At 53.4% G+C, this 112,595-nt stretch carries 110 protein-coding genes and 5 pseudogenes (1 of these 115 only partly in view); 75 read left to right on the forward strand and 40 right to left on the reverse strand.

Annotated elements, in window-relative coordinates; genetic code table 11:
* A protein-coding gene (locus ABLU86_RS06430; RefSeq protein ID WP_015366547.1) for an RNA polymerase sigma factor crosses the window boundary here: on the forward strand, positions 1–448 show its 3' portion. The gene continues 101 nt to the left of window position 1, outside the view; 448 of the gene's 549 nt are visible here — the last part of the coding sequence; its start codon lies beyond the left edge, outside the window; the stop codon is at positions 446–448.
* 47 nt (positions 449–495) lie between these two features.
* On the opposite strand, the gene ABLU86_RS06435 is transcribed toward ABLU86_RS06430, so the two are convergent.
* Positions 496–1,380, reverse strand: a complete 885-nt coding sequence (locus ABLU86_RS06435; protein ID WP_015366548.1) for a LysR family transcriptional regulator — start codon at positions 1,378–1,380, stop codon at positions 496–498.
* 162 nt (positions 1,381–1,542) lie between these two features.
* Here ABLU86_RS06435 and ABLU86_RS06440 point away from each other — a divergent pair, with 162 nt between their 5' ends.
* Complete coding sequence (locus tag ABLU86_RS06440; protein ID WP_045366061.1) at positions 1,543–2,520, forward strand: nitronate monooxygenase; 978 nt, start codon at positions 1,543–1,545, stop codon at positions 2,518–2,520.
* A gap of 73 nt (positions 2,521–2,593) precedes the next feature.
* On the opposite strand, the gene ABLU86_RS06445 is transcribed toward ABLU86_RS06440, so the two are convergent.
* The gene (locus tag ABLU86_RS06445; protein ID WP_045366329.1) at positions 2,594–3,877 is read right to left on the reverse strand and encodes a glycoside hydrolase family 10 protein; all 1,284 of its coding nucleotides are present in this window, start codon (positions 3,875–3,877) and stop codon (positions 2,594–2,596) included.
* A 279-nt stretch (positions 3,878–4,156) separates the two neighbouring features.
* Between ABLU86_RS06445 and ABLU86_RS06450 the strand changes: the two genes are divergently transcribed.
* From ABLU86_RS06450 to ABLU86_RS06645, 40 genes are all read left to right on the forward strand, one after another.
* Positions 4,157–4,471 carry a DUF2502 domain-containing protein gene (locus ABLU86_RS06450; protein WP_348796002.1) on the forward strand — a complete coding sequence of 105 codons (315 nt, stop codon included), beginning with the start codon at positions 4,157–4,159 and terminating at the stop codon, positions 4,469–4,471.
* A gap of 646 nt (positions 4,472–5,117) precedes the next feature.
* Complete coding sequence (locus ABLU86_RS06455; RefSeq protein ID WP_015366552.1) at positions 5,118–5,612, forward strand: hypothetical protein; 495 nt, start codon at positions 5,118–5,120, stop codon at positions 5,610–5,612.
* Between the two features lie 24 nt (positions 5,613–5,636).
* The gene (tssJ, locus tag ABLU86_RS06460; protein WP_015366553.1) at positions 5,637–6,143 is read left to right on the forward strand and encodes a type VI secretion system lipoprotein TssJ; all 507 of its coding nucleotides are present in this window, start codon (positions 5,637–5,639) and stop codon (positions 6,141–6,143) included.
* Between the two features lie 24 nt (positions 6,144–6,167).
* Entirely contained in the window at positions 6,168–7,511 is a 1,344-nt protein-coding gene (gene tssK, locus ABLU86_RS06465) for a type VI secretion system baseplate subunit TssK (RefSeq protein ID WP_015366554.1), read from the forward strand.
* A gap of 17 nt (positions 7,512–7,528) precedes the next feature.
* Positions 7,529–8,755 (forward strand): DotU family type VI secretion system protein, encoded by a 1,227-nt coding sequence (locus tag ABLU86_RS06470; RefSeq protein WP_161799899.1) that lies wholly within the window; start codon positions 7,529–7,531, stop codon positions 8,753–8,755.
* Positions 8,756–8,757: 2 nt separating this feature from the next.
* A complete protein-coding gene (gene tssM / locus ABLU86_RS06475) occupies positions 8,758–12,369 on the forward strand; it encodes a type VI secretion system membrane subunit TssM (protein ID WP_015366556.1) in 3,612 nt (1,203 codons plus the stop codon).
* 16 nt (positions 12,370–12,385) lie between these two features.
* Positions 12,386–13,093 carry a type VI secretion system-associated protein TagF gene (tagF, locus tag ABLU86_RS06480; protein ID WP_015366557.1) on the forward strand — a complete coding sequence of 236 codons (708 nt, stop codon included), beginning with the start codon at positions 12,386–12,388 and terminating at the stop codon, positions 13,091–13,093.
* An 11-nt stretch (positions 13,094–13,104) separates the two neighbouring features.
* Positions 13,105–14,115: a type VI secretion system protein TssA gene (tssA, locus tag ABLU86_RS06485; protein WP_015366558.1), complete on the forward strand. Its 1,011-nt coding sequence runs from the start codon at positions 13,105–13,107 to the stop codon at positions 14,113–14,115.
* 75 nt (positions 14,116–14,190) lie between these two features.
* Positions 14,191–14,715, forward strand: a complete 525-nt coding sequence (gene tssB, locus ABLU86_RS06490) for a type VI secretion system contractile sheath small subunit (RefSeq protein ID WP_015366559.1) — start codon at positions 14,191–14,193, stop codon at positions 14,713–14,715.
* Positions 14,716–14,718: 3 nt separating this feature from the next.
* Positions 14,719–16,218, forward strand: a complete 1,500-nt coding sequence (gene tssC / locus ABLU86_RS06495; protein WP_348796003.1) for a type VI secretion system contractile sheath large subunit — start codon at positions 14,719–14,721, stop codon at positions 16,216–16,218.
* Between the two features lie 59 nt (positions 16,219–16,277).
* Positions 16,278–16,676, forward strand: coding sequence for a Rap1a/Tai family immunity protein (locus tag ABLU86_RS06500; RefSeq protein ID WP_224404338.1), 399 nt, complete (start codon positions 16,278–16,280; stop codon positions 16,674–16,676).
* On the forward strand, positions 16,673–17,167 hold the full coding sequence (locus ABLU86_RS06505) for a T6SS effector amidase Tae4 family protein (RefSeq protein WP_015366562.1): 495 nt from the start codon (positions 16,673–16,675) through the stop codon (positions 17,165–17,167). The genes ABLU86_RS06500 and ABLU86_RS06505 overlap by 4 nt, the downstream gene beginning before the upstream one ends.
* A gap of 28 nt (positions 17,168–17,195) precedes the next feature.
* On the forward strand, positions 17,196–17,606 hold the full coding sequence (locus tag ABLU86_RS06510) for a T6SS amidase immunity protein Tai4 family protein (protein ID WP_032714531.1): 411 nt from the start codon (positions 17,196–17,198) through the stop codon (positions 17,604–17,606).
* 179 nt (positions 17,607–17,785) lie between these two features.
* Complete coding sequence (locus ABLU86_RS06515; protein WP_015366565.1) at positions 17,786–18,268, forward strand: type VI secretion system tube protein Hcp; 483 nt, start codon at positions 17,786–17,788, stop codon at positions 18,266–18,268.
* A 66-nt stretch (positions 18,269–18,334) separates the two neighbouring features.
* The gene (locus ABLU86_RS06520) at positions 18,335–19,324 is read left to right on the forward strand and encodes a hypothetical protein (protein WP_032714530.1); all 990 of its coding nucleotides are present in this window, start codon (positions 18,335–18,337) and stop codon (positions 19,322–19,324) included.
* Positions 19,325–19,830: 506 nt separating this feature from the next.
* A complete protein-coding gene (locus tag ABLU86_RS06525) occupies positions 19,831–20,235 on the forward strand; it encodes a hypothetical protein (protein WP_047042614.1) in 405 nt (134 codons plus the stop codon).
* Positions 20,217–20,639 (forward strand): hypothetical protein, encoded by a 423-nt coding sequence (locus ABLU86_RS06530; protein ID WP_015705457.1) that lies wholly within the window; start codon positions 20,217–20,219, stop codon positions 20,637–20,639. The genes ABLU86_RS06525 and ABLU86_RS06530 overlap by 19 nt, the downstream gene beginning before the upstream one ends.
* 119 nt (positions 20,640–20,758) lie before the next feature.
* The gene (tagH, locus tag ABLU86_RS06535) at positions 20,759–22,486 is read left to right on the forward strand and encodes a type VI secretion system-associated FHA domain protein TagH (RefSeq protein WP_348796004.1); all 1,728 of its coding nucleotides are present in this window, start codon (positions 20,759–20,761) and stop codon (positions 22,484–22,486) included.
* Positions 22,486–23,280 carry a protein phosphatase 2C domain-containing protein gene (locus tag ABLU86_RS06540; RefSeq protein ID WP_015705455.1) on the forward strand — a complete coding sequence of 265 codons (795 nt, stop codon included), beginning with the start codon at positions 22,486–22,488 and terminating at the stop codon, positions 23,278–23,280. Before tagH ends, ABLU86_RS06540 begins: the two co-directional genes overlap by 1 nt.
* Positions 23,281–23,301: 21 nt before the next feature.
* Complete coding sequence (locus tag ABLU86_RS06545; RefSeq protein WP_047076424.1) at positions 23,302–24,285, forward strand: hypothetical protein; 984 nt, start codon at positions 23,302–23,304, stop codon at positions 24,283–24,285.
* A 9-nt stretch (positions 24,286–24,294) separates the two neighbouring features.
* Positions 24,295–25,089: a type VI secretion system accessory protein TagJ gene (locus ABLU86_RS06550; protein ID WP_015366569.1), complete on the forward strand. Its 795-nt coding sequence runs from the start codon at positions 24,295–24,297 to the stop codon at positions 25,087–25,089.
* Positions 25,086–25,649 carry a type VI secretion system baseplate subunit TssE gene (tssE, locus tag ABLU86_RS06555; RefSeq protein ID WP_015366570.1) on the forward strand — a complete coding sequence of 188 codons (564 nt, stop codon included), beginning with the start codon at positions 25,086–25,088 and terminating at the stop codon, positions 25,647–25,649. Before ABLU86_RS06550 ends, tssE begins: the two co-directional genes overlap by 4 nt.
* 2 nt (positions 25,650–25,651) lie before the next feature.
* Positions 25,652–27,523, forward strand: a complete 1,872-nt coding sequence (tssF, locus tag ABLU86_RS06560) for a type VI secretion system baseplate subunit TssF (RefSeq protein ID WP_015366571.1) — start codon at positions 25,652–25,654, stop codon at positions 27,521–27,523.
* Positions 27,520–28,563, forward strand: a complete 1,044-nt coding sequence (tssG, locus tag ABLU86_RS06565; protein ID WP_015366572.1) for a type VI secretion system baseplate subunit TssG — start codon at positions 27,520–27,522, stop codon at positions 28,561–28,563. The genes tssF and tssG overlap by 4 nt, the downstream gene beginning before the upstream one ends.
* A gap of 49 nt (positions 28,564–28,612) precedes the next feature.
* The gene (gene tssH / locus ABLU86_RS06570; protein WP_049057368.1) at positions 28,613–31,225 is read left to right on the forward strand and encodes a type VI secretion system ATPase TssH; all 2,613 of its coding nucleotides are present in this window, start codon (positions 28,613–28,615) and stop codon (positions 31,223–31,225) included.
* Between the two features lie 24 nt (positions 31,226–31,249).
* Positions 31,250–32,674 (forward strand): serine/threonine-protein kinase, encoded by a 1,425-nt coding sequence (locus tag ABLU86_RS06575; protein WP_348796005.1) that lies wholly within the window; start codon positions 31,250–31,252, stop codon positions 32,672–32,674.
* A gap of 78 nt (positions 32,675–32,752) precedes the next feature.
* A complete protein-coding gene (locus ABLU86_RS06580) occupies positions 32,753–33,142 on the forward strand; it encodes a hypothetical protein (protein WP_015366575.1) in 390 nt (129 codons plus the stop codon).
* The gene (locus ABLU86_RS06585; RefSeq protein ID WP_015366576.1) at positions 33,139–33,513 is read left to right on the forward strand and encodes a DUF3592 domain-containing protein; all 375 of its coding nucleotides are present in this window, start codon (positions 33,139–33,141) and stop codon (positions 33,511–33,513) included. Before ABLU86_RS06580 ends, ABLU86_RS06585 begins: the two co-directional genes overlap by 4 nt.
* A gap of 38 nt (positions 33,514–33,551) precedes the next feature.
* Entirely contained in the window at positions 33,552–35,795 is a 2,244-nt protein-coding gene (tssI, locus tag ABLU86_RS06590; protein ID WP_348796006.1) for a type VI secretion system tip protein TssI/VgrG, read from the forward strand.
* Positions 35,796–35,810: 15 nt separating this feature from the next.
* Positions 35,811–36,200, forward strand: a complete 390-nt coding sequence (locus ABLU86_RS06595; RefSeq protein ID WP_032714520.1) for a hypothetical protein — start codon at positions 35,811–35,813, stop codon at positions 36,198–36,200.
* Positions 36,201–36,305: 105 nt separating this feature from the next.
* Positions 36,306–36,653 carry a DUF3592 domain-containing protein gene (locus ABLU86_RS06600; protein ID WP_348796007.1) on the forward strand — a complete coding sequence of 116 codons (348 nt, stop codon included), beginning with the start codon at positions 36,306–36,308 and terminating at the stop codon, positions 36,651–36,653.
* 209 nt (positions 36,654–36,862) lie between these two features.
* Positions 36,863–37,246 carry a hypothetical protein gene (locus ABLU86_RS06605; protein ID WP_327061983.1) on the forward strand — a complete coding sequence of 128 codons (384 nt, stop codon included), beginning with the start codon at positions 36,863–36,865 and terminating at the stop codon, positions 37,244–37,246.
* A gap of 185 nt (positions 37,247–37,431) precedes the next feature.
* Positions 37,432–37,794: a glycogen/starch/alpha-glucan phosphorylase gene (locus ABLU86_RS06610; RefSeq protein WP_260676905.1), complete on the forward strand. Its 363-nt coding sequence runs from the start codon at positions 37,432–37,434 to the stop codon at positions 37,792–37,794.
* Positions 37,795–38,006: 212 nt separating this feature from the next.
* Entirely contained in the window at positions 38,007–38,387 is a 381-nt protein-coding gene (locus ABLU86_RS06615) for a DUF3592 domain-containing protein (protein WP_142689190.1), read from the forward strand.
* A gap of 19 nt (positions 38,388–38,406) precedes the next feature.
* Positions 38,407–38,778, forward strand: coding sequence for a hypothetical protein (locus tag ABLU86_RS06620; RefSeq protein ID WP_045394322.1), 372 nt, complete (start codon positions 38,407–38,409; stop codon positions 38,776–38,778).
* Between the two features lie 45 nt (positions 38,779–38,823).
* A complete protein-coding gene (locus ABLU86_RS06625; RefSeq protein WP_348796008.1) occupies positions 38,824–41,364 on the forward strand; it encodes a DUF2169 domain-containing protein in 2,541 nt (846 codons plus the stop codon).
* Entirely contained in the window at positions 41,361–42,431 is a 1,071-nt protein-coding gene (locus tag ABLU86_RS06630; RefSeq protein WP_348796009.1) for a pentapeptide repeat-containing protein, read from the forward strand. Before ABLU86_RS06625 ends, ABLU86_RS06630 begins: the two co-directional genes overlap by 4 nt.
* A gap of 11 nt (positions 42,432–42,442) precedes the next feature.
* Positions 42,443–43,048 (forward strand): DUF3540 domain-containing protein, encoded by a 606-nt coding sequence (locus ABLU86_RS06635; protein WP_015366583.1) that lies wholly within the window; start codon positions 42,443–42,445, stop codon positions 43,046–43,048.
* A 10-nt stretch (positions 43,049–43,058) separates the two neighbouring features.
* Positions 43,059–43,451 (forward strand): DUF4150 domain-containing protein, encoded by a 393-nt coding sequence (locus ABLU86_RS06640; protein ID WP_015366584.1) that lies wholly within the window; start codon positions 43,059–43,061, stop codon positions 43,449–43,451.
* Between the two features lie 14 nt (positions 43,452–43,465).
* On the forward strand, positions 43,466–44,053 hold the full coding sequence (locus ABLU86_RS06645; protein ID WP_047080796.1) for a hypothetical protein: 588 nt from the start codon (positions 43,466–43,468) through the stop codon (positions 44,051–44,053).
* 57 nt (positions 44,054–44,110) lie between these two features.
* On the opposite strand, the gene ivy is transcribed toward ABLU86_RS06645, so the two are convergent.
* Positions 44,111–44,560: an Ivy family C-type lysozyme inhibitor gene (gene ivy, locus ABLU86_RS06650; RefSeq protein ID WP_015705431.1), complete on the reverse strand. Its 450-nt coding sequence runs from the start codon at positions 44,558–44,560 to the stop codon at positions 44,111–44,113.
* 224 nt (positions 44,561–44,784) lie between these two features.
* Here ivy and ABLU86_RS06655 point away from each other — a divergent pair.
* From ABLU86_RS06655 to ABLU86_RS06675, 5 genes and pseudogenes are all read left to right on the forward strand, one after another.
* Positions 44,785–45,205 (forward strand): annotated as a pseudogene (locus ABLU86_RS06655) (hypothetical protein).
* Between the two features lie 107 nt (positions 45,206–45,312).
* Entirely contained in the window at positions 45,313–46,089 is a 777-nt protein-coding gene (locus tag ABLU86_RS06660; RefSeq protein WP_327062040.1) for a mechanosensitive ion channel domain-containing protein, read from the forward strand.
* Entirely contained in the window at positions 46,049–46,888 is an 840-nt protein-coding gene (locus tag ABLU86_RS06665; protein ID WP_348796010.1) for a GNAT family N-acetyltransferase, read from the forward strand. Before ABLU86_RS06660 ends, ABLU86_RS06665 begins: the two co-directional genes overlap by 41 nt.
* Positions 46,889–46,991: 103 nt before the next feature.
* On the forward strand, positions 46,992–47,966 hold the full coding sequence (locus tag ABLU86_RS06670; RefSeq protein ID WP_015705429.1) for a hypothetical protein: 975 nt from the start codon (positions 46,992–46,994) through the stop codon (positions 47,964–47,966).
* 8 nt (positions 47,967–47,974) lie between these two features.
* A complete protein-coding gene (locus ABLU86_RS06675) occupies positions 47,975–48,577 on the forward strand; it encodes a hypothetical protein (RefSeq protein ID WP_223575721.1) in 603 nt (200 codons plus the stop codon).
* 39 nt (positions 48,578–48,616) lie between these two features.
* Here ABLU86_RS06675 and ABLU86_RS06680 read toward each other — a convergent pair whose 3' ends face one another.
* Complete coding sequence (locus ABLU86_RS06680; RefSeq protein WP_348796011.1) at positions 48,617–49,585, reverse strand: PDR/VanB family oxidoreductase; 969 nt, start codon at positions 49,583–49,585, stop codon at positions 48,617–48,619.
* Between the two features lie 15 nt (positions 49,586–49,600).
* Entirely contained in the window at positions 49,601–50,638 is a 1,038-nt protein-coding gene (gene hpxD, locus ABLU86_RS06685; RefSeq protein WP_032714508.1) for a molybdenum cofactor-independent xanthine hydroxylase subunit HpxD, read from the reverse strand.
* A 124-nt stretch (positions 50,639–50,762) separates the two neighbouring features.
* On the opposite strand from hpxD, the gene hpxR reads away from it, so the two are divergent.
* A complete protein-coding gene (hpxR, locus tag ABLU86_RS06690; protein ID WP_348796012.1) occupies positions 50,763–51,698 on the forward strand; it encodes a LysR family hpxDE operon transcriptional regulator HpxR in 936 nt (311 codons plus the stop codon).
* Here hpxR and hpxO read toward each other — a convergent pair.
* Positions 51,677–52,831 carry an FAD-dependent urate hydroxylase HpxO gene (hpxO, locus tag ABLU86_RS06695; protein ID WP_348796013.1) on the reverse strand — a complete coding sequence of 385 codons (1,155 nt, stop codon included), beginning with the start codon at positions 52,829–52,831 and terminating at the stop codon, positions 51,677–51,679. The two genes, hpxR and hpxO, sit on opposite strands and share 22 nt — an antisense overlap.
* A gap of 359 nt (positions 52,832–53,190) precedes the next feature.
* Here hpxO and ABLU86_RS06700 point away from each other — a divergent pair, with 359 nt between their 5' ends.
* The 3 genes from ABLU86_RS06700 to uraH are packed head-to-tail and all read left to right on the forward strand — an operon-like array spanning position 53,191 to position 55,374.
* The gene (locus tag ABLU86_RS06700; RefSeq protein ID WP_020078777.1) at positions 53,191–54,573 is read left to right on the forward strand and encodes a nucleobase:cation symporter-2 family protein; all 1,383 of its coding nucleotides are present in this window, start codon (positions 53,191–53,193) and stop codon (positions 54,571–54,573) included.
* Entirely contained in the window at positions 54,551–55,051 is a 501-nt protein-coding gene (gene uraD / locus ABLU86_RS06705) for a 2-oxo-4-hydroxy-4-carboxy-5-ureidoimidazoline decarboxylase (protein ID WP_348796014.1), read from the forward strand. The genes ABLU86_RS06700 and uraD overlap by 23 nt, the downstream gene beginning before the upstream one ends.
* Positions 55,048–55,374 carry a hydroxyisourate hydrolase gene (gene uraH / locus ABLU86_RS06710; RefSeq protein ID WP_020078779.1) on the forward strand — a complete coding sequence of 109 codons (327 nt, stop codon included), beginning with the start codon at positions 55,048–55,050 and terminating at the stop codon, positions 55,372–55,374. The genes uraD and uraH overlap by 4 nt, the downstream gene beginning before the upstream one ends.
* Positions 55,375–55,417: 43 nt before the next feature.
* On the opposite strand, the gene guaD is transcribed toward uraH, so the two are convergent.
* Together guaD and ABLU86_RS06720 are read right to left on the reverse strand one after the other, a co-directional pair.
* Complete coding sequence (gene guaD / locus ABLU86_RS06715) at positions 55,418–56,731, reverse strand: guanine deaminase (RefSeq protein ID WP_163365859.1); 1,314 nt, start codon at positions 56,729–56,731, stop codon at positions 55,418–55,420.
* 94 nt (positions 56,732–56,825) lie between these two features.
* A complete protein-coding gene (locus tag ABLU86_RS06720; protein WP_015366599.1) occupies positions 56,826–58,322 on the reverse strand; it encodes an NCS1 family nucleobase:cation symporter-1 in 1,497 nt (498 codons plus the stop codon).
* Between the two features lie 143 nt (positions 58,323–58,465).
* On the opposite strand from ABLU86_RS06720, the gene ABLU86_RS06725 reads away from it, so the two are divergent.
* The 3 genes and pseudogenes from ABLU86_RS06725 to puuE all read left to right on the forward strand — a co-directional run bounded on the left by ABLU86_RS06725 (position 58,466) and on the right by puuE (position 60,849).
* Positions 58,466–59,182 carry a GntR family transcriptional regulator gene (locus tag ABLU86_RS06725; RefSeq protein WP_015366600.1) on the forward strand — a complete coding sequence of 239 codons (717 nt, stop codon included), beginning with the start codon at positions 58,466–58,468 and terminating at the stop codon, positions 59,180–59,182.
* Positions 59,182–60,026: pseudogene (gene hpxA, locus ABLU86_RS06730) on the forward strand (allantoin racemase). The gene ABLU86_RS06725 and the pseudogene hpxA overlap by 1 nt, the downstream one beginning before the upstream one ends.
* On the forward strand, positions 59,917–60,849 hold the full coding sequence (gene puuE, locus ABLU86_RS06735; RefSeq protein WP_032711639.1) for an allantoinase PuuE: 933 nt from the start codon (positions 59,917–59,919) through the stop codon (positions 60,847–60,849). Before hpxA ends, puuE begins: the two are co-directional and overlap by 110 nt.
* A gap of 223 nt (positions 60,850–61,072) precedes the next feature.
* Here the strand turns inward: puuE and hpxZ are convergent, their stop codons facing one another.
* The 4 genes from hpxZ to hpxW are packed head-to-tail and all read right to left on the reverse strand — an operon-like array spanning position 61,073 to position 64,635.
* Positions 61,073–61,462, reverse strand: a complete 390-nt coding sequence (gene hpxZ / locus ABLU86_RS06740) for an oxalurate catabolism protein HpxZ (protein WP_348796015.1) — start codon at positions 61,460–61,462, stop codon at positions 61,073–61,075.
* The gene (locus ABLU86_RS06745; RefSeq protein ID WP_348796016.1) at positions 61,459–62,856 is read right to left on the reverse strand and encodes an AtzE family amidohydrolase; all 1,398 of its coding nucleotides are present in this window, start codon (positions 62,854–62,856) and stop codon (positions 61,459–61,461) included. Before ABLU86_RS06745 ends, hpxZ begins: the two co-directional genes overlap by 4 nt.
* On the reverse strand, positions 62,853–63,041 hold the full coding sequence (gene hpxX / locus ABLU86_RS06750) for an oxalurate catabolism protein HpxX (protein WP_047056826.1): 189 nt from the start codon (positions 63,039–63,041) through the stop codon (positions 62,853–62,855). The genes ABLU86_RS06745 and hpxX overlap by 4 nt, the downstream gene beginning before the upstream one ends.
* Positions 63,042–63,051: 10 nt before the next feature.
* Positions 63,052–64,635, reverse strand: coding sequence for an oxamate amidohydrolase (gene hpxW / locus ABLU86_RS06755; RefSeq protein ID WP_072382867.1), 1,584 nt, complete (start codon positions 64,633–64,635; stop codon positions 63,052–63,054).
* A gap of 178 nt (positions 64,636–64,813) precedes the next feature.
* Here hpxW and hpxU point away from each other — a divergent pair, with 178 nt between their 5' ends.
* The 7 genes from hpxU to hpxK all read left to right on the forward strand — a co-directional run bounded on the left by hpxU (position 64,814) and on the right by hpxK (position 71,179).
* Entirely contained in the window at positions 64,814–65,653 is an 840-nt protein-coding gene (hpxU, locus tag ABLU86_RS06760) for a MurR/RpiR family transcriptional regulator HpxU (RefSeq protein WP_015366608.1), read from the forward strand.
* A 212-nt stretch (positions 65,654–65,865) separates the two neighbouring features.
* Positions 65,866–66,651, forward strand: a complete 786-nt coding sequence (locus ABLU86_RS06765; RefSeq protein ID WP_026612306.1) for a transporter substrate-binding domain-containing protein — start codon at positions 65,866–65,868, stop codon at positions 66,649–66,651.
* A gap of 9 nt (positions 66,652–66,660) precedes the next feature.
* On the forward strand, positions 66,661–67,326 hold the full coding sequence (locus ABLU86_RS06770; protein ID WP_072382865.1) for an amino acid ABC transporter permease: 666 nt from the start codon (positions 66,661–66,663) through the stop codon (positions 67,324–67,326).
* Positions 67,326–67,982, forward strand: coding sequence for an amino acid ABC transporter permease (locus ABLU86_RS06775; protein WP_045414207.1), 657 nt, complete (start codon positions 67,326–67,328; stop codon positions 67,980–67,982). Before ABLU86_RS06770 ends, ABLU86_RS06775 begins: the two co-directional genes overlap by 1 nt.
* The gene (locus ABLU86_RS06780) at positions 67,963–68,700 is read left to right on the forward strand and encodes an amino acid ABC transporter ATP-binding protein (RefSeq protein WP_015705410.1); all 738 of its coding nucleotides are present in this window, start codon (positions 67,963–67,965) and stop codon (positions 68,698–68,700) included. The genes ABLU86_RS06775 and ABLU86_RS06780 overlap by 20 nt, the downstream gene beginning before the upstream one ends.
* A 14-nt stretch (positions 68,701–68,714) precedes the next feature.
* A complete protein-coding gene (locus ABLU86_RS06785; protein ID WP_042897452.1) occupies positions 68,715–69,956 on the forward strand; it encodes an alanine--glyoxylate aminotransferase family protein in 1,242 nt (413 codons plus the stop codon).
* A complete protein-coding gene (hpxK, locus tag ABLU86_RS06790; RefSeq protein WP_015366614.1) occupies positions 69,953–71,179 on the forward strand; it encodes an allantoate amidohydrolase in 1,227 nt (408 codons plus the stop codon). Before ABLU86_RS06785 ends, hpxK begins: the two co-directional genes overlap by 4 nt.
* A gap of 43 nt (positions 71,180–71,222) precedes the next feature.
* Here hpxK and ABLU86_RS06795 read toward each other — a convergent pair whose 3' ends face one another.
* Positions 71,223–72,611 carry an MFS transporter gene (locus ABLU86_RS06795; RefSeq protein WP_348796017.1) on the reverse strand — a complete coding sequence of 463 codons (1,389 nt, stop codon included), beginning with the start codon at positions 72,609–72,611 and terminating at the stop codon, positions 71,223–71,225.
* Between the two features lie 130 nt (positions 72,612–72,741).
* Here ABLU86_RS06795 and ABLU86_RS06800 point away from each other — a divergent pair, with 130 nt between their 5' ends.
* The gene (locus tag ABLU86_RS06800) at positions 72,742–73,665 is read left to right on the forward strand and encodes a LysR family transcriptional regulator (protein WP_032708043.1); all 924 of its coding nucleotides are present in this window, start codon (positions 72,742–72,744) and stop codon (positions 73,663–73,665) included.
* On the opposite strand, the gene ABLU86_RS06805 is transcribed toward ABLU86_RS06800, so the two are convergent.
* From ABLU86_RS06805 to ABLU86_RS06825, 5 genes are all read right to left on the reverse strand, one after another.
* Positions 73,648–74,199 carry a LuxR C-terminal-related transcriptional regulator gene (locus tag ABLU86_RS06805; RefSeq protein WP_042897460.1) on the reverse strand — a complete coding sequence of 184 codons (552 nt, stop codon included), beginning with the start codon at positions 74,197–74,199 and terminating at the stop codon, positions 73,648–73,650. The two genes, ABLU86_RS06800 and ABLU86_RS06805, sit on opposite strands and share 18 nt — an antisense overlap.
* Before the next feature lie 10 nt (positions 74,200–74,209).
* Entirely contained in the window at positions 74,210–75,367 is a 1,158-nt protein-coding gene (locus tag ABLU86_RS06810) for a CfaE/CblD family pilus tip adhesin (RefSeq protein ID WP_103825801.1), read from the reverse strand.
* Between the two features lies 1 nt (position 75,368).
* Positions 75,369–78,086 (reverse strand): TcfC E-set like domain-containing protein, encoded by a 2,718-nt coding sequence (locus tag ABLU86_RS06815; RefSeq protein ID WP_151084973.1) that lies wholly within the window; start codon positions 78,084–78,086, stop codon positions 75,369–75,371.
* A 74-nt stretch (positions 78,087–78,160) separates the two neighbouring features.
* Entirely contained in the window at positions 78,161–78,667 is a 507-nt protein-coding gene (locus ABLU86_RS06820) for a CS1 type fimbrial major subunit (RefSeq protein WP_015366620.1), read from the reverse strand.
* A gap of 76 nt (positions 78,668–78,743) precedes the next feature.
* Complete coding sequence (locus ABLU86_RS06825) at positions 78,744–79,493, reverse strand: fimbrial protein (RefSeq protein ID WP_015705402.1); 750 nt, start codon at positions 79,491–79,493, stop codon at positions 78,744–78,746.
* A 300-nt stretch (positions 79,494–79,793) separates the two neighbouring features.
* Between ABLU86_RS06825 and ABLU86_RS06830 the strand changes: the two genes are divergently transcribed.
* Both ABLU86_RS06830 and ABLU86_RS06835 read left to right on the forward strand, forming a co-directional pair.
* Positions 79,794–80,549, forward strand: a complete 756-nt coding sequence (locus ABLU86_RS06830) for a winged helix-turn-helix domain-containing protein (RefSeq protein WP_015705401.1) — start codon at positions 79,794–79,796, stop codon at positions 80,547–80,549.
* Positions 80,546–81,022 carry a hypothetical protein gene (locus tag ABLU86_RS06835; RefSeq protein ID WP_015705400.1) on the forward strand — a complete coding sequence of 159 codons (477 nt, stop codon included), beginning with the start codon at positions 80,546–80,548 and terminating at the stop codon, positions 81,020–81,022. The genes ABLU86_RS06830 and ABLU86_RS06835 overlap by 4 nt, the downstream gene beginning before the upstream one ends.
* A gap of 67 nt (positions 81,023–81,089) precedes the next feature.
* Here ABLU86_RS06835 and ABLU86_RS06840 read toward each other — a convergent pair whose 3' ends face one another.
* The 12 genes and pseudogenes from ABLU86_RS06840 to ABLU86_RS06895 all read right to left on the reverse strand — a co-directional run bounded on the left by ABLU86_RS06840 (position 81,090) and on the right by ABLU86_RS06895 (position 90,549).
* The gene (locus tag ABLU86_RS06840) at positions 81,090–81,707 is read right to left on the reverse strand and encodes a TetR/AcrR family transcriptional regulator (RefSeq protein WP_020078793.1); all 618 of its coding nucleotides are present in this window, start codon (positions 81,705–81,707) and stop codon (positions 81,090–81,092) included.
* An 11-nt stretch (positions 81,708–81,718) separates the two neighbouring features.
* On the reverse strand, positions 81,719–84,826 hold the full coding sequence (locus ABLU86_RS06845; protein WP_047739759.1) for a multidrug efflux RND transporter permease subunit: 3,108 nt from the start codon (positions 84,824–84,826) through the stop codon (positions 81,719–81,721).
* A 16-nt stretch (positions 84,827–84,842) separates the two neighbouring features.
* Positions 84,843–85,103, reverse strand: a complete 261-nt coding sequence (locus tag ABLU86_RS06850; RefSeq protein ID WP_348796018.1) for a hypothetical protein — start codon at positions 85,101–85,103, stop codon at positions 84,843–84,845.
* Between the two features lie 111 nt (positions 85,104–85,214).
* Positions 85,215–85,667: a nuclear transport factor 2 family protein gene (locus ABLU86_RS06855; RefSeq protein WP_348796019.1), complete on the reverse strand. Its 453-nt coding sequence runs from the start codon at positions 85,665–85,667 to the stop codon at positions 85,215–85,217.
* Between the two features lie 482 nt (positions 85,668–86,149).
* Entirely contained in the window at positions 86,150–86,950 is an 801-nt protein-coding gene (locus ABLU86_RS06860; protein ID WP_348796027.1) for a carboxymuconolactone decarboxylase family protein, read from the reverse strand.
* Positions 86,942–87,304, reverse strand: a pseudogene (locus ABLU86_RS06865) (antibiotic biosynthesis monooxygenase family protein); the annotation flags it as partial. The gene ABLU86_RS06860 and the pseudogene ABLU86_RS06865, both read right to left, overlap by 9 nt.
* A 40-nt stretch (positions 87,305–87,344) precedes the next feature.
* Positions 87,345–87,893: an NAD(P)H-dependent oxidoreductase gene (locus ABLU86_RS06870; protein ID WP_047053664.1), complete on the reverse strand. Its 549-nt coding sequence runs from the start codon at positions 87,891–87,893 to the stop codon at positions 87,345–87,347.
* Positions 87,894–87,986: 93 nt separating this feature from the next.
* Complete coding sequence (locus tag ABLU86_RS06875) at positions 87,987–88,364, reverse strand: DUF1330 domain-containing protein (protein ID WP_032714478.1); 378 nt, start codon at positions 88,362–88,364, stop codon at positions 87,987–87,989.
* 38 nt (positions 88,365–88,402) lie between these two features.
* A complete protein-coding gene (locus ABLU86_RS06880; protein WP_348796020.1) occupies positions 88,403–89,422 on the reverse strand; it encodes an aldo/keto reductase in 1,020 nt (339 codons plus the stop codon).
* 2 nt (positions 89,423–89,424) lie between these two features.
* On the reverse strand, positions 89,425–89,997 hold the full coding sequence (locus ABLU86_RS06885; RefSeq protein ID WP_032714476.1) for an NAD(P)H-dependent oxidoreductase: 573 nt from the start codon (positions 89,995–89,997) through the stop codon (positions 89,425–89,427).
* Between the two features lie 115 nt (positions 89,998–90,112).
* Positions 90,113–90,202: pseudogene (locus ABLU86_RS06890) on the reverse strand (type 1 glutamine amidotransferase domain-containing protein); the annotation flags it as partial.
* A 38-nt stretch (positions 90,203–90,240) separates the two neighbouring features.
* A complete protein-coding gene (locus tag ABLU86_RS06895) occupies positions 90,241–90,549 on the reverse strand; it encodes a hypothetical protein (protein WP_032714475.1) in 309 nt (102 codons plus the stop codon).
* 140 nt (positions 90,550–90,689) lie between these two features.
* Between ABLU86_RS06895 and ABLU86_RS06900 the strand changes: the two genes are divergently transcribed.
* Positions 90,690–91,589 (forward strand): LysR family transcriptional regulator, encoded by a 900-nt coding sequence (locus ABLU86_RS06900; RefSeq protein ID WP_020078803.1) that lies wholly within the window; start codon positions 90,690–90,692, stop codon positions 91,587–91,589.
* Positions 91,590–91,625: 36 nt separating this feature from the next.
* On the opposite strand, the gene ABLU86_RS06905 is transcribed toward ABLU86_RS06900, so the two are convergent.
* The gene (locus tag ABLU86_RS06905; protein WP_020078804.1) at positions 91,626–92,534 is read right to left on the reverse strand and encodes a LysR family transcriptional regulator; all 909 of its coding nucleotides are present in this window, start codon (positions 92,532–92,534) and stop codon (positions 91,626–91,628) included.
* 212 nt (positions 92,535–92,746) lie between these two features.
* On the opposite strand from ABLU86_RS06905, the gene ABLU86_RS06910 reads away from it, so the two are divergent.
* Together ABLU86_RS06910 and ABLU86_RS06915 are read left to right on the forward strand one after the other, a co-directional pair.
* Entirely contained in the window at positions 92,747–93,733 is a 987-nt protein-coding gene (locus ABLU86_RS06910; protein ID WP_348796021.1) for an aldo/keto reductase, read from the forward strand.
* A gap of 46 nt (positions 93,734–93,779) precedes the next feature.
* Complete coding sequence (locus ABLU86_RS06915) at positions 93,780–94,961, forward strand: aldo/keto reductase (protein WP_032709952.1); 1,182 nt, start codon at positions 93,780–93,782, stop codon at positions 94,959–94,961.
* A gap of 117 nt (positions 94,962–95,078) precedes the next feature.
* Here ABLU86_RS06915 and ABLU86_RS06920 read toward each other — a convergent pair whose 3' ends face one another.
* From ABLU86_RS06920 to ABLU86_RS06950, 7 genes are all read right to left on the reverse strand, one after another.
* A complete protein-coding gene (locus ABLU86_RS06920) occupies positions 95,079–96,116 on the reverse strand; it encodes an aldo/keto reductase (protein WP_015366641.1) in 1,038 nt (345 codons plus the stop codon).
* 164 nt (positions 96,117–96,280) lie between these two features.
* Positions 96,281–96,490, reverse strand: a complete 210-nt coding sequence (locus ABLU86_RS06925) for a hypothetical protein (protein ID WP_020078806.1) — start codon at positions 96,488–96,490, stop codon at positions 96,281–96,283.
* A gap of 21 nt (positions 96,491–96,511) precedes the next feature.
* Complete coding sequence (locus ABLU86_RS06930; RefSeq protein ID WP_015705382.1) at positions 96,512–97,471, reverse strand: LacI family DNA-binding transcriptional regulator; 960 nt, start codon at positions 97,469–97,471, stop codon at positions 96,512–96,514.
* Positions 97,472–97,548: 77 nt separating this feature from the next.
* A complete protein-coding gene (locus tag ABLU86_RS06935; RefSeq protein WP_015705381.1) occupies positions 97,549–98,454 on the reverse strand; it encodes an ROK family protein in 906 nt (301 codons plus the stop codon).
* Positions 98,455–98,497: 43 nt separating this feature from the next.
* Positions 98,498–98,812, reverse strand: a complete 315-nt coding sequence (locus ABLU86_RS06940) for a PTS lactose/cellobiose transporter subunit IIA (RefSeq protein ID WP_015705380.1) — start codon at positions 98,810–98,812, stop codon at positions 98,498–98,500.
* 24 nt (positions 98,813–98,836) lie between these two features.
* A complete protein-coding gene (locus tag ABLU86_RS06945; protein WP_015366646.1) occupies positions 98,837–100,159 on the reverse strand; it encodes a PTS sugar transporter subunit IIC in 1,323 nt (440 codons plus the stop codon).
* A gap of 14 nt (positions 100,160–100,173) precedes the next feature.
* Positions 100,174–100,485: a PTS sugar transporter subunit IIB gene (locus tag ABLU86_RS06950; RefSeq protein WP_015705379.1), complete on the reverse strand. Its 312-nt coding sequence runs from the start codon at positions 100,483–100,485 to the stop codon at positions 100,174–100,176.
* A gap of 169 nt (positions 100,486–100,654) precedes the next feature.
* On the opposite strand from ABLU86_RS06950, the gene ABLU86_RS06955 reads away from it, so the two are divergent.
* From ABLU86_RS06955 to ABLU86_RS06975, 5 genes are all read left to right on the forward strand, one after another.
* Positions 100,655–101,926, forward strand: coding sequence for a PTS transporter subunit EIIC (locus tag ABLU86_RS06955; protein WP_032708022.1), 1,272 nt, complete (start codon positions 100,655–100,657; stop codon positions 101,924–101,926).
* Between the two features lie 208 nt (positions 101,927–102,134).
* On the forward strand, positions 102,135–103,472 hold the full coding sequence (locus ABLU86_RS06960) for a carbohydrate porin (RefSeq protein WP_015366649.1): 1,338 nt from the start codon (positions 102,135–102,137) through the stop codon (positions 103,470–103,472).
* An 11-nt stretch (positions 103,473–103,483) separates the two neighbouring features.
* The gene (locus tag ABLU86_RS06965; RefSeq protein ID WP_348796022.1) at positions 103,484–105,679 is read left to right on the forward strand and encodes a CBM35 domain-containing protein; all 2,196 of its coding nucleotides are present in this window, start codon (positions 103,484–103,486) and stop codon (positions 105,677–105,679) included.
* 48 nt (positions 105,680–105,727) lie between these two features.
* Complete coding sequence (locus ABLU86_RS06970; protein WP_015705375.1) at positions 105,728–107,146, forward strand: glycoside hydrolase family 1 protein; 1,419 nt, start codon at positions 105,728–105,730, stop codon at positions 107,144–107,146.
* 408 nt (positions 107,147–107,554) lie between these two features.
* Complete coding sequence (locus ABLU86_RS06975) at positions 107,555–108,964, forward strand: ISNCY family transposase (RefSeq protein WP_348796023.1); 1,410 nt, start codon at positions 107,555–107,557, stop codon at positions 108,962–108,964.
* A 43-nt stretch (positions 108,965–109,007) separates the two neighbouring features.
* Here ABLU86_RS06975 and ABLU86_RS06980 read toward each other — a convergent pair whose 3' ends face one another.
* Positions 109,008–109,526: a GrpB family protein gene (locus ABLU86_RS06980; RefSeq protein ID WP_038991646.1), complete on the reverse strand. Its 519-nt coding sequence runs from the start codon at positions 109,524–109,526 to the stop codon at positions 109,008–109,010.
* 11 nt (positions 109,527–109,537) lie between these two features.
* Positions 109,538–110,152, reverse strand: a complete 615-nt coding sequence (locus ABLU86_RS06985; RefSeq protein WP_045420631.1) for a DJ-1/PfpI family protein — start codon at positions 110,150–110,152, stop codon at positions 109,538–109,540.
* A 215-nt stretch (positions 110,153–110,367) separates the two neighbouring features.
* Here ABLU86_RS06985 and ABLU86_RS06990 point away from each other — a divergent pair.
* The 3 genes and pseudogenes from ABLU86_RS06990 to ABLU86_RS07000 form a co-directional block, all read left to right on the forward strand.
* Positions 110,368–110,706, forward strand: a pseudogene (locus ABLU86_RS06990) (ISNCY family transposase); the annotation flags it as partial.
* Positions 110,690–111,586: an SDR family oxidoreductase gene (locus ABLU86_RS06995; protein WP_227504962.1), complete on the forward strand. Its 897-nt coding sequence runs from the start codon at positions 110,690–110,692 to the stop codon at positions 111,584–111,586. The pseudogene ABLU86_RS06990 and the gene ABLU86_RS06995, both read left to right, overlap by 17 nt.
* A 127-nt stretch (positions 111,587–111,713) precedes the next feature.
* Positions 111,714–112,409: an alpha/beta hydrolase gene (locus ABLU86_RS07000; RefSeq protein WP_047038613.1), complete on the forward strand. Its 696-nt coding sequence runs from the start codon at positions 111,714–111,716 to the stop codon at positions 112,407–112,409.
* Positions 112,410–112,595: the final 186 nt, after the last annotated feature.

The following is a 112,595-nucleotide window of genomic DNA, read 5'->3' on the forward strand; positions in this document are numbered from 1 at the left end:
CATCCTGCAGGAAGTCACCCTGCAACTGATGAAGGTCGAGCAACCGGTGGAGAACGTGGCGGCATGGTTATTCCGGGCGGCGCGTAATGAAATGACCGACCGGTCGCGTAAGAAGCGCGAGTTGCCATTAACATTCGATACTGATGAAGATGGCGATGGCGGCTTTGCCGAGGATGAGCTGGCGGAAACGCTGTTTGGCGTCGCGCAGACGCCGGAGGAAGCCTATCTTAAAGAACTGCTGTGGGAGGCTTTAACCGAGGCGCTGGCGGAGCTGCCGCCGCTGCAGCGTGAAGCCTTCGAGAAAACCGAGCTGCAGGGCTATAGCTACAGGGAGCTGGCGGCAGAGAGCGGCGCTAGCGAGCAGGCGTGGCTGTCGCGTAAACACAAAGCGGTGCTGTTTCTTCGCAGCCGTTTGCGAACGCTCTACGATGAACTTACCGCACCTTAATTCATGCCCGGCGGCAGATAGCGCCGGGCTTTATTTTATCTGTATTTCTATAACATTGTCGCCAGCCACTCGGCGAAGACGCGCACCTTGCGCGAAACATGACGATGGGGATAAATAAGCGATAACTTCCTGGAGGGAACCGGATTATTCGGCAGGACTTCAACCAGCTCGCCGCTTTTCAACCAGGGGTGAAGGAAAAGATCCAGACCCTGCATAATGCCGAGTCCAGCAAGGCCAGCGGCGATGTAAGTCTCTGAATTATCCACCACCAGTTTACCCGCTAGCGAAATGTTCTGCTGCCCGGCGTCAGTTTGAAACACCCAGCGCATGGTCTGATGATTACTGTTATTCAGCCAGTTGATCGCCTGATGATGCCGCAGGTCGTCAAGGGTTGCGGGAACGCCGTATTTCGCCAGATAGGCCGGGCTGGCGCAGGTTTTCATACCGACGGTACCGAGATGACGTGCGATATAGTCACCGTCTTCAAGCTCGCCAATGCGCAGGACGCAATCGAGGCCCTCGCGAAGCATATCCCGCCGCCGGTCGGAGCTGCTCAGCACAATTTCAATCTCCGGATGTTGCTGATAAAAGGCGGGGAGATTCGGCACGACCACTAACTTCGCCAGGGAGATAGGCATATCTATGCGCAGTTGACCACGTAGCGGACGCTGCGGGGCGAAAGATTCCATAAGATCATCGGCCTGCGCCAGCAGGGGTTTACTACGACGATAAAACGCCTCGCCATCAGGGGTGAGGTGGATCTGTCGGGTGGTTCGCTGCAGAAGCCGAACGCCGCAGTGCTGCTCAAGCTGCTGTAGCGCTTTCGTGACCGCCGGGCGATGGATCTGTAGATTCTCGGCGGCGCGCGTAAAGCTGCCAGACTCGATAATCTCGATAAAAATCTTAATAGATTCAAACAAATTTAAGTTCATTTGTACCAATGTGCTCCGATGACAACATCGTATTTCACTTTGATTATTACTTATTTAATAACAGTGAAGGATAACTTTTACTATTTTTCCCAACAATAAAGCGGCCTACAGTGGCGTCATCCCAGCGCTAAGCGCCAGAAAACACACTAAGGAAGCCGCATCATGCAAAACCATTCTGTTAGCCATATTCTCGGTATTGAAAAACCTGTCATTCAGGGGCCGCTATCCTGGCTAACCGACGCCCGGTTAGTCGCCGCAGTCAGTAATGCCGGCGGGCTGGGCGTATTAGGGCCGAACGCAGGTTTAACCGCACAAACCGCCGTCTCGACGCCGCAGGAAACGGCAGAAAAGATGCGTGAAGAGATCCGTAAAACGAAACGACTCACTGAGAAACCTTTCGCTGTAAATCTCATTCCGACGGTTGAAAACGATATCTGGACGCCGCCGATTGTAGAGGTAGTCAAGGAAGAGGGGGTTAAAGCGGTGGTTTATACCGGCTATGGTCAAGGAGCTATCATTCCCTCGCTGTTTGCCACGCTTAAGCAGGCCGGGATCAGCATTATTTATCGTGATATCAACCCGACGCCGGAAAACAGCCGCGAGGCCGAGGAGATGGGCGCTGATGTTATTGTCGCCACCGGCTTCGACGAAGGCGGAACGCTTCCGGGAACGGCGCTAGGGACGTTTTCCATCGTGCCATTGATTGTTGATGCGGTGAAGCGTGTGCCGGTGCTGGCGGCTGGCGGGATTACCGACCGGCGCACCGCCAGGGCCGCCCACGCGCTGGGCGCGCAGGGGGTATTTGCCGGCTCCGTGTTTATCAGCACCACCGAGAGCCGCGTGCCGCCATCGGTGAAAGAGATGATCGTGCAAGCTAACGGTCTGGATTTGCAGCTATTTCGCACATTGCCAGATTACTATCGTTCGCTGCCGGGTAAATTAGCCGCCAGGCTGGTGGCGTTAGATAAATCCGGCGCCAGTAATGAAACCATAGCCGCGGAAATGGGCGGTTTACGCGGCCTGCGAATTGGTATGCTGGAGGGCAACACTGACAAAGGCTACATTTCACTGGGAACCGGCATCGGCAGTATTCAGCGGATCAAGAGCGTAGCGGAAGTGGTGGAGGAACTGACGGTTTAATCTGCCTTCCCGCGTTCTCATGCGGAAAACAGAAACTCCCCGTTGCGACAACGGGGAGGGTGATTAGCCGGAATTAGCTACCCCAGCGCTGCTGCAGATACTGAACCGCCTGCTGGGTTTGCGGCTGGTTAAGGTTGTTTTCACGAAACAGAATCGTCCCCTGAATACCCGGTGTGGTTTCATTGAGGTCGATCTGTTTTTTCAGCTCCGGCACGCCGCCGTCGACCATCCAGTCTGGTTCATTTTTTGACGGTTCGCCGACTTTATACAGCGCCACGCCGATATAGAGCCGGGTGTGAGTGGGTTTCACGACATCGGCCCACCACTTAGCCAGCACATCATAGCGCGCGGCGTCGCGGGCGAACGGCCAGTACAACTGCGGCGCGATATAATCCAACAGCCCTTGTTGTACCCAACTGCGGGTATCGGCATAGGACTCGTCATAGGCCGCCGCGCCGCGGGTGTCAGAACCGGCCGGATCGTGGGAGCGGTTGCGCCATACCCCCGCCGGGCTGACACCAAACTCAACCTGCGGATTGAGTTTCTTGATGGTCTGTGAGACCTGCGCTATCAACTGTTGGGTGTTGTGACGCCGCCAGTCGGCTTTCGAGGCATAACCCTGGCCATATCGCTGATAGGTTTGATTATCGTTCAGCGTCGATCCCGGCGTCTCAGTATAGAAATAGTCATCAAACTGCACGCCGTCGATGGGATAGTTTTGCACCACCTCCGCCACGATACTGGTGATCCAGTCACGGACTTCCGGGATCCCAGGGTCGAGCACAAAGCGATCGCTGGCGGTGCGTATCCAGTTGCGGTGGAGGACAAATACGCTGGCGGGGACCTGAGTCAGGGTGTGGTTAAGCTCGGCGATGGTAGCGGGTTTGGTATTAACCGATACCCGATACGGGTTGAACCACGCGTGAACTTTCATCCCGCGTTTATGCGCTTCATCGAGCATAAACTGCAGCGGATCGTAGCCGGGATTTTCGCCAATTTTGCCGGTCAGCATGTCTGACCACGGCAAGATGTGGGAATCCCACAGCGCGGTGCCGTCCGGTTTGACCTGGAAGAAGACGGTATTGATGCCCAGGCGTTGCAGATTGTCGAGTTTGGCGATCAGCGCCAGCTTCTGCTGGCTGATGCGGCTTTCCGGGCTACTGGCGATAATTGAACCCACCGGGGGCCAGTCGAGACGGGAGACCGTGGTGATCCAAACGCCGCGTACTGGCTGCTGATTTTTTGCCGATTTTTGCGTAACGGGCGGATTGCTGGCGGTCACCAGCGATTTTGGCGCTTTACTGGTGCAAGTCACGAGCAGCAATACGGCGGCAGCAACTGCGCCGAGCCGGGTCATGCAGGTGACGGAGAGGAGGCGACGAGAAGCGATAATCATTACTCCCGTAGGCATGTAGACGCTTGAAAAATCACATTGTCTTATGATTCCCCCACCAGGGCAAGCCGCGCTCCGATGCAAAGAAAAATAAAACGCATTTGTCTATTATCCGTACGCGTAACGTGCAGAACTAACGACAACCTTTCTCAGCAGGTAGCTGAAAAAGCAGAATTAACCTGGATAATTAGCTGGTCAGTTGTGTTACAACATATTACGAGACGCACAGCTAAGGAGAATCCGATGCGAAAAATATTATTGCTGGCCGCCGTTTTGCTGGCATCCGCACCGATCGTCACCCAGGCCGAGGAGATTACGCTTTTACCGGCTATTAAACTGCAGATAGGCGACCGGGATTCCTACGGTCATTACTGGGATGGCGGCCGTTGGCGTGACAAAGACTACTGGCATCGTCATTATGAATATCGTGACAAGCACTGGCGAAAGCTAGAGAAAAAACAGCGTAAAGCCTACGAGAAGGGCTATCACGACGGTCGTAAAGACGCGAAGAAGCGTGAGAAAGAATACTATAAACAACACAAGAATCATCATCACTAAAACAACAACGGGGCCATCAGGCTCCGTTTTAGTTCCTGCATTTCATCTTGCTAAGATTCAACTCATTATTCGCTGTTGTAGTTGCTTCGCGTAATCTGCCTGTAGAAGCCCACCGCAATAATGTCAAATATCGCTTTGAGTTTTTACAGTGTAAGCATTACCTGATGACAATAAAAATAGCCTACCAAGATTGGTGGGCAATTTTGCCGCCAAATATTTTTTAAGACTATTCCATATTCACAGCGAATGAAAAATCCGATTTGCAAAATAATTAAATATATCTTTTAAATCACATGGTTAAATTGCACTTTATTTTGTATGGTTTTTGGGATTACACTTTTTTGGCGATTGTTCGTCTTTCAGCGCTAAATGCGTGAGTGAGATTAATCCTAAAAATTTAAATACGCTAACCACCCATAACTACGAGGCGAAATTGCGTGTTGAATTGACTCGATCGATCTGTAAAATTGTGTGGTGATAGTTAATGAAATGTAATAAAGGGATCCACTGCGGTGAAGATTCGTGCGGTAGCTATGGCCATATCACAGCTGGAACCCTTTTACGCACAGTGATTAAGGATATTCAGACTTGTTATTCAAGCAGGGATAACCCTTAAGAAAATAATAGCATTGCAATGGAAAAGCATATGAAAACGCGAGTGTTTTTAGCCGCTATGATTGCGGTTTCACTGGCAGGGTGCGAAGCGCCGCCGAAGCCGCAAATTACCGATGACACCATTGAAACCACGCAGGTTAACGGCGTCAATTTGACCCATCGCCATATTGTTGTTCCTCCAACGGAATTTACCCCGATTAACGCAGAATATCGCGCGCTGTATTCCGCCGCGGTAATGAGCCAGGCCGGGTATGGCGGCAAAGTGATTGTGCAATTAGTTCCAGGTGCTAATTATATTGCATTGGGACAGGCACAGGACGGCTGGATAGCGTTAGCCAATGAAGGTCAGGAAAATTTAATTGGCTATGCTCCGGCCAATGCCGTTGTCAAAAGTGAGCTGTATGATAAAACGGTTCGCGAACAGTCGAAGCGCCCGAAGGCGCGTAAGAAAGCGACCTGCGTGAGCGTCGACGGAAATACCAAAGCCTGCAAAAACGGCAATAACGGTACCTGGATTCTGGATTAATCCCGCCTTTACGAGCGACACCGTATGAATAATAACTCTCTTTTACGCCAGGTCATGCTGGCGTTTTATTTGTTTCTTTTTACGTTGGTTAGTGGATGTGGTTCGTCTTCACACAGCGACCCTGCCCGATACAATCTTCAGTTCCAGGCCCACCCGCAAATTAACCGTTCTGCGCCATTAAAGGTCAGAGTGTTAGTGCTGAAATCCGATGCGGAATTCATGTCCGCCGATTTCTACTCCTTACAAAATAACGCGCAAAAAGTTCTCGCCGGCAACTTGCTGAACAGCGATGAATTTTTCCTGATGCCGGGGCAACTGGCAAAAAAACTCAGCGGGCAAAGCTCGCCGGAGGCGCGTTATATCGGAGTGATGGCGGAATACCAATCTCTGGATGGTAAAAAGTGGCGCATTTCTCTTCCTCTGCCAACGCCTGGCGAAACCCCTTTCTGGCAGTTCTGGAAACTGTCGGCAGATCAACTGCAAGCCAATTTATATCTTGACGTTAACGGGATCCGCGTCGTGCAGCAATAGCGCGAGCCCTAACAGGAAATTTGTATGAATAAAGCAGAAAAGGTGGTCTGGACCGAAGGCATGTTTTTGCGTCCGCATCACTTTCAGCGGGCAGAAAGCTACCTGCAAACGCAAATTCGCGAATGGGGCGGATTACAGCGCTCCTGGCTGTGGGGTTTTCTTGAGATTGAACTTGATGATGCGATGCTGCGTCAGGGGTGCATTGCCCTGAGCTATGCCAGCGGCCTGCTGCCGGATGGGACGTTCTTCCAGTTTCGCGATGCTCGTCAGGGCCCGGCGCCGTTGCAAATCCCGGATAACGTCACGGGCGAAAAAGTCGTATTGGCCTTGCCGGTACGCCGCGGCGGTCGGGAAGAGGTTATCTTCAGCGAGGAAAAAGACTCGCTGGCGCGATTTACCGCGTTTGAACAGGATGTGGAAGATGACAATGCGCTGTCGGTTGGCGATGCCACCGTGCAGTTTGCCCGCCCGCGGCTCACCCTGATGCTGGAAAAGGATTTAACCGCCGAGTGGACGGCCATCGGCGTGGCGTTCATCGCCGAAAAGCGCAACGATAACGCCGTAAAACTCGATAATGGCTATATCCCGCCGATGCTTAACGGCATCAATCATCCTTTGATTTACGCGATGATCAACGACTTGCATGGTCTGCTGGCGCAGCGTAGCCAGCAAATAGGCAGCCGGCTACGACAGCCGGGGCGTTTTAATACTTCCGAATTAATTGAGTTCACTCTACTTGCGCTGGTCAATCGCCATCTCGGCCATCTCTCACATCTCAAAACGCTGCCGTTAGTTCATCCCGAGTCATTGTGGAATAGCTGGCTGCCGTTCGCCGCCGAGCTGACGACCTGGATGGCGCAGCGCGGTCCGGATGCTGCGCTGCCGATTTACGACCATGACGATCTCGCGAGCTGCTTCGGCAAACTGATGCTGTTGCTGCGCCAGGGGTTATCACAGGTAATGGAAGACAATGCCATCCAACTGCCGCTGATAGAACGATCGCATGGGTTGAACATCGCGACGGTACCCGAGAGCAGCATGGTGCGTGATTTCGGATTCGTATTGGCAGTTAAAGCCAGCGTACCAGGTGATGTTCTGCAAACGCACTTCCCGGCGCAGATGAAAGTCGCGCCGGTGAGCAAAATTCGCGATCTGGTGCAACTACAGCTTCCGGGTTTAATTCTGCGCGCTATGCCCGCCGCGCCGCCGCAAATTCCGTGGCATGCCGGTTACAACTACTTTGCAGTCGAGAAGGGCGGCGAGCTGTGGAACGACATGGAGAAATCTGGCGCCTTCGCCCTGCATCTGGCAGGCGAGTTCCCCGGCCTGGATATGGAATTTTGGGCTATCCGTAGCCCGTCGGAATAAGAAAGCGAGCGTTGATGATGCAGGAACAACAGGCCGCTGCCAGCCATGGCGTAAGCGGCAATAATCCCCTGGTGACGGCCGCCAACCCATTGCTAAATGCGATCCCCCAGATCCGTCATTCGGTATCGCACGATGACCAGGCCGGTTTGCGCCAGCGTTTGATTGATGAAATCCGCCGTTTTGAAGTGCGCGGTCAGCAGGCGGGGTTACCCTACGAAGTGATAGTCGGCGCCCGTTACTGCCTGTGTACCGCACTGGACGAGGCGGCGGCCTTGACGCCATGGGGGAGTAGCGGCGTCTGGTCGGGCAGCGGTCTTTTAGTGACCTTTCATAACGAAACCTGGGGCGGGGAGAAGTTCTTCCAGCTGCTTGCGCGCCTGTCGCAGAATCCGCGTGAACACATCAATCTGTTGGAACTGATCAACTACTGCTTATTGCTCGGCTTTGAAGGGCGTTACCGGGTAATGGATAACGGCCGCACGCAGTTGGAAACCATCAAGCAGCGCCTGTGGCAGATGATTTGCGGCGTACGCGGCGGTTACGCGCCGCCGTTATCGGTTCACGGCGAGGATCGCCCGGTGCTGCGTAAACTGTGGCGTCCGGTGGTGCCGCTGTGGGCCTGCGTCGCGCTGGCGGGGTTCGCCGCCTGTCTGTTCTATATCATTCTTAACTGGCGGCTTGGCGATGCCACCAACCCGGTATTGGCGAAAATTTACCAGACGCCGTTGCCGGAAGCGTCGATTGCTCAGCCGGCGGAAAAATTGCCGGCGGTACTTAACCTGCGAGGTTTTCTGCGCCCGGAAATTGCCGAAGGGCTGGTTGCGGTCCGTGACGAAGCGGACCGCAGCGTGGTGATCCTCAAAGGCGACGGGCTCTTTGCTTCGGCCTCAACGGTGGTGCGCGATCGCTACGACCCGGTAATTGACCGTATTGCGCAAGCGATGAACAACGTCAGTGGCCGCATTCTGGTGGTCGGCTATAGCGATAACGTGCCTATCCGCAGCGCGCGCTTTGCCTCGAACTACGAGCTGTCCCTGGAACGCGCGCGTTCGGTACAAAAACAACTGCAAAATCATCTGACGCAGCCCGAACGCGTAAAAGCCGAAGGGCGAGGGGAAATGAACCCCATCGCGCCGAATACCACTCCTGAGAACCGTGCCCGTAACCGCCGTGTGGAAATTACTCTGCTGGTGTCGCCCGATAATACCCGGGCTGAGCTGAACGGATTGCCCCAAGGAAATTAAGGATGCTGACACTTCTGCTTTCCATACTGACCAACCGGCTGCTGTGGGGTTTTCTCGGCGCCACGGCGGTGGCGGCCGTCATCTGGATGATTGGCCCGCTATTGTCGATTGTCGATACCAGGCCGCTGGAATCGGAACAAAACCGCGTTATATCTATTGCGCTGGTGTACCTCATCTGGGCGCAAAGCCACATTCTGCCGCGTCTGTACAACGCCTGGCTCAACCGCAAGCTGATGGATAACCTGAAGGAAGAAACACCGAAGGGCAACGATCCGCAGCAGCGCCTCAATAGCGAAGACCAGATCCTCGCCGATCGCTTTGATGAAGCCGCGCAAATGTTGAAAAAAGCGCACTTCAGCAAAACCGGTAATGGTCAGTGGACCCAGCGGTTTAGCACCCACTATCTGTATCAGCTGCCGTGGTATGTGATTATTGGCGCATCTGGCTCCGGTAAAACCACCGCCTTAGCCAACTCCGGGCTGCAGTTTCCGCTAGCCGACCGCTTCGGTAAAACGGCGTTACGCGGCATCGGCGGCACGCGCAACTGTGACTGGTGGTTTACCAACGAAGCCGTGCTGCTGGACACCGCCGGGCGCTATACCACCCAGGAGAGCGAGCAGGCGCAGGACGCCAGCGAGTGGCTGAAGTTTATGGGGTTATTGCGTAAATACCGCCGCCGCCAGCCGATTAACGGCGTTATCGTCACGGTAAGTATCTCCGATCTGTTAACACAATCGACGGAGGCCTCGCGGCAGCAGGCGGTTAATCTGCGCCAGCGTCTCTCTGAACTACATGAACAATTGGGTATTCGTTTCCCGGTATACGTACTGGTGACGAAGGCCGATCTGCTTAAAGGCTTCCGCGCCTGGTTTGCCGGTTACGACAAGGCGCAGCGCGATCAAATCTGGGGCTTCACTTTCCCGTGGGAACAGGCAAGCCTTGCCGACTTCGATCTGATGGGCCGTTTTACCCAGGAGTTTGCGTTACTGCAACAACGGCTAGAAGCCGGGCTACCGGATACGATGCTGCAAGAGCATGATGCCAAAACCCGCGCCGAAGCCTGGCTGTTCCCGCAAGAGTTTGCGGCGTTGCGACCGCTGTTAGCGGACTATCTTAGTACCGTTTTTGCCCGCTCTAACTTTGAAACCGAGTTTTCACCGCGCGGTATTTATTTCGCCAGCGGCACCCAGGAAGGGTTACCGTTCGACCGCGTGATGGGCGAACTCAATCGCGCGCTGTCTTTGCCGCAGGGAAATGAAAACGACAACTGGGACTCGGTCAGTAAAGAAGCGCCGATCCCCGGCGCCAAGGGCCAGAGTTATTTCATTAAAAACCTGCTGCAAAACGTGATTTTCCAGGAAGCCGGCATCGCCGGGCAGAACCGCTGGTGGGAACTGCGTAACCGCGCGGCGATCTGGTCAGGCTATGCGGCGCTCGCGGCGCTGTTAATCATTTCATGCGTACTGTGGCTGACCAGCTACGGCAAAAACAAGGCCTACCTGCAAGAAGTCTCGGCGAAGGTGCCGCAGGTTGAGCAGCAGAGCAAAGCGCTGCAAAACCCCGAGCAGCGCGATCTGTTCGCCATGCTGCCGCTACTCAACGGCCTGCTGGAATTGCCGAAGAGCGCCGATTTTGACGTCAACGACCCGCCGGTTAGCCGCCGGATGGGGCTCTATCGCGGAAATGATGTCAGCGACGCCTCGCAGACGCTGTATCAAAAAGCGCTGCAGCAAATGCTGCTACCGGATGTCGCCATGCGTATCACTACCTGGTTGCGCAACGATAATGGCAGTGACGCCGAATATAGCTACGAGGCGTTGAAAGCCTATCAAATGCTCTATCAGCCCAAGCAGTATGACGGCAAGTTTTTACTCTCCTGGGTGATGCTTAACCTGCAGCGTAACCTGCCGCAAAACGTGACGCAGGCGCAGCTACGACAGCTGGAAGGGCATCTGGTCCAGCTACTGGAACCGCAAATCCAGTCCTCGCCGTATGCCAAAGACGATGCGCTGATCGCCCGCGAACGGGCGTTGATTAACCAGCAACCGCTCTCCTCAAGAGTGTATGGTCGGCTGAAACGTCTGCTTGAGCATGACGACAATCTGAAAGCGGTCTCGCTGGCGACGCTCGGCGGGCCGCAGAGCGAACTGGTGTTCTCGCGTAAAAGCGGTACACCGATCGCAGAAGGCGTGCCAGGGCTGTACACGCCAGATGGCTACTGGCAGGTGTTCAATAAACAGATCGATAACGTGACCAGCGCGCTGCATGAAGATGATATCTGGGTGCTGGGCGCCGCCAGCGCGTCGGAAGATAAGCAGCAAACCGATAACGCCGTCCGCCAGCTCTATATGCGTGATTTTATCGCCAACTGGGATCGCTTCCTCGCCGATATTCAGCTCAACAATAGCGCCGATCTGTCATCGCGGATCAACACCGCGCGCCTGCTTTCCGCCAGTAACTCGCCGCTGCGCCGGCTGGTTATCAGCCTGAGCCAGGTGCTGAACCTGGCGCGCGCCGAGCCGGATACGGTTAAAAGCGAAAGTTCAGCCGAGCAGGGCAACCGTGCGACCCGAACGCTGGAAGCGCTTTTTCGCCATGATGAGGGCGGCGCAACCCAGGGCGCGGCGCTTAGCCAGACGCCGGAACAGCTGGTAACCGAACACTACGCGCCGCTGATCGAGCTGGCGCAGCCGTTGGAAAAGGGCGGCAAAACGATTGTGTTTGACGACTTCCTCAAACAGATCGACGAACTTTATCGATACTTGACCGCGGTACAGGATGCCGCCAACAGCGGTATGCAACCGCCGGGCGGCGATGCGATTAGCCGTCTGCAGGCCAGCGCCGGGCGTTTACCGGGCGGCCTGCAAACCATGTTCAGCAAAATGGCGGTCGGCGCCAGCAGTGATACCCAGCGCCGCGATCTCGATAACGTACGTAAACGGATTAACGTGGAAGTCGGCGGATTCTGCCGCCAGGCTATCGCCGGGCGCTATCCGCTGGTTCGCAGCGCCAGAAGCGAAGTCACGCCGGACGATCTGGCGCGTATGTTCGCGCCGGGTACCGGCATGATGGATACCTTCTTCCGTGACAACCTGACCAATAAAGTCGATACCACGCAATCAAGCTGGCGTTTTATGCCCGGCATCGATGGCAAAACGTTGCCGGGTAGTGAAGGGTTATTAAGGCCTTTCCAGCAGGCGCAATCGATCCGCGACGCGTTCTTTGCCAATGGCGCGACCACGCCGTCATTTAAAGTGACGGTGCGCACCATCAGCATGGACAACCGGATCCTCAACCTGACGCTGGATGTTGATGGCCAGCAGTTGCGCTACAGCCACGGTCCGCAGGCGGTGCAAATGATGAGCTGGCCAGGGCCGGGCGGCACCAATCAGGTGCGTATGCAACTCGGTCTGGCCGATGGTACCACCTCGACGCTGGTGACCAGCGGCTCATGGGCGCTGAACCGCTTTTTTGATAAAGCGCGCACCGCGCCCGGCAGCAGCAGTTTGAGCCGTCAGGCAACGTTTAACGTCGATGGTTATCAGGTCACGCTGGAGTTTGCGCCGAACAGTATTCGCAATCCGTTCCAGCTTCCCCGTTTCTCATGTCCATAACCGCAAGGAAAGCCGAATGACTCACGCCCCTGCGATGAGCTGGTACGGGAAACTCCCCAGTACCGGCGATTTTTTACAACGTCGATTTCCGGACATGCTGGTTCGCCAGTGGTCGCAATGGTTTCAGGTGGGGCTGTTGGCCTGGCAACAGGAGCAACAGCGTAGCGGCGAACGCCAGTTCAGCAACGCGCCGGTGTGGAATTTTATCGTCCCGCCGATGTTGAGCGGCCAGATGGTACAGATGGGGTGTCTGATCCCCGGACGCGATCGGGTAGGCCGCCAGTATCCCATCTGCGCGCAAATGGCCTTCAACCCGCTGGAGTGGTCGCCTTCAATCCTCACTCAGGCCGGAGAGTGGTATCAGCAGGTGGGCAGAACGCTGCTGCATGCGGTACGTAATGGCTTTTCCGCTGAACAACTTGACCAGGCGCTACTCGCCATTCCGGCGCCAAAGCTGGTAGAGGCGGAAAAGCGTTCGGAAATACTCGACGTGATTGGCTATCAGCAAGATGGGCAAAGCTCCCTTGGCTGGCAGCAGGCGGCGGACTGTTTTGATCCGCAGCGTCAGACCAGTTTTTGGTGGACCAACCGCGCCGATGGTTATCCGCTCTATACCCACGTCCATAGCGGTAATTTGACCGGCCAGCTGTTCACGCTGCTGTTTGATCCCGCCGGGGGCGCGAGACCGGGCCGTCACGGTCTGTATCCGCCGATGTTTGAATAAGCAGGTAGGCCATGAATATTGATGAATTCCTTGCTCCGGTTAGCGCGGAGCAGCCCTGCGGTGAAAACCTCGAATATGACGCCGATTTCCAGGCAATGGAACAAGCGATGCAGGGTAAAGCCGAGCAGCAGTTCGGCGACACCATTATCCCGGCGGAACCCGCTGACTGGACGACGGTAGAAAAGCTGGCGGCTGGGCTACTTAGCCGCACCAAAGATTTACGCGTCATGCTGGCGCTGACTCAGGCGTGGACAAAACGCCGCGGCCTGAGTGGTTACGCGGATGGCCTGCTGCTGGTGCAACAGGCGCTGTCGCTTTACTGGCAGCCTATCTATCCGCTGCTGGAAGAGTATGGCGAAACTGATCCGTTTTACCGCATCAATGCGCTCGCGGGGCTAAGCGATAAATCAGCGCTGACCAGCGCGTTACGCAATGCCGTGCTGTTACGCAGTAATGGCGATGAACTGCTGCTGCGCGATGCGCAGGCGCTGCTCGATGGCAGTAAAACCGAATGCGCGGATTATCCCGGCGGCCGTTCGCGATTGATTGATGAACTGGCCCGCGGCGGACAGCCGGGGATAGACGCCATCCTCGCCATTCACCAGCGCTTGCAGACCATCCGCGAAATATTATGCGATTGTCTGGGTGAAAGCGGCGTGCCGGAAATGGAACAACTGCAGAAGACCGTCGGTATCGTCGCCGGCGCCTGCCAGATAACCGATATTTCGTCCTTTCACGCGTCCCGCGAGGAGAGTGCCGTGAGTGAACATCAAGCGATTCCCGACGCGCATGCGCCGTCAGCCGTTGACTGGCGCAGCGCGCAAATCAGCAGCCGCGCCGAGGCGCAGCAAATGCTGGAAAAAGTAAAACAGTACTTCGCCCAGCACGAACCGAGTCACCCTGCGCCGCTGATGATTGAACGGGTACAGCGGCTGATTGAGCTGGATTTTATGGACATCATCCGCGATTTAGCGCCGGACGGCGTTCATCAACTGGAAAACATTTTTGGACGTCGCGACTGACGCGTCCGGACATTATGGCGACAGGCATAAGGTCTGGCGCTCAACCTTTACCGCGCATCTTCGATGGAGAACATCATGGCAATAAGTAAAAGTGGGCAGAAATTTATCGCACGCAACCGTGCGCCCCGCGTACAGATCGAGTACGACGTAGAGATTTATGGTGCGGAACGCAAAATCCAGCTTCCGTTTGTAATGGGGGTAATGGCGGATCTGGTGGGTAAACCGGTCGACAACCAACCCGCGGTCGATGAACGTAAGTTCCTCGATATCGACATTGATAACTTCGACGAACGTATGAAAGCGCTGAAACCGCGCGTCGCTTTCCAGGTCGACAATACGCTGACCAACGAAGGCAAACTGAACGTCGACTTAACCTTCGACAGCATGGACGACTTCCTGCCGGATGCCGTGGCCCGCAAAGTGGAGCCGCTGAACAAACTGCTGGAAGCCCGTACCCAGCTTTCGAATCTGCTCACCTATATGGACGGCAAAAACGGCGCGGAAGAGCTGATTGCCAAAATTTTGCAGGATCCGACGCTGCTCAAATCGTTGAGCCAGATGCCGAAACAAGATGACAGTGCGAAAGGTAGCGAGGAGTAATCGATGAGCAACCCGACTCAACAACATGAGCAGCAGTCCAGCCAGGCCTTTAGCCAGGATGAATTCAGCGTGCTGCTGAACAAAGAGTTTCGCCCGAAAACCGACCAGGCGCGTTCCGCCGTTGAGAGCGCGGTAAAAACCCTCGCGCAGCAGGCGCTGGAAAACACCGTCACGTTTTCCAACGACACCTATCGCACCATCCAGAACCTGATTGCCGGTATCGACGAGCAACTGTCGCGTCAGGTGAATCAGATCCTGCATCATGACGAGTTCCAGAAACTGGAAAGCGCATGGCGCGGCCTGAGCTACCTGGTCAACAACAGCGAAACCGACGAGATGCTGAAAATCCGCTTTATGAGCATCTCCAAGCATGAGCTGGGGCGCACTCTGAAACGTTACAAAGGGGTGGGCTGGGACCAGAGCCCGATCTTTAAGAAAATTTATGAGCAGGAGTACGGCCAGTTTGGCGGCGAGCCATTCGGCTGCATCGTTGGCGATTACTATTTCGACCATAGTCCGCAGGATGTGGAATTACTGGGCGAAATGGCGCGAATCGGATCGGCTGCGCATTGTCCGTTTATTACCGGTACCGCACCGGAAGTGATGCAGATGGAGTCCTGGCAGGAGCTGGCGAATCCGCGCGACCTCACCAAAATCTTCCAGAATACCGAATACGCCGCCTGGCGTTCGCTGCGCGAGTCGGAAGACGCGCGTTATCTGGGGCTGGTGATGCCGCGCTTCCTGTCGCGCCTGCCGTACGGTATTCGAACCAACCCGGTGGACAGTTTTGATTTTGAAGAGCAGACCGACGGCGCGGATCACAACAATTATGCGTGGGCCAACTCGGCGTATGCGATGGCGGCGAACATTAACCGCTCGTTCAAAGAGTTTGGCTGGTGCACCTCCATTCGCGGCGTGGAATCCGGCGGCGCGGTGGAAAATCTGCCTTGCCACACCTTCCCGAGCGACGATGGCGGCGTGGACATGAAGTGCCCGACCGAGATCGCCATCAGCGATCGCCGCGAAGCGGAGCTGGCGAAAAACGGCTTTATGCCGCTGATCCATCGCAAAAACTCCGACTTTGCCGCCTTTATCGGCGCGCAGTCGTTGCAGAAACCGGCGGAATATCATGATGCCGACGCCACGGCTAACGCCCGTCTGGCTGCGCGTCTGCCGTACTTGTTCGCCTGCTGCCGTTTTGCTCACTACCTGAAGTGCATTGTGCGCGACAAAATCGGCTCCTTCCGCGAGCGCGATGATATGGAACGCTGGCTGAACGACTGGGTGATGAACTATGTCGATGGCGATCCGGCTAACTCGTCGCAGGAGACCAAAGCGCGCAAACCGCTGGCGGCCGCTGAAGTACAGGTAGCGGAGATCGAAGACAACCCGGGTTACTACACCGCGAAGTTCTTCCTGCGTCCGCACTACCAGCTGGAAGGGCTTACCGTGTCGCTGCGTCTGGTTTCCAAGCTGCCGTCGCTGAAGACCAAGGAAGCGTAATATGATGCCGCCGGGAGGCGACTCCCGGCAGGTACAACGCCATGGAAGAAGGTAAAGAAATGAAATTATTACCACTCTGCACGCTGGGACTGCTCACGGTGCTGACGCCATTTACTGTCGTCCAGGCGGCTGATGATTCCGCAAATTTACTGCGCGATCCCAATCAACTATCACGTAATGATGTGCGGTTGAGCGGCGAAAAGTTTCTCAAGGCCTGGCTGGCGCAAGACAATACCCAGCAGCAGTTAAAGGCCAATATGTATCTGCTTGGCGTGATGGATGCAACAGAAGGTAAAGCCTGGTGCGGTTATCAGCAGGCACTGCCGGGATCGCTTCGAGAAAGCGTCTACAGCTATTTCAAAAAGCTGCCCGACGAGCGTAAAAAACAGCCTGCGGCGATGCTGATTACCGAAGCGTTGGCGAAGGAGTTGCCTTGCAAACAGGGAGCGACGTCATGAGACCTCTTTATGCACAGCTCAAAATGCAACATTATTCGGCGAATGAATCACGCCCAGGCTATGTACCTCGTGAAACGCTATTTAATGAGATTGGCTATGACGCCAGTGCGCTCATTAAATCAAATCCTGGTTATATGAATACCTGTGCGGTACGTATGAGCCTCGCACTGCTGAAATGCAATGTGAGCTTTAGCGGGCGTTTACCCATAAAAGCAGGCGCTTACAAGGGTAAAAAGATTGAACCGGGCGCCAAGCTATTGGCCGACCAACTGTATAAAAATAACCTGTTTGGGAAAGCTGAGATTTATCAGGAGATACGTCAGGCAGCAGAGAGTTTGCGTAATCGCAAAGGCGTTATCTTCTTTAATAGAATAACCAACTATAACGGTGGACATATAGATCTACTGGAACCCCTTGGCGACAACATGATGCAATGCAACTCTGATTGCTACACCGACTGCAAAGAAATATGGTTTTGGGAATTGAGGTAGCAACCAAAGCCAATTTTTGGGAGTTGCTATGAACAGAATCATTATCAGTCTGCTGCTTGCTAGCAGTGCGTCGGCTTATGCCGGGGACGACCCGGTATTGCTACCTTATAAGCAGGTTGTTAAAGACGTGGTTTTATCCCGCTGTCTGGCGCAGGTCGCCGATGATAAAAGTCAGTTTTCTGTAGATGCTGCGCGCAGTAGCAATGCGTTGCTGGAGTGGGTGCCTTTCGATATTGAAAACGGTAATGACAAAATTAACGCCATTATTGCTCAATACAAAAGTGCCACCAATGGCTTTCATTCCGAAAGACAACCCGCAATTCAGGGCGTCACTTTGAATTGTTTGCGCCTTTATCATAGTACGGAACTGGATAAATTAACTTCCCAGATAATCATCGGTGATCCTAATAAAACATGGAGTCAGGATAACCCGCATTAATTTCAACTTTGCATTCCTGCTATTTCACAGCATGAGTGTTAAGACCAGCAATGGGCTTAAGCCTGTTGCTCTGAGGCAGAGGTAAAATATGGATGGTTTTATTCAGCCCCATGCTTTCCTGTTTGCCATATAAGTGCTTTTTCGAAAGCAATAATTTTCATTAACGAAGAGTAGATATTATGGCTATTGATATGTTTCTGAAGGTCGAGGGTGTAACTGGTGAATCAAAAGATTCTAATCACACCGGTTGGACTGATATTACCTCTTTTTCCTGGGGCGCATCCCAGCCGGGTAATATGAGCGTGGGCGGCGGTGGCGGTGCGGGTAAAGTGAATTTCAACGACCTGCACGTAAATGCGCTGATCGACAAATCCACCACCGCGATTCTGAAGCACTGCTCCAGCGGCAAGCACCTGACCAAAGTTGAACTTTCGGTCTGCAAAGCCGGTGGTCAGCAGGTTGAATATGCGCGAATCACCCTCGAAGATGTACTGGTGACTTCCGTGCAGTACACCGGCGCCGATAACGGCGACACCGTTGGCGTAACCTATGCCTTCCAGGCGGCGAAAGTGAAACAGCAGTACTGGGAGCAGACTTCCGCTGGCGGTAAAGGGGCAGAAAGCAGCGCCGGCTGGAATATCAAAGAAAATAAAGAAGCGTAATTATATTGCTTTAACCGAACCGGGGTGTATTCTCTGGTTCGGTTTAATTCACCAGGGACTAAGTAAATGAAGGGACAATCAAACCTATTACCAGGTTACTGTATTGTACAGCAGCCGGGAACATTGGATTTTCAAGCTCGCTTATTATTCAATAATATCAATTGTGAATCCGCCCGTTACTTTATGCAGCTTAATAGTGATACGCAGTGGTTAAAGCCTGGGCAAATAATGGTCATTAATGACCCGAGTAATCAAAATGCATTGCAATTACAGGCTTTAAAACTTGCAAAGTGTAATGTTAATGGTGTTATGGCTGGGTTGAACTCAGATGAAGCGGGTTTTTTGAATCAGCACTTTGGTACTATAGCAGCATTAACTAATGTTATGGATAAATCTCTTGGAATTGTTTCTGATGCTGGTGAAAGGTATTTCACGGAAATAGAGAGAAAATTAAAAGAAATAGAACTGGCTTATCAAAGGCAATATAGAACCCAAGGGGTTTTAATCGGACAGCAATTTTTCATTGAACGACATAGACTTTTCTCAGAGCTAAACGTACTATTAAACAAGTTATCCAGGTTAACGCTAAAAATAAAGCCATACAATGATCTAAGACATGCACTTGGTTTATCAAGTAAAGCCATTGTCCATGAATGGAGTACGGTAGGAGTTGGTTCTATTCGTGGTTATTCGACATATGTTAATAATGCTGCAAAAGCTGCTCGCTTTCTTAAGGCTGGAGGGTGGCTCGCCATTGGTTTTGCCAGTATTAATACGACTAATGAGGTATACAATGCTTGCAGCGTGGGAAGAGAGCAAAGCTGCTCTAAAATAGCTGTAAAAAAATATAGCCAATTTAGTGCAAGTCTTGCTGGTGGCATTTATGGAGGTAAATATGGAGCAATGGCTGGAGCTGGTGTATGTGTGACCTTCGGCATTGCTACTGGTGGTCTCGGGTTACTCGCATGCTCTATTGCTGGGGCCGCAGCAGGTGGTTATATTGGTGGTGAAATTGCTGATGGGGCTACCGAATATATCATGGATAAATTACTGTGAATTTAGAACTATTATTGTTAACTCTTGTTGTAATATTATTTCTCATTGTTGTGGTAATGGATCTACTTAGCTCACGGTTTTTTAAAAAACATGAGAATGATTACAATCATCTCCTTTCTGAATATCGACGAAAAGGATACGACCTTGACCTCGTGACAAATTATGCATCATTTTTTGGTTCGTTCGCAAACTATCAAAAAATAATTTGGTTTATTCGTCTTCGTAAAGGCGTAAAAATGAAATTCACCAATGTGCGTTATGTGCAAAGTGAAGCTTATGAATATATACGAAATTTGCCAGATGACGAGTTTGACTGGATGTTGAAATTACATCGGTATTATATAATTCAGGCATGTGTTTTCACTTTATGGATTGTGATTGGTCTAATTTTTATAAGTTATATTGAATAGTTTTTCTCAATTCGCTTTAGTGTCGGGTTAGTCATTTCCACTTGATGAGTGTTAATTTCACATACTGAAATACAAAGCTTCACATAGTGTGGGTATATGTTTACAGATAAAGCCCTAAGCTATATTATGGATATGATTTACATACTCTTCTTGTTTGTGTTTTTTATCTCTATTATTTTTTCTTTTTTATTTTATCGTCGCCATACGAAGCAAGTAGAAGCAATGTGCCTATTACTCGTGCAAGAGGGACTGCTTAGTACTCAAGATTATGAGTTTTGGCAGAGGTTAGGATTCTGGGGATTTAGTTTTCGCGTGGCAATGGTTTCACGAATTCATAATGGCAAGCCAGTTAAATTGAGTAATGCCAAAATACTGGATGCCAGGGAAGGTCAGCGTTGCATCGCAAACTTCGAACTCGACTGGATTCGTAATTATTATAAATGCGTTACTATAATGGCTATTGAGTTCTTAGTGCTTCTGGTATGGACGCTTATGCGTTAACTAAAATGTCTATTGTTAGTTATCACCTCATCATTTCTTCATTTTTGTTTGTTGCAGTATTTGTAATGTTGATTATCTATCATGATTATTATAAAAAACACGATCAGGAATTAGCTGGCGCTTTCGAATTATTACGGCGGAACGGTTTTCTTGATTACCAGGATTATTATTTATATGAAAAGCTGGGGTTACCCGGTTTCGGTTTTCGAGCATCATTAATGGCCGCAATTCTTAAGGAGAAAAAGATAAAAAGAAAAGGGGGCGGTTGGCTTAAGTCTGGGGCGAGTCAGTTAGTCAGAGAATATTATGACATTTCCTTGCTACAGAATTTTCAGCGCCTGACTTGGTTAATGTTATTTTTATTTACGGTGATGTTCATCCTGGCCTTGCTGGGCGATAATTAGTTCGCTAAATTTACTTCTCTTTTTTTTCTAAATGACTCTATAACTCGCCCGCAAACGCCGCCGTTCTTATTCCGAGAGCGGCAGCGTTTGTGCGCCAATCATATCAGCAGGAATAGGCTATGCGATTCACGATTATTTCGACCAAAGCCGGTCATCAGCCCCCGCAGGGCAGCTGTGACTTTTACGCGCCGGGCGGTACCATTGGGCGCGGTACGGACAATAACCTGGTGCTGCCGGATGACGACCGCGCCATTTCTCGCCTGCAGGCCATCGTTCACGTGGCGGCAGACGGCGAGTGCAAAATTACCAATCGCGGCAACGTGACGCGGGTGGTACTCAACGAGATCCCGCTGGAGCGGGGGCGTCAGGTTGAACTCCAGGATGGCGATATCCTCGCCATTGACGACTATCGCATCGAAGTCAGCGATCTGCTGCAGGATAGCCAACCGATAAGCCGAATGGCGGCGAGCGGTCAGCCGCCTGTCACTGCGAAACCGTCGACACCCGCGCCCTCCGCAGCGCCCACCGTGGCGGAAGCCGCGCCAACCGCGGTACCGTCAGAAATCTGGGATAGCCTGATGCAGGAATTCTCGATTGCCGACAGCATCTCCAGCAGCCGGGCTAAGCCGCAGGCCGATAATGCGCCTAATCCCTTTGCCGAGCCGAAGCCTGCCGAACGTAATCCGGAAGATCCGCTGGCGATGTTCGCTGATAGTGAACCTCTGTTTGAGCGCCCGCCGGTGGCGACGGACGACCTGTTTGCCGATGACACCCCATTTGATCGCGACAGTATTTTTGCCGACGTTACGCCAACGACGCTGGTGCCGCCAGTTGAAAAACCGGCTCAGCCTGTCGCCGATGAGCCGCAGGCAGAATTGGATCCGCTGGCGCTCTTTGGCGGCGACGCCAGCGCCAAAACCGCGCGTCATGACGATCCGCTGGGGCTAATGGGCGGCGCGCCGCTGACATCGGTAGATGCCTTCAGCAACGAAGAGCCTGCTAAAACGGTTGCCGACGAGCCTGATGCCGCTTTTGATTCGCCATTATTGATGGCCCAGCCGCCGCAGGAGCCGCCCGCGGCAGCGCGTGAAGAAGCGCCGGAAATAACCTTACCGACACCGCAGGCCGTGGCGCGGCAAGCCGCCCAAACGCCAAAAGGGCGCTTGCGTATCGATCCCGTACGTCATGAACATCAGGCGACCAGCACGCCGCAGCCGGGTAACGGCGAAGTGCTGCAGGGAGAGCTACTGGAAGCCTTACTGGAAGGCATGGGGCTCGGCGATATGCAGCCGGTGCCGCAGTTCGACAAAGAGAATATGCGGCAGTTTGGTCAAATGCTGAGCATGTTCTCGCAGGGAACCGTCGCGCTGCTCTCTTCGCGTTCGATCCTCAAACGCGGCGTCAAAGCCGATATGACCATGGTACTGGACGACGCCAATAACCCGTTCAAGCTGTTGCCTTCGGGCAAAACCGTGCTGATGCAGATGTTCGGCGCGCGGATGCCGGGCTTTATGCCGCCGAAAAAATCGGTGCGCGATGCGTTGATTGACCTGCAGGCCCATCAGTTAGGGATGATCTCGGGGATCCGCGCCATTATTGCCGCGATGCTGCAGTCCTTTAATCCCGAGCAGCTGGAAGAAGAGGCTAAGCGCGATGGCCATACTTCGCGCCTGGCGCTTCCGGCCAGCCGCAAAGCGGCGTTATGGGACTATTTTGTCCGTACCTACGGCGAAACCGCCGGGGAAATTGAAGACGATTTCCACACCCTGTTTGGCGAAGCGTTCCTCTATGCCTATGACATGGAAGTGAATCAGTACAAAGACTCACAGAGCGGATCGGAAGAATAATGGACATTACCACGGCTTCTCTTTCCCGCCAGGGAACGCGCGCCAGCAATCAGGATCAGACCGGCGAATGCGTGGGTGAGCGCTCCGCCTGCTTTGTGGTCTGCGACGGCATTGCCGGGTTGCCCGGCGGCGAGGTGGCGGCGGAACTGGCGCGCAACGCGATTCTGGATCGGTTTGACGGCGATAATCATCTGAACGCCCAGACCATTCGCCAGTATGTACAGCAGGCCAACGGCGCCATTCTCCAGCAACAGCAGGCGACGCCGGATTATCGGCGAATGGGCACTACTCTGGTGAGCCTGTTTATCGATCGCGATTATAAGCTGGCCTATTGGGCCCACGCCGGTGATAGCCGGTTATACCTGTTTCGCCGCGGCTGGCTGTACCACGTCACCACTGACCACAGTCTGGTCCAACAGATGAAAGATGCCGGACATCAGACCGACGATATTAACAGCAACCTACTGTACCGAGCGTTAGGCATGGCCAGCGACGGTGCGGAAGCCAGCTATAGCGATGTGGTGCCGGTCGAAGACGGCGATGCCTTTTTGCTCTGTACCGACGGTTTCTGGCACGGCGTCGGCGAAGAGCAGATGAAATCCTCCCTGCAGATGGTTAATACCCCGCAGGAGTGGTTAACCCTGATGAATCAGTATCTTCAGAGAAACAATGACGGCGACCAGGCCTCGCAGGACAACTACAGCGCCGTCGCGGTATGGATGGGCAGTCCGGAAGAGGCGACGCTGCTGCACTCGCTGGCCGACGCCGCACAATTTTTCCCCCTGCGGGATTGAGACAGGCTAAGAAGGATTTTTATGAAACATTGGATATTGGGTGCGGCACTATTTGCCGCCACCGGCGTCGCGCAGGCGGAAAACTACCGTATCGTGCAATCGCCTTCGCAAAAACTGGATGTCTGGATCGATAACATCAAGGGCAATACCGCGCAGAGCTGGTGCGCTAATGAAGTGGCGCTACGCATCGTCGCCAATGGCAATAAGAACGTCAAGATACTGGATAACTTCCTGCCGCGCGTCGGCGCGTTAATGGAGCATCAGTGTTCGCGTTTACAGCAGCTGAACTGGACGCTGGTTGACGCTAACAATGGGCATATCGCCCAGGGGAGCGCGGCGAAAAACAAAAAATGGGCGGTAAAAGTCGCGCCCGCCGAGACCGCCGCGGCGGCGGAAAAGCCCGTCGCGCCAGCCTGGCTGCCGCCGGAAGAGAAGGCGGAAAAACTGTCTCCCGCCGCCGACCGCACGCCGTGGCAGGAGTTCACATTGCAGGGCGGCTGTCGACTGCGCACCTTCTGGCAGGAAAACGCCGCCGCCTTATTCATCCCCGCCGTTGAATCCGGTAGTTGCGAAAAGGGCGGCTGGCTGAGCGGTCGCACCGTCATCACTCAATCCGTTAACGGTAAAGAAAAGCAGAGCACCGTGACCTTCGTACATGGTTTCCCGGTCCTGGGTCTCAATGCCGCCGCTGACCCCAATAAACTTCTGATCACCGCGGTCAATAATCAACGCATGGTAGTCAGCAATGAAAACGCTCAACAAAGCTGGATGATCCTGCCCTATGTCGCCGGGCAAAACGGTTGGCAGATGACCGGCACGCTGGCTATCGAAATGTCCCAGGAACTGGCCAACGATCCGTCGCGTCTACAGGCGCGGATAGAGGCGGCGCGTAGCGTCTGGACGCCGTGGCTGGCGCCGGATATTAAACTCAACGTTGTGCTTATCGACGGCCTGCACCCGCTGCTGCGTAACCCGGCGGTCGGCGCATGGCGCGCGGCAAACTAAGGAGCGACGATGAACACGCTATATCAACAGCTGGCTGGCGAAAGCGTCGGCGCGGCGCTGCAACGCCTGGAAAGCGAGATCAAAAGCCGTCCCGCCGATGCCGATTTACGTGCGGCGTTCGTTCAGTTTCTATGCCTGAGCGGTAACTGGACGCGCGCGTTGGCGCAGCTAAAAAGCTGGCTGGCGCTGAAGCCGCAGGCCCAGCCAACGGTCACCCTGCTGGAACAGAGCATTCAGGGCGAGCAGCAGCGCGATGCGGTATTTGCCGGTAGCGCCCGCCCGCAGATGCCGGACAGCCAGTGGCCGTGGCTGTCTGCGCTGGCCTCCGCGCTTTGTTCCGATTCAGAAACCGCCCAGCGACAGCGGCTGGCCGCCTTTGAACAGGCGCCCCTTAATCCTGGTAATCTCAATCAGACGGATACCCCCGCGGTCGCTTTTCACTGGTTGATGGACGGCGACGCGCGTCTGGGCCCGGTTTGCGAACTTATCGTCAATGGCCGGTATTGCTGGCTGCCGTTCGCCGCTATCGCCGAAATTCGTTTTCAGGCCCCGGCGAGCGTCACCGATCTGGTGTGGCGCCATGCGCTGGTGCGCCTGACCGATGGAAGCGAGCAGGTGTGTCAGATCCCCGCGCGTTACCCTGTCACGCCGCAGGCGGAAGCACGCTTCCAGTTAGGCCGCGCCACCGAGTGGCAGCCGCTGGACGACGAAGGCGCGCTGTATCAGGGCCACGGGCAGAAAGTGTGGCTTAACGATAACGATGAATTCCCGATTCTCTCTCTCGACGTGGTGAGTTTTGCATGAACAAACCGGTACGCGACGGTGACGCGCTGCGCAGCGGCTGGCAGGCGCGTAGCAAACAAGAGACCATTGGTGCCCGCGATAAGATGCAGCCGTCGCTGCTCGACCGCCTGACCGATAATCAGCCGCAGAAAAAATCGGAGCCGCTTAACAGCAACCTGATCACCCACAGTACGCTGCGCCGTCACGTGCTGCGCGATCTGCAGTGGCTGTTTAATACCATCAATCATGACGATCCGCAGGCGTTGGACGCGCTGGCGCACGTGCGCCGTTCGGTGGTTAATTTCGGCGTCGCGCCGCTGGCCGGGAAACGGATGTCGGATATTGAGTGGCAGGATATTCAGCGCAAACTTACCGAGGCGATTATCAGCTTCGAACCGCGCATTCTGCCGCAGGGGCTGCAGGTCCGCTGTATTTCTGATACCCAGTCACTGGATTTACATAATGTCCTGTCGATTGAAATTAAAGGGCGGCTGTGGTGCGTACCGTATCCATTAGAGTTTCTGTTCCGTACCGATGTGGATCTCGAAAATGGCCACTTTGAATTGAAAGACGCGGGGTAACGATGGAAGGCAAACTGCTTGAATATTACAACCGCGAGCTGGCCTATCTGCGTGAGATGGGCGCTGAATTCGCCGAACGCTATCCGAAGGTTGCCGGCAGGTTGGGCATGCGCGGTATTGAGGTCGCCGATCCTTACGTTGAGCGGATGATGGAGGGGTTCGCCTTTCTGACTTCCCGCGTGCAGCTAAAAATGGACGCCGAATTCCCGCGTTTTTCACAGCGCCTGCTGGAGATGATCGCGCCCAATTATCTGGCGCCTACGCCGTCGATGGCGATTGCCGAACTGCAGCCGGACATCAATAAAGGCGATCTGAGTAAAGGTTTCGTGGTGCCGCGCGGTACGATGATGGACAGCCAGGTACTGAAGAAAAACGGCGTCACCTGTAGCTATACCACCGCGCACGATGTCACGCTGTTGCCGCTGCGTATTGAGAAAGCCGAACTTGGCGGGATCCCCGCCGATGTGCCGCTGGCCGCGCTTGGGCTCAGCCAGCGCGGCGCCGTCAGCGCTTTGCGCCTGCGTATAAGCTGTGAAGGGGCTCAACATCTTGGTCATCTGACCTTTGACCGGCTGGCGTTTTTCTTAAGCGGCCCGGATATTGAGGCGCTGCGCCTGCTGGAGCTGATTCTTGCCCACCAGGTCGGCGTGGTGTGCCAGACCACCGGGCGCGATCCGCTGCGTTTTTCGCTGAGCGAAGAGGCTATACAACAAGAGGGTTTCGCCGCCAAACAGGCGCTGCTACCGGAAGATCTTCGCAATTTTGACGGCTACCGGTTGCTGCACGAATACTTTGCCTTCCCGGCGCGCTTCCGCTTTATCAGTATTAACGGCCTCAGCAAGTTAATCGGCCAGTGCAAGGAAGAAAAATCCTTCGATATCATTATCCTGCTGGATAAAACAGACGACCGGCTGGAACAAGTGGTGGAAGCTAACCACTTCGCGTTGCACTGCACGCCGGTGATTAACCTGTTTCCGAAAATCGCCGCCCGCCAGTCGCTGAGCGACAGCCAACATGAATACCATCTGGTGGTCGATAACATCCGCCCGCTGGACTACGAAATCTATTCGGTGAGTAAAATTCACGGCAGCGCCGATGGCCACCGCGACGATCGCGAGTTCCGTCCATTCTGGAGTTCATGGAGCAAAGATGCCGGAGATTACGGCGCTTATTTTTCACTGCGCCGCGAACAGCGGGTGCTTTCCGAACACGCGCTGCGCTATGGCACGCGTACCGGCTATACCGGCTCTGAGACCTTTGTCTCACTGGTCGATGAGCAGCATGCGCCGTGGCAAGAAGATCTGCGTTACATCACCGCCGAGGTGCTGTGCACCAGCCGCGACCTACCGTTGATGCTACAACAGGAGCTGGGGCAATTCGTGCTGGCGGATTCGCTACCGGTAAAAACATTGAAAATGCGTAGCGGCCCGACGCCGCCGCGACCGGCGCTGGCGGAAGGGCTCAGCACCTGGCGGCTGATAAGCCAGCTGCAGATGAACTATCTCAGCCTGATGGACGGTGAAAATGGCGAAGGCGCAGCAGCGCTGCGCCAGTTGCTTGGGCTGTATGCCGGGCTGGCGGAGACCGCCGTGGCCCGCCAAATCGAAGGGGTACGCCACTGCGTGCTGGAGCCAGTTCATCGCCGGGTGCCGGAGCCGGGGCCGATCGTCTTCGCCCGCGGTATCGGCATTACCTTAACCGTTGACGAGCGCGCTTTTTCCGGCGCCAGCCCGTGGCTGTTTGGTAGCGTACTGGAACGGGTCTTTGCCCGGCTGGTGTCGCTCAACAGCTTTACCGAATTCACCTTATGTAGCCAGCAGCGCGGCGAAATCGGTTACTGGGCGCCGCGAATGGGGAAAAGGGCGCTGATATGAGTGACACGTTGGCTACCATTCATCGCCTGACGCCGCTGGCGGACGTTTTCTGGCGCGAGGTTACCGCCGCGCCCTGGCGCTACGACCTTTTTCATCTGCTGCGCCGCATTGACGCGCAAGGGGGCGAACGTTATCCGCTTGGGCGCGCGCCGCTGCCGAAATTCGAATCGCTGCGCATCGGGCAAACGCCATCAATGGGGTTTGCGCCCGCGACGCTGGCCAGCGCGCAGAAACGGGAAAATAGCGCGGTGCATGAGATATCGATTCTCAGCTTCGGTCTGTTCGGCCCCAATGGCCCGCTGCCGGTTCATATGACCGAATACGCCCGTGAGCGTATTCATCATCATCAGGACGACAGCCTGAGCGCTTTTGCCGATCTCTTTCATCACCGCCTGACGCTGCTGTTCTACCGCGCCTGGGCTGACGCGCAGCCAACGGTATCGTTAGACCGTGCGGACAACCGCCGCTTTGAGCGCTATCTCGCCTCACTCATCGGCATGGGCCAGCCGGGGCAACTGGAGAAGGGCGACCTGAGCCCGCATGCGCGTTTCACCCACGCAGGCCATCTCAGCCGCCATGGTCGGGATCCGGAAGGACTGGAGAAGATCCTGCGAAATTACTTCAAAGTCCCGGTCAACATTATCAGCAACGTGCCGCAATGGATGCCGCTGACCTCGCGAGAACAAGCGCAACTGGGGGCGGGAAGGCGTTTACCTCGCCTGGGCGTCTCGGCGTTTCTCGGCGTCGCGGTACGCGATGTTCAGCATAAATTCCGCCTTGAAATCGGCCCGCTTAGCGCCGCCGAATACGCCCGTTTTCTGCCGGGCGAAAACGCGGTAAACGAATTACGCGACTGGATCCGCCAGTATCTTGGGATTGAATATGCATGGGATGTCAGGGTACTTATCCGCGGCGATGAAATACCCGGTACGGTCCTCAGCGGCGACGGCAAACTGGGTTACAGCACCTGGCTTGGCCACCAGCCAGCCCCCGCGCCGCGTGGCGATTTAGTGTTTAGCGTGGAGCAGAGCGACGCTTGATGTCGTCTGCTCTCTGACACCTTTATTAATGTTATCAATGGAACCGAACATGTCAGAAATCAGCCGTGCCGTACTCTTCGGCAAACTGGATACGCTGTTGTTTACCTCGCTGGAAAGCGCAACCGCCTTTTGTAAACTGCGCGGCAACCCTTACGTTGAGCTGGTGCACTGGCTGCACCAACTGATGCAGCAGCAGGACGGCGATCTGCAACACATTATCCGCCATTTCGCCCTTGATGAGCAGGCGCTGACCCGCGATATCATCGCGGCCCTGGATGCGCTGCCGCGCGGCGCCAGCTCGGTCTCCGACCTTTCTGAGCATATCGATAGCGCCGTCGAACGCGCGTGGGTTTATGGCTCGCTGAAATATGGCGTCAACCGCATCCGCGGCGGCCATTTGTTAATAGGGCTGCTGAAAACCTGGAATCTGGCTAACGTTCTGAAAGGCATTTCGCCGCAGTTTAGCAAAATCAATGTCGATGCCTTGAGCGAGAGCTTTGAGACGTTGCTGGCCGCCAGTAAAGAGAGCCAGCAGGCGGCGGTGGAGGCGGCCAACACGAGCGCGACGCCGACGGCGCAGGGTACGCTGGCCCAGTACGGACAGAACCTGACGCTGCGGGCGCAGGAGGGCAAAATCGATCCGGTGGTTGGCCGCGATGAAGAGATCCGCCAGATGGTGGATATCCTGATGCGCCGCAGGCAGAACAACCCGCTGCTGACCGGGGAAGCCGGCGTCGGTAAAACCGCGGTGGTGGAAGGGCTGGCGCGGCGGATCGCCGCAGGCGATGTTCCGCAGCCGTTGCGTAATATTGAGCTGTGGCTGCTGGACATCGGTATGCTGCAGGCCGGTGCGGGCATGAAAGGCGAATTTGAAGCCCGTCTTCAGGCGTTAATTAGCGAAGTACAATCCAGCCCGACGCCGATCGTGTTGTTTATCGACGAGATCCACACTCTAATTGGCGCAGGCGGCCAGCAGGGCACCGGCGATGCGGCGAACCTGCTGAAACCGGCGCTGGCGCGCGGACAGTTACGCACCATCGGCGCGACCACCTGGGCGGAGTACAAAAAATATATTGAAAAAGATCCGGCGCTGACCCGCCGTTTCCAGACGGTGCAAATCCACGAGCCGGATGAAGAGAAAGCGTTGCTGATGCTGCGCAGTACCGTATCGCCGCTGGAGAAACACCATCGGGTGCTGCTGCTTGATGAAGCGGTCAACGCAGCGGTGAAGCTGTCGCATCGTTATATTCCCGCGCGGCAGTTGCCGGATAAAGCGGTAGCGCTGCTGGATACCGCCTGCGCCCGCGTCGCCGTCAGCCAAAGCGCGCCGCCGCCGCAGTTGGAAGATTGCCTGCAGCGCATTGCCGCCCTGGATGTGGAACTGGAGATTGCCCAACGCGAGAACCGGGTGGCGATTGGCGATGGCCAGCGCATTGAGCAACTCAAGCAGGCGCGTCAGCAGCAGGAAACCGAACGCGATACCTTGAGTCGTCGCTGGGAGCAAGAACGCGCGTTGGTTGATGAAGTCATCGCGTTGCGCGCGCAATTGCAGGAGGCTGATGACGACGCCCAGCCGGCGCTGCGCCAGACGCTTAATGAAAAACAGCTGGCGCTAAAAACCCTGCAGGGTGAGATGCCGCTGCTGTTCGCGGCGGTAGATGAGAACGTGGTGGCGGCGGTGGTCGCTGACTGGACCGGCATTCCGCTGGGGCGGATGGTCAAAAATGAAATTGACGCCGTACTGAGCCTGGCCGACACGCTCAACCAGCGAGTGATTGGCCAACGCCACGGGCTGGATCTGATCGCCAAACGTGTTCGCACCTCACGCGCGCGGCTCGACGATCCCAATAAGCCGGTCGGCGTCTTTATGCTTTGCGGGCCATCCGGCGTGGGTAAGACCGAAACCGCGCTGGCGCTGGCGGAAGCGCTGTACGGCGGCGAACAGAACGTTATCACCATCAACATGAGTGAGTTCCAGGAGGCGCATACCGTCTCGACCCTGAAGGGCGCGCCGCCAGGTTACGTGGGTTACGGCGAAGGCGGGGTGCTGACTGAAGCGGTACGACGCCGCCCGTATAGCGTGGTGCTGCTGGATGAAATCGAGAAGGCGCATCCGGACGTGCACGAAATTTTCTTCCAGGTGTTTGATAAAGGCTGGATGGAAGACGGTGAAGGCCGCCATATCGATTTCCGCAACACAATCATTATCTTAACGTCTAACGTCGGTACCGAGCTGATTAGCGCAATGTGCGCCGATCCGGATCTGATGCCCGAGCCGGAAGCGCTGAGCGGCGCGCTGCGTCAGCCGCTGTTACAGGTCTTCCCGCCAGCGCTGCTTGGCCGCCTGTTGGTGGTGCCGTACTACCCGCTGAGCGATGCGATGCTGGGGCAAATCGTGCGTCTGCAGCTGGCGCGTATTCAGCGCCGTCTGCAGGACAATCACAACATTGTCTGTGAGATTGACGACAGCGTCGTCGAGCAGGTGGTTCAGCGTTGTACCGAAGTGGAATCCGGCGGGCGTATGGTCGATGCGATTCTGACCAACACGCTGCTGCCGCAGATGAGCCAAATTCTGTTAACCGCCAACCGTAACGATGAGCAGTTTACGCAACTGCGCATCAGCTATGCGCAAGGCGAGTTTCATTGTCAGTTTGCCGCGTAACACCATCAGAAAGTGAGTCTTAAGATGACGGATCACGAAAACAATCGGACTGTCCTGAACGCGCTGCCGGTCGGGTATCGTTTTAACGAATTTGAAATAAAGGAAGTGATTGGCGGCGGCGGTTTCGGCATTGTGTATCGCGCCTGGGACCATCAGCTGGAACGTACCATCGCGATAAAAGAGTTTATGCCTTCGTCGCTGGCGGTACGTAACGAAGATATGACCCTGGTACTGCGTAGCGAACGCTTCAGCAAAGCGTTCTCCGCCGGATTAAACAGCTTTATCCAGGAGGCGAGGCTGCTGGCGCGCTTTAATCATCCCAACTTGCTGCACGTGCTGCGCTTTTGGGTTCAGAACGACACCGCCTATATGGGCACGCTGTTTTATAGCGGCACCACCTTGAGCCGCCTGCGCGAGCAGCAGCCAAACCTCATCGATGAGGCATGGATCCGTCGGATGCTGCCGATGCTATTCGGCGCCATTAAAACCATTCACGACGCCGGCTATTTGCACCGTGATATCTCACCGGAAAATATCCAGATCCAGGATAACGGCCTGCCGGTGCTACTCGATTTCGGTTCGGCGCGCCGCACCATCGGTAATCTCTCCGACGAAACCGAAACTATGCTGCGCCCGGGTTATGCGCCTATCGAGCAGTATACCGACGATAATGACAGCGAACAGGGCGCCTGGACCGATATTTATGCCGTCGGCGCGGTGCTGCATACGCTGATCGTGGGTTCACCGCCGCCGGTGAGCGTGGTGCGGAGTATTCAGGACAACTATCAGCCGCTGGCGGAACTGAAGCCGGCGGGTTACTCGCTGCCGCTGCTACAGGCGGTGGATAAAGCTCTGGCGCTGCGGGTGGAAGATCGTCCCCAGTCAATCGACGCGTTTGCCGAGCTGATTGAAATGCCGGTGTCCAGTATCGATGACGTCTTGTCGGTCAAAAAAACCGGCACCATGCTGGCGCTGGTCGAAGAGGAAGAACAGGCGCCGGCCGCGACAGACTGGCGGCGCTGTAAGGTTCCGGGGATGGTCGCCGCAGGCGTACTGGTCGGTATTATTGCCGGCGGTATGCTGTTCAGCGGCGGCGGCAGCGAGGCGCAACCTGCACAGAGCGCCAGCACCCAGCCGCCAGCGGCGGTTACGCCGCCGGTACCAACGCAGACCGCTAACGCGCAGCCCGCTCCGCCCGTTGCCGTTAAAGAGAGCAAACCTGCAGCGGCGGCGGCGCCTGTTGCTCAGGTTTACGTGCGCATGCGGGAAGGGGAAAAGCTCAAACTCAATGGCGAACCACATAATACGCAACCGGCCACAAACGGCTTCGCCTCGCTGAAACTGGCGCCGGGACATTATGAAATTACCCTGCAGGGTAATGGACAAACCCGCGAGCAGACGCTGGAGATCGCCAAACCGGGAACCTGGCTTATTAATCCATCGAGCTAGATGGCGCAATTGAGAGCGAAATCCACCCGCCAGAAATGCACGGCGGGTGGCTAATCACTGGTCAACAAGGAGTGTTTAATGACGCCAGGCTGGATTATCAACGCAGTATTGACGCTGGTTATTATTTTCATCAGCTTTTACCTTGCCAACCGCATAGTAAAAAACTCGCAACGGCGAGAGCAGCGGATTATCGAAAACGGGAACGATATCCAGGTTACGATACTTGCAATGCGGCAAACCGGATTATTTATCAACAACAATCCTGTCATTGATATGGATCTGCGGGTACAGGATTTAAATAATGGAAAAACGTGGCTTGTGGAAAAGCACCAGGAAACGGTTTTGCTCATTACCCTCGATGCCTGGCAGGTCGGAGTGACTTATGAGGCAAAACTAGATCCAAAAGATAACGCCATTGTGTTTGTAAGAGATATTAACGATAAGCCAAAACTGACGAGTGGAAAATGAGTGTTTTTACTAACGTAATCGTTCTGGCCGTGGTCCTACTGTTTATTTATATTTTTGCGTCATTACTGATTCGCGATGCGAAAAATAAAAAACTCAAAGCGGCTATCCACAATGATGGCGTTGCGGTGTCTGGCACCATCACAAATGTGAGAAGCCGCTCGGGCGGTAATTCCGGGTTTATTAATATTAGCGTCGATTTTAATTACGTTAACGAAAAAGGTGAATTGCTGACCGGTCAGCGGGATATCGTTATTGATATTACGCGTATCCAAAACTTTCAACCGGGAAAGCCGATTCCGTTACGCTACTTGCGCCTTGACCCGCAACAGGTGCTGGTCGATCTGCCGAACCCACTGTTAACGCGCAGCTAGTGCTGCACAAACTGTATCCCCCTGAATGGAATAATATTATGTCTAACAGGATCACCGTTCAGCTCCCCGTTGAGGGGCTGCTTTTCTGGAAACTCAGCGGACATGAAGCCATGTCGGAAATGTTCGAGCTCAGCTTAACGCTGCTTGGCAGCGATGCGCGTCTGGATCGCAGCAAGCTGCTTGGCCAGCCGGTCACCGTGACCATTCCGACGCAAAACGCGCTGAGTTCGCGTTATTTCAACGGTAAAATTACCCGCGTGGCGGTGAGCGCCGTTGAACTGAGCGGTATCCGCTACGCCGCTTACCAACTGACCGTTGAACCCGACTTATGGCCGATGAAACGCGACCGCAACCTGCGTATATTCCAGGGGCAGACGGTACCGCAGATCATCAATACGTTGCTGAGCGAATATCAGGTCAACGTTGAGGATAAGCTGAACGGCAGTTACCGCGTCTGGGATTACTGCGTCCAGTATCAGGAAAGTAGTTTCGCCTTTATCAGCCGCCTGATGGAGCTGGAGGGGATTGCCTACCATTTCCGCCACGAGGCGGGTAAACATACGATGGTTCTGACCGATTCAGCCACCCAGCATCAATCGGTAAGCGGCTATGAAACCATTCCCTACCACCAGACAGCGTCGGGCGGTATTACCACTGAAGAGGGGATCGGCCAGTGGGCGCTGGAAGATAGCGTGACGCCGGGGATCTACAGCCTCGATGACTATGATTTCCGTAAACCTAACGCCTGGCTGTTTCAGGCGCGGCAGAACCCGGCATCGCCCTCGCCGGGCAGTATCGACGTGTACGACTGGCCGGGGCGGTTTGTCGATCACGGACACGGTGAATTCTACGCCCGTATCCGCCAGGAGCGCTGGCAGGTAGAACATCAGCATATCCAGGCGTCCGCCACCGCGGTAGGCATCGCTCCCGGCGCAACGTTTACCCTAACCAATGCGCCATTCTTTAGCGATAACGGCGAATATTTGACGACCGCCGCAGATTACTTGTTTGAAGAGAACAGCTACGCCAGCGGCGGCAATAGCGATATCTCGCACCAAATCCATTTTAGAGTGATCCCCTCTTCGGTGGTCTATCGCCCGGCGCAGGTAACCGACTGGCCGCGAACCTATGGCCCGCAGACGGCGAAAGTTGTCGGGCCTGAAGGGGAAAGCATCTGGACCGACAGGTATGGCCGCATCAAAGTTAAGTTTCACTGGGACCGCCACGCCAAAGGCGATGACACCAGCTCCTGCTGGGTTCGCGTGTCGAGCGCCTGGGCAGGCCAGGGCTTTGGCGGCGTGCAAATTCCCCGCGTCGGCGATGAAGTGGTCATTGATTTTATCAACGGCGATCCTGACCGCCCGATCGTCACCGGACGTGTGTATAATGAAGCCAGCATGCCGCCTTGGGATCTCCCCGGCGACGCCACCCGGATGGGCTTTATGACGCGGAGTAAGGATGGGAATATTGATAACAGCAGTTTCTTGTTCTTCGAAGATAATCCGGGCAATGAATCCGTCGAGATGCATTCAGAGAAAGATATGAAGATCTCGGTAGAGAATGATAAACATGTAACTATTGATGGTTCTCGTAGCACTGTCATTTTAAAGGATCAGAGTGATGATGTTACAGGTAAAGCAATTTTTAATTATCATAATTTACGAACGACCACTGTTGACATGAAGGAAACAGAAATATTCAAAAATGGACAAAAAGTAGAAATTACCAATGGTCGCGAGTTTGAAATAAAAAGTGGCGGCGATGATGTGAAAGTCAAAGGGAATCGAAAAACCACTATTACTGGCGATGAAGAACACCATGTAACAGGAGTAATAACTCAGAACTTTGATACTGGATTAATAACAAATATTAATAAAGGTGGAAAATCTGAAGTCATTACCGATGGTGGACTCTCCGTGCAAGTGGATGGTGGAGATTGGGTACAAAAGGTACAAAATGGTAAGATAGATATTTCGTCACCAAATACAGTTCATATTAAAAGCGATTCTTCGGTATCCATTGATGCACCAACACAAGTTGTCACAGCAAAAGGTTATAGTATTACCTTTACTGGTGCATCTTTCTCAGGCAATGGAATGAGTACTTCGATGAATGTTCTTAGTACATCTTTTAATGGAACAAGTATTAGTTGGACACCACTTAGTGTATCGACTTCTCTAGCAAGTGTAGTTCATGCACCAATGAACTATCAGCGTTCGTTAACAAAAATTGAGAATTCTATCCAGAACTTAGCAATCGGTGCAATCCATATTTTCATTTAAACACTAAGGCATATAATGAACTTCATTTATCAACACTCATTATTAATTATAATAGCATCCGTTTTATTTAGTTTTTTCTTACTATTCAGTTCGTTACGTGGTCTCAAAGGACAAGGTGGAGACCTCACTGAAATAAAAAATTGGTTAAACCGTGAGCGCTGGCCCGGTGAGATCAAAAACGCATCTCTGGTAAGTTGGCGTCAAACTAACGCGACCAATAATTTCGATTATTATTTCGTATTTACCTTTGATGCGAACATTGAGGGTACGACAAAACAGTATAATGCTGCTGCCGTGGTACGTGCTTCAGAAATCCCCAAATTAAAACCGGGGCTTCAATTAACTATAAAACATGAGGGCGTTCCGCCAAAACGAATGGCTGTTATGGATGTGGATTATGAATAAACAGGGCATCCACTAGACTTCTATGCTCGTGGCCATTTAGGTGGCCACTTAAAAACACTCACAGAATTTCTAATATGTGGTGAACTTCATCATTAATGGATCATTATGTTTGACACTATATGGGGAACATTAATATTAGCCGTTTTAATTTTGTTTGGTTTGTTCTTATATTGTTATCGTTCAGGCTCCAATTATAATAATTTTAAGGCAAATGGCATTCGCACCGAGGCTAAAATATTAAGCATGGAAAAAATTGGCGCGAGTGGCGGAGGGAGCACTAAACTTAAAATGGAATTATCTTTCAATACTGACTCAGGGCTGGTGACGGCAACGGCTAAACAGTATATTTCCCCGCAAAAAATGGTAAAAATCATGAGGAATAATACTATCTACATCTACTACATGCCTGATAATCCCAAAGAGTTATTACCAATACCATGGGAAATGGAATAATACTATACTACTCATTTATTGTGAAAAGAGAAGGAGTGTTGCGCATTATTTCTTGGGCTTTTGTGAGGTTCAGGTCGTGCGATTAATGTAAGAATCTAAAATTTCAAACTCAGCATTGTGGTCTATTTATATTACCATTGTAGTTGACCACTCTCTGAAACAGAGCGTGTCGTCACTGGATGCATTTTATTTTCCACTCATGTATTTAAATGTCAGGTATGAATTTTCTTTCTGAACACACAGGACCTATTGTATTAGGTGTAATGTTGATATTCATCTTCATCTGTCTCAGAGGATTAAAGGGACAGAAGGAAGATTTTAGTGAAATAAGAAATTGGGTTGCAAGAGACAACTGGAACGGCGAATTAGCAACAGGAAAATTAAAAGAATGGAAACAAACCTCAACTACCAATAATTTTGACCATTTCTATATTTTTACTATCGAGTCTAATTTGAGTGGTGAAGTTCAGGCATATAAAGCAGCAACTGTGTTAAAGACCTCTGAAGTCATTAAATTAAAAAAGGATATGCCAGTAATGTTCAAATACCAGGGAGTTCCCCCCAAAAAAACAGCAGTCATGAGCGTAGGCTAATACTAGTCGATGCACGACATATTATTGCTGCTTTACCATTTGATAGGAAACATGGCATAGAAACGGCCTCCAAATGCTGCGTTTCCTTTCCATTGGTTTTAGCTGGTAATAAATAATCAATCCAGAACCTAACGATTTCTCAAATTTTTGCATTTAAAATAAGACAGCCATCAATGGTTCACTTAATGTATGATTATACGATGTCAAATTCAACAATGTGGTCTATCTTTATTACCATTTTAGTTTTAGGGTGGTTCTTATACAGTATAATGAAGTCAGGAAATAATGATGAGAAGTTTCGTAAGGAAGGCCTTAAAGTTGAAGCTAAAATTATTAGTAAACAACATATAAGTACCTCTGGTACCGGAAATATGAAATTTGATTTTGAATTGGAATTTATGACTCCCGATGAAGTTGTCGTCACACATGCTCGTCGTTTTATAACTCCGGAAGAAATGGTTAAAATTGGCAGGAAAAATACAGTTTGTTTATATTACCTCCCAGGTACCCCTGCAAAAGTCTACCTTGTTCCTGGGGATATGGAGTAAGCTATCGATGATGGTTTTTGTTAATAGCACGGATGCAACCCTATGAATGTTATGACGGAACCATCTTTTATCTTTGGCATTGTGATGACATTCATAAATTAAAGAAAGGAATGTTATTATTAGTAAAGTACAGTAATGACACGCCTGTAAAGATAGCGGTTATTGCTGTCAATTATTAAATTGTAAGCCATGAGCAAATAAGGCTTGTCACGATGGATATACTCTTTTTTGTCGTCATGGGGCTGATTGTCCTGGTGTTTGGTATCTATCCCATGGCCCGTTTTCTTTATCAGGATGTTTACCCGTATTTAAAGGATAGTTTCACCCACAGTGAGGTCCTGCAATCAGGGATTGCGGTCAACGCGGATATCATTGCCGCACACCAGACCAGCGCCTGGAGCGGAAGTAAACCGATCTATCGTCTCACCTTTAAATTTAAGACCCGCGAGCAGGTGGAAGTTCAAGCTAGCCTGAATCACACCCTGAATTTCAGCGACATTGAACGTTTTAAGCCGGGTAATGGCACAACGATTAAATACGATCCGGCGAACCCGCAGAGAATTGCGCTATACGACAGGCCGCTTTTTTTGTGACAACTAATCAGGAGATAACATGGAAATCGTCTCTACCATAATGCTAACCATGGCATGGGCCATTCCGCTGGTAGTTTTGCTCTTTGTGGCCTGGGTTGCGATGCAGAATATACGCTCTGCGCGACAAGATAAAAAAACGAAAATGAATGGTGTCAATGTTAAGGCCACCATCCTGCAGATCAAATACGATCGCGACCAGCGAATTAATAATCACTACTCAGCCATTTTGACCCTTCGTTATCATTGGCATGAGCAAGAACTGCAGGGCATCCGCGGCGTTATATTCCCCGCGCAAGACCAATCTGAGGTTCAGGTGAATCAATTAATCAATATTCGCGTTCACCAGGACGACCCACAACATTTCTACTACCTCGATTATCGTAATGTCTGATGCTAAGCATCAATTCCCCTTAAGAACCTATCGCATTAGGGCTATATGAAAATCATTAAACCCTTACGCCTGAGCGTACTGAACCGGCCATTCCGCTGGCAGGGCAAAAATTATCTTGGCGTTTCGGTGCTGGCGTTGGCGGATATGGGGCCAAACCCGCAGCTGCGCCCCGAGATGGAACTGTGGCAGCTTGCCGCCGACGAACTACAAACCAGCGGCGGCGTGGTGGATATGGCCATCCCTAAAGTCCGCGCCGAATTTCTTGCCACCGGTTTTGCTTATACCCATCATCAGCAGGAAAAAAGCGCCTGCGTGGCGCGCATCGATATCGACAAACTGAGTAAGTCGTTGGTGGTGTTCGGCGATCGCGAGTGGACGGGGCAACGTATGACCCGACCGCAGCCGTTTAGCGAAATGCGCCTCGACTGGAGCCGCGCCTTTGGCGGCGGTGATTATGCCGACAACCCGCACGGGCTTGGTGTCGCGCCGGTAAAACAGCAGGGGCGCGAACGTCATCCTCTGCCGAATATTGAACCGCTGGAGGGAAGAGTAAGCTCGCCGCAGCAGAAACCGCAGCCGGCAAGTTTTGGCCCGTTGGATATTCAGTGGCCGCGACGCTTTAGCCGAATGGGCAAAAAATATGATGCCAGTTGGCTACAACAGGAGTTTCCCGGTTTTGCCCGCGATATTGACTGGAAAGTCTTTAACGCCGCCAGCCCGGACCAATGGTGGGAGGATCGGGATTCCTTGCCGCCAGCGGCGAAATGGCGGATCTGGAATATGCATCCTGAGAAACCAATGCAGGAGGGCCAGTTGCCGCCGTGGCAGGCTCGCTGTTTTATTCATCGCCAGCGCGCGGATGAAACGCTATTTGAAGAAGTTGCCTTACGCGCCACCACGGTATGGTTCTTTCCCCATCGGGAACAGATGATGCTTATCTGGCAGGGGCACATTCGTATCAATGAAGACGATGCCGCCGACGTCCTGCAGCTGATCCCGGCGCTGGAAAAAGAGGGCGCCGCCCGTTCGCTTAATCACTATCGCAAGGTACTGGCCCAGCGAATGGATAAAGAGAAGGGCGCGCTCTTCTCCTTCCGCGAAAAGGATCTCATACCGGAAGAGACCATCGGTCCGTGGATCGACAATGAAATTGAACAGTCGCCGAGTCCGCAGCAGGAGAATATGAAAAACCGCGCTCGTCTGCTGCGTGAACAGCACCGCGCCGCCATTGAAGACAGCGGCGGTGATATCGATAGCCTGTTGGCGGATATCGACGAACCCACGTTGCCTAAGCTTGAAGACCTGCCGGAGTTTATCGCCGACATGGAGCGTCAGGCGCAGGAAATGGAGAATGATGCACAACAGCGCAAGCGTGAGATGGAGGCGCAATATCCGCAGTTGAATAACGATGAAAACCAACCGCGCGGCCCCGAATCCATGCACCGGATGCAGGAGATGCTGCATCAGCACCAGCAGGAACTGAGTGAGAAAAAGCGCGCGCAAACGCGCGAGGCGCTACATCAGATGTACCTGGCCGCGGTGCAGCATCAGCCGCCGGCGGTCCGGCTGAAGGGCGATCTGGCGATGATCCTGCGCCAACGCGCCGAGCGTACCATGGCGCAGGGCGGCAATTTTAGCGGGATGGATCTGACCGGCGTTGATTTTTCCGGCATGGATTTTCGCGGCGCCAATTTTGAAAAGGCGTTACTGGAATGCGCGGACCTCAGCCACTGTCAGCTGGATAACGCCTCTTTTCAGGGGGCCGTGCTGGCCAGAACGGAGCTACAGCATTCGTCGCTGCGTAACTGTGATTTTAGCGGCGCCAGCCTGGTAATGGCGGAGTGCCATCAAAGCGACTTCACCGGCGCTCGCTTTGAAGATAGTCAGCTACAGAACGCGCTGTTTGCGCAATGCATTTTCGATAACGCGACGCTAAAAACGCTGATCCTTCGGGAAATCAGCCTGATTGACTGCCGTTTTCAGCGCGCCGAGCTGGATGGCTGCGTCTTTATGGAACTGACGCTGGCACAACCTGATTTCAGCCACGCGCGGCTGCACAAATGCTCGTTTTTACAATCTGAACTGGAGCATGCCATTTTCCATCAGGCGACGCTGGAAAGCTGTTCTCTGGTGCAGACCATAGCGGAGCGCGCTGATTTTAGCGCTGCAACATGGCTAGCCAGCGCTGCGGTGTCGGAATGCTCACTTATCGGCGCCGACTTCAGCCACGCGACGCTGCAGCAGAGCAATTTGCGCCAGACGCCATTACAGGGCGCGCGCTTTGCGCTGGCAAAAATCGAAAACAGCGATCTGAGTGAGGCTGATTGTCGCGATGCCAGCTTTGTGCGCGCGAATCTGGTCGGCAGTCTGTTTGTTCGCACCGATTTTCGCGAGGCCGATTTTACCGACGCCAATCTGATGGGCGCGTTGCTGCAAAAAAGCCAGCTTGCCGGAGCCAATTTCGAAGGAGCCAATCTGTTCCGCGCCGATCTTTCACAATCCTTTACCAGTAAAACCACGCGTCTGGATGGCGCATGGACCAAACGCATTAAAACCCTGCCGAAGCGCGATGGAGAAGTGATATGACGATACTGAGCCCGGAGGAGATCGTTCAGCGCATCAAAAACGGCGAGCCACTCAATGAAATATCGCTGGATGGTATCAACCTGCAGGACTGCGATCTCTCCGGCGGTCTGTTTCAGGAGGTGTCGCTACGCGGCGCTAATCTGCAAAATGCCAATCTGCATGAAGCCCTGTTTACCGAGTGCCAGCTGCAGAACCTGCAGCTGCAAGGCGCCCAACTTAAGCAGACGACCTTCAATCAGTGTGAAATGGCCCATCTTCAGGCCGCCGAAACCACGCTTGATAGTTGCGTGTTTAATCAGTGCGACCTGCAAGAGAGCGATTTCTCGGCGACGACGCTGCAAAGCAGCCAGTTTATGCGTTGCCAGATGAGCAAGAGCCGTTTTCGCGGTTCAACGCTGGAACGCAGCGTGTTTTATGAGGCTGAGCTGACTCACGCCAGCTTTGCGCAAAGCCGCGGTCTGTTGACCACCTTTTACCATATCGATTTGCGCGACACCGCGCTGGACGGAATGCAGTGCGACCGGCTGGTTTTTTTTCAGTGCGATCAGCGCGGCAAAGACTATTCAAGGCAGGGCTTTACCGGCTGCCAGTTCACCGATTGTCCGCTGGACGGCGCGAAGTTTAACGGCGCCCAGCTAACCCAGTGCAATTTCAAAGGCGCGTCATTGCGTGAAGCAGAGCTCAATCAGGCGAACGCCAGCCAGGCGCTGTTTATGGAGGCCGATCTGCGCGGTGCCCAGTGTCGCGGCAGCCTGTTCGACCAGGCGATATTTGTCGGCGCGATACTGGAGCAGGCCGACTTTAGCCAGAGCAGGTTGTTCCAGAGCGTTTTACAGCAGGTTCAGGCCGCCGGGGCGCGATTCGCGCTCTGCGATCTGACGTGGAGCGATTTTTCCGCCGCCGACCTGCGCCAGGCGGATCTGCGCGGCGCGACCTTCTCCCGCACCCGACTGCACCGCGCCCGCCAGGCCGAAGCGCTGTTTACCGGCCGCCAGGGGATCCTGGAATACGATGAAGAGTTATTAGCCGCTGAGGCGTGGAGCGCCCAGCGCCACAGCCGTTGTTAAGGAGACAACAGATGACAACCATTAATCACAAACTGGCCCAGGCGGTGATGCCGCCGGCGCAGGCTTCCGGCACGGTGACCCATTGCTTTGCCGACGGTAGCGTGACCGTCGAGAGCGAAGGGCGCGGCTGGCACTGTCGGCGAGCGGTCAGTTGTCTGATCGCGCCGCAGGCTGGGGATCGCGTACTCATCAGCAGCGTGGACAACCAGATCTGGCTGTTAGCGGTGCTGGAGCGTGATGAAAGCCGCCAGGCGGAGCTCAGCGTACCGGGTGACCTGCATATTCAAAGTCAGGGAGAACTCAGTCTCAGCGGTCAGCGCCTGTGCGTCAATGCCGCGCAGGGGGACTGCCATATCAGCGAGATGAACTACAGCGGCGATAAGCTCTCGGCATGGGTGACACTGTCACGTATTGTCGGCAAACGCGCCGAATCGGTCTGGCAAACGGTGACGCAAATTAGCCACAATCTGCTGCGCACTACCCGGCAGACCGAGCAGGTGCGCGCCGGGCAGCTGGATATGAAAGCGGAAGATTACGCCCGCCTGCATGCGCACAATACGGTTATCACCTCAAAAGCGATTACCAAAGTCGATTCAGAACAGATCCACATGGGCTAAGGAGCTAATCATGTTTGCTAACTGCCAGCTATTCGGTGTCGATTTAGCCTTCCCCGACGTCTGTCTGACGCCGATGCCGGCGCCGACGCCGATTCCCTATCCGGACATCGCGCTGGGGCCGACGGCGATCCCTAACGCGCTCAATATTCTGTTTATGGGCATGCCCGCACATAATATGGCGACGGTGACGCCGCTTACTAACGGCGATAACCCCGGCGTGGCGACCGGGGTGGCATCAGGTACGGTAATGGGGCCGTCGCGTCATCTGACCGGCGCATTTACCGTGCTGCTAAAAGGCACGCCGGCGACGCGTCTAACCAGCGTTAGCCTGCAAAATTCGACAAATGCGGTCGGTATGCGCATCGTCCCCAGCCAGTTCAAGGTATTGATGCTGGCGCCGTAGGAAACACGTTCCAGATGCCATACCTGAACATCATTCTCGGGAAGCCTTTTTACGATCTCCTGCAGCATGGCCGGGAGATAGACCGCGCTATTGCGCGCCGGGACGGCACCTCACTGAATCACTCCACGCCAGAACTTGAACGCTACTTTTCGCGTCCACCTGGCGAACGTCCCCGGCAAAACCCATTTCCGGTCGCCGCGCTATTCCCACTGTTCTTAGTGGCTTTTGCATTCAATCTGCTACCATTTTTGCAGACGCTCCCGCCATTCTCTGCGCCGATACGGGTAGCGAGTTTCTTTGTACCAGCGCTAGTGGTGGTTATTTTTCTGTTGACCAGCGGCGTGTTGCTGGCTCGCGGTTATACCCTCGGGCTGAAGGGATTTCTGGCGCTATTTCTTCTCCTCTCAGCATCAACGGCGGCGCAAGCGTTGAGAGCGATGGTCAGCGCAGGAGAAAGTCTCTGGCCGCTGGCGTTCGCCGCGCTGGCATTACTGTGTTGCCGGCTAATATTTAACCGCCAGGGATTCGTGCTGTTCACGATTTATTGTCGTAGCCAGCGGTTGGCTCTTCTCGCGGGCAAACTACGCCGGCAGCGCAAATAGGGAGTGGTAATGGCGGTGAGCAACCCCTGACTATCAACGGATAGCCAGGGATTTTGTTTATTGCGGGTAATTAAACGCGTCAGGATGGTTTTCAAGGCTGCCGCTCAGCGCGGCAAACAGCACGGTTTTACCATCAATCGACAGCGCATCGCTGACGTTAAGCCAGGTCAGTTTTTCCTGCGATGTCTTCTCATCAACCACTGAGAAGACGCCCGCCATCTGTTTGGATTTTTCAGACCAGATCACGGCGATACGTTCGCTTCCACAATCGTGTGGTTTACAGGCGCTTAATACCTGCCAGGATTCAGAACCCAGTTTCACGGTCTGTGCCGGGGATCCGGTACCACCGCTGTTAACCCAGGCCGGGAGCTTATGGCCTTTTACCATCTGGCTGAACGACGCTTTGGTCGCATTATCTTTGGCAAGTGAAGTCAGCGTAACATCGCTTTGCGCCATAACGCTGGCGGATGCGGTGAGTGCGACGATGGCGGCAAGTGCTTTGAACATGTTTCCTCCTGGAGTTGATATGTCCTCATTTCGGGCCCCTTAATAGTGGGCGCAGAGCATCATTAATGCAAATGAACATATTTATACAATGAATGTGATCACCCGCGCAAAGCGTGGACTTATCCGGCTTTGACATGTCATGATGCACATTGGTTAAATTTTTGTATTAATAGCCGAGAGTGAAGGGCTAATACAAAAGGGCATATTTATTCAGGCGATAACGCATGGCGTATTTGAATCATCTGTTGACGTTTATTGAAAGTAATCCGGCACTGGCGATCGGCTTTAACCTTATTCTGTTGGTCGTCTCCGGCATCTTTGCCCATCTTTTGTGCAAGTTTTTGCTGATTAAAGTGATACGCAAGGTGTTCTTCGCCAGCCATAAACAGGACGTACCGCTGGAAAAAGACCGCCGTATCGCCGAGAAACTGTCAAACTTCATTCCGGTTATTATCGTCTACTATGTTCTGCAGTTTATGCCCAATATGCCGGCATCGCTGGTAACGGCGATTAATACCATCTGCGGAATTTTGTTTTTTATTTTTCTGTCGATCTTCTTCAACGAAATGCTGGATATCGTCAATAGCTCTTATCTGCGTAAGACCAAGCGTAAAAACCACTCCATCAAAGGCTATATCCAGATAGGCAAAATCTTAGTTCACATTCTGGCCGCGATTATGATCCTCGCCGTGATGTCGAATAAATCACCGGTGATTATTATTTCCAGCCTCGGCGCCGTCGCGGCGGTGCTGATGTTAGTGTTTCAACATACCTTGTTGTCGCTGGTGGCCAACGTCCAGCTATCGTCCAACGATGTCCTGCAACTGGGCGACTGGATCGAAATGCCCGACAAGAACCTGAGCGGGGAAGTGACGGATATCGCGCTGCATACCATTACTATCCGTAACTGGGACAACACCATTTCGCGTATTCCGACCAAGAATTTCCTTACAGAAACGTATACCAACTGGCAGGCGATGTTCTCGTCCGGCGCACGAAGGATCATGCGTAGTATTAATATCGATCAGCACTCGGTGACCTTCCTGAATCAGGAGATGTTAACCCCGATGCTGGCAATCCGCGGGGTGAGTGAGCCGCTCAGTAAATTACTGGATGGCCGGGATCCGGGCGGCGTCGCGGATCGCTGGTTTATTGATAACGGGTTGACTAACCTGACGCTGTTTCGCCATTACCTGATGAGCTATCTCGCCGAACGGCCAGATATCATTAAAGATATGTACATCGTGGCGCGAACGTTAAAACCGTCGCCGTCCGGGCTGCCGCTGGAAATCTACTGCTTTACCTCCTCGACGCTGTGGATGGATTACGAGAACACCCAGTCTGCTATTTTTGAATACATTACCGCCGTGGCCGGGCAGTTTTCACTGCGTCTTTACCAGTATCCCGCCGGGCATGATTTCTGGCGCTTATCGCAGGAAAACGCCAGCCGCGCCAGTTCACCGCCGCCAACTGAGGGGGGACCGGGAGATGGCAATCGTGTTGAGAAAAATGCGGGCCTCCGATATTAGCGGTGGCCTGATGCTTAGCCAGCAGATGGGTTGGCCGCATCGTCGTGAAGACTGGCTGTGCGCCTTCACGCTAGGTGAGGGTATTGTGGCGGAAGTAGAAGGCGAACTCTGTGGCACGACGCTATGCTGGCGCTGGGGTCAACATCACGCCACTATCGGCCTGGTGCTGGTGGCTAAACAGCTGCAGGGTAAAGGGCTTGGCAAGAAGCTCTTTGCCGCTCAATTAGAGAGGCTGGGCAGCCGCACTATCCAACTGCACGCCACGCCTGCCGGAGAACCGTTATATCGTAAGTTTGGTTTCCGTCCGGCAGGATTTCTCCAGCAATGGCACGCCCACGCATTACCTGCCGTTGCTTCTTCGGGCATCGGCATCTCTGCCGCGACGGTCGCCGATATATCACAGCTAGCTCTGTTGGATGGCAAGGCCTGGGGCGCCCAACGGGAGCGTCTTATCCGCTGGTTGCTGGCCAACGCGCACCTTGCCGTTATCCGCAATAGCCAGGAGCAGATTTGCGCCTGGGCCGCCTGTCGCCGCATGGGCCGAGGCTATGTAATCGGGCCGGTGGTGGCCAGCCGAAGCGATCATGCGCAGGCGTTATGCGCTAGTTTTCTGACGACGCTTGCCGGCGAGTTTGTGCGCCTCGATTGCCCGGAAGGCCAACATGAATCGTTTACCCGCTGGCTTGGGCAAAACGGGTTCACGCTGGCGGATCGGCCGTTGGCAATGGTGAAGGGGGATATTTGCCGCCACAGCTATGATGTACGTCTTTTTAGCCTGATGTCCCAGGCGATGGGGTAAGTGGAGTAACAACGGCCATTCGGAATAATCCTGAATTTTTATATTTCTATAGCAATTAACCTTTAGGGCATAAAATAGATGCCCATATGCATGGAGAGAATCAATGACAATGCCTGGAGAGTTTGCAAAAAACAATTTACCCGATTATGGATTTGCAAGGAGTCTGGGACTGACCTCAGGCAATGATTTTGATTTTAAGGCTCTGGCCAATCAATTGGATTGTTCCCGAGATTTTAACCATGCAGGTATTATTTATTCTGACGGTAGCCAGCAGTGGCTTGTTAGACCGTCCAGAAATATTGCTCAGGAAAATAAAAGCACCGTCACCCACGTTATCGTTACCCGAATCAATGCTCAACCTTCGGCATATAATGCCACCAAAGCACTAAATCATACGATTCAGACGCCATCCCTGGCAAACGAGATCACCTCAACGGCTATTTCATGCGGTGCGGCTGTCGTAACGGGAGTTTTGGCTGTCGGCGCAGGTGCCGCCGTTCCAATAACCGCAGGGGCATCCGGTGTTGTTGCTGCGATTATTACTGCGGGAACGGTAGCTACAGTCGCGCAATGTTTTATTGGTTTAGGTCGTATTACCCTGATTGCAACAGATCATGATGATGTAGTCACATGGCTCGACAGCGAATCATGGTATGTGGCAACAAGTACCGCATTAGATATTGTTTCGCTTGCGGGTGCCGGAGCTGGGCTGAGAAGCACGATAGAAACATATAAGATGATGAAAGCTAGCACTTCAACGAATGTGATAACCTGGCTTAAAGGGCTAAACCGTGCGGAACGTCGCCGAATTACGGAAGAAATTATTCGTGCGCAAAACCCTGGAATATCGAATACAGGAATTAAAGCCGCTATGCGTGCAGGGTTTTATCCCAAACGCTTTCCTTCTGATGCCTTACAGAGAAGCTTACAACGTGAATTAACCACGGCGGTAGTGAATACCTCCGCATTTGCGGGTAGCGCCATGACTGGAACAATCCGTAATCCGCAAAATATGAGGGCCTCAACACAATATGCCATTGGCCTTATTCAGTCATTCTCCTTGTTGGGAACTCATTAATAATAATCATGAAATATATTACCAGAAACCTTATTTTAAGTGCCGTTGTTTCTCGAAAAATGGACACTAACGATCCGCAGCAGCTTGAAAAGCTTAAAGACAGATTAAAAGACCGGATGGGTATTCCGGTCGGCTGGCATATGTCAGGAATACCGCTGGTAGGGGCTATGATTCTGAGCATGTTCGCTTTTGCCCTGGCTCAACCTTATCTCTGGTTGGCGGTGTTCGAGCTATTTGGGCTGCCGCAGTATGCCGTGATGGCGGCGATTGTGCCTGTATCGCTAATTTATAGTCTGATAATGGTACTGACGATGTACTTCGTTGCCAGAGGCAATTTTCTGGCTCTTAAATTATCACTGGCTTTGATGGCTTTTAGCGGTCTGGTTGCGATTGTTTATTTTCTTTCTGTTTGCCTGGGGGCATTATTCGGCGCCGGACTAAAACCAGGATTTCTCATTAGCGCCGTGCTGGGGCTAGTATTCATTTTAGGCGGTATCCGATGCATTAATAGCCAGACTTTTTACCGTGCAAACGCCCTTTATCTACATAACAGGGTCTGGCGAAAACAGCTTAATATTCAGCGCCAGACGCTGCGCCGCGCTTCACGTTAGAAAAGGGCGGCAACATGCCAGTTTTAGCCTGGCCTTATTTTATAAATCAATAAGCAGATTCGTGCTGCGACTGCGGGAGCAGCACAGCGCGACATGCTGCACGATGGCGCATTTTTCTGCTGCTGACTGCACCGTATCACGATGATCCACCTCTCCCTCAACCACCCTGGTCAGACAGGCGCCGCAAATCCCCATCTCACAGGAGAGCGGCACTGCCACACCATTTTCCTGCAATACCTGCGCGATGGTTTGATTGGCGGCGACAGGCCAGCACTGGCCAGAAGAGGCGAGCGTCATCGTAAACGTCTCTTCCTGCCGAACGTCGTTGGCGGGCATTGACGCCTGAAACGCCTCCTCATGGATCTGCTCGGCCTGCCAGCCTTGTATCGCCGCCGCCTGGCGCGCGGCGGCCATAAATCCCGCCGGACCACACACGTAAAGCCGATCTTCACGATGAGGAACGCTCAACCTTCCAGGCAAATTTTCTCGTGGGCTCTCGCCTTCAGCTGAGCTATAAATCCTCACGTTTTCAGGTGCCAGCTTGCGGGCAATCGCGGCTACCAGGGCGCCGTTTTCCCGTCGGTTGAGGTAATATTGTAAGGTAAATGGCTTTCCTTGCGCCGCTAACGCCCGCGCCATGCTATACAGCGGCGTAATGCCAATCCCGGCGGCCAGCAGGGTGACGTGTCGCGCCGTTTGCAGGGCAAACTGATTTCTCGGCGGTGATATCATCAGCCTCTGACCCGGTCTCAGCGTCTCATGGATGTAGCGCGAACCGCCGCGCGATTCTGCCGCTCTCGCCACGCAAATCAGATAACGTTCCAGCCTGCGATGGCTGCCGGTGAGTGAGTACTGACGGGTCACGCCGTTCGCCAGATGCAGATCGATATGGGCACCGGGCTGCCATGCGGGTAATGGGTCGCCGTCAGGCGTCACCAGCCTGACCGCCAGATTATGTTCTCCTTCACGCCAGAGACCATCGACAACCACCTCAATTAGAGTACTCATCGTATAACTCCTTGCTCAGACCAGGAAAAACTCACCGAAACCCAGCCGCTTCAAGCCGCGACGGTAGGCAATTGAGCTACGGTCGGCTGGAATATGTGCTTCCAGGGTAAGATCCAGAGGTAGCGTCTCCGGGCGCTGGTTCTCGACCATCAGCCGGTCTTCTTCAAAAACGCGAAGGTTGAAGGCGTAGACCTCCTCCACCGGCACATGCAGGTCGAAATTGCGGGCGATTGGAGCAAACATCCGCGTGACCCGTGATGAGACGGGCGAGGCGGCATTCATAATAACCAGCCGGGCCTCGCCGGGAAAATGAATCGTCAGGGTGGCAGTAAAGGGCAAATGCATCTCAAAGCGACGCAGCCATTGAAATCCCTCCGGAGCGCGGTAGCCGGCGCTTGCCGGATAATTGCCGACCGTGCTCCAGTAGTCGACGACAAACCCGTTTTCCGTTTCCTCAGGCAGGTAGTCAGGAACCTGTTGATTCTCCGCATCGGCGAAGGTGTCGGTATGGATCCACGCAAAATGCGCCACATCAAGAAACCCTTCAACCTGACGGCCTGCAAAGCCATTGACCTCAAACGCCGGGCAGGTCAGTTGCTGAAATCCGTCGTCTGCCCAGTGCGGCATGGTCGGTAACCGCGGGGGATTGTCAGCATCATAATCGAGACACACCCACACCAGACCATAGTGTTCTTCCGCCGCGTAGCAGGTCAGATTTAATTTCGCCGGTATCGGCTGATTTGGGCTGGAGGGGATTCGGTTACAGCGGCCATCTTCCCCAAAGCGCAGGCCGTGATAAGGGCAAATAATGCCTTCTGCGTCATGAAAACCTAACGTCAATGGTACCCCGCGGTGGGGACAGACATCGCGGGCGACTACGACTCGTTCGTGCAGGCGATAGATAACCAGTTTTTCATCCAGCAGGGTGGCTTTCACCGGTTGCGGGCCGATATCAGCGCTGCGCGCCACCGGATGCCAGCATTTTGCCAGCCGCAGCCAGTCCTGGGGTTCAAAGGTGCAATGCGCGGGGGGCGTGAGCGGTTGTCTGTTCATCGTCTTGCTTCCTGATGGCTAAGTTGATTGTTTAATTGTTGTGAGTTTATTGTTGCCATAGTAGGGTGTTGACATCCATCAGCATTAATTCAGCTATCCGTTGCAAAATCAGTACAGGTAACCGATGAGTCCTTTCTCGCGCTTTGCGCATTATTTTATGGAAGTGGCCCGCAGCGGCAGCCTGCGCCGGGCGGCGGAAAAACTGCATATTTCGGCTTCGGCGATTAACCGCCAGATACTGCAGGCTGAAGCGTCCTTCGGCACGCCGCTGTTTGAACGGCTGCCGGAAGGTTTGCGGATGACCACCGCAGGAGAGCTGTTGTATGACAATCTGCTGCGCTGGCAAAAAGAGTTTCGCGTGACCCAACAGAAATTTGATGAACTGCAGGGGCTAAAACGCGGAACGGTGAATGTCGGTATGGTGCAGGCGCTGGCCGAAGGGAGTTTTGCCGCGGCGCTGGCAGAGATTATCAACCAGTGCGAGTGGCTGGAACTGATGTTGCAGGTCGCCGATAGCCAGAGCATCAGCGATAGAGTGCGTCAGTCCGATGTCGATTTTGGTCTGATCCTCGATCCTGAAGGTCAGGCGGGTCTCAACGTACTGGCGTTTATTGAAATGGAAGTCGGGGTGGTACTGCATCCGCACCATCCTTTTGCCGCCGCGCCCGCGATCTCGCTGGGGGAACTTAGCGATGAACGGCATATTATTCCCGGCGCGCCGTTAATAGTGCATGACCGGGTGGCAATGCTCTATCGCCATTATGATTTTTCGCCGCCCAACACCGTTAGCTGCAATGATATTCGTCTGATTAAATCGCTGGTGCTTAAAGGCGGCGGGGTGACGGTCCTGAGCCTGCTGGACGTGCAGGACGAGGTAAACAACGGTTCGCTGGTGTTTGTGCCGCTACGTAATAAGCTGCTACGGCCTTTGACTCTGGCGCTATGCACCGCGCCATCGCGCCAGCTATCTCGTCCGGCGCAAATGGCGATTCAAAAACTAACGCTGGTGATGGAGGAGATGCGTAGCGCTGCTCACTCTCAGCCTAATGGCCCGCCCTGAATGGTTTCGCACAAGCCGTTGATAATATGCTCGCCGGTTTCCGTTTTCAGTTCCTGATACCAGGCTTTGGTTAACGCCATATCCTTACCGTGGGTGATATCACAGCGTTTACGCGCTTTGAGCACCAGCTCACGCACCCTTTCACAACGCAATGCTTCGTACTGGCGCAGCGCGGTGACAATATCGCTATTGTCGCGCAGTACATTACCCAGCACGACCGCGTCCTCCATCGCCGCGCAGCCGCCCTGGCCGATATCCGGCGTGGTGCTGTGCCCGGCATCGCCCAGTAGCGCCACCTTGCCACGCACCAGCTTATCAAAAGGTTCAATATCGTGAATTTCTATCCGGTTGGTGGTCTGCGGGTCGAGTACGGCGATAAGCTTTTGCACCGGCGGCGCCCAGCCGGCGAAGTAGCGGGTTAAATCGTCGCGCAGGGTGAGGCGATCTTCCGCTAACCCGGCCGGCAACGGTACATCGAAGAAGAAGTAGAAGCGTCCGCCCGCCACCGGCATCAGCGACACGCGTTTCCCTTCGCCGACAAACGTCGTCCACTGATCGGCGGGGGCAATGGACTCATCAATGTCGACCAGACCATTCCAGTTGACGTAACCAGCATAGCGGCGTTCCGGCGTATAGCCGAGCACATATGGCCGCAGTGCCGAATGGCTGCCGTCGGCGGCGATGACCATATCGCCGTGCGCCTCGCTACCATCGGTAAACCAGACGGTGACGCCGTCGGTATGCTCTTCCACGCGGGTGACCCGCTTGCCGAACTGCACCTGCTCACGCCCCCAGAAATCAAGCATCTCACGCTGAAGTTCCGTTCGCGACACTGGCGAAGGGCGTCCCTGCGTACGTTCAACCAGCGGCGCGAGACTGAACCGTGTGAGCGTTTCCCCGTGTTGATACCCCTTATACGCCAGATAATGCATCGGGCCGCCATAAGCGTCGATGATCTCGCCCATCCCCAGGCGGTTCATACACTTAACGCCGTTGGGCCAGATAGAGATCGCGGCGCCAACCGGCTTAATCTCTTTTACCGCTTCGAACACTTCGCAGGCGATGCCTGCATTACGTAGCGCCACCGCGGCGCTCAACCCGCCGATTCCCGCGCCAATCACGATTGCTTTCATTGTCTTCCCCTTAGGTGTGTTGTTTAAGGGGTTCAGCAATTTGCATACCAGGTAGCAGAACCTGCGAAATCAGCGGAAAACGGACGGGTGATGGCGGGGAGGTGCACCAAAGGAGGGCAAAATTGCGATTATGTTGCCTTTTTATGAATCAAAGATTTCTTTTGATGAATTAAGGAATCAAAAGTTTCAGCGCCCCGCGCCAACGATCGTTACAGAATAGCCGCTCTTTAATTTAGCTATTTCACTGATAAATAAAAGATAAAGCGATTGTTACGTGGATAAAGATAGAGGGAATAAGCAATGTGGCCTGCTTTGTGCACTACATCGTGAACGCTTATCCACGACGAGACGGTGACCCCATGTCTGATGAAAAGAACAGCAACCTGCTTTATGGCCTGGAGCAGCGCATCCCGCCGCTGCCGGCTTTTTTTAGCGCCTTACAGCATGTGCTGGCAGGGCTGGTCGGCATTATTACGCCGCCGCTGATTATTGGCGCCGCGCTGGGGCTTGGCGAATGGCTGCCATATTTAATTAGTATGTCGCTAATGGCTTCCGGGATTGGCACCTTTCTGCAGGCTAACCGCGTCTGGGGGATCGGTGCAGGGATGATCTGTATGCAGGGCACCAGCTTCGCCTTTCTCGGCGTAGCGATTGCCGGCGGCATGTGGGTGAAAGCGCAGGGAGGCGGCCCGCAGGACATTATGGCCATGCTGTTTGGCGTCAACGTTGTTGCCGCGCTGGTACCGGTCGTCGTCAGCCGCTTTATCGAACCGCTGAAAAAACTTTTTACCCCGATTATTACCGGCAGCGTCATTGCGCTGATCGGCATTAGCCTGATAAAGGTCAGTATTATTAACTGGAGCGGCGGCGAGCACGCGAAGGATTTCGCCAGCCCGGGCAATATCGCATTGGGCGGCATAACGTTAGGGATTATCGTGGTGTTGAGCTGCGCGAAAAACCGCTGGCTACGTTTATCGTCAGTGGTCATCGGCATGGCGGTGGGCTGTATCGCTGCCGCATTGAGCGGAAAATTTCATCTGGCGCCGATCGGCGATAGCTGGTTTCGTCTGCCGGCGATATTTCCTTTTGGCTTTCAGTTTAATAGCGCCATATTTTTACCGGTCGCGCTGGTATCGCTGGTTTGCATTCTTGAAGCCGTCGGCGATTTAACCGCCAACTGCCTGATCTCAAAACAGGCCATCGATGACGGCGCGTTTCGTTCGCGCCTGAAAGGCGGGATCCTCGCGGATGGCATTAGCTGCCTGATCGCCGCGGCGATCTGCGCGTTTCCCAATACCACCTTCGCACAGAATAACGGCGTCATCCAGATGACCGGCGTCGCCAGCCGCTATGTCGGGCGTTATATTGGCGTATTGCTGATTCTGCTTGGGCTGTTTCCGCCATTCGGCGAGATCCTACGCCAGATCCCCACGCCGGTGTTAGGCGGCGCGACGATGGTCATGTTTGGCTGTGTCGTGGCGGCCGGGATCCGCATTATCACCCAGAACCCGCTAACCCGCCGCGATATGCTGATTGTTGGCCTGGCATTTGGTTTTGGCCTCGGCATTGAGGCGGTTCCCGCTTTCCTTGCCCATTTCCCGCCCATCATCGGTAACCTGTTTGGATCTGCGGCCACCAGCGGCGGGCTGGTGGCGATTGTACTGAATCTGATTATTCCGCAAGAGAAAGCCGCCATGACGGCAGCGGCAAGGAGCAATGATGATAACACTCAACCACTTTAATCAGTTGCCGCAGGCGGAAGCCATTCGCCAGCTTGAACCCTGCGTGGCGCTCCCCGCCTGGCGCGAAGCGCTGGCGCTGGAGCGGCCCTATGCCACACTGACGGCCTTAACGGATCGCGCGCAACAACTGATGCAGCACTGGGGAGAGGCAGATCTGGCGCGGGCGCTCTGCGCCCACCCGCGGATCGGGGAAAAGCCGACGGGCGGGGAAGCGCATGCCGCGCTGTCTCGCCAGGAGCAGGTGGAGGTTAATGCCGACGATGCCGATATCGCCCGGGCGCTGAAAGAAGGGAACGCCCGTTACGAAGCCCGCTTTGACCGCGTGTTTCTGATCCGCGCCAAAGGGCGCAGCGCCGCCGAGATCCTGCAGGCGCTGACCCAACGGCTGACGAATAATGACGCGCAGGAAATTGAAGCGGCACTGGAACAATTACGTGAAATCACCTTACTCAGACTGGCGGGAGTTATTAGCGAATGATCACCCTGAGCACCCATATTCTTGATATTTCTACCGGCAAGCCTGCACAAGGCGTGGTGGTTACCCTGTTATGCGAAGGGCGCAGCCTGGCGTCAGGCGTGACGGACAGCCATGGCCGCCTGGGCGAGCTGGCGACGGGACAACTGCGTCCAGGCAACTATCAGCTGGTGGCCGAACTGCAATCGTGGTTTGCGCGCGATGGTCGTCAGACCCTGTACCGGCAGGCGCAGATCGATTTTATGATCACCGCCGAGGACAACGACCATTTTCATCTGCCGTTTTTAATTGCCCCCGGCGGCTGGTCGACCTATCGCGGAAGTTAAGTTGAGTCCGCCGCCCGGTCAGAATGAAGCGCCGGGCAGCGGTTCAGCCTTCGTTACACCATACCTGTTGGCCATTGACCCAGGTCTCACTAATGTTTCGTTCATCGCCTAAGGTCATCAATACGAACAGCTGCTCATAGACATCATGACAGCGTGCGCCGCGCAGCTTTTGTAGCGGCGTCACCGCCGGGTCGATAACCACCAAATCGGCCTCTTTTCCCGACTGGAAATTACCAATTTTGTCATCCAGGCGTAACGCGTGCGCGCCGCCCAACGTCGCATGATAAAACGCTTCGCTGGCGCGCAGGCGATAGCTCTGTAGCTGCGCCACTTTATAGGCCTCGCCGAGGGTGCGCAGTAGGCTGAAGGTGGTCCCGGCGCCAACATCGCTGCCGATGCCGATCCGGACCTGATGTTGCCAGCTGGCGGGCAGGCGAAATAGCCCGCTACCTAAAAACAGGTTTGACGTCGGGCAAAAGGCGATTGCCGAACCGGTCTCATGCAGACACCGCCACTCTTTCTCCGCCAGATGTATCCCGTGGGCGAAGACGCTGCGCGCTCCGGTCAATTGATAGTGATGATAAACATCAAGATAGTGCTCATGCTCCGGCCATAACTGCTTTACCCACGCAACTTCATTAAGGTTTTCACTGAGATGGGTATGCAGCCAGGTATCGGGAAACTCCTCCCGCAGCCGCTGAACTGCTTGTAGTAGTTCCGGTGTGGAGGTGGGGGCGAAACGCGGCGTAATAGCGTAGCCCAGACGGCCTCGCTTGTGCCAGCGCTGGATCAGTTCGCGGGTCTGGCGATAGCTCTGTTCGGCGGTTTCGGTTAAATACTCCGGCGTATGGCGATCCATCATCACCTTACCGGCCAGCAGGCGCATGTTCAGGCGCAACGCCTCGGTAAACAGGGCCTCCACGGACGCCGGATGAAGCGTACAAAACACCAGCGCGGTGGTGGTACCATGGCTGAGCAACTGGTTGACAAAAAAACGGGCGATATCTGCCGCGTACCGTTCATCGGCAAACTGGCTTTCCACCGGGAAGGTATAAGTGGTCAGCCATTCCAGCAGCTGTTCGCCAAAGGCGCCGATCATTTCGGTTTGAGGATAATGAATATGGGCGTCGACAAACCCCGGCAGCAGCAGTTTACCCCGCAGATCGCGATAGCCTTTATGTGGATCGAGTAATGCTTCGGCTTCCTGCCATGGCAGTAGCGCCTGAATCTTCCCGGCGTAAATAAACAGCACGCCATCATCAATATATCGCGCGTAGCGGGCGATATCGTCAGCGCTGGCGGCGGGTTGGCTAATATCAAAAAACGCACCGCGTAACGCGGTGTGGTATTCCAGCATGTTGCCGCCTTATATAAGTAGGGTGATAGCTATTGCGCAAATATGTGCAAATTTAATGCCAGGAGGCCGCGGAAGGCTCCGCGGCCGGGCGGGATTATTCTTTCTGCGCCAGCGCGCCGGGGGTAAAGCGGGCGGAGGAAGCGGCCTGCCGCTCGTCGCGGGCAATCCAGCGATACAGGCTGCCGCTAAGTAGCACGCCGATGAACCAGCTAAAATTGGCCACCTCATGCAGAGCGGGAATAAAGCTGATAATCAGGCCGACCGCCACCGAGGGCAGCAGCGCGGCGATGGCCTTCGGGTTAAAGCCGTTGCGGTACCAGTATTTGCCTTTAGGGGTATCATCGAAAAGATCGTCGATCGATACCTGCCCGCGTTTAATCAAATAGAAATCAACCAGCAGAATGCCGAACAACGGCCCGATAAACGCTCCCAATACATCCAGGGTGTAGTGGATAAGTTCAGGGGAGTTAAACAGATTCCACGGGGTGAGCAGTATCGAGCCGACGGCGGCAATCATCCCGCCGGTGCGGAAGCTGATTTTTTGCGGCGCGCAGTTGGAAAAATCAAATGCCGGCGAGACGAAGTTGGCGACAATATTGATGCCGATAGTGGCGGTGATCATGGTCAGCAGGCCGATGGCCACCGCCAGATCGTTACCCACATGGCTCACCGTTTCAATCGGGTCGGTGATCATCCGGCCAAATAAAGATTGCGTCCCGGAGACGATTACTACGGTCACTACCGAGAACAGCAGGAAGTTAAACGGCAGCCCCCAGCGGTTGCCGCGGCGAATTTCGCCCATGCTTCTGGCATAACGGGAGAAATCGCCAAAATTAAGCAGCGGACCGGAGAAGTAGGAGACCACCAGCGCGGTGGCGGTGATCATCTGCCAGCTTTGCTCACCGGCGGTCAGCGTCTTACTGGCGAGGGTAAAGGAGATACCGTCGAGCCCTGTCTTGTATACAATCCAGCCCGCCAGCGCCAGCATCACCACATATACCGCCGGGCCGGCGATATCAATAAAGCGCTTAATCGCGCTCATGCCGTGCCAGAACACCATCGCCTGCAACAGCCACATGGTGGCGAAACAGATCCAGCCAAGCGATGAAAGACCCAGCAATGACGTTTGCGTCATTGCCGCCAGCGAGGGCCAGAACTTCAGCAGCACCAGCATTAAGGCGTTCGCAGCCAGATAAGTTTGGATCCCGTACCAGGCGAAAGCAATCAGCCCGCGTATCACCGCTGGAATATTGGCGCCGAAGACGCCGAACGCCTGACGGCAGATGACCGCATAGGGCACGCCGGCAATCTGGCTGGGTTTGGCCACCAGATTGGCGCAAAGCTGGACGATAACAATTCCGGCCAACAGGCAGATAAGTACCTGCCAGCTCGCCAGACCCAGCGTAAAGAAACTCGCCGCCACCACATAGCCGCCCATGCTATGCACGTCCGACATCCAGAAAGAAAAAATGTTGTACCAGTTCCAGTTTTGCTCGCGCGTCGGCGCCAGATCCTCGTTGCAAAGACGCGGGCTGTAGCCTGATGCCGGGTCTCCGGCGTTGAGCTGATGCGTGTTTTGTGTATTTGGCATGGATCCTGCTCCTCTGAAGACAAACGTTGTGCCGTTGATAGCGGAAGGCGTTGCAGGATTCAGGCCAGAATGGTTAATTTTGTATACAAAATATTTATTTTATGTATACGATTTGATATCAAAATGGAAAGTGGAGTTGACCAATGGGCAATGAAAATCCGCTGCAGGCCGCAGCCGGACTGCATGACAGGGATGAGTCTATCTACGAGGCCTTGCTGACCGCGATTGTCGAGCAACAACTGCTGCCTGGCAGCAAATTGCCGGAAGAGGCGCTGGCGGAGGTGTTCGGCGTCAGCCGCACAGGAGTACGCAAAGCGCTGCAACGACTCGCCGCTGTGCAAATGGTGACATTAACGCCCAAACGTGGTGCACAGGTCGCCAGTCCGACGGTTGACGAGGCACGGGAAATATTCCGCACCCGTGCGCTACTGGAAGTAGCGAATCTGCCGGATGTACTTCAACGCTGCCAGCCTCCGCATCTTGCGGCGCTGGAAGCCATTATTCAGCAGGAGCAACTGGCGCATGAGGCCTATGATGGCCCGGCCGCTATCCGCCATTCCGCTAATTTTCATATTCAGTTACAGGCCATTTCCGGCAACCAGGTGCTAACGGAGATGGTCACCCGGCTCAGTCAACGCTCATCGCTGGTGATTGCCGCCTGGGGCGCGCCGTGGCGGCAAGGGTGCCGCTGCGATGACCACGAGCGCCTTGTCGGCCTGTTACGCGAAAAAGCGCTGACCGCGCTGACCGAGGCGCTAAATCATCACTTTGAACACATCGTCGCCAGTTTATGTTTTTCCCGCACGGGGGAGTCAGTCCCCGATTTCGCCCGGCTGTTTGCCGGCTATAAGGAGCGGTAATGTCCACCATCTGTATACAAGTCATCAATCCCAATACCGATCCCGGTATGAGGCAAACTATCGCCGAGGCGGCCCGCGCCGCGGCGTCGCCAGGAACCGATATTGTCGCGGTCTGTCCACCAGACGGCGTGCCGTCGATTGAAGGGCATTTTGACGAAGCCATCGCCGCCGTCGGCGTGCTGGAGCAAATAAAAGCCGGGCGGCAGCAGGGCGTTTCCGGGCATGTTATCGCCTGTTTTGGCGATCCGGGGTTACTTGCCGCCCGTGAACTGGCCCAGGGGCCGGTTATTGGTATTGCTGAAGCGGCGATGCATATGGCGACGCTGGTCGCTACCCGCTTCTCGGTGGTCACTACCTTGCCGCGCACGCTGATTATCGCTCGCCATCTGCTACATCAGTATGGTTTCCATGAGCATTGCGCCGGTCTGCATGCGATCGATCTACCGGTGTTGGCGCTGGAAGATGGCAGCGGCGTGGCGCAGGAAAAAGTACGCGCCCGCTGTATTCAGGCGCTACAGCAGGATGGCTGCGGCGGCATGGCGACCCTGGCGCAGCAACTGACCCGGGAACTTCAGGTACCCGTTATTGATGGCGTCAGCGCGGCGGTGAAGATGGTCGAATCTCTGGTGTCGCTAGGCCTGACAACCAGCAAGCACGGCGATTTAGCTTATCCGGAACGTAAAACGCTTAGCGGTAAATTTGCCGTGTTTAATGATTAAATGAAGGGGTGGGAGATGATACCTGCAGCAGAATTATATCCGCGCGATTTGCGCGGCTACGCGGGAAAACCGCCGCACGCGCAGTGGCCAGACCAGGCGCGTATCGCGGTGCAGTTTGTGCTTAATTACGAAGAAGGCGCCGAGAATCACGTCCTGCACGGCGATGCGGGTTCCGAACAGTTTCTCTCCGATATCATTGGCGCTGCCAGCTATCCCGACCGCCATATGTCGATGGACTCATTGTATGAATATGGCAGCCGCGCGGGTTTCTGGCGTATCCATCATGCCTTTCAGGAGCGGGGGTTACCGCTGACGGTATTTGGCGTGGCGATGGCGCTGGCGCGTCATCCGGATATCGTCGCGGCGATCAAAGCGGCCAACTACGATGTGGTCAGCCACGGGTGGCGTTGGATCCACTATCAGCATATGGCGATTGAACAGGAACGTGACCATCTGCATAAAGCGGTGCAGGTGCTGACCGACCTGTTTGGCAAACCGCCCACCGGCTGGTATACCGGGCGCGATAGCCCTAACACCCGGCAACTGGTGGTGGAACATGGCGGGTTTGATTACGACAGCGACTATTATGGCGATGATTTGCCGTTCTGGACGGAAGTGCCTTGCGCCGACGGGCAGCGTAAACCGCATCTCATCGTGCCTTACACGCTCGATGCTAACGATATGCGCTTTGCCACCGCTCAGGGGTTTAATACCGCTGAACAGTTTTATACCTATCTGAAAGACAGCTTTGATGTGCTGTACGCGGAAGGTGAAACGTCGCCGAAAATGATGTCTATCGGCATGCACTGCCGGTTGCTGGGCCGCCCTGGACGCTTTCGCGCTCTGCAACGTTTTCTCGATTACGTGCAGCAGCATGAGCGCGTGTGGATTTGTACCCGCCAGCAGATTGCCGACCACTGGCGGCAGGTGCATCCGTACCAGCCATAGCGGCAGGCCCGTTGCGCCATTATTTTGTCGGGTGGCGGCTAACGCCTTACCCGACCTACGGTCCGTGCGGCCTGCCTTTAATTTATTCACCATGATGACTGACACTACTGGTGCTAGCGATCTCAAAATCCCCGGTGGCGCTGCCGCTTACCGGGGCTACAGCACAATGCGATTTGGTAGCCCTGCTAAGCGCAGCGCAAGCAGGGGACGACAAACAACGGCATCAATGTCCCATCAAACTAACCTGTGCGGCAACGATACGCCAGCCACAGGCAAACCGAACCCAGGTTTGTTGCTGACGGCCGATACGTTCGCTGCCTTCACGGGTGAACTCGGTACTGCATACCGCATAATCCTCTCCATAGGTTGTGATCACCGTATGGCGTAACTCCCGCGCAAGCCCTGCGGCGGGGCGCGCGGCGCGGAAGGCGCGGATCTCATCAATACCATAAAGATTCTCCCTGGCGCCGAGGCGAACCGTGCGCGTATCGTGCCAGAACAACGCATCCAGCACTGCGATATCGTTACTCACCAGCGCCTGTTCATAGCGATAAAAGGCCGCCGTAACTTCGGCGACCACTTGCGGAAGGTTGATTTCTTGCGATGCGATCATGCGGCTATCTCCACCGGGCGGGAATCGGTTATTCCCATCGCTTCCAGCGCATAGGCGGCGCGCAGACAGGCCTGTTCATTAAACGGCGCGGCAATTAACTGCACCCCGACAGGCAGCCCCGTCGCGGTACGTAGCGGGACGGTCACCACCGGCAGACCGATAAAGGAGATTGGTTGAGTAAGCATGCCCATGCTGGCGCGTATCGGTAAAGACTCGCCGTTGATCTCCATCGTCTGCTCGCCAATAAGCGTGGCGCTGCACGGTGTTGCCGGGGCGATGAGCACGTCGGCATGGGTGAATAGCGACGCGACTTGCTGCTGAGCGTGGCGACGAAAGCGCTGCGCCTGCAGGTACCAGGCGGAAGGAATCATCGCTCCCGCCAGCAGACGTTCGCGCGAGTGCGGTTCAAAGCGCTCCGGCTCACGCCGTAAGGCTGGCAGATACTGGCTTCCGCCTTCAGAAGCGCTAATGATAAAAGCAGAAGCGCGCGCCAGCTCCGCCTCGGGGAAGAGAAACTCTTCAGAGGCTTCGAGATAGCGGGCGACGCGAGCCACCGCCGCGCGGGCATCGTCATCGCACCAGCGGCTGAAATAGCCGCCTAAAACCGCGCAACGCAGCCCCTGGAGGCCATATCGCAGATGCGGCGTGGCGGGGGCGATGCCGCGTTCGGCCTGAAAACCGTCATTAACGTCTCGCCCCTGCAGAACATCGTAGACTGTGGCTAGATCCTCTACCGTTCGGGCAAACGGACCAATATGATCGAGGCTGGGAACAAAAGGGTGGCTGCCGGTACGCGACAGACGGCCGAAAGTTGGCTTGAGACCCAAAATCCCGCTCAGGGATGCCGGAACGCGGATTGAACCATTAGTGTCGCTACCGAGCGAGAAAGTAACCAGCCCGGCGGCGACCGCCGCCGCTGAGCCGCCGGAGGATCCGCCAGCAATGCGGTTAAGATCGTGCGGATTGCGCGTCGCGCCATAGTGGCTATTTTCCGTGGTAAAACCGTAAGCATAGGCGTCCATATTCAGCATCCCGCTGAGCAGGCCGCCTGCGCTATGGATCTGACTTACCGCCCAGCTATCGACGCGGGCAGGCGGGTTATTGCTGAACAGTTGCGCGCCGGCGAGGGTGGTTTCTCCCGCGACATCAAACAGATTTTTGACCGCGTAGGGAATGCCTGCCAGCGCAGGTAGCGGCTGATTCGTGCGCCGTAGGGCATCAATGGCGTCCGCTTCGTCGAGCATCCGTTTCCCGGTGACTGTCGTCCAGGCGTTGAGCCGCGGGTTACTTTGCGCAATATCATCAAGCGTCTGGCGAGCCAGCTCTCTGGCGCTAAATTCACCGCGACTCAGCGACTGCTGGATCCCGGCAATGGTCATCTGATGTAGCTTCATGCTTTATACACTCCGGCGATTTCCAGGCGCTGATCGAGCGGATAGGCCATCAGCGGTTCAGCCATATCGGCAATGCGGCGAAATTGCGCCAGCAGCTCAGCGCGGCGCGATTCATCCAGTTCCAGGTCGAGGATCTGTTCCATCTGAAGAAGCCAGTCGCTCCACTCTTTTTCCGTTTGTTTCATGCTTCTCCTCCTAATAGCCAGCGGCGGCGCCGTTACTGCGCGGGTCAGACGCGCCTTCAAACAGGCCGTCAGGATGGCGGACAATGGCGCCGGCATGTCCCATGGCCTCGCTGAAGTCGGCCAGTACCTCAACCTCATGCCCCAGTTCCCTGAGCCGGGCGAGGGTTTGCGGCGCAAAGCGGCCTTCTACTTTTAGTGAGTCCGAAGTCTGTCCCCAGGTGCGCCCAAGCAGCCAACGCGGACGAGAAATACTCTCCTGAAGCGGGACGTTCTGCAGGATATAGCGGGTGAACAGCGCCGCCTGCGTTTGCGGCTGCCCGTCGCCGCCCATCGAGCCATAAACTATCACCCGCCCATCGTTAAGACGCGCGGCGGCGGGATTAAGGGTATGGAAGGGTTGCTTGCCCGGCGCCAGGGCCAGCAAATGCGCCGGGTCGAGGCTGAACGACGCACCGCGGTTTTGCCAGACAATACCGCTGTCCGGAAGTACCACGCCGCTGCCAAACTCATGATAGAGACTCTGGATAAAGGAGACCGCCAGCCCGCTACTGTCCATCACGCCCATCCAGACAGTATCGCCGGGGCCTTTGCCAGCGCCCCATGGCGCGGCGCGCTGGTCGTCGATCTTCTCCGCCAGCGGTTGTAACGCCTGCGGGGACAGCAAACTTTGAATATCCACGTCCAGATGCAGCGGGTCGGTAATATGTTTATCGCGCAGGCTAAAGGCCTGTTTTGTCGCTTCCACGATACGGTGGATAGTCTGCACATCGTCGGCCTGTTCCATCGCCAGCCGGTCAGTGATGCCGAGGATGGCCAGCGACACCAGGCCCTGCGTCGGCGGTGCCAGGTTCCATAACTCTCCATGTTGATGCTGTAGCCGCAGTGGTTGCGGGCGGCGCGCGCAATGCTGGCGCAGATCGTCAAGCGTGATAGGCAGGCCGTAACGGGCCATGCCGGCCGCCAGTTGTTCCGCCAGCGAGCCGCGATAGAAACTATCGAGCCCTTCCGCAACCAGCCGTTTTAGCGTGGAGGCCAGCGCAGGCTGACAAAAGCGGCTGCCGCTTTCAGGAGGGCGGCCATTGACCAGAAAGGTCTCAGCGAAGCCCGGCTGGCGCTGAAGTTCATCTAACTTTCCAGCGGTGGCGCTGGCTTGTGACGCGGTCACCGGAATACCGTTATCAGCATAGCCAATCGCGTCCTGTAACAGGCGCGAAAGCGGTAGTGATTTACCGGTCAGGGATTGTGAAACTTTCAGCGCCTCATCCCAGCCGCTGACGGTGCCGGCGACGGTCAGGGCGGATTGCGGGCCGCGATGCGGAATGTGCGTTAGCCCGGCATAAGCTTCCGGCGTCGCCAGTGAACCAGCGGCGCCGCTGGCGTCAATGGCGATCGGATCGCCCTGCGGCGGCACGATCAGCCAGAACCCATCGCCGCCTAAACCATTCATATGCGGATAGACCACCGCGATGGTTGCGGCGGCGGCGACCATCGCTTCTATTGCGCTTCCGCCTTCGCGCAGCACGGACAGCGCGCTTTGGCTAGCCAGATGATGGGGGGCGACCGCCATCCCCTGGGTCGAGAAATGACTCTGCATAAATTATCCTCGTAACGAATCGTACAGCCACTGCTGCAAATACTGTCCGTGCAAAAGCTGTTCCACTTTGAAAAGAAAGTTTCAATGATGCGGCGGCCGTTTGTCTTTTCTCATTGTGGCATGCATTGTGAAGGGTGTTAGCGGTATAGTTCAGTGAAACAAAAGTTACAGAGGCGCTATGGAACAACTCGATGAACGGCTGAAGGCGCAATATGCGTCGTTGTCACCCCAGGAGCAGCGGGTGGCGGATTTCATTGTCGACCACTTTGATGACCTGATTAGCTACAACAGCGCCGAGCTGGCCCAACTGAGCGGGGTATCAAAAGCGACAGTAAGCCGTCTGTTTAAACGGCTGGGATATGAAAAGTATCGCGATATGCGCGATGAGCTGCGCACGTTACGCCAGAGCGGGATGCCGTTGACCGATCATCGCGAGGCGGTGCAGGGTAATACGCTGCTGGCGCGGCATTATAAACAGGAGATGGCAAACCTGACGCAGTGGGTAAACGCGCTGGATGCCCGGCAGTTTGCCGAAGCCATTAACGCGCTGGTCAAGGCCAGGCGCGTCGTCATTATTGGCATGCGAAACTCCTGGCCGCTGGCGCTGCATTTGCGCCAGCAGTTGCTTCAGGCGCGTGGGCAAGTGGTGGTGCTGCCGCAACCGGGGCAAAGCCTAAGTGAAGAGCTGGTCGATATAAGCGCGGAAGATATCGTGGTGGTGATGGCGTTTCGCCGTCGGCCGCGGATTATTCGTCCCCTGATGCAGCAACTGCAACAGCGGGGAGTTCCGCAACTGCTAATCTGCGAGCCTCAGGCGCATAGCCTGTTTCCGCTGGCGTGCTGGCGGTTATGCGCCCCGCTGGATAGCGTGTCGGCTTTCGACAGCTACGCGTCGGCCAATAGTCTTATCAACCTGCTGGCGAACGCCTTGCTACATGAAATTCTCGATAGCGGTCGCCCGCGCATTCATGACATCGCCACGTTATACCAGCAGTTGGATGAGCTTGAACAACGATAATGGGGAGCCAGTCTGGTGCTTTGCACCTTTTTGGTGCCAAAGTACGGTAAGGAGAAGGGCGACTCTTCTTACCGCCATGGTTAATATTCGCGTCATTTCTCGCTAAAAGCCGATTAGGCAGCGCAAATTTCTTTTGTCCGTATCTGGCACATTAGTTGCAAAAGTTTATTTAAAGAATCTTTTGTTTCATACTAACGTAACGGGTAATGATGATGAAAAAACTGCTGATTGCGCTGACCGGGGCCGCTTGTCTGTTGACACAAATCACCGCCGCACACGCGGACCAACTCCAGGATATTGAAAAACGCGGCGTGATCCGCGTCGCCGTTCCCCAGGATTTCCCGCCGTTTGGTTCTGTAGGCACCGATCTCCAGCCACAGGGGTATGACATTGATATGGCCCGCTATCTGGCAAAGCAGATGAAGCTAAAACTGCAGCTGGTTCCGGTGAGCAGCGCCAACCGGGTACCGTATCTGCAGACCGATAAAGTGGATCTGGTGATCTCAAGCCTGGGTAAGAACGCCGAGCGTGAAAAGGTCATTGATTTCAGCCAACCCTACGCGCCGTTTTTCCTTGGCGTTTTCGGCCCGCAGGGAGCTGCCCTGAAAGACGCAGCCGAACTGAGCGGTAAGAGCATCGGCGTGACCCGCGGCGCGGTGGAAGATATGGTGCTGACCAGCATTGCGCCGAAAGCGGCGCAGATTAAGCGTTACGAAGATAACAACACCACGCTGTCGGCCTGGCTTTCTGGTCAGGTGCAATATGTGGCGACGGGTAATCTGGTCGTCGCGGCTATCTCGCGGCAAAACCCGGCGAAAGCCCCGGTCGCCAACTTTATGCTTAAGGATTCACCTTGCGTGATTGGCCTGAAAAAAAATGAACCGGCGCTGAAGGAAAAGGTGAACGCCTTAATCGCGCAGGGCATTAAGGACGGCACCCTCAATACGTTATCACAGCAGTGGCTGAAAGCGCCGTTGCCCAGCGACTTTGCCGCTTAAGGTACAGCGATGACGGAGCAATTACATTTTTCCGCGCTCTGGCCTTATTGGCCGGAGCTCGTGGCGGGACTCTGGGTCACTATCCAACTCACTGTACTCGCCACACTCGGCGGCCTGGCTATCGGGATCATCGGTGCCGCTCTGCGTAGCGGGCGGGCAAGCTGGCTGAGTCGGCTATGGGGGGCTTACGTTGAGGTTATCCGCAATACGCCGTTCGTGGTTCAACTGTTCTTTATTGTCTTCGGCCTGCCGAATCTGGGGTTGAAGATGACGGCGGGCGAAGCGGCGCTACTGGCGATGATCGTCAACCTGGGCGCCTACAGTACGGAGATCGTCCGCGCGGGGATCCAGGTGACGCCAAAAGGGCAGTGGGAGGCCGGCCGGGTACTGGGGCTCAGCCGGAGTCAGACCTTTATTCAGGTAGTTTTACCGCCGGCGTTGCAGCGTATTCACCCGGCGCTGGTGAGCCAGTGCATTATCGTAATGCTCGGATCGTCGGTGGTATCGCAGGTCTCTTATGAAGAGCTGACCTTTGCCGCCAACTTAATTCAGTCGCGAACGTTTTTGAGCTTCGAGGTGTATCTGGTGACGACCGGTCTCTATTTAGCGTTATCGATAGCGATGCGCCAGCTGCTAATGGCGGCTGGACGTAGATGGCTGAGGGTACAGGCATGATGACAACCTTTACCGACTGGGACATCGTACGCAACCTGCTGCTGGCCGGACGCTGGACCGTGCTGCTATCGCTGACGGCCTTTATTGGCGGCGCGCTGGTGACATTACCGCTGTTGCTGCTGCGCCTGCGGGGTAAATTGTGGGTGCAGCGCCTCATTCGCGGCTATATCGAGCTATTTCAGGGGACGCCATTGCTGATGCAGCTGTTTCTCGCCTTTTTCGGCGTGGCGTTATTCGGGATCGATGTGTCGCCATGGACCGCCGCCGCGCTGGCGCTGACCCTCTATACCAGCGCCTTTTTGCTGGATATCTGGTACGGCAGTATTCGGGCCTTGCCGAAAGGACAGTGGGAGGCATCGCGTTGCCTGGGATTAAATTTCACCCAGACGTTATGTCGCGTGGTGGCGCCGCAGGCGGTGCGTATTGCCATCGCTCCCACCGTGGGTTTCGCCGTACAGGTAATAAAGGGCACCGCGCTGGCGTCGATTATCGGTTTCGTCGAGCTCACCAAGGCTGGCACCATGCTCACCAACGTGACGTATCAGCCGTTTAAGGTTTTCGCGCTGGTCGCGCTGGGCTACTTCATCATGTGTTATCCGCTGTCCCGTTACAGCCGCTATCTGGAGAATAAATTCAATGCCGCTCATCACCATTAATCAGGTGCAGAAATTCTACGGCGATAATCACGTGCTGAAGGGGGTCGATCTCGATATCAATATGGGCGAAGTGATTTCCATCATCGGCCGAAGCGGCTCGGGGAAAAGCACCTTATTGCGCTGCATTAACGGGCTGGAGGGGTACCAGGAAGGCAGTATTAAGCTCGGTGGCATGACCATTACCGACAGCGATTCGCAGGCGCGGGAGATTAGCCGCTCCGTTGGCATGGTATTCCAGAACTTCAATTTATTCCCGCATATGACGGCGCTGGAAAACGTGATGCTGGCGCCGCGGCGGGTATTGAAAAAAAAGCCCGCCGAGTGCCGCGAACTGGCGCAGCAAATGCTGGTTAAAGTCGGGCTTGGCGATCGGTTGGATTTCTATCCCTCCAGCCTTTCCGGCGGTCAACAGCAGCGGGTCGCTATCGCCCGCGCGCTGGCGATGTCGCCAAAAGTTTTACTCTGTGACGAAATCACCTCCGCGCTGGATCCGGAACTGGTGGGCGAGGTGCTCAAAGTGCTGGAACAGCTGGCCGCGGAAGGAATGACGCTGATTCTGGTTACCCATGAAATGAATTTTGCCCGTGAAGTCGGCGACCGGGTGGTGTTTATGCACCAGGGACGAGTCTGGGAGCAGGGCGACAGCAAAACGCTGTTTAGCCAGCCGCAAACCAATGAACTCAAACAATTTATCTCCTCCGTGCGCGGACTGAATTAATAAAGGAATCTACGATGGATATCGCTCAATTTTCACCAATCAATCCTCCGCATCGTCTGCTGATGGGGCCGGGGCCGATCAACGCCGACCCGCGCGTCCTGCGCGCGATGTCCAGCCAGCTTATCGGCCAATACGATCCGGCTATGACGCACTATATGAACGAAGTCATGGCGTTATACCGCGGGGTATTCCGCACCAGCAACCGCTGGACCATGCTGGTGGATGGCACCTCACGGGCGGGGATTGAAGCCATTCTGATCTCCGCGATCCGCCCCGGCGACAAAGTGCTGGTGCCGGTATTTGGCCGCTTTGGCCATCTGTTATGTGAAATTGCCCGCCGCTGCCGGGCGGAAGTGCATACCATTGAGGTGCCGTGGGGGGAAGTGTTCTCTCCCGAGCAGATTGAAGATGCGATCAAACGGGTGCGTCCACGTATGCTGCTGACGGTGCAGGGAGACACCTCAACCACCATGTTGCAACCGCTGGCGGAGCTGGGCGAGATCTGCCGCCGTTATGATGTGCTGTTTTATACCGACGCCACCGCCTCATTGGGCGGCAATGCGCTGGAGACCGATGCCTGGGGGCTGGATGCGGTATCGGCGGGGATGCAAAAGTGCCTCGGCGGCCCCTCCGGCACCTCGCCCATTACCCTGAGCCCGCGGATGGAGGAGACTATCCGTCGACGTAAATGCGTCGAGCAGGGGATCCGTACCGCCGAGCACCTTGATGGCGTCGATGAGATGGTTTACTCCAACTATTTCGATCTCGGGATGGTGATGGATTATTGGGGGCCAGAACGCCTTAACCATCATACGGAAGCGACATCCGCGCTGTTCGCCGCCCGCGAATGCGCGCGTCTGATTCTTGAAGAAGGGCTCGATAACGGCATTGCCCGCCACAAACTGCACGGCGACGCGCTGGTGAAAGGTATTCAGGCGATGGGTCTGGAAATCTTTGGCGACCTGCAACACAAAATGAATAACGTACTGGGCGTGATCATCCCGCAGGGCATTAATGGCGACCAGGTACGCCAACTGATGCTGGAAGATTTTGCCATTGAGATTGGCACCTCATTCGGCCCGCTGCACGGCAAAGTGTGGCGTATAGGCACAATGGGTTACAACGCGCGCAAAGATTGCGTCATGACCACCCTCAGCGCGCTGGAGTCGGTACTCAATTACCTGAAATTCCCCACCACGCAAGGGGCAGCCATGCAGGCGGCGTGGGATCATTATCGCAGCGAGAAACCGCTATGAACCTGGCCGCAGCGCGAGTGATGGCGCGGGCAGAGAGATTAGCGGCGATAAGCGAAACGCCGGAAGGCCTGACGCGGGTTTACCTTTCGCCACAGCATCTCGAAGCTAATCAGCAGGTTGCCCACTGGATGCGCCAGGCAGGCATGATTGTCTGGCAGGACAGCGTCGGTAATATTTGTGGGCGCTATGAAGGTAGAGAAGAAGGGGCGCCGGCGATTTTGCTCGGATCGCATCTCGATACGGTACGCAACGCCGGGCGATATGATGGCATGTTGGGGGTGTTAGCCGCCATCGAAGTGGTGCAGAGCTTACATAATCAGGCGCGCCGACTGGCGCAGGCCATCGAAATCGTCGGCTTCTGCGATGAAGAAGGAACGCGCTTTGGTATCACGCTATTGGGCAGCAAGGGTCTGACGGGAAGCTGGCCGCAAACCTGGCTGGCCCAACGCGATGCCGAAGGCATTAGCCTGGCGCAGGCGATGGTCAACGCCGGATTGGATCCATCACGCGTCCATTCAGCCTCGCGCCCGGCGGAAGATTTTACCGCCTATCTCGAACTGCATATCGAGCAGGGGCCGAGGCTGGAACAGGCCGGTTCGGCACTCGGCGTGGTCGAGGCGATCAACGGCGCGCGGCGCCTCAATTGCTGTTTTACCGGCGAGGCGGGTCATGCCGGCACGGTGCCGATGGACCAGCGCCGGGACGCGCTTGCCGCCGCCGCGGAGTGGATGCTGTATATTGAGAGCACGACGCGCCAGCAGGGAGGCAACCTGGTCGCCACCGTCGGGACATTGCGCTGCTCGCCGGCAGCGGTCAATGTGATCCCCGGCGAAGTCGCGTTGACTCTGGATATCCGCGGTCCGCAGGATCAGCCGCTGGATGCATTACTGGGTTCATTGCTGGCGGCAGCCGCAGAGATTGCCGGGCGTCGCGGCCTGCAGTTTGCCGCTGAGGAGTTCTACCGCATTGCGGCAACCGCCTGCGATCCGCGATTACAGTCGGTGATTGCCGAAGCGCTATGCGAGGTACAGGGCACGGCGTTGACGCTGCCAAGCGGCGCCGGACATGATGCGATTGCTATCGCGGAGCGCTGGCCGGTGGGGATGCTGTTTGTGCGCTGCAAAGGGGGAATTAGTCACCATCCGGCGGAATCGGTCAGCGAAGCCGATGTCGAACTGGCGATTGATGCCTTCAGCCGGGCGGTGATAAAACTTGCCGGGTAAATCACTAACGGGCGCATCCTCTTTTCGGGGATGCGCCGCAAACTTATTCCGCTCCCGCAGGAAAAGCTATTCTCCGCAGTCGGCTGGCGCTAACGGCCACCGACAACGCCGAGGTCGCGGCGGCGATCCACAGCGCAATATGAACGGCACTTTCGTCTTTTGCCAACAGTACGCCCATCACGGCGGCTCCCAGACACTGCCCGAACGTGCGCATGATGGATAAAACGCCCGAGGCATAGCTCGCCTGTTCGCGACTCACGTTTGACAGCATTTCCCGGTTATTCGGGCTCTGGAAGCAGCCAAAGCCAATACCGCATACCAGGCTCCGCAGGCAGATATCCCACGCGGCGGGCGTAGCGGGCAGCATCGCCAGAAGGATTAAACCCGCGACAAAAATCATCAGTCCCAGCGTCGAGATGAGCGGAGCGGAGATTGAGTCCGCCCAGCGGCCGGCGTGCGGTGCGATCAGCACTATCCCTAATGGCCACGGAGTAAACAGCAGCGCCGAGAGCACCGGACTATAGCCATACTCGTTCTGGAACAGGAATGGCAGGGCAATAAAAGTGATCCCCTGGCTTACGAAGGCGATCAGCGACGTAAAGGCCGAAAGGGTAAAGCGTTCATTTTTAAACATCGCAGGCGGCAGCAGCGGGTTGTCCGTCTGCCGGATGCGCCAGATAAAGGCGGTGCCGCTTATCGCTGCGAGCAACGTCCAGTACAGACTATCGATATGCTGCGAAGCGCTCTGCATGCTATTCGTCGCCATGATCGTTGAACCCAATAGCAGCGCCGACAATATCGCTCCGGGAGTATCGAAAGCGGCTTGCCTGTCAACTGTCGGCCGCGGGAGCGCTCTGACCGCCAGCAGTAAGGCGACGGTACCGGGGAGCACGTTTATTGCAAACAGCCATTGCCAGCTCAAAGTATGCAGGATCGTGCCGCCCAGTACCGGCCCGATGGCGGAGCTTGAAGCGATAAGCAGGGCGTGTATCCCGAGAATACGCCCCAGCAGTCGCGCCGGAAAAACGGAGCGCAATATGGCGGGTGCGATACTGAGCGTTGCCGCACCACCGATCCCCTGCAGCACCCGCATGCCGATGAGCAGCTCAGGCGTCGTCGCCAGCGCGCAACCTGCTGATGCCACAATAAATGTCGTCAGTCCGGCGAGAAACACCGGGCGGTAGCCGAAGCGCGCCGCCAGCGCGGCGAATATCGCCAGCGTCATCGCCGCCGCCAGCAGATACCCGTTGGCGAACCAGACGGCGGTACTGGCTGACGCCTGCAGTTCCTGCGCCATCGACGGCAGAGCAATGTTTACCATAGTGCCATCAAAGACGCCCATTAAGGTGGTGGTCATTACCGCGGCCATAACCCGCGCTCGCGCCGGGCCTGGCAGGCCGTCATCGCCAGGTTGGCTGGAAAATAGTGTCATCGTGTTGTCTCCTGCAGAGAATATCTGGATGACGAAACTATAAAGATGGCTTTTACCGGGCGGAAGGCGCACCATTTACACTCTATAGTTGCATGAAACGCCTTATCTGAATGTTCCAGGAGTTGTGGTCATGTCAGACCCCGATTTTAATTTATTGATTGCACTCGATGTATTACTGAACGAAGCCAGCGTGGCGGGCGCGGCACGTCGTTTGAATCTCAGTACGTCAGCCATGAGCCGCACGCTAAGCCGGTTACGCGACGTCACCGGAGATCAGATATTGGTTCGCGCCGGGCGTAACATGGTGCTGACGCCGTGGGCGGAGGCGACCCGCGATCGCGCCCGTCGCGCGGTATTCGAGGCGAAGGCGGTGCTGCAGCCAGCGGCCGAAGCGCTCAACGTACAAAATCTGGAGCGTCTTTTCACCATCAGGGCAAACGATGGTTTTGTGGTGGCGTTTGGCCCTTCGCTCATTGCGGCAGTAGCCGAAGCCGCGCCCAATGTCTGTCTACGCTTTGCGCCTAAGCCCGAAAAAACGTCACGCTATCTACGGGAAGGGCTGGTCGATCTGGAGATTGGCGTCCAGAGCAATATGGGGCCTGAAATACGACTGCAACGGCTATTTGAAGATCGGTTTGTGGGGGTGGTGCGTAAGGGGCACCCGCTGGCCGCCCTGAGAGAGATAACCGTGGCGGATTATGTCGCCTGGGGTCATGTGGTGGCCTCACCAGAAGGTACGCTGCACGGGTCCGTCGATGATGTGCTGGCCGAGCTCGGCATGAAACGCAAAATCGCCAGCGTCGTCCCCGGATTTCCGACCGCCCTGTCCGTGGCGCTGCAATCGGATCTTATCGCCATGATCCCCGCTCTCTATTTAGTTAATCAGCAGGTCATGGAGCAGGTACATCTTTTTGAGCTGCCGTTTAAAAGCCGGCGGATTACCGTCTCGCAAATGTGGCATCCGAGAATGGAACGCGATCCCGCTCACCGCTGGCTCAGAGAGAAAATTGTGGCGATATGCCGCGTGGACAAGTCGTTACACCAGAAGCTGTAGAAGATTATTGGCATTGAGTTTCTTCAGGGCGTTACATTTATAGGTCGAGACCTGTTTTTCACTCATCTTCGTCATGTGCGCGACATATCTTACCGACTGCCCCTTAACCAGCCTGTCGAGGACGTTAAATTCCATCTCGGTCAGGCAGCAGCGCAGGGTGCGGATCCGCCTTGGCTCTTTAGATAACAGCCAGGCGGCATCCGCCACGGAAATCCGGTCATCGATGATGTGCAACGTTAAGGTTTCAAAACGCTTGCGTAGATAGGTGGCCAGCCCCCAGCTTTTTTCATTACACACCAGATAGCCCGTTCCCTGCCAGCAATGGGCCTCGAGGGTAAGCAAAATATCAACCAGCGACTGATGCGTGCCGCTGATGGAGAAACGGCAGCGAATAACCAGCGTCGTGCTCTCTAACAGTAAGGGCTGCCACTGCACCGTGCCGCTATGCACTTCCATCATAACGTTACGACGGAGAAGGGCGTAACGCAGCCCCTCCGCATAAAAGCGATTATTATCAAGAACAACGTAGCTCACAGTGGCCTCTTTATAACGTACTGGGGGTATAGATAACGCGTAACGTACCGGTATAGTCACCCGCGTTTTTGCTGCTGGCGGCAAAGGCGGGCGTTTTCAGGGTAATGGGGGCCGGGATGCATAACACGCTTTCGCGGCCGCCCGGCAGGACAACCTGGCGCAAATAGCGGCGATTGTTGGTACCCTCCCAGGTCAACGTTTTACCGTTAGCGGCAACTTCAGTTGCGCCGGTGGTCGGGTTGGTCACCAGCACCTGATAATCGAGACGATCTCTTGGGTCTGTCTGGCTGCCTCCCCGTCGCCGGATAGAAAACGCCCCTTCGGCACGCCCGGTCGCGTCAAGCCCATCGTCTTCGAAGCGTAGAAATGCCCGTGAGCTGGTGCTGTTATTGCCATCATAGAGGCACATATCCAGCGAGTTTTCGCCCTTAATCTCACTGCCGCCGGGTCTGCCCGGGAAATTGGTGAGGTTGAGGTTCACCACCGGCGTGGAGTGCGGAAATGCCGGTAAATAAATCTGCTGGTTGCCCGGGTCGACCACCTCAATACGCAGGTTTGCCTGCCAGTTAGCAAGAGTGAGGTAGCCTGGGCAGCCAACATTGACGTCATTAAAGTTGCCGTTGCAGTCGGCGGTGCCCCATTCGCGCAAATTCTGTTTCAGCGTTGCCGTCCAGATACCGGCCTGATCGAGTTTGATTAATTCGCTACGAACGATGTAAAAATCAAAATAGGGCGCACTGTTCCAGGCTGGCAAATCTACTGTACCGCCAGTTACGTAGCTGGCGAAAACAAAGGTTTTGTTATTGATAAACATACGGTGTTCGCCATAGACTTTTACGTCCACCGTTTTGTTGGTTATAGCGTGGGTAAAACGCAGGTTTATCGGATAGGGCGCGGCCGGGTTCGCCGAAAACCATACCGGCGCGGTCATGCAGGCGCCATAGGTTGTATCGGTACGCGACTGGCAGGTCAGGGTATTTCGTCCCCATTTTTGCGGATCGCTGGAATTATAACCGCCGGACTCGTGCAGCCAGATATCCAACCGGGCAGGAGGAGACTGGCGATCGAAGGCGAACGCCACGCTGGTATTTCTGCCAGCGGGACTACCGGCCTGAGCCTCGGCAAAACAGATGCAGGCAAGCAGTAAAATCAAAAGACGCGTTATCACATCATTTTCCTGTAGAGAGAGTAGAGTTATTCATCGCCGTTGGGCTGACCGCCGGCGTACGGCCAGCCAGCAGCAGTTGTGCCTGCTGCTGCACGGTTTCCGGTAACGCGGAATAAGTCAGTTCTTCGCAGGTCACCGTGCCGACATAGCGCACGACGTCTCGCATGGTCTTCACCTTCAGCGCGCACTGGTAAAACTGCTGTTGTTTCACCAGGTAGAGCGACTGGATCAGGCTGTCGCTTTCCGCGCTAAAGCCGCCATTACCTAAATCACTCCAACCGCTGACATTGAGCGGCATGCCGCCGATAAACGGCGTATGTTGTTCATCGGTCAACTGGCCAAGCCAGGTGTATCGCGTGGTGGTTTGCACCTCTCTGTGCAGCATTTTTCCAGGCACCATAAATACCGTTCTGCTTCCCGACCCCTGCGTAATTTCACTGTTGGCGCCGTGGGAAATGTCCGTCGACTCATTAATAGTCAGCGTGGTTTGCTGATAGCCGGGCAGGGCGAACAACGCGCGGGCGTTTGCCGGGATATCGGCGCTACCGCTGTTATCAAGCGAAACGGCAATGCGGGAATCAGGTGACGCTTCCGGCGTTGCGACGTTGACCGCAATGGCTGACGCCGGGCGTCCGTCACCCCAGCGGCCAAACCACAGGCCAGAACGAGATAACGCCAGCGTAGAACTGTAGTTTCCGCTGCTGCTGAACCGGTGGCGATGATCCTGGCGATCCCACGAATCGCTGACGGTCAAACTTCCATTACCAAATCGGCCGCCCTGACGGGTATAGGCCGAAGTATTTAGCGAGTCGCTATTAATCCCGGAAGCGTTGAGACCATATTCGTTTTCACCGCGCGCATCGGTGTACCAGTTATGCGCGACGTTATAGTTGAGCTGATTTTTTTCATGCTTCTGCTGTTGCCACGTGGCCCCCACGGAGGTGTAGCTGGAGGCATCGCCCTGACGATTATGTGCCAGCGACAGGCTTACGCTGAGGAATCCGCCTTTATCCTTGCCATCTCCAGAATGGTCGTTACGCATAAACAGGTTTATGCTGCTGTTGATATTCAACCCGCGGGTGCTGAACGCGTTGCTAAGTCCGGCCTGCCACGCCTGCGAACGGGAGCGGGTCATATACACCGATTCCCAGGGCAAACCATTGTCGTGCCGATCGTCACTATTCGGTAATTCACGCCGTGAGACATAACGGCCTTCATTGCGGTTATCGGAATAACCGAGGTTGGCATACCACGAGCCGACCGGAACGGAGAACATCACCGAGAGACTTCTGTAGCAACCATTCACCGCGTCAAAGCCTGTACTGCTGGAATCACAGTTATCAGCCGATAAGGCGTTACGATAGAAGCTCAGTGAAAAGCCATCGTTATAGCTTATTTGCTGGATATTGCCGCGTTGGCCCTGGCTGCCATAAAGGTAGCTAAAGCGAGTGCTGAGCACGCCATCAATGGGGCCGGTATTGAAACCGCGACTCCAGTCAACCGCGCTCTCCAGAAAACGCTGGTTCTTTTTCACCGTTGCGCCGCTGGTGACCGCCAGCGTAGAAGTTACAGGCAGGCGAATGCCCGCTTGCGCCACGGCGCTGCGTTCGTCGCTCATATCGTCGTTATCGGTTTCACCGGCCTGCATAAACCACTCGACGCGGTCGAATGGCGTGATGCCGGTGCGGGTAAACGGAACCTGCTCGGTGCGGGTCAGGCGGTTGTTTTCATAAATCGCCAGCGTCACGGTATAGCTCCCATCCGGAAACGAACGGGTATCCAGGGTTTGCGCCCCGGCATTAAGATAAAAACTGGCCAGCAGCTGATTGCCTCGGCGCGCATCGATACGCGCGTCATGGGAAAGCAGCACGGTAATGGGCGTTCCACTGGACTGCTGAACGGGGTTGATCCACGCTCGCGTCGAGCCGGTACGCAGACCGCGAATTTTTCCAATCGGTAGCTGGCTGAGGTTGATATTGCCGCCAGCCGCGCTGAACAGATCGCGCGTATCCATTTCACCTAACTGAAAGTAATATTCATGCCACAGATCCTGACGGAACCAGGCATTATTGACCGTGATCTCCTGCTGCTGTTGATGGCGAGAGCGCTGCCCAAGCCAGGTCCAGTCGAGGTTAAAATACCCATTCTCAGTCATGGCCAGCGCGCCGTTTCCCTGCACGGTCATCGACTGATAGTCTTCATCGGCCACGAAGTTGATATTTTGCTGGTGGATCAGCGCGTTCTCAGTATTGCGCGTAGGCTGATACCACTGATTTTCCGCCGTTTGTTTCGGTAGATACCGCCTGTCGAAAAACAGGTTAATACGGGCGTTATTCTCGTCATAAATCAGGGCCACGCTTTTGGTGTCGATAAAATCGCAACCCGCCGCGGAACCATTGCTGCTGCAGGCGAGATTGCCGTTACGCGCAAGCGGAGAGGAAAGGGCGCCGCTCACAGAGGCGATCAAGGCAGGATCATCGTTGAACTGACGCTTAATTGCCGCGATGAGCGTTTCCGGCGCCACAAAGGTTACCGTTTCAAGCGTGATATCGGCTTCAAACAGCCCAAGCGACGCGCCATACAGACTGACTTCTGTCCACAGGCGCTGCGTTTTCGCCAGATCTTCAAAACCTGCAGGTACGACGATACTGGCGCTGGCTAATTGAACGGAAGCAGGTAACAAAACGACAAAAAGAAGAGCATTTCTGTGAAAAGCCATGAACGAGCCTCGACGTCATCCTGACATCAGAGGGCAGGCGCCCTCTGATGTACTTCCTTATACGTATTGTGGGGTTACGCGCCGCCTTCCGCGGTGGTCGCCTGAGTCAGCATCAGACTCACCACGCCGCTGTACTGACCGGTTTTCAGAATGCCTTTTGTGGTCTGAGAGATGGTCAGCGGCAGGACCGCAGAACCGTTTTCAACGCTGCCCGGGAACAGCTCGCTGCCGGTAAATTCTGCATCGGTAGTGTTCAGGGTTTTATCACCCAGTTTTACGGTCATCGGTACCGTCTCGGCGCCATCTTCATTGGTCAGATTCGCTGCGCTAACCAGACGGACTTTGACGTTGCTGGTGGCTGAGTTCGACCAGATTTTGGTATTGAGACGGTAGCTTTCCAGCCCACGGCCCGGCAGATATTGCATATCGATGCTGGCAGGTAACGGCGTATTATCGGCCTGGGTCATATCCAACTGGGAATCGACGTTGGCATTAACCGTAATATCCTTCTGAATAGCCATTGCGCTGAACGCAGTAGACATCGCAGCAACGATCATCAGAGGTTTAATATACTTCTTCATTGATATCTCCATATTTATAAACGAGCTCCATTAGCTCTTTAAACAAACCACATGTGGTTTTGACAGTGATGTCGTGTTATTGCACGACGGGCAAGTCTGCTTCTTCAGCTGTTTTATTAATCCAGTTGAAATAGCGGAATTTATATTTCTGGCCGTGATTCTGAGTGAGTGACTTTAATTTTCGCTCAGTATCCGGATAAATAGTTGCATCTTCTCTAATCCATCGGCATTTATCGCTTGTATCGCATACGCCAATTTCTTTCAGCGGTACTCGCAACGTGCCATCATTTTTTAAAGTTCCTGCTGCGGGATTTATTCGCAGAGAAACCACCGGCTTTTCCGGCGCCAAATGAACCAATGCTCCCCAGATAACGTTAACGCCGAGTTTGGCCGAAGCCGGCGTTCCCGCGGATGCTGCAGGCAGAATACTATCCGGCTGTTTTACCCCTTCAAAATAAACGCGCCAGGTACTCTCTTTTTCTGGCGGCGTCAGAGAAACCAGCCTTACGATACGTAAAGCGCCTGCCGCTAAAGCGAATTTTTCAGGGGTAACGACCACGCCTCCGTCTTTCCACGCTGCCATCTCAACTTCTTTTTCCTGTGGCGTACCCGGATTAAGAATTTTCTTTTGCCTCACCCGAATGAACTGAATATCATCGCTTTTAGAGGCCACTCTGATTTGGGCCGTCCCGGAACTGTCGACGTTAAGTTCCATCGGGTAAACGCTCATATTGGCCTGTGTCATTTCTGCGAAAAATGACATCGACAGGGCAGCGAGATAAAGCGCAGTGGACTTGTTTGCTCTGTTTTTTACTTTCACATTCATTCTGCCTGCTCTGAGTTCATATACGACTTTAACACCACGACACCGTCTGCTTTCGTATCGCTTCAGGACAGGGAAACTTTAACCGGAACAGCAGGTTGTGAAAATTTGTATTAGTTAACTCAAAAAATACAGTTCTTTATCCTGCATTCCAGGCTTTAAAGTTGTATAGTTAAAAGAAAATGCCAAATCCTAAGAGGCTTAAGAAAATTCCCACTGATGAAAAAACAAGCTAATTCAGAAGGGCTTTCTTGCCTGCTGTTACAAGGATTAAAAGCAAGCGGCAACAGATGAGAGTGAAATATGTTTTTTATATGCAACAATTCGTTGTTATTTGATCCTGAAGCTCACACAGTTAGTGTTGTTGGACAACCTGAATCCGTATTAACGCTTTCGGCACCGGCCGTGCGTCTGTTACAGGAATTTATTCGTCATAAAGGAAGCGAACTTAGCCGTGAGGAGTTGATTACCCGCGTATGGCAGGAATTTGGTTTTACGCCTTCGGGAAATAATCTCAACAAAGCGATAAGTGAGTTACGCAAAAGTTTCCAGGCGTTGGGAGAACATCATGAATTGATTGTAACCATACCGCGATATGGTTTTCGGTTTGATGCGGATGTTATTTTTCAACCAGCGCAAAACATTGACACCAGCGCACCCCAACCCCAGCTTCAAAAAGCTGAAAAGAGGAAGCAACCACCACGTCTGAAATGGTGGCTGATATTCACGGCATTATTAGCGTCAGTATTCGGTATTGGCATAATTATTCGCCAACAGCAGAATATAACAACGCCGATAAGGCTAAAGGCTGTTGAGCAAAAAATTGCAAAATGTAGCGTCTGGCTTATTAACGATCATGGGCGACCGCTAGTGTTATCGAAATTAGCCGCACTGCTGGATAAAAACAATGTGGCGTGCCAGCGAGAAGAGTACAGTGTCTATTATTTCAGCGCTCGTTTTTCCCTCGTCGCGGCGGATGAAGTGTTTATCGGTGCATGCCCGGTCAATAAAGACAGCTTGTGTAAAACCATTCGTTATAAAAGTGGGGCTGAGAAATGAAAATTAAACTCATCGGCGGCCTCAGCATTTTTCTGTTAGGTGGTGCACTGGCGCTTTATTATTGTTCCACCGGTGTTGGTAAGCGGGATGTACTGGCCTGCAGTACAGTGTTTAATTTTACGCGCAACGAAGGTAAGGCCAGTGAAGTGCGGGTTAATACCGTTGCTCAGTTCTATTTTCACCGCGACGGCACTGGTCTGACAGCCTATAAAGGGGCCGCCTGGGCAAATGGCCAGAGCATGATCGTCGACAGAGACGTCGATTTTATCTGGTCGCGGCGGGAGGATGATAAAGTGGTGGTATTGAGCTACACCAAAACCTGGCGCAGGCACAATGACAACACGCCGGATGCGCAATGGGGAAGCTTCGCTAATCCGACCGCGCGTTACTATCTGACCATCTCCGAGGTTTCGCCATCGGTGTGGCTGATCCAGGACCGACATTATCCCACCTATATATGTCGGGGTGATTAACCACCTATAAAACAAGGAGAGTACCTCAGGTATTCTCCTTGTTTTTTCAGATAGTTGTGGCAAAGCATTACGGCTTGTACCCCCATGCTTTGAGAAACCCCTCAATTGCGCAGTCGGCAAGTTGCTCCAGCCTTTTTGGATCTATTGCTTTTTGTGCAATGAGCGCCCCAGGCAGCGGGTAACCCATAATTGCGCCGAGAAACGCTGTTGCCTGCAGTTCCGGGTCGTTGATGGTCAACAGTCCCTCGTCTCGTTTTTGCGCAAGGATCTCGCTGAGTGCCTGCAGTACGCGACCGGAGGGCCGTTGCTCAAGCGTGACATATAGCTCGGGTTTCTGCACGAGAACCTGGATCAGTAAGCGCTGAAAATGGATGTTCTCAGGGGCATAGAAGTGCTGCTGCACAACGTTTGCAAATCCGTGCAGCAGCGCGGGAAAATCCTGCTGACGTTCCTGTAAAAGCTGGCGTAGGGGGGGCTGCATTGTGTCATTCAGAAACGCAAAAGTCTCCAGTAGCAGCGCATCTTTACCACCGGGAAAATGGCTGTACAGCGTCGGACGCGTGGTGCCCGCTTCGGCGGCGATGGTATCCAAAGACACGTCCAGTCCGTGCTGGAGAAACAGCTCACGCGCGGTTTGCAAAATGCGAGGGCGAGCTTTCATCGGCCGCCCGCGTTGATTGACCATCAATTGAGTCCTTACTGTTTGCGACTTTTCAGTCGCATAATTCCTTGCTGCACTAGCAGGAAAAATAGTGGAACGAAAAGCAACGTCAGTAGCGTCCCTGAAAGCATGCCGCCAATCACCGCCGTCCCAATTTCTTGTTGGCTGGCAGCGCCGGCACCTGCAGAGAGTACCAGAGGGATCACGCCGACAACAAATGCGAGTGAGGTCATAATAATCGGACGCAAGCGCAGCCGTGCGCCTTCCAGTGCGGCTTCCGTCAGGCTTTTTCCTTGCTGAAACTGCGATAGCCCGAATTCGACGATCAGGATCGCATTTTTGGCCGAAAGGCCCATTGTTGTTAACATCCCCACTTGGAAATAAATATCATTTTCATAACCGGCGAGCAACGAAGCGCTGATCGCGCCAATGATGCCCAACGGGATAATCAACATCACGGCAATGGGGATCGACCAGCTTTCATATAAGGCAGCGAGGCACAGAAACATAAAGGCTAGCGATGCCAGATAGACCCACAGCGTTTGCACCGAAGATGAGCGCTCCTGCCAGGACAAACCGCTCCATTGCAGGTCAAATCCGTTCAGCGAGCTGACCATTTCGGACATTTCAGCCATTGCCATGCCGGAGCTGACGCCAGACACAGCACCTCCTTGAAACTGCACGGCCGACAGCCCATTGAAACGCTGAAGCATCTGCGGTCCGCTGGTCCAGCGAAGCGTCGAGAAGCTGTCGAAGGACGCCATGTTGTCGCTGTTGCCACGGACAAACCAAGCGGATAAATTTTCCGGTGTTGAACGCCAGGGCGCGTCTCCCTGGATATACACGCGTTTAACCCGCCCTCGATCGACAAAGTCGTTAACATATATGCCCCCCCAGGCCGCTGAAAGCGTATTGTTGATATCGGCCTGATCCAGCCCCTGAACCTGCGCTTTTTGTCGGTCGACATCGACTTGCAGCTGCGCCTTTTCCTCCAGACTATTAATCCTTACCGCGTTAAGAGCAGGATTTTCTCTGGCGGCATTGAGCAGGGTGGTTTGTGCCTGCATAAGTGCCGCACTGCCATTTTCGGCGCTGTCCTGCAGCCATAATTCAAAACCGCTGGATTGTCCGAGACCGCGAATGGTCGGGGGTGACATCACGCTTATGTTGGCCTGCCTAGCATTGTTATTAAAATACTGGTTTGCGCGTAGAATAATGGCCTGAGCGCTGTTTTCTTTCCCGGGACGCTGGTCCCAGTGTTTTAACTCAGCGAATGCCATACCGACGTTCTGCCCGCTACCGGAATTATTTCTTCCTGTGACCATAAAAATAACGTCGAGGTTATCTTTCTCCTCAGTCATAAAATAGTGGGTAATATCCGCGCCAACGGCCTCGGTCATCGACATCGGCGAACCAGACGGCAGCGAGTACTGAACCATAACCGCGCCCTGATCCTCCTCGGGCAAAAATCCGCTTGCGAGCTTTTGATATTGCCAGAGCATCAAAAAAGTTAGTATCAGGGCCAGGCAAACAAAACGGAGTGGATGGGCGGTCATTCGACGAAGTGTGGCCAGGTAGCTGTTCTGACTTATCGCGACTCCGCGATTGAAGAGGGTAAAAAAACGACCTTTATTTATGTGTCCAGGCTTGAGCAGGTGGGCGCACAGCGTTGGCGTCAGCGTCAGAGCGACCAATGCAGACAGCGCCATTGCTGAAACAATGGTCACGGTGAACTGACGATAGATAATCCCCACAGAGCCACCAAAGAACGCCATCGGGATAAAAACGGTGGAGAGAACCAGAGCAATACCTATCAGCGCCCCGGTTATCTCATTCATCGAGCGCAGCGTGGCCTCCTGTGGAGTGAGGTTTTCCTCTGCCATCAAACGTTCAACATTTTCCACCACCACGATAGCGTCATCTACCAGCAGCCCGATTGCCAGCACCATGGCAAAAAGGGTCAGTGTATTGATGCTGTAGCCAAGCAGGCTGAGAATGCCGAAAGTGCCCAACAGAACCACCGGTACCGTCAGGGTCGGGATAAGCGTTGCACGCCAGCTTTGAAGAAAAAGATACATAACGGCCACGACAAAGAGTATCGCTTCAATCAGCGTATGCACCACGCTTTCGATCGATACCGTCACAAACGGAGTGCTGTCGCGTGGATAGGCGGCGATTACGCCTTGTGGAAAGCGGGGAGAAAGGCGTTCGACTTCAGTCCTAACTTTCTCCGCCGTTTCCAGCGCGTTGGCTCCCGAGGCCAACTGAATTGAGATCCCAGCGGAAGGGTAACCATTGAGCGTCGTTTGGTTTTGATAGTTTTCGGCGCCGATTTCCACGCGGGCCACGTCGCGCAAGTACACTACTGAGCCATCGCGATGAGTGCGTAGAATAATATTCTCAAACTGCTCCGGATGACCAAGGCGGGACTGCGTCGTCACCGTGGCGTTCAAATATTGTCCCTCAATCGTCGGCAGAGAACCAATTTCACCGCTGGTCACTTGCGAATTCTGCGCCTCGATCGCGGCCTGTATGTCCGAGGGCATCAATCCATAGCTGGTCAGTTTGAGCGGATTGAGCCAGATGCGCATGGCATACTGTGCGCCAAAAACAGTGGTTTCACCCACGCCTTCGACGCGGCTCAACGGTTCTTGTAAAGAGCTGATGAGGAAATCGCTAATATCAAGGCTGGTTAATTGCCTGCTTGGGTCATACAGGGCTACCACCATCAAGCTGTCCCCCTGAGATTTGGTAACGGTAATTCCTTGCTGCTGCACCTCTTGTGGTAATCGTGTAATTGCTTGATTTACCGCGTTTTGTACCTGTACCTGCGCCATATCAGGGTTAACGTCCTGATCGAAACTAAGGCTAATGCGGGCCTGGCCAGCTGAACTGCTACTTGAGGAAAAGTAGATCAACCCATCGATACCTTTGATCTGCTGCTCCAGCACCTGAGTAACGCTATCCTCGACGGTTTCTGCTGAAGCGCCAGTATAGTTAGCCGTGACATTAACAGCAGGCGGGGCGATATCCGGATACTGTTCCACCGGCAATGTCATCATGGCGAGAGCGCCGGTTGCCATGATGCAGATGGCGATGACCGCGGCAAAAACCGGGCGAAAGACAAAAAAACGGGCCAGCATTGTTATTCACCTTTGGTCAGTTAAGGGATTTTTGCATAGCAAACGCGTCAGTTGGTTCGTTTAGCTCGTCGTCAGCCGGAAGAGGAGAAAAAGGCAAGGGCGGTATCTGTTTTGCCACGCCGTAGGAGTTGATTGTGAACAATTTGCGGGTTGCAACACATGATGATGCGCGCAAGTATTCACTGCTGAAGTTTGGCAAACCAGCATCAGCACTGGACCTCAAAAGCCATAAGCCAATGAAGTAAAGAAGCTTTCCCCAATTTCTTTCGTTGAGCATCAGCGTGATCCCATTAATTTATTTACTTTACAGTAAAGTAAATAAATTATTTAAACAAGCGATCTTCTGTACGAATGATAAAAGGGAAAGCAAGAGCGTGAGTCAAAGGTCTTAGAACATGCCGTTGCCGCTGGCGGTTTTTTGCGGAACGTTTTGGGTAACATCCCAATGTTCAATGATTTTGTGCTGTTCGTTGAGGCGGAAGATATCCACGATAGCCCGCGTAACGCCTGGCTCACGACCGGTCACTTCAACATGCAAGATCACGTTATCTCCGTCGACGAATGCCTGCTTAATTTCGCTGTGCGAGTCGGGATATTTACTCTTCAGAAAAGCGATAAACTGCTCGAAGCCTTCCACGCCATCTTTTGCCATCGGATTGTGCTGTACATAGCGATCCCCGAGATAGGGCCTGGCGGCAGAGAAGTCTTTGTCATTCAAGGCCTTATTATAAAAATCAATGACATTCTTTTTATTCAACAGCTCGCTTTCGCTAATGCCCGCAAAAACGGCGGGCGTCAGAGCGAAAAACAATGAAAGGGCGACTATCGATTTTTTAAGCATGCTTCCTCCAGCGATGGTTTGATGTCAGGCTTCAGGCCTGTCAGGTGAATGAACCGTCCACTCAGCGACTTTTCAGACTGTTGAGTTTGCGGCTGATTGAGATGACTCCATGATCAAATGGAGTCTTGAATCTGCGGCATCGACTCGTTTAGATCAAGCTGCTTTTACTTAAGAAGAAAAAAGGGCAGTTTGGTCTGCTTTGCGGGAGGTGTAGCTAATCACCACAAATAGCATGGTTAATTCAATTTAACTATTCTGGGTTTGAGGAATATACATAATTTACGACAGCACCAGAAACAGTATAACAAACTGTTTTAAATGGATATTAATCAAATGGCGATTCAAACTCACAGTTATGAACTCAGTTTTGGTTCATAACTGTGTTAAACGCTGTCCATAAATCACTCGATGTCACGCCTGTTGGTTCATGAACTGTTCGTTCTAATTTTGTGATGTGCGTCAGGTTTTAGTGTTCAGTAATATTACCTTTTACTCGATGATCGATTGTTTAGCACCTCTCCGACAACCGGAGCAGCGGTAAATGCGTTTGGCCAGCCAGCATAGAAGGCGGCCTGGGTAACGATCTCACCAGCCTCCTCAGCTGAAAGTCCATTATCCATCGCCCTGTTAAGGTGATAGCCAATCTGCGCACTCTGTCCGGATGCGATTAACGCGCTGACCGTAATCAGGCTTCTGTCGCGGGGTTTCAGCGCGGGTCTTTGCCAGAGATCCAGGAACAGGGGGCCAGCAGTAAATTTAACCAGGCCTGGAGATATTGGGCCAACATTTTTTTCCACTGTCTCTGAACGTTGCTTTTCTGCTTCCTGATTGAGAGGAAGCAGGTCCGGAGAAGCGTCAGGAAGTGCATCTGCCGTGACGCCACGAGTTTCAAATACTGCTTTGGTAACGCTGACGGCTGACATGGCATTTGACCAACCTGAGTAGAACGCCAGATGGGTAATGATTTCTGACAATTCCGCTGGCGTAACGCCATTATCAAGGGCAATGCCTATATAGTGCTTAAGGTCGCCAGGCTGGTTTCTGGCAATTAGCATGCCGACGGTCACCATACTACGATCCCTGGGCGAGAGGGCATCGCGTGTCCACAGATCTTCAGTAATCACTTCTCGACCAAAGCGCGCAAGAGCCGGTGAGACAGACCGAATATCAGCTTCCGAAATCGCTGAAGGTTCAATTTTCATCATCGCTTTACCTCTTGTTTCCTCAGCGGTAGCAAAATCAGAAATAACAAGCGACATGGCCGCCGCTGCAATATTCGGTATGATGTGTTTGTCCCCCAGAAATTGGGGCTCCAGAGTGATTTTATTTTTCCAATCGATAATGTCAGGTGCCCAGGCAGCGAATGCCTTGTATGGTTCAGCATTTAGATGTTTGCGGTAAGCACTCTCGTTTTCATAGAGTTCGACCATGAATGCCTTATGTGGATTGTCGCTGCGGTGCAGGGCGTACATCGCCAGCGTACCTACTTCATGATCAACCGAAGCGGAAATCGTCTGTCTGGCTACGTCTGCAAAATCTTTGTCCCGATCGGGCCTGACGCCGAGCTCAAAGAGATTCATCACTCGCTTATCCGGCGCGTCCAGTTTTGTTGCAAAGACAGGGCTGCTTATCAGCATGCAAATTAAAAGCATAAGAGTCTTTTTCACGATGATCCTTTTACTGAAATGGCCGTTTAAGACGTTCTATAAGTTGGTGTTGGTAAGAAGGTAACCGATCGCTGCTGGCGCTCTCAAAGACCAGGGGAGGAAGCCACGTCATACCTGCGTGCAGGGCGCTTGCCTTCATCGGTAAAAACACATCCGCAAGCGATACCCCGATCCTGCCGTCCGTCCCGTAAGTGGAGCTTCCCCCCGCAGCCGTACTGACAACAAACATCTCCTTTCCCTGCCAAAGACCGGGTCCGACACTTCCCCAGGTTTCATTCAGCCAGGCCTTCATCATTGGTGTAATGTTGAACCAGTGTGTCGGGAAGATAAAAACAACACGCCTGTGCTCACGCATCATTTTTCGCTCCGCGTCGCCATTAATCCGACGTGTGTCATAGCCATACAGCGTCTCAAGGTTGCGAACCGTCACGCCTTCCAGACTCTCAGCGGCTTCCTGCAGCCCTTTTGTCAGAACTGAGCGTTCCGGATAAGGGTGAGAGACGATAACGAGCGTTTTAATGTCGGTCTTTTCACGGCTATAAGCATGACTAACGGGCATGAGGAAGATAAAGGCAAACAAAAACAATGCTGCTGCTCTGCGCTGAAGTAACACCATCATAAACCTCCTTTGTCTTAACAGGACTGTAAAACGCTATGGTGTAACAGGAGCCAGTTCTGGCAATCCTTCTACGATATAGGTTCGCGAATTGCCAGCACGGTGTCGGATAGGAATGATCTTCTGGTACGCGACCGAGCTATACCAGTCCTGGGCATTTTTGAGACTCTCAAACTTGATTACAACCAGTCTGCCCTGTGCTCCAAACCCTTCTTTAACAACGGGTTCACCTCCTCTGACGATGAAGCGTCCACCAAAAGGTCTGAAGGTGGATTCAACCTGAGCGCTGTACGGTTTGATAGCGTCAAGATCGGTCGCCTGAAACTCTGCGATGTAATAAGCAGGGGTTGCTGCCAGGGCTGGCGCGAGCCCGGAGAGTGTGAAAAGAGTGGCTACCACTGTTTTAAAAATCATCCTTCCTCCTCATAACCTTTCATGAAAGAGAATAAGGGCTACCGCGTCCAGACCTGCCTGGCGTCTTTAGTTTGCGGCGTGTTTTGCGCCATGATCCCCGTCAGAACGTGCGGCTGGTAGGTTTCTTCCAGAAGCCGGATTTCCTCCGGATTCAGTTGAAGGTTTACGGCGTTTACCGCGTCATCGACGTGATCTTTTTTTGTGGCCCCGACGACAGGTGACGTGACTTTTGTCAGCAACCAGGCGAGAGATATTTCCGTCATAGACACCTGATGCCGTTCGGCAAGTTCGGCGACATGCTCAATAATGAGCCGATCCTGTTCAGCCGTGCTGTCATATTTTCCGCGCGCATAATCATCCTCCGTGGCTCGCCGCGTGTGGCCTTCTTTCCGGGAGAGACGACCGCTGGCCAGCGCGCTATAGGGGGTCATGGCGATATCATCTTCAGCGCACAGACCGAAGAGCTCTCGTTCATCTTCACGCATAATCAGGTTGTAGTGGCTTTGCACGGAGACAAAGGGCGTCAGCCCTTCGCGTTCGGCAAGGGCGTTCGCCTTCGCCAGCTGCCAGGCATAGCAATTGGAAATACCAATAGCGCGCACTTTCCCCGCAGTAACGGCGGCATGAAGCGCTTCAAGCACCTCAATAACTGGCGTGTTGTAATCCCAGATGTGGTAGATGTAGAGGTCGATGTAGTCCATCCCCAGATTCTGTAGGCTCTGGTCGAGCGATCGGGCTATTGCCTCTTTTCCGCCGATCCCCGCGGCAATTTGCTCGGCGGTTCGCGGCAGAAACTTGGTGGCCAGCACCACGTCCTCGCGTTTTGCCATCTCCCGCAGCGCCCGGCCAACGTATCGCTCGCTGGAGCCGTACTGATAGGCGATGGCGGTATCGTAAAAATTGATACCCTTTTCGAGACCGTAGCGGATGATGTCCCGGCTTGCTGTTTCGTCCAGCGTCCAGCGATGCTGGCCCGTTAACGGGTCGCCAAACCCCATACATCCCATACAGATGCGGGAGACCAGTAAGTCACTTTTACCGAGCCGGGTATACTGCATCGTTATTCTCCCTCTGGATTATTCACGACGGAATTGAGCAGATCGACAAGCCTTGAAGCGTGTTCCCGGGCAAGCGTTTTTTGCTGCGCGATTTTGTCGGCATCCCGGTCGGCATAGCTGATACCGCAGGTATAAACCGGCGCCAGCAGCTCAAGATTGCACAGTTTTGCCGTGGTCTCGAACGGAATAAGATATTCTTCAATGGCATGGCCAAAGAAACCGTCAGCGGTATAGAGCGCCTGTGGCGCCCCTGTAGTGAAGGAGAGGATCAGCTTTTTACCGCCCAGTTTCGCCGTTGAGCCATGCGCGAAGCCGTGGACAAAGACCTCGTCCAGCCATTGTTTCATTAACCCGGGCAGCCCATACCAGGAAAAAGGAAACTGCCAGACAATCACATCGGCCCTGAGCAGGCTTTCCTGCTCCGCAGCGATATTGAATTTGCCGTTCGGATAGAGCCAGTCCAGACGACGAATTTCAGCATCGGGAAGGGCGGTCGCCACTTCATCAAGGATAGTGGCGTTGGCGACGGAATGGTTCAGCTCAGGGTGACCTGAAATAACAAGGATATTTTTCATTTCAATACGTTAAAGAGGTTGGTGAATTTTTAACCCAGTATAGAGTGACACCATTATTTTTTTAGAGCAGTAAAGGCTCATTCACTTTTAGACAAAAACTAATAATGGACGACTGTTTGCCTTTCACCAGGTATTCGCCGCTACTGAGCTTTGCGTCTACCAGTGCCGCAGGCCCGTGGCAGACGGCTGAGACAATCCCATCACTTCACAGCACGGGTTTATCTGCAGGGTTCATATCGGGCCTCACTCTTTATTTTTAAATTCAGCGGCGAAGAGATTTTCCCAGTTAATAAAGGAGCCAAGCGGAATGCACTCGAAGCTTAATAAGCCTGCTTTAGCCAGCGGGAACTCGGCCATTACGTTCATTGCTTCATCGACAGAGTCACATTCAAGAAATATAGCGACGCCAGGTCTGTCCTGACGGAAGTAGATGTCGCGGATGAACCCGGATTTATACAATCCCCAGGCGTGCAGCGCTTCAGCGTTAAGGTGTGGAGCATATTTATCCAGCGATGCTCCAGGTGCGGGGATATCCAGACATAAAATTCGCATCATAGTCTCCTGAACTCAGGTCGTTGTAGAAAAGAGATAAAAGTATAAGAGGCGAATTTCACGAAGATTAGAGGGGCATTGACTTAAGCATCTTTAGGCTGTACTTAATAATTAAGCAGTGATTGCTTAAGGAACACATTATGAATAACGCCCTGTATAACCAGATACGCATCTTTCAGAGCATTGCACGTGAGGGCAATATTTCGGCAGCCGCAAGAAAACTGGAAATTACGCCTCCCTCCGTCAGCAATGCGCTTAAGCTGCTGGAAGATCATATTGGCCATCCGCTTTTTGTGCGTACGACCCGCCGTATTGAGCTGACGGAAACCGGGCAGCTGTTGCTGGAACAGACCGCTGCGGCGGTGGAGTCGCTGGAACATTCGCTTGAAAGCATTCGCGACCAGAATCAGGAGCCCTCTGGTGTGGTGCGAATTACGCTCTCGCGTTTTGCCTATCTGTTAATTCTTAAGCCTGCAATGGCGAAATTCTGTCAGCAATATCCGGGTATACAGCTGGAAATATCGGTTTACGACGGTACCGTGAATGTTATCGAAGAGCGTTTTGATCTTGGGATCCGTTTTGGCGATATTCTCGAAGGTGGGGTGGTGGCGCGGCCGTTAATGAAACCCTTTCGTGAAGGGTTATATGCATCATCAGCTTATATTAGCGAGCATGGAATGCCCGAGGTGCCAGCTGACCTCAGTCAACACAAGCTGATTGGCTATCGTTTTATCACTAACAACCGCATCCTTCCGTTGATTCTGAACGATCGCGGAGAGCAGTTGACGGTTGAGATGCCCGGGCAGTTAATCAGCAACGATATTGACGTTATGGCAGACGGGATCCGTAACGGGCTGGGAATTGGACGCCTGTTTGAACCCATCTGGCAGTTACAGCCCGACAGGGAGCACTTTATCCCCGTGATGGAGAGTTACTGGAAAACCTACCCGCCAGTCTATCTCTATTACCCCAAAAACGCGGGTAAAACGAAAAGAGTGAAGGCCCTGATTGATTTTCTGATATCCGCTACGGGGCGATAAAGACGATAACGCATCGTCCCGTTTGGAAGCGCTATTTCACAACCCCAGCGGCCTGGCCTCCTGTATGAACTCAATCAGAAGGCGAAGCCCGGTCGGCAGTTGCCGGCGGCTTGAATAATAGATATAAAAACCTTCCTCCAGCGGGGACCATTCCGTAAGCACCAGGCGGAGCAGTCCATCCTTCACATAGGGTGCAACAAGAGGCTCCGGAAAATACATCAGGCCAGCCCCGCCTAATACGGCCACAAGACCCGTTTCAGCCTGATTGACCGTCACAGAGCCAGGCACACTGATTTGGTACGTTTCGCCGTCTCGCTCAAGTTCCCAGCGATAAATCCGATCGTCGCCGAGACGATTGCTTATACAGCGATGGTGTAATAAATCATCAGGATGTTCAGGCGTTCCGTAGCGTTCAAGATAGTCGGGGGATGCTGCGATAACCCAGCGAATATCGGCAGATAAACGCCGGGCAACCATGTCTTCCGGGACGGTGCCACCATAGCGGATACCGGCATCGAAGCCCGCATCAGTAACGTCAACCATACGGTTGCTGGCCACAATATCGATTTCAATATCGGGATAGCGATCCATAAACGCGGGCATAACTGGCGCAAGCAAAAGATTGGCCGCTTCAACGGCAGCATTGATGCGGATACGTCCGGTAGGGGTATTACGATACCGGTTAAGCGATTCAAGCGCGCCTTCTATCTTGTCGAAAGGCTGAAGGACAGACTGAACCAGTTCTTCACCTGCAGCCGTAGGGGTAACGCTCTTGGTCGTACGATTAAGCAGGCGAACCCCGAGCCGGGTTTCCAGTCCCTTCAGAGCATGACTAAGCGCTGATGCACTGACACCTAATTCAATCGCCGCACGGCTGAAACTGCGATGACGTGCAATAGCCATGAAATAAATGAGATCGGCGACATCAGCTCTGCTTATTTGCATACAGAATAGTTTTCCTTGTGCGTTAAGGCCCGAATGCGTTGATACGGAAATGATATACACCTTAGACCGACCAGGACTAATCCGTTGCTGAATTTTTTTCACAAGTCCATCCACTCATCGCCTCTCACTGAACACGCTGTGCTTCGTTATTCTTGAAAATTATGCGCTCTGGCCGTCGGTCAGGGCGGAACATTCACTTAACGGAGCCGTGTATGAACTATACGCATCTTGGCCGCACCGGCCTGAGAGTCAGCCGCCTTTGTCTCGGAACCATGAATTTTGGTGACGTCACCGACGAGAAAACCAGTGCCCGCATTCTGGATGAAGCGCTTGAGGCAGGTATAAATTTCATTGATACAGCAGATGTGTATGGCACTGAACAATCACCCGATATCCAGCAAGGTTCGGGGCTGTCTGAAGAAATTATTGGTCGCTGGCTCCAGCAGGGTGGCCGCCGTGACCGTATCGTTCTGGCGACGAAAGCCTATCAGCCAATGGGGCCAGGTCCGAACGATCGGCGTCTTTCTGCTTACCATATTCGCAAAGCCTGTGAGGACAGTTTGCGACGGCTTAAGACCGACCATATTGACGTCTATCAGATGCATCACATCGATCGCTGTACGCCATGGGAGGAGATCTGGCAGGCCATGGAACTCCTTGTTCAGCAGGGAAAAGTCCTTTATATCGGTAGCAGCAATTTCGCGGGCTGGGACATTGCGACTGCACAGTCAGTTGCCACGGCCCGTCATTCCCTGGGCCTGGTTGCTGAGCAAAGTCTCTACAATCTGACTGCCCGAACTATTGAGCTGGAGGTCATTCCCGCATGCCGTCATTTTGGGCTGGGACTGATTCCCTGGAGCCCACTTGCCGGAGGGTTGCTTGGCGGTGTACTGAAAAAGATGGCAAGCGGGCGCCGTGCCAGGCCCGAGTTTTCCCGTCTTATCGAACAGTATCGTCCGCAGCTGGAAGCCTACGAAGGATTATGTGAGGACCTCGGTGAAACACCTTCCGATGTGGCGCTTGCGTGGCTCCTGCAGAATCCTGTCGTTACTGCTCCACTTATCGGGCCACGTACGGTCGAACAACTCCGGGAGGCGCTTCACGCCACGACAATCACGCTATCAGACGAAACCATGAGCTGCCTCGACGAAATCTGGCCCGGACCCGGGGGAGAAGCGCCCCAGGCTTATGCCTGGTAATGATCAAATTAATGAATCCTTTCTTCGCTTTAGGGAGTTCCAGTTTATGAGCAAGATGATGCATGACCAGCATTCTGCTTCTGTACCCGCTTCCCGGGAACGTCGCAATTTTCTGATCGCCGGCGCCGGTCTGGCGTTGGCCGCTACCACCCTTGGCAGGAGCGGAGCAGTGATGGCTAAACCGGCTGGTCAGGACACGTCGAACGACCCTTCGGATGCTGTTCCCGTCCAGAAGGAGACCTTAACCACGCGTAAACTCGGCTCGCTGGAGGTTTCAAGCATGGGGCTGGGGTGTCTGCCCATGGTGGGGTATTACGGCGGTGGTCCGCGCGATCGTAAAGCCATGGTTTCGCTCATCCGGGCAGCCTTCGAACAAGGCATCACGTTCTTTGATACTGCCGAGGTGTATGGCCCCCATCTCAGTGAAGAATTTGTCGGGGAAGCACTGGCCCCCGTTCGCGATCGTGTGGTGATTGCCACTAAGTTCGGTTTCGGCGTGGAAGAGGGGAAGCCTACCTCCCTAAACAGCCATCCTGACCATGTTCGCCGCGCCGTAGAGGGCTCGCTAAAGCGTCTGAAAACGGACCACATCGATCTTCTTTATCAGCATCGCCCCGATCCGAATGTGCCGATTGAGGATGTGGCAGAAACCGTGAAGGCGTTGATCCAGGAGGGTAAAGTGAAACACTGGGGATTGTCGGAAGCGAGTGCCAGGACAATCCGCCGCGCACATGCGGTACTCCCTGTGGCTGCAGTGCAGAGTGAGTATGCCATGTGGTGGCGTGAACCGGAGACACGGATATTTCCAACGCTCGAAGAGCTGGGTATCGGTTTCGTACCTTACTGCCCGACCGCCCGCAGCTTCCTTGCCGGAGCAGTCAATCCAAGCCAGCGGTTCGACAGCACCGATCGGCGGCATAACCTGCCACGCTTCCAGCCCGATGCACTGGCCAAAAACATGGTACTGCTTGAATTCGCGCAATCGTGGGCCCGCCGCAAAAACACCACTCCGGTTCAGTTCGCACTGGCCTGGGTGATGGCACAGCGGCCATGGATAGTCCCCATACCGGGTACGACGCAATATCCGCACCTAATAGAAAACAGTGGTGCACCGCAAGTCCGGTTGACGGACAGCGAGCTACGCGAAATCGATGCAGCGCTTGCCAGGATCCCATTGCAGGGCGGTCGCGCAGATCCGTTTACCGAAAGTCAGTTTGATAAAAGTTAAACGGTGATGGCCACCTTTATACTTACTGTCACAGGGAGACTGTAGATAATGTCTCCCTCTGTGTTATTGTCAGGGATAAACCACATGAATGGACTAAATCATAACGCGCTTAGGGCATTAACAGTCCTGTATTGCTGAAGGCGGCGTGAGTGAAGGTGGCGTATCCGGAAGTGGGGGGATGATCCCGTCGACGGGGTGCGGCAGATAGTGTGCCTCGAGTTCCATGATTTCGGCATCGCTAAGTGAAAAGTCCAGCGCGCTGATAGCCGTGGAAAGATGTTCTGGTTTCGTCGCGCCGATGATCGGTGCTGTGATGACCGTTTTTGATAGCAACCAGGCAATTGCAACATGGGCTCTTGGCACATCGTGCTTTTCAGCAATGCTGGCAACAACATCAATAACGGGCTTATCCAGCAGGGCTGCGTTCTCATACATTTTTAACGCAAAGGCATCGTTTTGCGTTCGTCGGGACGTGACACTCCAGTCTCGCGTGAGCCTGCCCCTCGCCATCGGACTCCAGGGGATCACACCAACGCCCTGGTCTTCACACAGGGGCAACATCTCGCGCTCTTCTTCCCGGTAAAGCAGGTTGTATTGCGGTTGCATCGTAATAAATCGGGTCCAGCCGTTACGCTCTGCAGTATGCTGCATTTTTGCAAAGCGCCAGGCTTCCATAGATGATGCGCCGATGTAACGTACTTTTCCTGATTTAACGAGGTCATGCAGAGCCTCCATGGTCTCTTCAACAGGCGTTGAGTGGTCAAAGCGGTGAATCTGAAAGAGATCCACATAATCCATACCTAAGCGCATCAGGCTGTCGTCAATAGACTGAAAAATGGCCTTGCGGGAAAGAAACCCGGTATTGGGTGAGTTGCGCCACGGAAAGAAGGTCTTTGTCGCCACAACGATCTCATCGCGTCTGGCCATTTCTCTCAGCGCTTTTCCAGTGATCTCTTCAGAACTTCCGCCCGAGTAAATATTCGCGGTATCAAAAAAATTAATGCCCGCTTCAAGCGCCTGGCGAATGAGCGGACGTGACGCCTTCTCATCCAGGGACCAGGGTTGAGGCAAGCGTTCAGGTTCACCATAACTCATACAACCGAGACAAAGACGGGAGACTTGCAAACCGCTACGACCCAGATTCACATACTTCATTCTGTGTTCCTTCTTTTATTGCCAGCAATTCTGTATGTGACAGGGTATTGCACTGACATGAAGGGAACCAGCATGCGCCATCGAATGGTGTTGTGAGCTATTTTCACAAATGGGCGTAATCGTCAGTGGATTTTACATACAAGGACAGCGCCCACACGCTGACATCATTCATTATTGTTAGCTGAGGTTTTCGGGCACGCCTGACCAACAGGAATAACGATTTTTTCACGGTGTTCCCCGCGTTCATAAACGCAGATTGTACCTTCATCTGTATTGACCTGTTCCTTCAGCGGGAGCCCTGGTTCCTGCGCAAAAATGCGAAAGGATGCGACCAAAATCAATGCCAGAGAACACAAAAGCTGGACTGCATTCATATCTTCACTCCTGAAAAATATTTAACTCATTTCCAGCACCGACTGGCGAGGCGTAAGCTTACCAATTATCGGTGGCAGTTCCGTTTCGCGAAGCGGACGACCCTCAACGATGCTTTTAATGCGCTGTACGCACTGGTGCAGGAGGGGTTCCATTGGCCATGAAATACAGGTCAGTTGCGGATATAACTGCGTGGCCAACGGTGAATCCTCAAGACTGAGGAGGGATACCTCCTGAGGCACGGCAATATTAAATTCGCGGAACAGGCGCATGGCCTCTGCAGCGTAAGCATCACGCTTAACTACGATGGAAGAGAACTTGCTCAGACTATTAATAAGCGTCAACAGCGCGCGTTCGACACTCTCATTGGCTGTTAATACCAACTGGCGATTAAACGGAAATGAGTAGTTCTGCAACACATTGCGATAACCTTCAACCATTCGCTTGCTTGCGTCATCCGTCTCGTTATCAATAACCAGCGCGATGTTGCGATGGCCTTTACCTATCATGTAGCGGCAGGCGCTCTCCGTAGCAAAGGCGAAATCGTAGCCCTGACTTTTCGCGTCCACCACGGGTCGGTCGAAAGAAATCACGTTATCGCCACTGCCCGGTACAACTGGTCCGAACACTACAACGGCGGCGCATTGTCGTTGTAAATCATCTACCGAAGCTGCATGTTCGACGTCATTATCCACATACTGGACTATCAGCGTTTTGTTCAGCACTTTCATTGCGCGCGCAAGCGCGGGAAGAATACGTGCGCCACTGCTTTCCTCACGTGAGGAAAGCACCACACCGATATGGCTTGATGACTGACTCGCCAGGTTTTGCGCGGCGAAGCTTGGGCGGTAGTTGAGTTCTTCTACAGCCCGTAATACCGCCTCACGGCTCTCTTCGCGAACACCCCTGGTCCCCGTCAGCACGCGGGAAACCGTTGCTCTGGAAACATTGGCTAATCGAGATACATCATCAATCGTTGGCATAGCGTTTTCTGCGTGGTGAGTTTTCATCATCTTAACATAACCCTCCCGAAGAATCGTCCCGTCGCCGGTCATGACGCTTATGTTTCGTTCGCGTTCAGCCGGGGAAGCCAGGCTGCGCCACGTACGCCGCTGGCGTCGCCAAAGCGCGCCGGAACAATGCGCGTATAGCAGGTTTCAGAAAAGAGATAAGAAATAATAGCGACAGGCAGATCATCGTAGATTCTGCTGACATTCGACAATCCTCCTCCTAACACAATGACCTGGGGATCCAGAATATTGATGACTGACGCCAGGCTACGGGCAAATGCATCAATAAAATGCCGCCAGTGTTCGCGCGCCTTCGGATCTCCCTGTTCTGCGGCGTTGATAATTTCCTGAGAGGTCAGGTTTCCCGGGAAACGACGGGCAAAACCGGTACCGGAAATAAAGGATTCAATACAGTTATGCTTGCCACAGTAGCAGGGCTGAGCGGGGCCATCAATCGCTGGTACGTACCCCGGAAGCGGGTTGTGCCCCCATTCGCCGGCAATGGCGTTTGGGCCTTGTAACAAATGCCGGCGCACGGCGATCCCACCGCCACACCCCGTACCGATAATCACACCAAATACGGTGTCAGCCTTTGCACCTGCGCCATCTACCGCTTCAGAGAGAGTAAAACAATCAGCGTCATTGGCAATCCACACTGGCTGCCGGATACGTTCGGCAAGATCGGCTTTCAGATCGTGACCATTAAGAACCAGGCAATTGCAATTTTTGATGAGCCCCGTTTGCGGGTCAATTGCGCCAGGCAGACCGACCCCTACGGTGAAGGGTTCCGGGCTAGCCGCGCGGGCATCATCAATAAGGCTCACCAGATGCAGCATAAATTCAGCGTAACTTTCTTTCTGAGTCGGCTGGCGCTTACGCCAGAGATAATCGCCTTGAGCTGAAAGCAATACAGCTTCCATTTTTGTGCCACCGATATCCAGTCCAAGATAATGCATACAATCCTCTGTCATAAGAGAGGCCGCGGCCTCTCTGCTGTCGTTATGCCTGGTGCGGGCGTGTGCGGTAAATGTGAATAAGTTCGGTCACCAGCTCCCTGGCCAGAATGGAGGTCATCAGGTGGTCCTGCGCATGCACCATCACCAGCGTCATTTTGGTTTTCCCTTCGCCTTCATCAACTTCAATGAGCTGGGTTTGAACAAGGTGAGCTTCGCGGGCAAAATGAGTCGCCTCTTTCATTAGTTGATCTGCGGCTTCAAAATCACCTTGCTTTGCGCAGCCGAGGGCTTCATAACAAAGGCTGCGCGACTGACCCGCGTTAATGATGATGCCCATAACTTGTTCTTCTAATTCCATGTTTTTTTCCTCTATGTTCTACTTTCAGGCGGATTGAGCCGCATCTTCTGCATGTTCAACCGCGTTTTCATGCTCTTGTTCCAGAAGCTGTTTTTCGTAGGCCTTCAGGAAGGGGAAGTACATGACGGCAGATGTCACCATGCATATCAGGCACAGGATCACAGGGCTGAAGCTCCAGTTGGCTGCCCATGATGCGCCAATGGGTGCAGGTGTTGTCCATGGCGTCATCGATACCACACGGCTGACTAAATCAAGATCCAGTGCAAACCATGCGAAGGTGGCATTGACCATCGGGACCAGCACAAACGGCAGGAAAAACAGAGGATTCATAATGATGGGCGCACCAAACAGAATGGGTTCGTTAATGTTAAACACCCCTGGTACCACGCCCATTCGCCCAATAGTCCGCAAATGGATGGCTTTGCTGCGCAGCAAAAGGAAGGCCAGCGGCAGCGTCGAGCCAACACCACCAATTAGCAGGTAATGGTCCCAGAAACCCTGAACGTAAATATGCGGGATAGCTTCACCCGCGGCGATTGCCGCCTGGTTTACGGACAGGTTTGCCATCCAAAAAGGGTTCATAATACCGGTGACGATCAGCGCACCATGGATACCGGCAAACCAGAGCACCTGGCACACCAGCACCGAGAGGAGCACTGCGGGGAGCGTATCGGACGCGGCAACCAGCGGTTTCACCAGCGACATAATCGCTTCGGGAATAATCATCCCCAGTTGCGCTTCAATAAGCAGGTTCAGCGGATGCAGCGTGATGACGATTGCCAGTACCGGGATGAGGATCTCAAACGAGCGCGCTACGCCAGTTGGGACCTCCGGCGGCAGGCGGATGGTAATATTATGTCGCTTCAGGAAGGCGTAAAGTTCCGTGGAGTAAATAGCCACCAGAATGGCGGTAAAGATCCCTTGACCGGAGAAGTAGGCCGTTGAAATCTGCCCGTCCTTCAATGGCGCAGCGACAAGCAAAAAGGCCATTAAAGAGAGCATCCCGGCGGTAAGTGCGTCGAGATCGTGGTGTTTGGCCAGACTTGCGGCAATCCCGACGGAAATAAAGATCGTCATAATTCCCATGCTGAAGTTAAAGGGCAGCATGAGAGCTTCACGGTGATCGAGCGAGAATTGCAGCCATGCCCTGGCGAAGCCCCAGGATGTGTCGGGCGAGAAGGGGGGGAAGATAAATACCAGCATAAAAGAACCCACAATCATGAACGGCAGAGCGGTAATGAAGCCGTCACGAATGGAGGTGACATATTTTTGCTGGCCGACGGCGCCCGCCATCGGAGTAATTTTCTTTTCGATAACCTGAATTAGTTTTGCGTACAGAGAGCTCATAGGGTTTCCCTTCTTTATTTGTTATCTATCAGGGAGAGGGCGAAATCGAGAACGGCGCCCCCTTTTTGCATGCCGTAATCCATCATGTTGATTGGCTCAACGCGGATCCCGTATTTATCGGCTTGTTTCTGTAGATCGCTTTGCATGTACTTCACCTGTGGTCCAAGCAATACCACCTGGTAGTGACCAACCTGCTCGGCAAATTCGGCAACGCCATACGCCTTGATTTCCGCTTCCAGGCCACGCCTGTGCGCTTCATCGACCATTTTTTTTACCAGCAGGCTGGTAGACATCCCGGCAGAACAACACAACATGATTTTTTTCATAACGTCTCCTTTGAATTTATGGCTGGAATATAGTCACCACGGAACAAAACGGAAAGCGCTTTCCGTTTGCGGATAAGGTAATTGTGACCACGATCACTTGAGAGCACCTTTCACTTTGTATGAATGTGCGCGATCATCCCTGCTATTCAAGAACTACTAAGGTCGACTTATGAACATTCATTTGATGAATGTTGCTGTGGATTTGATAGAGCAACGCCTCACGCCGGTGGCGAATATAATCACTAAAAATCAACACATTACAGCAATGCGAGACGGCTTTTCTCTTGCAATGCCTTTTGTCATCGTGGGAAGTCTGATGGTGCCAATGCTGTTTCCACCGTTCGCCATTTCAAGCACCTCACGATTCGGATCTTTTTATCTGCTGCTGCGTCCGATGCTGTTACCAACCTTTGAGCTGACGCTCGGCCTGGTGGCGTTGATTGTTGCATTTGGTGCAAGTGCCAGCCTTGCCAAGCAATATCAATTACCGGAACGGTTATGCGGGCTCACCGGATGTCTCGCCTTTCTGCTGTTTATCGGTTTTCGGGATAATGGCGCGACGAATGTTTTTCTGGGAGGGATGGGGCTTTTTACTGCCCTCATTTCAAGCGCATATTCGATTGAAATTATAAGGTTTTTTTATAATAAAGGGTGGTGCATTCGTTTGCCGGATGAGGTGCCGGTGATGACACGGAATGGTTTCCAGCTGCTGATGCCGCTGCTGGTGATTATGCTTTCCATCAGCGTGATGAATGCCGTGATGCTGCAGACGACCGGACAGATTTTGCCGCAACTGATTGGGGAAGCATTGCGCCCACTCATTGTAGCGTCAGATACTCTCACGGCTGTGCTTATCTCCTTGTTTCTGTGTAATCTTTTATGGTTCGTCGGTATTCACGGCGCGCTGATCATTACGGGGATCATGAACCCGTTCTGGCTCACCTATCTGTTTGAAAATCAGCGAGCCCTGGCCGCTGGAGAGGCTGTGCTGCCCCATATTTATTTACAGGGGTTCTGGGATTTTTATCTGTTGATTGGCGGTATCGGCTCTACGCTGCCACTGGTGTTTATGGCAATACGAAGCCGCTCAAGGCAGTTGAAGAGTGTGGGAAAGATTGGTCTTTTGCCTTCTCTGTTCAACATTAATGAGCCAATATTGTTTGGCTTCCCCGTCATCATGAACCCGGTTTTTTTACTGCCCTTTGTTTTTGTTCCGTTGATAAATGCCTGTATAGCTTGGTATTTGACGCAAATGGGTATCCTCGACAGGGCCGTTGCAATGCTGCCATGGTCAATGCCCTCACCGCTGGGTGCTGCATGGTCGGCCAACGGTAGCTGGAAGAATATGTGCATGTGCCTATTTGCCTTTTTCAACGCATGGATGCTTTATCGTCCATTCTTTAAGGTTCACGAACGCCAGCTGATGCAGCTGGAAAAATAACGCTCCTCTTGCTGTTTCTGCCCATTTCTCGTGGGCAGAAGCTTAATTAGTGATATTCATCACAAAAATATTCTCAAAGATCTCAAATTTGTGATTCAATCCGGCAAACACGGAAAGCGCTTTCCGTTAATGGATGTACATTTCCATTTTAGATCCTTACATTTCCCCTGCACGTTTAACCGTGAAAATAAAAATTCAAAGGGAACCTATGCAAACGTTATTTAAATCAATACCTCTGTCCTTGATTACCCTCACTGTCATCAGCGGCTATGCCAGCGCAGATGAGAAATATGATTTTGCACTCCACGGCTATTTGCGCTCAGGGATCCTCGCCAACAGTGACGGAAACCGGGTGGATTCAGTGGGACTGATGCCCGACGGGAAATGGCGTCTGGGGAACGAAGAAGATACCAAGATTGAGCTTATCCCGACAGTAACGCTGAAATCGGATACTGGCGCAGTTGCTCGTGTTCAGGCCAACCTGACGCATCAAACAAAATGTACCGCAGACTGGAACTGTACCGACGATGACGGTAAAGAAACCCAGTTCCGCGAAGGTTTTGCTGAGTTATCAAATCTCGATTTTGCGCCGGATATGACTTTCTGGGCGGGTAAACGTTACAGCAGCTCCAATCTTTCCAGTCACCAGTTCGACTGGGAGTATATTCAGTACAACGGAACCGGGGGCGGGTTTGATAACCTGGATTTAGGCTTCGCGCGCTTTGACGCCGGCGTTTATGCGTTTTCAACAACGGATGAAGCCAAAGCCTATCCCGTGGCTCTGGGGGATCAGGGATACCCTGACGATTACTCGCTTAACCTCTGGTTTAAAAAAATCGGCGGCACCGGGCTGGATGTTGAGCTTATTGGCCACCATATGAACCGCAACGAAAACCATCCCACTTCTGCTGAAAAAGGTTATGGCGTGACGGCGCTGTATAACGTCGACAGTTTTTATGGGCTGACAGGTGGCTATTCCCGCATTGTTTTCCAGTACGGCAAAGGGCTCGCTGCCGCTGACTCGCTGGGTAAAAACGGCTGGGGTTGGGCAAACCTGGAAGACACCCAGTCCTGGCGCGTGATTCTGGATGGCATGGCCAGTCTGGGCGAAGTGGACGTATCGACCTTTGCATTTTATCAGAAAGATAAAAACTACCGCTGGTGGACCAGCGATGATGACGGCTGGGGACGCTCCATGTGGGTGGCGGGTATCCGGCCGTATCATCAGATAACGAAGAATTTCGCCATGCAATATGAAGTGGGTTACGAATATCTGGATGATAAAAACTACATGGGGGTAAACGGCAAAGGAAAGGGGGGCCTGACCAAGGTGACCATTGCGCCAACGCTCACCTTCGATTCTGGATTCTGGAGCCGTCCACAGCTGCGCTTCTTTGCCACGTATGCCAAATGGGATAAAGGCGTCTCGGATGCGATAGACAGAAATTACGACTGGAGCACCGGTACCCTTAGCCCGGGGGGATACTCTCGCAGCGGGGATACCGATACGCTGAATTTTGGTGTACAGGCTGAAGTCTGGTTCTGAGGAGATAAGAGATGGCTTTCCCGATTCGAAAACTTCTGCTCGTCTCCTTACTGTCCGCGCTGGGAAGCGCGGGGGCGCTGGCGGCGGAACAATCCCATTTTGAACATTTTATTACTCGTGATGGTGCTGCGTTAAAAGACGGCGATCGGCTCTTTCGCTTTGCCGGGATCCATGCCCCGGAGCTGCATCGTATAGAGGATGACGCGAGAGGAACCTGCAAAGCGGATCCGCGCGGGTGGGGGCAATATTTCAAATGGCCTACTGCTGAAGAGCAAGAAAACTGGATTAAAGCCCTGGTGCAAACGGGTGCTAAAGCACAGCGCGTGTATGTGCTATCCGTTCAGCAGGAAAACGACGCGGCCTGCGGACGTGAAACGCATATCCTGTCGCCGGAAACGCCTGACGGCATGCCGCGGCTGAATGAAGCGGCAATGAAAGTTTATGACAACATGATTGCTGAAGCAGATAAGCAGGGGCTTCGCCTGATTCTACCGTTTATCGATCACTGGTGGTGGTGGGGTGGGAGAGAACAGCTTGCCTCATTTTATCATGAAAAACCTGAGGATTTTTATCGGACGGACAGTAAAACCTTCCAGGCTTATCTTGACGTGATTCGTCAGGTTATAACCCGGACGAACACCATTACGGGACGCCACTACTACGATGAAAAGGCGATTATGGCGTGGGAAACGGGTAATGAGCTGGAGGACACTAACGCCGATTTTCTTCATCAGACATCTGCCTGGATCCGTAAATGGGCACCCCATCAGCTTGTCGTAGATGGGACTTATAAAAAGGTGAATGATTTCGCGCTCAGCGATCCGAACGTCGACATCATCAGCAATCACTATTACACCAATGCCAATAACAACCACCCCGGGCAGGTTCGTAAAGATCTGGAGGCGATTGGTGGCAAAAAAGTCTATCTGGTTGGCGAATTTGGTCTCCTCGACCAAAAAGACCTTAACGCTATCATGCAGTCTATTGTGCATACTGAGGTCAATGGCGTGCAGGCCGCGGGCGGCTTTATCTGGGGTTTTCGCGGTCATCGGCATGATGGCGGTTTTTACTGGCACAAAGAGTATACCGGACACTATAGCTACCATCTGCCTGGCTTCCCGGATGAGGGGAAAGCGAATCAGGAGATGGAGGTTGTCAACCTGGTACGGACTGCCGCCGCACAAATGGCTGGTCTGAGCAAGGTGCCAGATTTGCCGGTACCAGAAGCACCGAGGTTACGCGAGAGCGATTCCCCCTTTGCCATTAACTGGATGGGGTCACCCGTTGGTCGTTATTACGACGTGGAAAGAACTGTGCAGCCACAGGGCCCATGGACACGCGTCGGAAAGGACATTTCCGACGGCAAAAATGAATGGGATCCATCGAAAATGAGTCTTTTCCGCGATAATTATCGCAGCCTGACGCTCGGCCAGACTTACTACTATCGGGTAATCGCTAAGAATGATAGTGGTCAGTCAGCACCTTCAAACGTGATTCGCCTGAAACATATGCAGAAAAACCTTCCACCGGTTATTACCCTGCAGGACATGCTTTCTACCACTGTCGATAAAGGCGTTCAACTCAATGCTGCCTGGCAGGATGACAATCTACCTGGCCCGAAAGTCAGCGTAGCGTGGAGCCATGACGGTAAGAATAACGTTCACTTCTGTAACAGCAGTAAAGAGGAAACCCGAGTCTGGTTCTCCGCGCCGGGCGACTATGCGTTGACCTTTACTGCTGATGACGGGTTGCTGGAAAGCAGCAAAACGATAAATGTCAGCGTGAAGCCCGCTGTGAGGCCTGTACCGGCAGATTATTGCAGCTTTGGCAGCGGGACTATGGATGTTAGCAAGGGAACACTTAACTCCATTAAAAGTGAAAAAGATACGTTAGCCATCGGAGAAGACGGTTTCCTCGGGCCTTTCGCGCATGACGGAGACAGCGTGAGCTGGCAGGTTAGCGCTCCCTGGGACGGTAAATTTACCCTACACGTGAAATTTAACGGCAAATGGGGAAGCAAGAAAAACTCGTTCATCGTGAACGACGGAACGCCAGTCAGCATTGAATTTCCGCAAACGGATGAGAAGGGCAAGACCATAGTCGTTCCTGTTTCGCTCAAAGAGGGGGGTAATACCATCAGTTTTGGAAAGTTTACCGGCGACTGGGGATATATGTTCATCAAATCAATTGAAGTTACTGCAGAGTAATTATTTGGCTGCCCTTTTGGGGCAGCTTTTTAACATTCAGGAGGCATTATGAATCGGTATCAATTTCCGGAAGGTTTTTTTTGGGGGGCTGCAGCATCAGGCCCGCAGACAGAAGGCTTCGCGAATAAGCCGCACCGTTCTATCTGGGATAGCTGGTATGCAGAACAACCCAACCGCTTTTTCCAGCAGATTGGTCCGCAGAAAGTATGTGAAACCTACAGCAAGTATAAAGAGGACGTTGCGCTAATGAAGCAAACGGGATTTAACTCGTTTCGTACTTCCATTCAGTGGTCACGGCTGATTGATGATTTTGAAACCGGTACCCCAAACGCAGAAGCTGTCCGGTTTTACAACAACTACTTCGATGAGATGATCGCCAGCGGCATTGAACCAATGATTAATCTTTATCATTTCGACATGCCGGAAATATTGCAAAAGCAGTATGGCGGTTTTGAATCACCCCATGTGACGGATCTTTTCGCAAGGTTTGCCCGCACTGCATTTGAGCTATTTGGTCATAAGGTCAAATACTGGATCACCTTTAATGAGCCGATAGTACCTGTCGAAGGCGGCTATCTTTATGATTTCCATTATCCTTGCAAAAAAGATGGCAAGCTGGCGGCGCAGGTTGCATTTAACATTATGCTGGCGCATGCAAAAGCGGTGCACCTGTACCGGAAACTTGAGCTACCGGGCGAAATAGGCGTGGTGCTTAATCTGACTCCCTCGTATACCCGAAACAATAGCGACGAGGATAAAAAAGCAGCGTGGTATGCCGACCTGTTCTTTAATCGCAGTTTCCTTGAACCGCTGGTTAAGCATGAATTCCCGAAGGAGTTATGTGAAGTCCTCGCAACCCATGATTGCTTGCCAGAAATAAAAAAAGCGGATGTCGATCTGATAACGAGTTCGCGGGTAGATTTCCTGGGGGTTAACTACTATGTTCCACGTCGGGTTAAAGCGCGCGAATGTCCCTATGAACTTGATTACTTCACGCCAGAGTATTACTTCGAGAACTACAGCGATCCCGAAGGGCGCTTCAATCCGTATCGCGATAATAACGAGATTTTTCCGCAGGCGATTTACGATATAGCCAGCAACATCCGCGATAATTACGACAATATGAAGTGGTATCTGGCTGAAATCGGTATCGCCATGGATATCCAGTCAGAAGGTCCTGTTCTGGCTGATGGGGTTATTGATGACACTTTCCGTATCGAATTAATGGAAGAACACCTCGAACAGCTCCATCGCGCCATCAGCGAGGGGGCGAACTGCTTTGGCGTACACCAGTGGACATTTATTGATAACTGGTCGTGGATAAATAGCTTTAAACGCCGTTACGGTTTCTGGCGACTGGATCTGGAAAGCGGGGAGCGACAGATAAAGCGTAACGCTCTTTGGTTTGCACAGTTGGCTGCCTCTAATGGATTTACGCCCGGAGCGTTTATAAAGGGCAACAAGTAATGGTCTCGTTCTATCGCATGATATTTAGGGGAACGGACGGTGGAGACAATCATGTTTAACGGCGTGATTTTATATTAGAAGAGGAAAATAGTCCGCACGGCATAGACTGAGCGGGCTATTAGGGAGTCATCCAACTCGTGAATCACCCATAACTAAAATCGAGTAGTTGGGAAACTGTCGCGGCAGCGAGTAATATTCGCGCTGCCGGCGCTGGATATTGTCATTGTTATTCCGTGAAAGAGGATCATAACGGACATCGTCAGGACAGGACCATAGTAAGTAAGTTAACAATCGACTACATTTAACATAATATACATTATGCGCACCAATGTTGTAACAGCAAAGTTGTAATGTCCGCTTTGGGCTAAGTTAAGATGTCCGTCATGTATAATCAACAAGAAGATCACCATGACGGCTCATGCAGCGGAGTTTTTTACATTGGATGAAGTTAACCGACTCAAAATCATTCAGGATGTTGTTGATCGCCGTCTGACAACTCAAATGGCAGCTCAGCGACTGGGCATCTCGGATCGCCAGTGCAGACGGCTTCTGTCGCGTTACCGTGAATCTGACCCACTTGGTATGGCTAATCGTCGTCGTGGGAAACCCAGCAATAATCAGTTGCCTGATGGCCTTGCGCGGTATGCACTCAGTATTATACGTGAGCGCTATGCAGACTTTGGGCCGACTCTGGCGTGTGAAAAGCTTGCAGAACTGCACGATGTCCACCTGTCCAAAGAAACTGTCCGGTCGCTCATGGTTAAAGCCGGTTTCTGGGTCCCCCGTAAGCAACGTGCGCCAAAAATTCAGCAGCCACGCTATCGCCGGGCCTGTTGTGGCGAACTGATACAGATAGATGGCTGTGACCACCACTGGTTCGAGAACCGTGCTCCAGCCTCTACCGCGCTGGTTTACGTTGATGATGCAACGAGCCGACTGATGCAGCTCCGCTTTGTAAAATCGGAATCAACATTCACCTATTTTGAGGCCACACGAGGCTACCTGGAAAAACATGGTAAACCGCTGGCGTTATACAGTGACAAAGCCAGTGTATTCAGAATAAACAACAAAAATGCCACTGGTGGTGATGGCTTTACCCAGTTTGGGCGTGCGATGCATGAACTGAATATCCAGACTATCTGCGCGAATACCAGCTCTGCCAAAGGCCGCGTGGAACGCGCTCATCTGACGCTTCAGGACCGACTGGTAAAAGAACTCCGGCTCAGGGGAATTTCTTCTGTTGACGCAGCCGATGAGTATGCTGATGAATTTATGGACGATTATAACCGGCGCTTTGCCAAAGCTCCGCGACATGACTTTGATGTGCATCGGCCACTTGAACATGATGATGATCTGGCTGCCTTTTTCACATGGCGGGAACCGCGTCGCGTTTCGAAATCTCTGACGGTTCAGTATGATAAAGTGCTCTATCTTATTGATGACAGTGAAATCAGTCGCAAAGCCATCGGGAAATACATCGAGGTCTGGCATTATCCGGATGGCCGAAAAGAACTCAGGCTTAACGGCGTTGCTCTTCCCTACTCCACTTATGATCGCCTGTCGGAAATCGACCAGGGAGCTATCGTGGACAACAAGCGGCTCGGACGTACACTAGAATATATTAAACTGGTTCAGGACAAACGCGACAATAACCGTTCTCAGGCAATACCTGCTGGCGATGGACCTTCACGGCGGCGCAGGAAACCAACTGATAAGAAATCCCAGCGATCACTGAACGGCGATGATATGCTGGAAGCTTTGAAAGTTTTACAGAGTCGTTCCGGTGAAATATTCGGTTCTAATACTCAAAAAACATAGGGCATAATATAGTAAAAGACATAGGCTGTAGTTTATTTAAGGGTCAGCTCAGATGCCCTGCATCAATAAGCGCCATACGAAGATGTTTTTGAATGAAATCTGCTTTGTAAATGCTGTATCGGTGGGTATCGTTATCACATAAAAGCACCGCGTTTTTTTTCATTAAAGCGTACTGAGTTGCTATATCATTGTTTCTAATAAGATAATCGCGAAATGCCAGATGTTTTATTATTTGAGCATCCCCGGTGGTGAAAGCATGGATGTGATGACTGCGCTGGTTTTCACCTTTTGTGAAGTACCTACGATTGGAAATTCCATTTTCACCACGCACAGTATATCCGGCACGCTCCATTGCCTGATTCATGCTGTCCAGTTCATCAAGATTAGTAACTTCAATTAATATATCTATCACTGGTTTAGCTGATAATCCAGGCACCGAGGTGCTACCAATATGGTGAATCTGGGATATCACATGACCAAGTGTTACCTGCAACAGAGAACGTTCGTTCTCAAATAATGTAGGCCACATGTCATCATAATCAACAACAGTCAATATTCGCATATTCAACAATCTCACATTTTTAACGAATTTTGTTCATTCACAATGAGGGGGAATCCCATTCCCTCTTTAATTTTTTCTACGTTAGCTCTGGACGTCAGCTTTTCTATTAAAGTAAATGCGACATTAATAGCTGTTGCAGGACTTTGCGATGTAATGATATTACCATCCACTACAATTGGGCGGTCAATGACATTGACACCCATTTCAGATAACTGCGTTTGACGTTTACTGCTCAGATGATACGTCGTACCCATTCTACCTTGAAGAGCACCGCTTTTTGCTACTGGTAAAGCGCCAACACAGACAGAAGCGATAATTTTGTTTTGGTTGTTAAATTTTCGAATAAGGCTGACCAGCCGCTCATCAAATGCATCCTCGTAAAAACCAGCCCGGCTCATTCCGCCGGGAATGGCAATGGCATCAAAGCTATCACCATCAATTTCATCCAGTTGATATTCTGGTTCGATGGTGAAATTCCAGGCACATTTAACTTTTTTTCGTAGACCAACTGTTACCAATTCTACGGGTTCCATTCCGTAAGTTGTTGTCCAGCCAATAGCATCAGTAAATGCACTGGCTTCATATTCTTCTAATCCCTGACAAAGGAATAAAATAACCTTCTTCATTTCGTAATACCCATAACAAGGGAAAATCCATAAATATACGGTAATAATAACACAAGTCGTGTACATGTCTCTTCTTGACATACCGTTTTGAGCGGCCATGTGTACGGCTTTGAACTGGGCTTCCATCCTTTGTAATCAAAGGACATTTCAGCTTTGCTGGCAGGCGGACATCTGAACTTAGCCTTGACATGCAGGGTAACAGCAAAGTTGTAAGCAAGTATATTGAGGTCTGGCATTACCCGGATGGACGGAAAGAACTCCGGCTAAACGGAGTCGTCCTTCCCTACTCCACTTATGATCGTCTTCAGGAAATTGACCAGGGTGCTATCGTAGACAACAAACGACTCGGACGCACACTTGAGTTTATTAAGCTGGTTCAGGACAAACGCGACAATAACCGGTCTCAGGCTCTCCCTGCCGGAGATGGCCCCTCGCGGCGGAAAAGAAAACCAACTGAGAAGAAATCCCAACGTTCACTGAATGGCGACGATATGCTGGAAGCATTGAAGACGTTGCAATCACGTTCTGGAGAAATTTTTGGCCCAAGGAGATGAGTTGAATCCCATGATAAACAGCAATGCTTCGGTATCTAACGTCCGCTTTGAGCGAAGAGCGGAAGTTGGTCATTGTTCTGCTAGTCTAATAGACGGTGAACAAAAAATGGGATGTCAGTACCATCTTATTCGCATCCATTCAAATGAGATCGAGGATTCTACTATGGGACCTTATCGTACTTTTCTTATTACAGGCGCAACCAGAGGTATAGGGAGAGCACTCAGTGACAAATTATCAGAACAGGGTCACCTGGTTGTGGGTATTGCCCGTAATAGTGATGCCAGCTTTCCAGGGGTTTTATATACGACCGATCTGAGTAGCTCTGATGAAACAAATTTAATTCTAATGAAAATTGCCAAAAATCACGAAGTTCACGGTATCGTAAATAACGTAGGGGTGGCCTTACCTCAACAACTGGGAAGTATTGATATTCCGACCTTCCTGAATGTCATGGATATCAATGTACGGGTAGCAGTTCAGATAACACAGGCGCTGGTTGCCAAAATGAAGCGCAGAGGCTGGGGAAGAATTGTGAATGTATGTAGCCGTGCTATTTACGGTGCGACTGACCGAACAGCTTACGCAGCAGCAAAAAGTGCGCTGGTAGGTTGTACACGAACCTGGGCATTAGAGCTTGCTCAATTCGGGATCACCGCAAACGCGATTGCTCCTGGGCCAATAGAGACAGAGCTTTTTCATAAAACACGACCTGTTGGAAGTGAAGCAGAACAACGTGTTTTATCGACAATCCCTATGGGCAGACTGGGCTCTCCTGCTGAAGTGGCTTCAGCAATAGCCTTTCTTTTATCATCAGAAGCGAGTTTTATTACTGGCGTAGTACTGCCTGTTGATGGTGGAGGAAGCCTGGGAGGACGTTAGAAATGTTAAGAAACTCTGTGGAAATTGAAACGCTTATCCAGGGCTGGTATTTGATATTGTCGCAGTTAGTAAGATATTTTAACCTGTCTAACCTAATAAATACACATGATGCATTTAAGCGAGTTCTATGAGTTTAAAGCCGCGTAAAATCGTTTTAATTCCCGGGTTTATGCTGAATGAAATGCTTTGGCATGAATTTGAAACATACCTGCCGTCAAACTGTATTGTTCATCATGCATCTGTAACTGAAGGACGAACCATTCATGATGTCGTTCAGCATCTGATTACTCTTCTGCCTGAGAAGTTTTCTTTGATAGGCTTTTCGATGGGAGGGTATATTGCCCGACAACTGGCAGCAGAATTCCCTGAACGTGTAGAGTCCTTAGTGCTTATTGCCAGTTCCTTACGGGAAGATACGCCGTTAGAGGCTGAAGCAAAGCGAAAAAGCGTGCAGTCATTGTCCCCCACAACGTTTAAGGGGCTGAGCAGCCATGCTATTGCCCGGACACTCCATCCTATAAACACATCAAATCAGGATATGATTTCAGCTATTCAGAAAATGGGATGCTCTCTGGGATTTGAAGCCTTCATCACGCAATCATCCTTATCCCGGCAAGGTATACCTTATGCAACGATATGTTGTCCAACATTGGTTATCGCCAGTGAAGATGATGCCATCCGTTCGATGAAGGAGGCAGAAGAGTTGGTCGAAGCCATACCTTATGCGTCGTTTAGAATCATTCGGAATTGCGGCCATATGATTCCGCTCGAACAACCTAGGGAGTTGGCAAAAACTATTGTTGAATGGCTCCCGCCTACGTAAATTATTGGGTATTTATCCGCAAATATCCTGACTTACTTCATCAGGGTAAGGTCCCCTCCTGGCACGAAGCGGACAGAGCTTTAGCAGCGCAACGCGCCATAAACCAGAAGTGGATTCTTTAGTTCCGAAAACTGCTTGCTATTTGAGCGAAAGGTAGTGCAATCTGTGTAGCCTCAGCTGAACCAT

The organism is Klebsiella sp. JN_Kp121 (assembly GCF_040062145.1).
In the GTDB taxonomy this organism is placed as follows: Bacteria; Pseudomonadota; Gammaproteobacteria; order Enterobacterales; family Enterobacteriaceae; genus Klebsiella; species Klebsiella aerogenes.

What these genes read in the sequence shown, in the direction of transcription:
- tagF (WP_015366557.1), top strand. Translation starts at nt 12,386, where the DNA reads ATGACTCACGCCCCTGCGATGAGCTGGTACGGGAAACTCCCCAGTACC.
- ABLU86_RS06915 (WP_032709952.1), top strand. Translation starts at nt 93,780, where the DNA reads ATGAGCAAGATGATGCATGACCAGCATTCTGCTTCTGTACCCGCTTCC.
- ABLU86_RS06550 (WP_015366569.1), top strand. Translation starts at nt 24,295, where the DNA reads ATGAACACGCTATATCAACAGCTGGCTGGCGAAAGCGTCGGCGCGGCG.
- ABLU86_RS06905 (WP_020078804.1), bottom strand. Translation starts at nt 92,534, where the DNA reads ATGCAAATAAGCAGAGCTGATGTCGCCGATCTCATTTATTTCATGGCT.
- ABLU86_RS06520 (WP_032714530.1), top strand. Translation starts at nt 18,335, where the DNA reads ATGAAGGGACAATCAAACCTATTACCAGGTTACTGTATTGTACAGCAG.
- uraH (WP_020078779.1), top strand. Translation starts at nt 55,048, where the DNA reads ATGATCACCCTGAGCACCCATATTCTTGATATTTCTACCGGCAAGCCT.
- ABLU86_RS06945 (WP_015366646.1), bottom strand. Translation starts at nt 100,159, where the DNA reads ATGAGCTCTCTGTACGCAAAACTAATTCAGGTTATCGAAAAGAAAATT.
- ABLU86_RS06680 (WP_348796011.1), bottom strand. Translation starts at nt 49,585, where the DNA reads ATGAGTACTCTAATTGAGGTGGTTGTCGATGGTCTCTGGCGTGAAGGA.
- puuE (WP_032711639.1), top strand. Translation starts at nt 59,917, where the DNA reads ATGATACCTGCAGCAGAATTATATCCGCGCGATTTGCGCGGCTACGCG.
- ABLU86_RS06500 (WP_224404338.1), top strand. Translation starts at nt 16,278, where the DNA reads ATGAAATTATTACCACTCTGCACGCTGGGACTGCTCACGGTGCTGACG.
- ABLU86_RS06640 (WP_015366584.1), top strand. Translation starts at nt 43,059, where the DNA reads ATGTTTGCTAACTGCCAGCTATTCGGTGTCGATTTAGCCTTCCCCGAC.
- ABLU86_RS06595 (WP_032714520.1), top strand. Translation starts at nt 35,811, where the DNA reads ATGAACTTCATTTATCAACACTCATTATTAATTATAATAGCATCCGTT.
- ABLU86_RS06615 (WP_142689190.1), top strand. Translation starts at nt 38,007, where the DNA reads ATGGATATACTCTTTTTTGTCGTCATGGGGCTGATTGTCCTGGTGTTT.
- ABLU86_RS06720 (WP_015366599.1), bottom strand. Translation starts at nt 58,322, where the DNA reads ATGCCAAATACACAAAACACGCATCAGCTCAACGCCGGAGACCCGGCA.
- ABLU86_RS06940 (WP_015705380.1), bottom strand. Translation starts at nt 98,812, where the DNA reads ATGGAATTAGAAGAACAAGTTATGGGCATCATCATTAACGCGGGTCAG.
- ABLU86_RS06665 (WP_348796010.1), top strand. Translation starts at nt 46,049, where the DNA reads ATGGCAATCGTGTTGAGAAAAATGCGGGCCTCCGATATTAGCGGTGGC.
- ABLU86_RS06670 (WP_015705429.1), top strand. Translation starts at nt 46,992, where the DNA reads ATGACAATGCCTGGAGAGTTTGCAAAAAACAATTTACCCGATTATGGA.
- ABLU86_RS06875 (WP_032714478.1), bottom strand. Translation starts at nt 88,364, where the DNA reads ATGATTTTTAAAACAGTGGTAGCCACTCTTTTCACACTCTCCGGGCTC.
- ABLU86_RS06825 (WP_015705402.1), bottom strand. Translation starts at nt 79,493, where the DNA reads ATGAATGTGAAAGTAAAAAACAGAGCAAACAAGTCCACTGCGCTTTAT.
- tssJ (WP_015366553.1), top strand. Translation starts at nt 5,637, where the DNA reads ATGAATAATAACTCTCTTTTACGCCAGGTCATGCTGGCGTTTTATTTG.
- guaD (WP_163365859.1), bottom strand. Translation starts at nt 56,731, where the DNA reads ATGCTGGAATACCACACCGCGTTACGCGGTGCGTTTTTTGATATTAGC.
- ABLU86_RS06975 (WP_348796023.1), top strand. Translation starts at nt 107,555, where the DNA reads ATGACGGCTCATGCAGCGGAGTTTTTTACATTGGATGAAGTTAACCGA.
- ABLU86_RS06900 (WP_020078803.1), top strand. Translation starts at nt 90,690, where the DNA reads ATGAATAACGCCCTGTATAACCAGATACGCATCTTTCAGAGCATTGCA.
- ABLU86_RS06930 (WP_015705382.1), bottom strand. Translation starts at nt 97,471, where the DNA reads ATGCCAACGATTGATGATGTATCTCGATTAGCCAATGTTTCCAGAGCA.
- ABLU86_RS06575 (WP_348796005.1), top strand. Translation starts at nt 31,250, where the DNA reads ATGACGGATCACGAAAACAATCGGACTGTCCTGAACGCGCTGCCGGTC.
- ABLU86_RS06635 (WP_015366583.1), top strand. Translation starts at nt 42,443, where the DNA reads ATGACAACCATTAATCACAAACTGGCCCAGGCGGTGATGCCGCCGGCG.
- ABLU86_RS06835 (WP_015705400.1), top strand. Translation starts at nt 80,546, where the DNA reads ATGAAAATTAAACTCATCGGCGGCCTCAGCATTTTTCTGTTAGGTGGT.
- ABLU86_RS06795 (WP_348796017.1), bottom strand. Translation starts at nt 72,611, where the DNA reads ATGACACTATTTTCCAGCCAACCTGGCGATGACGGCCTGCCAGGCCCG.
- ABLU86_RS06985 (WP_045420631.1), bottom strand. Translation starts at nt 110,152, where the DNA reads ATGAAGAAGGTTATTTTATTCCTTTGTCAGGGATTAGAAGAATATGAA.
- ABLU86_RS06675 (WP_223575721.1), top strand. Translation starts at nt 47,975, where the DNA reads ATGAAATATATTACCAGAAACCTTATTTTAAGTGCCGTTGTTTCTCGA.
- ABLU86_RS06885 (WP_032714476.1), bottom strand. Translation starts at nt 89,997, where the DNA reads ATGAAAAATATCCTTGTTATTTCAGGTCACCCTGAGCTGAACCATTCC.
- ABLU86_RS06780 (WP_015705410.1), top strand. Translation starts at nt 67,963, where the DNA reads ATGCCGCTCATCACCATTAATCAGGTGCAGAAATTCTACGGCGATAAT.
- ABLU86_RS06775 (WP_045414207.1), top strand. Translation starts at nt 67,326, where the DNA reads ATGACAACCTTTACCGACTGGGACATCGTACGCAACCTGCTGCTGGCC.
- ABLU86_RS06895 (WP_032714475.1), bottom strand. Translation starts at nt 90,549, where the DNA reads ATGCGAATTTTATGTCTGGATATCCCCGCACCTGGAGCATCGCTGGAT.
- ABLU86_RS06955 (WP_032708022.1), top strand. Translation starts at nt 100,655, where the DNA reads ATGAACATTCATTTGATGAATGTTGCTGTGGATTTGATAGAGCAACGC.
- tssA (WP_015366558.1), top strand. Translation starts at nt 13,105, where the DNA reads ATGAATATTGATGAATTCCTTGCTCCGGTTAGCGCGGAGCAGCCCTGC.
- ABLU86_RS06840 (WP_020078793.1), bottom strand. Translation starts at nt 81,707, where the DNA reads ATGGTCAATCAACGCGGGCGGCCGATGAAAGCTCGCCCTCGCATTTTG.
- hpxR (WP_348796012.1), top strand. Translation starts at nt 50,763, where the DNA reads ATGAGTCCTTTCTCGCGCTTTGCGCATTATTTTATGGAAGTGGCCCGC.
- tssH (WP_049057368.1), top strand. Translation starts at nt 28,613, where the DNA reads ATGTCAGAAATCAGCCGTGCCGTACTCTTCGGCAAACTGGATACGCTG.
- ABLU86_RS06450 (WP_348796002.1), top strand. Translation starts at nt 4,157, where the DNA reads ATGCGAAAAATATTATTGCTGGCCGCCGTTTTGCTGGCATCCGCACCG.
- ABLU86_RS06830 (WP_015705401.1), top strand. Translation starts at nt 79,794, where the DNA reads ATGTTTTTTATATGCAACAATTCGTTGTTATTTGATCCTGAAGCTCAC.
- ABLU86_RS06600 (WP_348796007.1), top strand. Translation starts at nt 36,306, where the DNA reads ATGTTTGACACTATATGGGGAACATTAATATTAGCCGTTTTAATTTTG.
- tssE (WP_015366570.1), top strand. Translation starts at nt 25,086, where the DNA reads ATGAACAAACCGGTACGCGACGGTGACGCGCTGCGCAGCGGCTGGCAG.
- ABLU86_RS06645 (WP_047080796.1), top strand. Translation starts at nt 43,466, where the DNA reads ATGCCATACCTGAACATCATTCTCGGGAAGCCTTTTTACGATCTCCTG.
- ABLU86_RS06920 (WP_015366641.1), bottom strand. Translation starts at nt 96,116, where the DNA reads ATGAAGTATGTGAATCTGGGTCGTAGCGGTTTGCAAGTCTCCCGTCTT.
- ABLU86_RS06540 (WP_015705455.1), top strand. Translation starts at nt 22,486, where the DNA reads ATGGACATTACCACGGCTTCTCTTTCCCGCCAGGGAACGCGCGCCAGC.
- ABLU86_RS06700 (WP_020078777.1), top strand. Translation starts at nt 53,191, where the DNA reads ATGTCTGATGAAAAGAACAGCAACCTGCTTTATGGCCTGGAGCAGCGC.
- ABLU86_RS06910 (WP_348796021.1), top strand. Translation starts at nt 92,747, where the DNA reads ATGAACTATACGCATCTTGGCCGCACCGGCCTGAGAGTCAGCCGCCTT.
- ABLU86_RS06530 (WP_015705457.1), top strand. Translation starts at nt 20,217, where the DNA reads ATGGACGCTTATGCGTTAACTAAAATGTCTATTGTTAGTTATCACCTC.
- ABLU86_RS06545 (WP_047076424.1), top strand. Translation starts at nt 23,302, where the DNA reads ATGAAACATTGGATATTGGGTGCGGCACTATTTGCCGCCACCGGCGTC.
- ABLU86_RS06610 (WP_260676905.1), top strand. Translation starts at nt 37,432, where the DNA reads ATGTATGATTATACGATGTCAAATTCAACAATGTGGTCTATCTTTATT.
- ABLU86_RS06785 (WP_042897452.1), top strand. Translation starts at nt 68,715, where the DNA reads ATGGATATCGCTCAATTTTCACCAATCAATCCTCCGCATCGTCTGCTG.
- ABLU86_RS06850 (WP_348796018.1), bottom strand. Translation starts at nt 85,103, where the DNA reads ATGCTCAACGAAAGAAATTGGGGAAAGCTTCTTTACTTCATTGGCTTA.
- ABLU86_RS06435 (WP_015366548.1), bottom strand. Translation starts at nt 1,380, where the DNA reads ATGAACTTAAATTTGTTTGAATCTATTAAGATTTTTATCGAGATTATC.
- hpxW (WP_072382867.1), bottom strand. Translation starts at nt 64,635, where the DNA reads ATGCAGAGTCATTTCTCGACCCAGGGGATGGCGGTCGCCCCCCATCAT.
- ABLU86_RS06625 (WP_348796008.1), top strand. Translation starts at nt 38,824, where the DNA reads ATGAAAATCATTAAACCCTTACGCCTGAGCGTACTGAACCGGCCATTC.
- ABLU86_RS06870 (WP_047053664.1), bottom strand. Translation starts at nt 87,893, where the DNA reads ATGCCCGTTAGTCATGCTTATAGCCGTGAAAAGACCGACATTAAAACG.
- ABLU86_RS06630 (WP_348796009.1), top strand. Translation starts at nt 41,361, where the DNA reads ATGACGATACTGAGCCCGGAGGAGATCGTTCAGCGCATCAAAAACGGC.
- ABLU86_RS06455 (WP_015366552.1), top strand. Translation starts at nt 5,118, where the DNA reads ATGAAAACGCGAGTGTTTTTAGCCGCTATGATTGCGGTTTCACTGGCA.
- ABLU86_RS07000 (WP_047038613.1), top strand. Translation starts at nt 111,714, where the DNA reads ATGAGTTTAAAGCCGCGTAAAATCGTTTTAATTCCCGGGTTTATGCTG.
- hpxZ (WP_348796015.1), bottom strand. Translation starts at nt 61,462, where the DNA reads ATGATCGCATCGCAAGAAATCAACCTTCCGCAAGTGGTCGCCGAAGTT.
- ivy (WP_015705431.1), bottom strand. Translation starts at nt 44,560, where the DNA reads ATGTTCAAAGCACTTGCCGCCATCGTCGCACTCACCGCATCCGCCAGC.
- ABLU86_RS06580 (WP_015366575.1), top strand. Translation starts at nt 32,753, where the DNA reads ATGACGCCAGGCTGGATTATCAACGCAGTATTGACGCTGGTTATTATT.
- ABLU86_RS06935 (WP_015705381.1), bottom strand. Translation starts at nt 98,454, where the DNA reads ATGCATTATCTTGGACTGGATATCGGTGGCACAAAAATGGAAGCTGTA.
- ABLU86_RS06965 (WP_348796022.1), top strand. Translation starts at nt 103,484, where the DNA reads ATGGCTTTCCCGATTCGAAAACTTCTGCTCGTCTCCTTACTGTCCGCG.
- ABLU86_RS06515 (WP_015366565.1), top strand. Translation starts at nt 17,786, where the DNA reads ATGGCTATTGATATGTTTCTGAAGGTCGAGGGTGTAACTGGTGAATCA.
- ABLU86_RS06960 (WP_015366649.1), top strand. Translation starts at nt 102,135, where the DNA reads ATGCAAACGTTATTTAAATCAATACCTCTGTCCTTGATTACCCTCACT.
- tssI (WP_348796006.1), top strand. Translation starts at nt 33,552, where the DNA reads ATGTCTAACAGGATCACCGTTCAGCTCCCCGTTGAGGGGCTGCTTTTC.
- hpxO (WP_348796013.1), bottom strand. Translation starts at nt 52,831, where the DNA reads ATGAAAGCAATCGTGATTGGCGCGGGAATCGGCGGGTTGAGCGCCGCG.
- ABLU86_RS06815 (WP_151084973.1), bottom strand. Translation starts at nt 78,086, where the DNA reads ATGGCTTTTCACAGAAATGCTCTTCTTTTTGTCGTTTTGTTACCTGCT.
- ABLU86_RS06970 (WP_015705375.1), top strand. Translation starts at nt 105,728, where the DNA reads ATGAATCGGTATCAATTTCCGGAAGGTTTTTTTTGGGGGGCTGCAGCA.
- ABLU86_RS06950 (WP_015705379.1), bottom strand. Translation starts at nt 100,485, where the DNA reads ATGAAAAAAATCATGTTGTGTTGTTCTGCCGGGATGTCTACCAGCCTG.
- ABLU86_RS06505 (WP_015366562.1), top strand. Translation starts at nt 16,673, where the DNA reads ATGAGACCTCTTTATGCACAGCTCAAAATGCAACATTATTCGGCGAAT.
- tssB (WP_015366559.1), top strand. Translation starts at nt 14,191, where the DNA reads ATGGCAATAAGTAAAAGTGGGCAGAAATTTATCGCACGCAACCGTGCG.
- ABLU86_RS06855 (WP_348796019.1), bottom strand. Translation starts at nt 85,667, where the DNA reads ATGCTTAAAAAATCGATAGTCGCCCTTTCATTGTTTTTCGCTCTGACG.
- ABLU86_RS06880 (WP_348796020.1), bottom strand. Translation starts at nt 89,422, where the DNA reads ATGCAGTATACCCGGCTCGGTAAAAGTGACTTACTGGTCTCCCGCATC.
- ABLU86_RS06725 (WP_015366600.1), top strand. Translation starts at nt 58,466, where the DNA reads ATGGGCAATGAAAATCCGCTGCAGGCCGCAGCCGGACTGCATGACAGG.
- tssM (WP_015366556.1), top strand. Translation starts at nt 8,758, where the DNA reads ATGCTGACACTTCTGCTTTCCATACTGACCAACCGGCTGCTGTGGGGT.
- ABLU86_RS06660 (WP_327062040.1), top strand. Translation starts at nt 45,313, where the DNA reads ATGTTAGTGTTTCAACATACCTTGTTGTCGCTGGTGGCCAACGTCCAG.
- ABLU86_RS06745 (WP_348796016.1), bottom strand. Translation starts at nt 62,856, where the DNA reads ATGAAGCTACATCAGATGACCATTGCCGGGATCCAGCAGTCGCTGAGT.
- ABLU86_RS06770 (WP_072382865.1), top strand. Translation starts at nt 66,661, where the DNA reads ATGACGGAGCAATTACATTTTTCCGCGCTCTGGCCTTATTGGCCGGAG.
- ABLU86_RS06525 (WP_047042614.1), top strand. Translation starts at nt 19,831, where the DNA reads ATGTTTACAGATAAAGCCCTAAGCTATATTATGGATATGATTTACATA.
- ABLU86_RS06820 (WP_015366620.1), bottom strand. Translation starts at nt 78,667, where the DNA reads ATGAAGAAGTATATTAAACCTCTGATGATCGTTGCTGCGATGTCTACT.
- tssG (WP_015366572.1), top strand. Translation starts at nt 27,520, where the DNA reads ATGAGTGACACGTTGGCTACCATTCATCGCCTGACGCCGCTGGCGGAC.
- ABLU86_RS06445 (WP_045366329.1), bottom strand. Translation starts at nt 3,877, where the DNA reads ATGACCCGGCTCGGCGCAGTTGCTGCCGCCGTATTGCTGCTCGTGACT.
- tssF (WP_015366571.1), top strand. Translation starts at nt 25,652, where the DNA reads ATGGAAGGCAAACTGCTTGAATATTACAACCGCGAGCTGGCCTATCTG.
- hpxK (WP_015366614.1), top strand. Translation starts at nt 69,953, where the DNA reads ATGAACCTGGCCGCAGCGCGAGTGATGGCGCGGGCAGAGAGATTAGCG.
- ABLU86_RS06440 (WP_045366061.1), top strand. Translation starts at nt 1,543, where the DNA reads ATGCAAAACCATTCTGTTAGCCATATTCTCGGTATTGAAAAACCTGTC.
- tagH (WP_348796004.1), top strand. Translation starts at nt 20,759, where the DNA reads ATGCGATTCACGATTATTTCGACCAAAGCCGGTCATCAGCCCCCGCAG.
- hpxU (WP_015366608.1), top strand. Translation starts at nt 64,814, where the DNA reads ATGGAACAACTCGATGAACGGCTGAAGGCGCAATATGCGTCGTTGTCA.
- ABLU86_RS06585 (WP_015366576.1), top strand. Translation starts at nt 33,139, where the DNA reads ATGAGTGTTTTTACTAACGTAATCGTTCTGGCCGTGGTCCTACTGTTT.
- hpxD (WP_032714508.1), bottom strand. Translation starts at nt 50,638, where the DNA reads ATGAACAGACAACCGCTCACGCCCCCCGCGCATTGCACCTTTGAACCC.
- uraD (WP_348796014.1), top strand. Translation starts at nt 54,551, where the DNA reads ATGATAACACTCAACCACTTTAATCAGTTGCCGCAGGCGGAAGCCATT.
- ABLU86_RS06605 (WP_327061983.1), top strand. Translation starts at nt 36,863, where the DNA reads ATGTCAGGTATGAATTTTCTTTCTGAACACACAGGACCTATTGTATTA.
- ABLU86_RS06765 (WP_026612306.1), top strand. Translation starts at nt 65,866, where the DNA reads ATGAAAAAACTGCTGATTGCGCTGACCGGGGCCGCTTGTCTGTTGACA.
- hpxX (WP_047056826.1), bottom strand. Translation starts at nt 63,041, where the DNA reads ATGAAACAAACGGAAAAAGAGTGGAGCGACTGGCTTCTTCAGATGGAA.
- ABLU86_RS06800 (WP_032708043.1), top strand. Translation starts at nt 72,742, where the DNA reads ATGTCAGACCCCGATTTTAATTTATTGATTGCACTCGATGTATTACTG.
- ABLU86_RS06510 (WP_032714531.1), top strand. Translation starts at nt 17,196, where the DNA reads ATGAACAGAATCATTATCAGTCTGCTGCTTGCTAGCAGTGCGTCGGCT.
- ABLU86_RS06925 (WP_020078806.1), bottom strand. Translation starts at nt 96,490, where the DNA reads ATGAATGCAGTCCAGCTTTTGTGTTCTCTGGCATTGATTTTGGTCGCA.
- ABLU86_RS06845 (WP_047739759.1), bottom strand. Translation starts at nt 84,826, where the DNA reads ATGCTGGCCCGTTTTTTTGTCTTTCGCCCGGTTTTTGCCGCGGTCATC.
- tssC (WP_348796003.1), top strand. Translation starts at nt 14,719, where the DNA reads ATGAGCAACCCGACTCAACAACATGAGCAGCAGTCCAGCCAGGCCTTT.
- ABLU86_RS06470 (WP_161799899.1), top strand. Translation starts at nt 7,529, where the DNA reads ATGCAGGAACAACAGGCCGCTGCCAGCCATGGCGTAAGCGGCAATAAT.
- ABLU86_RS06980 (WP_038991646.1), bottom strand. Translation starts at nt 109,526, where the DNA reads ATGCGAATATTGACTGTTGTTGATTATGATGACATGTGGCCTACATTA.
- tssK (WP_015366554.1), top strand. Translation starts at nt 6,168, where the DNA reads ATGAATAAAGCAGAAAAGGTGGTCTGGACCGAAGGCATGTTTTTGCGT.
- ABLU86_RS06620 (WP_045394322.1), top strand. Translation starts at nt 38,407, where the DNA reads ATGGAAATCGTCTCTACCATAATGCTAACCATGGCATGGGCCATTCCG.